The organism is Pseudomonas sp. ok266 (genome assembly GCF_900110195.1).
Taxonomy (GTDB): Bacteria; Pseudomonadota; Gammaproteobacteria; order Pseudomonadales; family Pseudomonadaceae; genus Aquipseudomonas; species Aquipseudomonas neuropathica.
This window is the reverse complement of the sequence record NZ_FOCU01000003.1, coordinates 284,849-400,191: the sequence shown is the minus strand read 5'-3', so window position 1 is coordinate 400,191 and position 115,343 is coordinate 284,849. Positions and strand designations below refer to the sequence as shown.

Here is a 115,343-nt window from a genome sequence, read left to right as displayed (position 1 = left end):
CAATCAGGGATCCGGCTACGCAATATCAGCCCGGTATCGGACAACCGTTGAGACATGTCCTTCAGGTTGGCGAATGCGATGTCATTCACCCGCTGCCACGCAGGTCGGTGGAGGGAGACCTTGCCGTCACTCGATCGAGTGATCGGTGTGCGTTGCAGCATGCCTTGTTTGCTGCGGTGGATCAGCGTGTAGCGCTCACCTGTTTTTTCGAACAGATACATGCCGCGCCTGTACAACAGATTCTCCAGCGTTTCTTCGGTCCAGGTCACCTCGGGTGCGGGCATTTTCAAGCGCAGATCGGCGCGCAGAAAGTCTGGATTTCCTTGTCTGACAGTGCCGCCGGGCGAGCTGCCGCGTGGTACTTCAATACCCGGATCGACATCCACGCCCAGCTCTTCACCGGCGCCGACTTCATCGATTCGCAAGCCTATTCCCCCCTTCAGTTCACTGATGCCCAGCAGTCCTCTGAAGGTATTGGTGCTGTGAGCATCGGTTACTACGATCCATTTTTCCGGGCTGTTGAGGTAGACGTCACCGGTCATGATGTCGTTGGTCAGGAAGGTGTTCATCATTTGCTCGTCGACGGAGGGCAGCGGTGTTTTCATTTTGTAACTGGCGGCGCAATCGATCGCCTGAATCCGAACCCCGTTCGCTCGGGCGACCTGGACCAGTTCCAGTGGGTTGAATCGCCCGGCGGGATCGGTGCCCAGGCTGTTCAGGTAAGTGTGTAAATCCGCAGTCATATTGCCGCTGGTGAAGTAGCGGTTCAGTTCCACTTGAGCGAAGTCACTGAGCAGGCCGCGCAGATAAAGGGTTTTCACGTGTCGGGCCAGCGCCGGCATGTTTTCAATCAGAAAACCCATGCTGGCAATACGATCAAGGGTTTCTGCGACCACCAGTCCGGAGGCACTTTCAAAAACACCATCGATGAGATCGGTCAGTGGCATCAGCCGGTTGACCCCGGGTATGACCGGGCGCGCAGGCTGAATGACCCACGGCAGGTTCTTGAAAAAGCTTCGGGCCGAACTTTGCAGAAGTTGGCGTTTGCCGGCGGCATACAACTCGAACGGATCGTCCATGGCGAAACCGCCGGCACCGTCGGGTTGCAACCGGGCATGGGTTTCGTTGAGGTTCAACGCCCAGGCTTTTATCGAACGGCGTACCGACGGTTCGATGTCAAAGGCACTGGTCACCGGGCGTGGGGGCCTCGATGTCGAGGGTTGCGGTTCTTCTGCCGGTTGCACGGGCGTTTCGGGCGAGGCAGGTTCGAAGGTGTCGAGCTCGAGATCCGGGGCGCATTGTTTGCCCATGCACTGGCCGCCACCCTTGAGACCCAAAGCTGGCATGCGCTCCCATTCTCCTTCGCCATTGAGACGGACAGGCAGCGCGTGGACAAGCTGGTTTGGGCGCTCAGGGTCGACGATCGCCCAGTCGCCGCTGCCTTGAGCATTGGCGAAGTAGCGCACATAGTACGGCGTGTCATTCATCAGAATGGCATAGGGCGGATCCGAGTCGAGGCGGTAGACACCCTGGAATTTCCCCGACTCTTCGCCGAGCGCTGTGCCATCAAGCAACTCGTTGCATTGGTAGCGTTCGGGCACCGGAGGCGGTAGGGCGTTTTGCGCCGGAATTAGCGTCGTTTCATCGATATTTGGCAGGGTGATGTCGGCATCGTCCGGCACCATGATCGGCTCTTGGTAATCGGCTTCGGCAGAGGCATTCAAGGCTTCGCTGTACTCAGCCATTTCGGCGGCTTCTGCCGCCTCGACCTCGGCGCCAACCTCCAGCATCGGCCCGGTGCCGATCAGCAATGGAAGGTTGAATAACAGATTGAGACCACTCAAAACCGCACCCAGCACGCCGGCCTTGCGTTCGGCCCTTGTCCTGCCGTTTTGTGCCTGATCGATATTCAGACCCATGCTGGCAAGGGTGGCGCCAATCACCGGTAACGCCAGCGGCCAACCGACGGTGGCCATCGGCGCAAATACCTTGAGGCCCGCACTCAGATAACCGATCCACAGTTTCTTGCGCAGATCGCCATTGGACGTCAGGGACAGGTGGGCTTCAGCAAACATCGCCTGACGTGTCGAGTCACGCAGCCAACTGAATGCATCATCGCTCAGTTGCTGGTTTGTGCGGTTGATCAGGTGATGGTCGGCCCGGCCCCAGGTGGCCACCAAGCGATTCATCAGATCGGGCATGTTCTCGCTCATGTGCTGACGATCGGCGAGGGCAAAGTGCTCCAGGAAGGTCGCGCGGCGTTTGGCGTCGTTCAGTTGATCCAGAACCCACCAATGCAGGTCTGCCGGCGTTTCCTTGACCACGAACGCTGCGGTCTCACTCGGCAGATAGATAATCTGCCGACCGGCAGAATCGACGATACGCAGCAATTGCGTGGAGATATGCCCGTCAATGTCGAAGGCGAACACATTCCCCGTTGTTGTGTGGCTTGCTTGCAACATGCTCAGGTTGACCGGCCAGCTGACCGGTCCCACCACTGTGTCCACCAGCCATTGAAAGTCACTGCGGGTGAGTTGCCCAAGGTCCAGCGCCTGCACTGCACGGTTGAGGAAATTGCACTTGGCCAAGGTGCGGAAATCCTCGCCGTGGCTGTTCCAGAAGTCCGTCAGCGTAGCGCTGTAGTGCCCACTGAAATCGAGGTTCCAGAACACCTTCAGGACCTCGTTGCCGTGCAGGCACACCTGGTTTTTTTCGTCGAAATTCTCGCCCTGCGGACCTTCGCTGTAGAAGCCGCCGTACAGATCGAGCAGGTCGGCGTTGTCCTGGTCGGTGGCACGAAAACGATGAATGACCAGCTGTGTCAGGGTCATCGATTCGTAGGGTTTCTCGCGGATGTGCTCCCAGCCGGTAAACGAGCGAGTGCTGCTCTGGGCCGTCTTGAAGCGATGGAAATAAACCTCATCCGGGTCGAGGCTCGACAGGCCTTTTGCTTCCAGCAGATCACGGGCGGCTTCATGGGCGGCGTCCTGCAGTCCGGGGCAATTGTGCACGACGGTATAGGCGATTCGCTTCAGAACCGCCTTGTCTGCCGCGTTAGGCAGAAGGCTTTGTTGGGTGGCGTACATGCTTTCTCCATCCTTGAGAAATGAAGGCCGAGCATGGCCGATTCGCTCAAGGGGAGTGCACTACATATGTACCGCACATGATCGTTGGAAACGTGTCGGGGTCAGCGCCGTGCCACGTCGGAAAAGTAGAATTTGTCGAGGGTGTGGCGGGATTCGGTGTACTCGAACTGACGCCCGTCCTGGAGGAAGGTCTGGTTGCTGACCACGATCACATGGCTCTGGCCATCGAGGTCCAGGTGCAGTTGATCATCCTTGCTGCGCGGCACCGCTTCGATGGTGCGTTGGGCGTAGGCAATCTGTAGCTGCAGGGTCTGCTCGATATGGGCGTAGATCGATTGCTCGGCGATGTCGAGGGACAGGCCGGGAATCACTTCGCTGACGAAGTGGTTGATATCGAGGATCACGCGTTTACCGTCGATCCGCCGCACACGTTTGATTCGGGTGATGAGGCTGCCGGGTTCGGCATGGATGTGTTCGAGCAGGGCGCCTTCGAGCGGGATCTGGCTCAGCTCGACCACTTCTGTGCTGACATCGTTGCCAAGGCGCGGATAGGTTTCCTGGAAACTGACGATGCCGCCGAGCTGAAACTCGATCGGGTTGGTCGACAGCACAAAGGTGCCCTTGCCGTGGATTTTCTGCGCAAAGCCGCGTTCCTGAAGCAGTTCAATGGCTTTGCGCACCGTGCCTCGGCTTGCCTGATAGCTGTCCATCAGTTCGGTTTCGGAAGGCAGGCGGGCGCCGCGCTCCAGGCGTTCAGTCGTGATGCTGGCCAGCAGATCGCTATAGATCTGGTTGTATTTGCTCATGGGTAGGCTCGGTGCCGACTGTGCTCAAAGCTTCGAACCTTAAGGCCAGGGTAGGGCTTTGTCCATGTGGGCGATGGAAATCACCCTAAGGCGGGGTAGGAAAATTCGCCTTCGGTCTGGCAGGAACATACATAAACAAACTCGTCTGTACGAGTTGTTGCATTAACTCGTACAGACGAGTATTTTTCGCTTCGGCGTGCTGCCAATAACAACAATCCATAGCGGAAGAACTAGCATGAGCCACGACTATCCGAACATCGCCAGGCAATTGCTGCAAAGCCTCGGCGGCAGCGACAACCTCGAACAGGCCGCCCATTGCGTCACGCGGTTGCGGCTGGCCCTGAAAGATCCGGGCCTGGTCGACAGTGCCATGCTCAACCAGATCGATCTGGTCAAAGGCTCGTTCTTTACCGGTGGCCTGTATCAGGTGGTGATCGGTCCGGGCGAAGTGGAAAAGGTCTATGCCGAACTGCGTCGTCAGACCGGTCTCGCGGCGTCGACGATCGCTGACGTCAAACAGAAAAGCACTGAAAAGATCAACGCCATGCAGCGTTTGGTGCGGGTGTTTTCCGATGTGTTCATGCCGATTCTGCCGGCGCTGATCATTGCCGGCCTGCTGATGGGCATCAACAATCTGCTGGGTGCCAAAGGCATGTTCATCGACGGGCAGACCCTGCTCGATGCCTACCCGAAACTCGATGGGCTGTGGAGCCTGATCAATCTGATGGCCAACACCTCGTTCGTGTTTCTGCCAGCGCTGGTGGGCTGGTCGGCGGCCAAGCGCTTTGGCGGCAGCGAGATCCTCGGCATCGTCCTCGGTCTGATGCTGGTGCACCCGGATCTGCTTAACGCCTGGAACTACGGCAAGGCCGTGGCCGGGCTGGACGGGCAGCAGTTGCCGTACTTCGACATTCTCGGGTTGTTTCAGGTGGAAAAGGTCGGCTATCAGGGGCAGATCCTGCCGATTCTGCTGGCCGCTTACGTAATGAGCGTCATCGAGCAATGGCTGCGCGCGCGCGTGCCCAACGCCATTCAGTTACTCGTGGTACCGATCACCACCATCGTCGTTACCGGCGTACTGGCGCTGGCCGTGATTGGCCCGGTGACCCGCCACATCGGCATCTTCATCACCGAAGGGCTGGTCATGCTGTTTGACCTGGCACCCATGGTGGGTGGCGCGATTTTCGGTCTGCTGTATGCGCCGCTGGTGATCACCGGCATGCACCACATGTTTCTCGCGGTCGACCTGCAATTGATCTCGACCCAGGGCGGTACCTTCATCTGGCCGATGATCGTCATGTCCAACCTTGCTCAGGGCAGTGCCGCCCTGGCGGTGTTCTGGATGACCCGTAATGCACGGGACAAGAGCATGGCGTCGACTTCGGCAATCTCCGCCTACTTCGGTATCACCGAGCCGGCGATGTTCGGCGTCAACCTGCGCTACAAGTTTCCGTTTTATGCCGCGCTGACCGGTTCGGCACTGGGCTGCGTGTTCCTGTCGCTGAACAAGGTTCAGGCCTCGGCCATCGGCGTCGGTGGACTGCCGGGTTTCATCTCGATCATTCCGCAGTACATCCCGATGTTTGTGCTGGGGATGCTGATTGCCATGCTCGTGCCGTTTGTTCTGACCTGTGCATTGAGCATGAAGATTGTCCGGCCCGGTTATCGGGTTGCCTGAACAATCGCTTTCGCGAGCAGGCTCGCTCCCACAGTTGATTGCATTTCAATCTGGGCGCGAGCCGCACGGACTTATTGAAGGAGTTGTGCCATGCAAGACTGGCAGCGTTCGGTGATCTACCAGATCTATCCGAAGAGTTTTCATAGTCACGCCGGTAACCCGACGGGTGATCTGCTCGGTATCGTCGCCAAACTCGATTACCTGAAGTGGCTGGGCGTCGACTGTTTATGGATAACGCCATTTCTGCGTTCGCCGCAACGCGATAACGGCTATGACATCAGCGATTACTACGCCATCGACCCGAGCTACGGCAGCATGGCCGACTGCGAATTGCTGATCGCCGAGGCGGGCAAGCGCGGGATCAAGCTGATGCTCGACATCGTGGTCAATCACACCTCGATCGAACACGTCTGGTTTCAACAGGCGCGCAGCAGCCTCGACAATCCTTACCGTGACTTCTACATCTGGCGTGATCAGCCGAACAACTGGGAATCCAAGTTCGGCGGTTCCGCCTGGGAGTACGAAGCCCAGACCGGTCAGTATTACCTGCACCTGTTCGACCACACCCAGGCCGACCTGAATTGGGACAATCCCAAGGTGCGCGCTGAAGTGTTCCGGATGATGCAATTCTGGCGAGACAAGGGCGTCGGCGGCTTTCGCCTGGACGTGATCAATCTGATCTCCAAGCCTGCGGACTTCCCCGAAGACGACAGCGATGGCCGACGCTTTTATACCGACGGGCCGAATGTCCATGCGTACTTGCAGCAGATGCACCGCGAAGTCTTCGAAGGGCACGACCTGATCAATGTCGGCGAGATGTCTTCGACCAGCCTCGAACACTGCATTCGCTATTCGAATCCGCAGTCGAAAGAGTTGTCGATGACCTTCAACTTTCATCACCTGAAAGTCGATTATCCAAACCTGCAGAAGTGGGTGCGCGCCGACTTCGATTTCCTTCAGCTAAAGAAAATTCTGTCCGACTGGCAGACCGGCATGCAGGCGGGGGGCGGCTGGAACGCGCTGTTCTGGTGCAACCACGATCAGCCGCGCGTGGTCTCGCGCTTCGGCAACGACGGCGAGTACCGCGAATGCTCGGCGAAGATGCTCGGCACCGCACTGCACTTTCTGCAGGGCACGCCGTTCGTGTATCAGGGCGAAGAGTTGGGCATGACCAATCCGGGGTTCGAATCGATCGAGCACTATCGCGATGTCGAGACGCTGAACATTTTTCGCCTCAAGCGCGAGGCTGGCAGCAGCGATGCCGACAACATGGCAGCGATCATGCAGAAATCCCGCGATAACGGGCGCACGCCGATGCACTGGGACGCCGGGCCAAACGCCGGTTTCAGCCGTGCCGAACCGTGGATCGGAGTGCCGGCCAATGCTGCGCAGATCAACGTCGCAAACCAGCTCGACGATCCGGATTCTGTGTTGCATCACTACCGCCGTCTGATCGCGCTGCGCCGCAGCGAATCGCTGATGACCGAAGGGGTGTACCGACAATTGCTGCCTGAACATCCGCAAGTCTGGGCGTATGTGCGTGAAGGCAGCGCCGAGCGGTTGTTGGTGGTGAACAACTTCTACGGGACAACCTGTGAAGTGGAATTACCGGCGACGGTCATCAGTGAATCGATGAGCCAGCGCCAGTTGATCAGCAACTATCCGGACGGCCCGTTGCGCAAGCGCCAGGTGACGTTGCGACCTTACGAGTCCTTCGTCCTGCACCTGATCGATCCCTGACCTTTAACTAAAAAAACAACGTTCAAAAAACACGCAAAGCACTGCGCGGGGGATTTCTGCGCGCCGAATTCATGCAACCAGACAATAAAAACAATGGGGTGGCTTATGAAAACAACAATAAATCGCAGCCTTGCAGTCGCAGGTTTTTGCCTGGCCTTACCGCCAACGTCACAAGCGCTGGAGTTTGGCGGCTACCTGCGCAGCGGTGTCGGCACGTCGGTCAACAGCAGCGGTCAGTCGTGCTTCCAGTTACCGGGTGCGCAGACCAAATATCGCTTGGGTAACGAATGCGAGCAGTACGGCGAACTCGAGTTGCGGCAGGACCTGTACACCCTCGACGACGGTTCGGTCCTGAGTGTCGACGGCATGGCCTCGCTGTATAACCGCTACGACCGCAGCCCCACGTTCAAAGACGACAATGGTTCGATCCGCTTGCCGCAGGCCTACGCACAGTGGTCGGCGATGCCCGCGCTCAACGGTGGTTCATTGTGGGCCGGACGCCGTTACTACAAGCGCAATGACATCCATATTTCCGACTTCTACTACTGGAACCAGAGCGCCACGGGGGGCGGGGTCGAAGACGTGTTGATCGGCGATCTGAAATACAGCTATGCCTTCTCGCGCAAGGACAACCTGTACCAGAAGGACTACATCAATCGGCACGACTTCAACGTCGCCGGTTTCAAGACCAATCCAGGCGGTGAGCTGGAGTTCGGCTTGAGTTATATCGACAAACCCGACAGCCGCGATGCCCACCGGGGCTGGGCGATCACCACGCAACATGTGCAGACGGATTTTCTCGGCGGCAAAAACAAACTGGCGTTGCAATACGGTGAAGGGCCGGGCACCGGGCTGGGTTATACCGGCAACGTCAAACTGGACGACAGCAACAAGAGTTACCGGATCGTCGAGTTTTTCGACTGGCAAGTGACGCCGCGTTTCGGTGGCCAGATCGCGGCGGTGTACCAGAAAGACATTCGCCCGGACGGTGTCGACCAGAACTGGATCTCGCTGGGGGTGCGACCGACTTATGCGCTCAGCGAACACTTCAAATTGGTCACCGAACTGGGCCACGATCAAGTCGAAGCCCCGGGTGGCACGCGCAAACTGAGCAAATTCACGTTTGCCCCGACCTGGTCGCCCAAAGGCCCGGAGTTCTGGGCGCGCCCCGAGGTGCGGCTGTATTACACGTACGCCACCTGGAACGAGGCGGCCAAACGGGCGGCCAACGAACTGGCCAAAGGCTCGGCACTCTCCGACACCGGCGCCTTCGGTAGCGCTCGCCACGGTGCGAATGTCGGATTGCAGGTCGAATACTGGTGGAAATAAGCGATGCTGATGGAGCGTCGCGCTCCATGGGCACTTCAAAGAACAAAACTGCAGGTGACGTCATGGCCACACCCCAACCATTGCAATTGCTGGCTCCCTTGTCCGGTGTCCTGATCGCGCTTGAGCAGGTGCCCGATCCGGTGTTTTCCGGGCGCGTGATCGGCGACGGTCTGTGCATCGACCCGACTTCATCGACCCTGTGTGCGCCCATGGCCGGCGTCATCAGTAACGTGCAGGCCAGCGGGCATGCCGTGAGCATCACCGATGACCATGGCGTACAAGTGTTGATGCACATCGGCCTTGATACCGTGAACCTCGGCGGGCAAGGCTTCACCCGCCTGGTTGAAGAGGGGCAACGGGTTGCCGCCGGACAAGCGTTGATCGAGTTCGACGCCGATTACATTGCCCGGCATGCGCGCAGCCTGATGACATTGATGCTGGTGGTCAGCGGAGAGCCTTTCACCTGGCAGGTCGCGTCGAGCGGATGGGTCGAAACCGCTCAGCCGTTGCTTGAGCTCGCCCGTACTCAGGCTTGTGGCGTGGATGCTGGCGCGGCAGAAGGTCAGGCCGTGTTCTCTCAAACGTTGAAACTGCCCAATCCTAACGGATTGCACGCGCGCCCGGCAGCGGTGTTCGCGCAAGCGGCAAAGGGCTTCGTGGCAAAGATTTACCTGCATAAACAGCAGGCTCAGGCCAACGCCAAATCCCTGGTGGCGATCATGGCGTTGCAGACCGCGTGCGGCGACAGCGTGCAGGTCAGTGCGGTGGGCGAAGATGCTGACGCGGCAATCGAGGCGCTGACTCGATTACTGATTGAAGGCTGCGGTGAAACGGTGACGGCGGTGGCGCCAGTCGAGCTGGTTGAAACCGAGGTTCTGACCCTGCTGCGTGGCGTCTGCGCGTCACCCGGTTCGGCGTTGGGCCAAGTGGTGCAGATCAGCGAGCCGGTGTTCGACGTCAGCGAGTTTGGCGGCGGCGCAGACGGCGAGCGCGAGGCCCTCGCCAATGCCCTGATCGAAGCCGATCTGGCCTTGCAGCATTTGCGCGACACCGCCGCTGGCGAGGCCGAGGCCGAGATCTTCAAGGCGCATCAGGAACTGCTCGAAGATCCGGGGCTGCTCGATCAGGCCCAGGCATTGATCAGCGAGGGCAAAAGCGCAGCGTTTGCCTGGCGCGCAGCCACTGAAGAAACCGCGGCGATGTTTCGCCAACTGGGCAGTGCGTTGCTGGCTGAACGGGCGGCGGACCTGACCGATGTCGGGCGCCGCGTGCTCAAGCTATTGCTGGGGATTGGCGAGCAGGCGATGGAGCTGCCGCATGGAAGCATTCTGATTGCCGATCAACTGACCCCGTCGCAGACCGCCGGCATCGATACCAGCAAGGTGCTGGGTTTTGCCACGGTCGGCGGCGGCGCAACCAGTCACGTGGCGATTCTTGCGCGCGCTTGTGGTCTGCCGTCGATCTGTGGGGTGCCGGTGCAGATGTTGGCGTTGAGCAACGGCACCCCGGTGTTGCTCGATGCCGACAAGGGCGAATTGCATGTGCGTCCCGATCCTGCGGCCGTCAGTCAATGGCAGGCGCGGCACGCGCAACAGCGTCAACGCCATGAGCATGAGTTGGCCAGTGCATCGCTCGCGGCGCGGACCCGTGACGGCCATCACGTCGAGGTGTCGGCCAACGTCGCCTCGTTAGCGGAAACCGAGCAGGCCATGGCCCTTGGCGGTGCGGGTGTCGGCCTGCTGCGTTCGGAGTTTCTCTACCTGGGCCGTAATCATGCGCCGAGCCATGACGAACAGGCTGCGACCTACAGCGCCATCGCTCGCTGCGTGGGACCTGCGCACAATCTGGTGGTGCGCACCCTTGATGTCGGTGGTGACAAACCGCTGGCCTACGTGCCGATGGACAGCGAAACCAACCCGTTCCTTGGCGTGCGCGGCATTCGTTTGTGCCTGGAGCGCCCGCAGTTATTGCGTGAGCAGTTCCGGGCCATGCTCGGCTGCTGCGAGCTGACACGTTTGCACATCATGTTGCCGATGGTCACGCAACTGTCGGAGCTGCGTCTGGCGCGGCAAATGCTTGACGAGGAAATCCTCGCGCTGGGACTCACGCAACGGCCGAAACTGGGGATCATGATCGAGGTGCCGGCCGCGGCGCTGATGGCGGACCTGTTTGCGCCGCTGGTGGATTTTTTCTCGATCGGCACCAATGACCTGACGCAATACACCCTGGCGATGGATCGCGATCACCCGCGTCTGGCCAGTCAGGCGGACAGTTTTCATCCCTCGGTATTGCGCCTGATCGCCATGACTGTGAAGGCCGCGCACGCCCATGGCAAATGGGTCGGAGTCTGCGGGGCAATGGCCTCGGAACGTCTGGCGGTGCCGTTGTTGCTGGGGTTGGGCGTGGATGAACTGTCGGTGAGCGTGCCGATGATTGCACCGGTCAAGGCGACGGTGCGCGAACTCGAGCTGGCCGATTGTCAGATCATCGCCCAACAGGTGCTGGGGCTGGAAAGTGCCGGGCAGGTGCGCGAGGCGTTGCAGCTCTTTCACGAGGCAACCGTCGATACTTTACGGGTTCTGGAGAACTGAAGATGTTGGATAAATGGCAGAAGGCATTCTGGAAAGCCCTGACCCCGGATCTGGTGGTGGACACACCCGAAGTCCTCGCCGAGCCGAGCGCCGGATTGAGCGCCGCGATCGTCGCGGCGCTGGGCGGTGTGGATAACCTCCAGTCACAGCAACCGCTGGCGTTGACTCGGGTGCGGGTTGTATTGCGTGATGTGTCGGGTATCGATCAACAGGCGTTGAGCGTCGCCGGGGTCGCGGGCGTGATGCCCTTGGAGGACGGTGTCGTGCACCTGATTACCGGGCTGCGATCTTAAGCCGACAGCTGATGTGCGGCCTCAGGTCGCCCTTACTGTTTCTCAACCGCAGGTGTATCGTATTCGCCTTTTGCAGGCTTTCAGGGCCTGTCGCTGATACGTGAGGTAGTTGAGTTCATGTCCTTTACCCGTCGCCAAATCCTCGGTGGCCTGGCCGGTCTTGTTGTCGTTGGTGTCGGTGCGGGGGGCGCGTCGCGGTATTGGCTGGGAAAAATGGCCGACGCCGAGGCGGGCCACGACTATGAGCTGATCGCCGCACCGCTGGACGTCGAGCTGGTGCCGGGGCACAAGACCGAGGCCTGGGCATTCGGGCCGTCGGCGCCGGGCACCGAGTTGCGTGTGCGTCAGGGTGAATGGCTGCGGGTGCGCTTCATCAACCACCTGCCGGTGGCGACGACCATTCACTGGCACGGCATTCGTCTGCCGCTGGAAATGGACGGCGTGCCGTACGTCTCGCAACTGCCGGTGCTGCCGGGCGAGTACTTCGATTACAAGTTCCGCGTACCGGATGCCGGCAGCTACTGGTACCACCCGCACGTCAGCAGCAGCGAAGAACTGGGGCGCGGGCTGGTCGGGCCGCTGATCATCGAAGAGCGCGAGCCGACCGGATTCAAGTACGAAAAGACCCTGAGCCTGAAAAACTGGCACATCGATGACGAAGGCAATTTCGTCGAATTCAGCATTCCCCGTGAAGCGGCGCGTGGCGGTACGGCGGGGCGGTTGTCGACCATCAACGGTGTGCCAACCCCGGTGATCGACCTGCCGGCCGGGCAGATTACCCGCGTGCGTTTGCTCAACCTCGACAACACGTTGACTTACCGCATCAACATTCCCGGCGTCGAAGCGCAGATCTATGCGCTGGACGGCAACCCGGTCGAACCGCGGCCGCTGGGCAAGGAATACTGGCTGGGCCCGGGCATGCGTATCTGTCTGGCGATCAAGGCGCCGGCAGCGGGTGAAGAATTGTCGCTGCGCAACGGCCCGGTGCGTCTGGGCACGCTGCGTTCAGTGGCCAATAACGATGCGCCGACTGACTGGCCGAAAGCGTTGCCGGCCAACCCGGTGGCGGAGCCGGACCTGGCCAATGCCGAGAAACTCAACTTCAATTTCGAGTGGGTCGGCTCGGTATCGGTCAACGTCGACAACGGCAGGCCGCCGAGCCTGTGGCAGATCAACGGCAAGGCCTGGGACATCACCGACAAGACCTGCGCCGACCGGCCGATTGCCAGTCTGAAACTGGGGCAGAGCTACATCTTCGAATTGAAGAACATGACCCAGTATCAGCACCCGATCCACCTGCACGGCATGAGTTTCAAGGTGATCGCGTCGAACCGGCACAAGATCATTCCGTACTTCACCGACACCTACCTGCTGGGCAAGAACGAGCGCGCGCAAGTGGCGCTGGTGGCCGATAATCCGGGGGTGTGGATGTTCCACTGCCACGTGATCGATCACATGGAAACCGGCCTGATGGCCGCCATCGAGGTGAAGTGATGCGCCAGATTCGCCCTGCGGCAATTATCGACCGCAGCCGTGATCGCGATTTCATGCGCGAAGCGCTGCTCCTCGCCGCACAAGGCGCAGCCCTCGGCGAAGTGCCGGTGGGCGCGGTGCTGGTGCAGGACGGCGAGATCATCGGTCGCGGTTTCAATTGCCCGATCAGCACCAGCGACCCGAGTGCCCACGCGGAAATGGTCGCCATTCGCGAGGCCGCGCAGGCGGTGGATAACTATCGTCTGCCGGGTAGCACGCTGTATGTGACGCTGGAGCCGTGCAGCATGTGCGCCGGTTTGATCGTGCATTCGCGGGTGGCGCGGGTGGTGTATGGCGCGCTGGAACCGAAAGCGGGGATTGTGCAGAGTCAGGGGCAGTTCTTCATTCAGGGCTTTTTGAATCACCGGGTGTTGTATGAGGGTGGGGTGTTGGCGGATGAGTGTGGCGCGGTGTTGACCGAATTCTTTCGCGCCCGAAGAGCAAAAAACCCCTCACCCTAACCCTCTCCCGGAGGGAGAGGGGACTGACCGAGTTGGATGGGCGAGGTCCGCCGACCTGAGATACCGAGTCGAACTCAAGTTTAGAAAAGCCCAAAGATCGGCCCCCTCTACCAGGGGGAGAGGGGACTGACCGAGCTGGATGGGCCAAGTCCGTCGACCTGAGATTCCGAGTCGAACTCAAGTTTTGAAAAGCCCAAAGATCAGCTCCCTCTCCCTGGGGAGAGGGCTGGGGTGAGGGGTGGGCTCACCGCGGTGTTTGGGCGATTGGATTATTTACGAGCGACAATCACCGCACGCATCGGCGCCGGCAATCCTTCGATGGTTTTGCTGTGGTCCTCGGGATCAAGGAAGTCGCTCAGCGACTGATACTTCATCCACTCAGTCCCGCGCTGTTCTTCAACCGTGGTTGTGCTCACGTCCACGCAACGAATATCGGTGAACCCGGCACGGCGCAGCCACAACTCCAGCGCCGGCACCGACGGCAGGAACCACACATTACGCATCTGCGCATAACGATCTTCCGGCACCAGCACCTGATGCTTGTCGCCTTCGACCACCAGCGTTTCCAGCACCAGTTCGCCGCCCTTGACCAGGCAATCCTTCAGCGCCAGCAAATGCTCGATCGGCGAGCGACGGTGGTAGAACACGCCCATGGAAAACACCGTGTCGAAGCCTTCTAGGTTTGGCGGCAGGTCTTCGAACGGAAAGGGCAGGTGCCAGGCATTGGGTTCTGACAGATAACGCTGCACGGCCTGGAACTGGCAGAAGAACAGCCAGTTCGGGTCAACACCGATCACACTGTCCGCGCCGGCACCGAGCATGCGCCACATGTAATAACCGTTGCCGCAACCGACATCGAGGATGCGTTTGCCCTTCAAGTCGAGGTGCGGAGAGACACGCGACCACTTCCAGTCCGAACGCCATTCGGTGTCGACGTGCACCCCAAACAAATCAAACGGGCCTTTGCGCCAGGGCGACAGGCCCATCAGCGCGGTACGCATCTGCGCGCGGGTTTCCTCGTCGCAGTCGGTGTCGAGTTTCAGACCGTTGAGCAGGTCGACTTCGCTCGGCTGGATTTTCGGCAGGGCATCCAGCGCACTTTGCCAGCGCTCCAGGTCGCCGTGACCTTTCTCCATTTTCTTGTCGAGTTGCGCTTGCAGGGTGTTGGCCCATTCGGCCAGTGGTGTGCCGGCCAGACGGCGGGCGAGGGGGGACAGATCAATCATGGCAAGGCAATCAACGAGGCAAAGTTAAGACACTGGAACCACGGCACGACTTTCGAGAACCCGGCGGCCAGCAGGCGTTCGCGGTGTTCTTCGAGGCTGTCGGGCTTCATGACGTTTTCGATGGCGCTGCGCTTCTGGGCGATTTCCAGTTCGCTGTAGCCGTTGGCGCGTTTGAAGGCGACATGCAGATCGGTGAGCAGCGCGTGTTCTTCGGCATCGTTGAAGCGCAGCTTCTCCGAGAGGATCAGCGCGCCGCCCGGCAGCAGCGATTGGCGAATGCGCGAGAGCAACGCCGTGCGCTGATCGGGGGCGATGAATTGCAGGGTGAAGTTCAGCGCCACCACCGAGGCGGGCTGGAAGTCGAGGGCGAGAATGTCGCCTTCGATCACTTCGACCGGCAGCAACTCCTGGAACATCGAGTCCTGACCGTTGAGGTATTCGCGGCAGCGCTCAACCATCGCTGCCGAGTTATCCACAGCGATTACCCGGCAACCGTCGGTGCGCACGTGGCGACGCAGGGCTTGAGTGACAGCGCCCAAGGACGAGCCGAGGTCGTAGAGCACGCTGTTCGGCTGGGCGAACTGCGCGGCGAGCACGCCGAGGTTTTCGACGATGGTCGGGTAACCCGGCACCGAGCGCTTGATCATGTCCGGGAACACCCGCACCACGTCTTCATTGAAGGCGAAGTCGGGCACCTGGGCCAAAGGCTTGGCGAAAATACGATCGGGTTCTTTGCTCACGGCGGTTCCGGCGGTGTCGGTGGAAAAGGCCGGCATTTTAGCCAAAGTGGCGCGCGGATGCTTGGGTTGTCTGATAAAGCGTTTTTTTGCCGGTGATCGTTCCCACGCTCTGCGTGGGAATGCCGCCCCGGACGCTCCGCGTCCCCGCGCAAATGACGCAGAGCGTCACAGGATGCATTCCCACGCGGAGCGTGGGAACGATCAGATTCGTTTAGTCTGGGAGAACGCCGAGGCGGCGATGCCCCATTGGCCCAGCCAGTAGCTGAGGATGATGACATACGGTGCAGCGTGAAATGGCGATACAAACCGGTCAATGCCAATCACGCTGTCGGAGAACACAAACGCCACTGCACCGCCCGCCGCCAGCAACGCCGAGCGTTTCGGCACATCGGTGCCGAGACGAGCAAGTGCGCGCCAGAGCATCGCGCTGATCGCAGTGCCGTACACGATCACCGGCACCAGCAACGGACCTAACCCGCTGGAAATCAGAATCCCCAGTAAGACCGCTCCAACACCGAGCGCGAGCACCAAGGGCATCACCGCCAAACGCTTGCAGTCGCTCAGATAAGCCTTCAGATAAGCCAGGTGTGCGACCAGAAACGCACCGAGGCCAAACACGAAGAGGTCCCCCGGCCATGCCAGCAACACATCACCCAGCAACGAGAAAATCAGGCCGAGACTGATCCAGCGCCGATAGTCGCTGGGCGGTGCGTCATGGAGCCAGCCGAGCAGCGCCAGCACCGGCAATGGTTTGACCAACAGACACAGTAACGCCGCGTGGGTGCTGACACCGTAGAGAAACGTCACCGCGCCCATCAGCGCCAGAATCAGCCAGCCCACGATCAGTTCACCGAAATGGCGCAGTCAAAGGTTTCCACTGGCAGCACTTCCGGTGCCCATGGCTGTTGCGAGGTCAGGCGCAGACGCCCGGTGCCGGGGGCAAATGCTTGAAAGCGCCAGGTCGATACGCCCGCCGCACCGACGACGCCGGCGTCTTCCGGATTGCTATAGACCTCGGGGCTGAGTGCACGCAATACGCCGCCAGCCGAATCCTGAATGGCCCAGCGATAGCCGGTGGTCGGGTTGCTTGGCAGCATGATGATGAGGTTTTGCCCGTTAGTCAGCCGTACGGGGCATTCGCTTTGTTTTTCCACGGTCACGTTGTGTTTCGGTTGTGTGGCGCAGGCGGCCAGCAACGAAAGGGCGAGGGGGACAAACAGGCGAGTGGGGGACATAAGGTCAGAGGCTCCGGCGTTTACGACGAACGGCGAGCATAACTGAAGATGAGACAAAGTGTGACAACGCCAAGCCCTCACCCTAACCCTCTCCCAGAGGGAGAGGGGACTGACCGGGGGATATTCCAGAAGTCCACCGACCTGAAATAGATCATTGAATCCATAATCGACTCGGTGTTTCAGGTCGATGTATAGCGCAAGACAACTCGGTCGGCTCCCTCTCCCTGTGGGAGAGGGCTGGGGTGAGGGGCTGTTTGTCAGAACAGGATCTTCGCCACATCGGCAAACTTCTTCGCGAAATGCACAGTAATCCCTTCCTTCAGATAATCCGGCAATTCCTCAAAATTGCCCCGGTTCGGCTCCGGCAGAATCAACTCGAAAATCTTCTGCCGGCGCGCCGCAATCACCTTCTCGCGCACCCCGCCAATCGGCAGCACATGCCCGGTCAGGGTCAATTCGCCGGTCATCGCTACACCTTTCTTCGGCGGCTGATTGCGTGCGAGCGAGAGCAGGGCGCTGGCCATGGTCACGCCGGCGCTCGGGCCGTCCTTGGGTGTCGCGCCTTCCGGTACGTGCAGGTGGACGAAGGCTTCGTCGAAGAACTTCGCGTCGCCGCCGAATTGTTTCAGGTGTGAGCTGACGTAGCTGTAGGCGATCTCCGCCGACTCCTTCATCACATCACCCAGTTGCCCGGTGAGTTTGAAGCCACGGTTAAGCGTGTGAATCCGCGTAGCTTCGATCGGCAACGTCGCGCCGCCCATGCTGGTCCATGCCAGACCGGTAATCACGCCAGTACCGGACAGCACTTGTTCGTTGCGGAACACTGGATGGCCGAGTGACGCTTCGAGGTCTTTCGGCCCGAGTTTGATCACCGCTTTCGGTTCGTCGATCAGCTTCATCACCGCTTTGCGCACCAGTTTGCCCATTTGCTTTTCCAGCTGACGCACGCCGGCTTCACGGGCGTAACCGTCGATCAAGGCTTTGAGCGCGGTGTCGCTGATGCTCAGGCTGCCCTTTGACACGCCGGCCTTTTCCAGCAGTTTTGGCCACAGGTGACGCTTGGCGATGGCGACTTTTTCTTCGGTGATGTAGCCCGACAGGCGAATCACTTCCATGCGGTCGAGCAATGGGCCGGGGATCGAATCCAGAGTGTTGGCGGTGCACACGAAGAGGACTTTCGACAGGTCCATGCGCAGGTCGAGGTAGTGGTCGAGGAATTCGACGTTCTGCTCCGGGTCGAGGGTTTCCAGCAGCGCCGAAGCCGGGTCGCCCTGGTAGCTCTGGCCCATCTTGTCGATTTCATCGAGCATGATCACCGGGTTCATCACCTCGACGTCTTTCAACGCCTGCACCAGTTTGCCCGGCTGTGCGCCGATGTAGGTGCGGCGGTGGCCCTTGATCTCGGCCTCATCACGCATGCCGCCGAGGCTGAAGCGGTAGAACGGCCGGCCGAGTGATTCAGCGATGGATTTACCGACGCTGGTTTTACCCACGCCTGGCGGGCCGACCAGCAACACGATGGAACCGCTGATCTCGCCTTTATAAGCACCCACGGCGAGGAATTCGAGGATGCGATCCTTGATGTCGTCGAGGCCGGCGTGGTGTTTGTCGAGGATTTTGCGCGCGTGCTTGAGGTCGAGTTTGTCCTCGCCGTAGACGCCCCACGGCACCGAGGTCGCCCAGTCGAGGTAGTTACGGGTGACCGCGTACTCGGGCGAACCGGTTTCGAGGATCGACAGCTTGTTCATTTCTTCTTCGAGGCGCTTCTGCACTTGGGCCGGCAGGACTTTGCCTTCCAGGCGCTGCTCGAACTGTTCAAGGTCGGCGCTGCGGTCGTCCTTGGTCAGGCCGAGTTCCTGCTGAATGACCTTGAGTTGTTCCTTGAGGAAGAACTCGCGCTGATGCTCGCCGATCTTGCGGTTAACTTCTGCCGAAATCTCTTTTTGCAGGCGCGCGACTTCGACTTCCTTGCGCAGCATCGGCAGGACTTTTTCCATGCGCTTGAGCATCGGCACGCAGTCGAGCACTTCTTGCAGTTCGGGGCCGGTGGCTGAGGTCAGCGCGGCGGCGAAGTCGGTCAGCGGCGACGGGTCGTTGGGGCTGAAGCGGTTGAGGTAGTTCTTCAGTTCTTCGCTGTACAGCGGGTTGAGCGGCAGCAGTTCTTTGATCGCGTTGATCAGCGCCATGCCGTAAGCCTTGACCTCGTCGGTCGGCTCGGTGGGCTGGTGTGGGTATTCGACCTCCACCAGATACGGCGGGCGGTGGTGTTTCAGCCAGGTCTTGATGCGCACTCGGCTCAGGCCCTGGGCGACGAATTGCAGTTTGCCGTTCTCGCGGCTGGCGTGGTGGACTTTGACCAGGGTGCCGTATTGCGGCAGGGCGCCGGTGTCGAAGTGGCGCGGGTCTTCCTGGGGCGTGTCCATGAAGAACAAGGCCAGGGAGTGGTGTTCGGATTTGCTGACCAGTTCGAGGGTCTCGGCCCACGGCTCTTCATTGACGATGACCGGCAGGACTTGGGCCGGGAAGAACGGGCGATTGTGGATCGGGATGATGTAGACCTTGTCCGGCAGGTTCTGGCCGGGCAGGGCGAGGCCTTTGCCGGAAGAGGTGTGTTCGATGTGTTCGGCTTCGGTGTAGTCGTCGGGGTTTTCCGGGAATTCTTGCTGGTCGCTCATGGGGCACCTGCGCAATGGAGTATGGGTCTTAGATGGGGCAGGCCTTGGGTGGTTTCAATGGGGGCAGACGTTTCTGCTTGTGTGTTCAGGGTTTTGACAGGGTTTCTCTGGACCTGGCGACCTCTGTTGTTCGGCTGAACGCCGCCCGCAGCACGCTCGCGCCCAATGGGCTGCGCTATTTCGGCAGGGGGCAGAACTGTGGCATTGACGATAAAAAACCACCGGGCAGTCAGCCCGGTGGTTGTTGGCAATGCGCAGTTACACCTGACGCTTATTTCACCTCGGTCATTCTCAAATCACTGACCAGCATATCGATCAAGGTCCCCAGGTATTTGAAACGCTCATCTTTTTTCTCCCAGCGATCAATGAAAAACAAGCCGTGGTCATTGACCTGAATCGGTGTCTCAACGATGTCGTCGGACCTGGATTTATGCACCAGACGGAGCTCGCCCGTATCCGTGTTTTCGATCATGAACATCCCGGACCGGGTCAGTTTGCTGCGCTCGACGGCCGGCGTCAGGGCTGGTTTGTTCTTGCCGGCGACGGCCACGTCCAGCAGGAAATCGCTGCGCAAGGCCCGGCTATTGGTTCCGCGCTCGCTGGCCACCGCTCTCCAGGTCCCGCGATGGATATCTCTGGCCAGTTCCGGAGCGGTGTCGCGTACGTGGAGACTGACCGCCGAGAGGGTATCCGCCAGACCCGGCACACCCAGGTTGTAGTTAGTGTGGGCATTGCCGATAAGGGCCACCCACTTATGCGGCCCATTTAACAGTTGGTCGGCTTCGATCACTTGGGTGGCAAAATAGCTGAACATCTCGTTTCGCGAGATATCTTCGTTAAACACACCCTTGAGGTGGTAAGACGCCGTGCAATCGAGGGCCCTGATACGGACTTTGTACTTGGCCGCCGCCTGGAGGACCTCTGTGTAGGTATCGTTACCTTTATAAGTGGGCATGTGGCCACGGTCCTGAACGAGCAGGTAATTCTTCAGTCTGTCCGGCATGCGCTGTGTCCGAAAAAAAGTATCCAGATCGGCCTGGTGCAAATCGGTGAACAGATGTTCCACGTAGAGCGTGTCATACCCGGCTTGCTTGAGCGCCTTCATGTACTTTTTCAGCAACGCTTTGCTCGATACGTGGCTATGGGCCTCGCCGATCAGCAGGTTCAAGCGGCCGTCGGCCACCAGCCGCAAAAACTCCTCGAACTTGATGTCTGAGGTGAGCGTCGGGAGCGTGGCAGCGTCAGGGGGCGTGTAATGAGCAAACGTGTCCCTGGCCTTTTTCTCCAGACGCTTGCGGTTGGCGATGAACGCATCGTGCGCCTGTTGTTCTTTCGGTACGGTCGGGGTATAGCGTGAGTCCATGGCTTTGTGCTGATGCAACATCCTCGCGATATCGTTACGCATGGCGGGTGGAATATCGTATTCGCTGAAATGCTCGACAGCAGGGTCAATCGATGCTGGCCGGGAGACGGGTTGAGGCGCCTTGTACGCCGTCGGCCGCTGCACACGATAATCGCCCTTGGCGGCCGAGTCCCCGGGGATTGCCCCGGCTGAATCGAGGCTGATGCGTGCCGCCTGATCCTGTGCGACATCTTCCACGCGCACGGCGACAGCCGCGTGCAGGTCGGCCAGGCCGGGGGTGTTGTCGAAGGTGCTCATGCGTGATTGTTCGGTGAGGACCACCCAGCGCTCCTCAGGCGCATCGGCGATATCGACGGCCAGCGTCTTGTGCGAATAGAAATTCCTGATGCTGTTGCTGCGAGGGGTCAATGGCGAGACGTCGTCCAGTACCATCACTCCTTCCAGTTGATAGCTGGTCGACGCATCCAGCGCATGGATTTTCAGACCCTTTTCGCGCGCTTTACGCACCAGTGCCAGATAAGAGAATGGCGCTTTTTTCTCATGCCCCAGCGCAAGGTCGACGACTTTAAGATGTTTTTCGATGTGTTTCCAGGTTCCGCCCTTATTCAGTTTTTCCAGCTTGATTTTGAAGACATCGCCCGCCAGGTATTCCACGTAAAGTCGCTTGAAGCCGTTGCTCACGAGTTCGTCCACACCCTCGATCAGCAACTGTTTACTGGCGATCGAGCCGGGCTGGGCGCCGATCACCAGATTTTTTCCTTTGACGGCGTCGCTCGCCAGTAACTGGGCAAACGACAGGTCGTCGGCGACTGGCGGGACTTCGGCGCGGGCTGGCAACGGGGCAAGTTCGGCGAAATGCGCGGTGGCGTCGGTGCTGAGCTTTTCGACCTGCTTCAGGTAAGCGGTGCGCGCCGGGACGAAACTTTCCACAAACCCGGCAAGGTAAATTTGCGGATCGATGCCGCTGAAGTCCTGACTGTTTTTGAGCATGTTCTCCCGGATTTGCGGGTTCATCACCATTTCGATGCGATCGTGGTATTTGGACTTCACACCATAGACCTTTTCCGGGCCGGGTGTCTCTGGCACGACCTCGTACTCGAGCGCACCGCCGGCCAAACCACTGCGCACCAACTTTCCGTCTGCGTTGCGCACGGTCAGGATGGTGCTCGAGGTGAGTTCGCCGGAATCCGGATGGGCTCGGTAAAGCAAAAAACGACCGCTGGAGTCAGGATCTTTGTCGATATAGAACAGCTCATTTCTGTACACCACCGGACTCATTTCATTCCGCTTGGGGCCAGGTTCCACTTGTTCGATCACGGTCATGACATCGCGTTGTTCGTTGCTGACACTGGCGAGGCTCTGCCGCACAGGCCGGCGCACAGTTTTGAGCGAACGCAGCGCCGGACGCAGGTCGGTCAGCAACGCGCCGACACTGTTGAACAGATAACCGAGCAGGTGCTGGAACGCTTCGCCGTGGTCACCCTGACGGTACGCGTGCAGCACGAGCATGGCGTCCTTGAACGCCAGGAGCAGGCCGGTGCTCAGGCTCAGCAGCGGGAACGGCGCCGTGGCAATGGCGGTGAACCATTCGACACTGGTCCAGACCAGACCGGCGATCATCTCGGCACGGCTGGTGGTGGTGGCGTTAACGTCGTCGATACGACGTTGCAACTTCATGTCGTAAAGGACAGTGCGCAGGTCACTGACCGCCGCGACTGCGCGGGTCGAGTCGTAACGTGCAGGGCTGGGCGTGGTTTTATTGAGGTCTTTGGGCAACCCTTTCTTGATGTTTTCAAGGTATGTGCGAACCCGGGTTCGGGCACTGACGTCGACGCGCAACGTCAGGTATTCGAGCATGCCGGACTGCTGTTGAAGCAGGTAATTGAACAGCCGCGCTTCGCGGAAAGCGACGCCGTCGGGCGCTTCCGGGGTGTAGAGCAGAACCGGGTTGGCGCCATGGCTGAACAGCCACGCATCGAGCACCCATTCGCCGTCGATCATCAAACGGTGGAGTGGATAGGTCGTGCGCATGGCGCCGGAAGTTTCAGCCATGCTGTCGATACTCTGCTCCAGCCATTGCAGATCATGGCTGGCGATATGGCCCTGCAGCTGGCATTCCAGCGCGGCGCTTTTCATCTGGCGCTGGGTAATGGCCAGGGTCGTGTTGCGCCGAAAGTCATAGCCTTCGCTCGTAGAACTTTGCAGTTCAGCCTTGACCTTGTCGATGTAGCGCTGGCCGATCCACACACCGGTGACCGAGCGCGCGACATTCTGTGCGGTCAGGTTGCTGAGGTCGATGCCCTGCGGGCCTCTGAAACGCGCCGAGCGGGAAAATTTTTCATCGAGAAAACCGACGCCGTCGGCGTAGCCATCGCGATACAGCGTGGTGTAGTTCAGCGGTTTTGGCGTCCACGAGCGCACGATGGCGGTCGGCGAGTAAGCCCAGACGGTATCCGGATCGACATCGTTGGTGGTGCGCTTGAGCAAGCGGTTCAAGCTGATTTTGGCTTGCTCGTGCACGTAGTCATCAAACGCCGGAAAGCGGCTGCCCGACAAGGCATGCTTGTTGAACGCGCGCAAGGCGCCTTCGGCGTCTTCACTCAGGGTCGTCAGCTTTCGGCGGTTGGCAGCCGTGGTGGAGCGATACCACAGCGGTGTACAGAAATCGTAGTCGTCGATCCGTGTGGCGAGCACATGTTCAGCCATCGTGCGCAGGCAATCGGGATGACTGCCGGTGTGAGCGAACGTGACCTTTTGATGCTCCAGCGCCTCAGGTTTGAAACTCAGTCCGGCCAACACGTGGCGCAGCTTTGCGCGAAAGCGCATGGGCGCACGGCTGATCAGGTAGCCGGCCATGCTGTCGGCGGCATCACTGTGTTTGGCCCAGCCCAGCAGGTGGGTCTGGCATTCGCGCTCACTGTCGAAGGCCTGGAATTGTTGCGTTCGCGGCGCCTGTGGTGTGCACAGCAACAGCCGTTTGAGCGCGCCGCCGTCATCGTTCTGGCGCAGCACCCACAAATCCTGCAACTGGGCGCCGTGCAGCGACAGGGTGGCGGCGCGCAGGCGCGCATCGCTACCGTCACGCAGGCGCTGGATCAGTTGCAGGTCACTGTCGAGCAAGTGCCCTTGCAGCACCGCCGTGTGAGCGAGGGCGACGATACGTTTATCGAGCATCTGCTCGATGGCGGGTTTGATTGCGGGCCTGGCCTGCAGCTCATTTTGCAAGTGATTGAAGTCAATCCGAGGCTGCAGCTCCACGGCTTGCCTGATCAGCCACGCCGGCGTCACGTCCGCGTAGGCTGGCGGCAAAGGCGCGTCATCGTAGGTGAGGGTGGTGTACTTCAAAAACTCCGAGCCCGGTAATTCATCGCCGGTGTGCGGGCCGCGCAAGGACAGCTCGAGCAGGCTGGATTGATGCACATAAACGCCGTAGCCCGGCACTCGGCGATCGGTCGCAAGGCTTAACTTTGCCGGCTCGAGATCGTCGATTTCCAGGTCTTCGCTCAGGCGCTCCAGCCATTGCTGGCGGGCCAGTGCCGTCAGACTGCCGGCCGGCTCCATCAAGTCGAGCAGGTCTTGCCGCGCCTGCTGATAGTTGCGCAGATGCTGCGCCAGTGCGTCTTTTTGCGCGGTGCTGGCGCTTCGAAACCAGTCCGGTGCGCTGTAGCGCAGGTGGCGCTCGAACAAGGTTTGCGCGCGTAATTCCAGACGCGACGTGAGATCCGGCAGGGCGGCGGCAATGGCGCGGTCCAGCGCGGTGAGCAATTGCCTGGGGTCTTGCTGTGGGTTTTCGGCGAAGCTCAAGGCGCGCTCGATATCCTGCGTGCGTTTTTCGATCAGCGCGTCGTAGGTGTGTTCGAACAACGGTCTGCTGTCGATTGGCGCGAGCAGCAGCGGCCAGATCCCTGCTGCGCCGACGGCGTGATAGCGCGTCGGCAGCATGGACATGAACTCCTGGCTACCGCTGGCCTGGTTCAGCAATGTGCGCAGTTGGTTGTCGAGATCAGCAAGGGAGTTGAAGAATTCGATGCCTCTTGCGGGGGTAAACAGCAGGGCGAAACCCATGCTCTGGTCGGTCAGCAGGTCCTTGACTCGGCGAGTGTCCTTTTCCGTGACCACAAAGGCGCCGGCCAGCTCAACGGTGGTGTCTTGATAGCTGAACTGCAGCGCGTACATGGCCGGACGCAGCATCGGCACCGCATCGAGCTTTTGCAGCAGCTCGCCGGCTTGCGGGTGCAGCAAGCGGTCGGTGACGGCCTGTCTGGCTTCGTGGCCGATGGCGGTGAAGCCTGCGTCATATTTGAGGAAGGTTTTCGCCGGTTTATCGTCGATCCGGTCGCGTTGATCCATGTTGATCAGTTGAGTGGCCAGCCTGACTTTCAGGGTGGCGATCAGTTGTTTGCCTTCGTCGCTTTGCAGATCGCTGTTTTCCAGCGCCTGATACAGCTCGCGGCTGCGTTGCAGGTAGCTGGTGCGATAGGTTTTCAGTTGTTCGTCGAGGCGTTTCAGAAAGGCCTGTTCGGTACTCGGTTTTTGTTCGGGAAGCAGCGGGGTTGATGTATTGAACAGGTGATGGGCGATCGCGTTGAGATCGTTTTTGACCTCTTCGGAGGTGGGGGTTGTGGCGAGGTTCATGGGCATTTTTTCCATGCTGAGGGTGAGCGGCCAGCATGGCGAGGGGCAGTGGGGGGCGGGTGGTATATATGTATAGGGGGGTTATTGGTCTGTCGATGTAGAGCTTGGGTTCGACTCGGTATTTCACGTCGGCATGCGTCTGCCCTACACCTGTGATGGAGCGGCAGACGCACGTTTAACCCGACGAGTGAAATCCTGACCTGTCTGTTAGACAGGGTAAGTCAGCTCTTGGAGAAAAAAGTATCCGTTACCGGTGAGTTCACGTGTTTCATCACCGTGGCGTGCCTTACCGGAAAGTTGCAAGTTATCGAGGGAGTATAAGTACAGGCCGCTATTGAGTTGACTTACAGAAATGTCGGAAGAGGATGTCACTTCATAGTCATAAAGCTGAATACCTCGTTCGGTCACGACATATTCAAGGTAGCCAGCGATTGCAGGATCCAGCAGCTTGCGAAGCGAGATGGAGATGGCTCGTTGGCTCGATGAACCGTGGTTATCTTCGAAAGAAAAATTGTAACCGCCGAGCTCGTTGAAAGAGGTGGAAATGCTGGTTGTCGCGAAGCTGGTCAGATTAACCGGCGTACCGCCAATGGTGCCTTTTACATTAACGTTGAGAATACCGTTTACCCAAACTGCTGGGGATGCCTTTGGATGGGTCATGGGGTGCTTCCTGTGCCTGATTTTGGTTGGAGAAGGAAGTCTGATTGGGCGGGTGAAGACAGTGAACTGTCATATCTGACAGGTTTTTATACGTGTTCGCGATGAGCCTTCTTGATAGGAGTTATATAGCAGGCACAGTGTTGATCAAGTGCGGGGCAGGCTTGCTCGCGAAAGCGCTGTGTCAGTCAGTCCAACTGCCGAATGCGCTGACGCCATCGCGAGCAGGCTCGCTTCCACAGAGGGTTAGCTGTGTGTTGGGGATTGGCGGATTTCGTGGTTATCCAGCACGCGGTTCACGGCCAGTTCGGCGAGCATGATGATTTGCTGGATGGCCAGAATCGTGCGTCGCTGCGGCAGGTCGATGTAGGCGGCGATGTCGCTGGTCATGAGGCTGGCCTGGGCCAGCGATTCGCAGGCGTGGACCAGCAGGCTTTCGCTGTCCTGTTCGGGGGCGACCTGGAACATGGTGCTGGGTTTGTGAAAGCGCAGGGTCAAGGCGTTGGGTTTGAGGTAGTGGTCGAGGGCGCGTTCGGCGGCTTCGTGGAATCGCTTCGAGCCGGGGAATTCGTAGGGGGTGGTGTCTTCGGTTTCGGGTGGATTGGGTGTTGGCTTTTTCATGGTGAAGCTCCGAATGATAAGTGGGGCTGTCACTCTCAATCACCGCGACGCGACGGAGGGTGGCAGCTGTACGCGGGTTCGCGGACCGAGCCATTCGGCAATCTCGGCATACCCGAAGGTATCCCGCGCACAGCCACCATCAAACCAGACAACAAGCACCTGAGCGCTTCAGTTTGGGCTGGCGATTATGCATCAAATCGAATGAACTGCTCGGGCCGCGACGCCCGTTCGCTGAATTTGCAGCGACCCCACGAGCCTATCCAGCCGATTTCCGAGGCACAACCGACGCGACTTGTCGGAAAACTCCGCGCAATTTTCAACGTCTGTAGGACGAGCACATTTCCCACAGACCAACACATCTCAAACTGTGGGAGCGAGCCTGCTCGCGAAAGCGGTGTGTCAGGCACCGTAGATGTTGAATGTGCTGACGCCTTCGCGAGCAAGCTCGCTCCCACAGGGTTCTCCGGTGGATTCAAAATGGGTGTGCACAAAAAAAGGCGATGTCCCTTGCGGGGCATCGCCTTTCATTTACCGCCGTTAAAGCTTATTCCGGCAGTTTGTACGCAATCACGTAGTCACCCATCTTGGTGCCCAGCGAACCGTGACCGCCGACAACCAGCAGCACGTATTGCTTGCCGTCCTTGCCGGTGTAGGTCATCGGCGTCGCTTGGCCGCCAGCCGGCAGACGCGATTTCCACAGCTCTTTACCGCTGTTCACGTCGTACGCGCGCAGGTACTGGTCGAGGGTGCCGCTGAGGAAGCCGACGCCGCCAGCCGTGACCATCGAACCGCCCATGCTCGGCACACCCAGGGTGAAACCGATCGGGATGGGCGAGCTGTCGCGGCTGGTGCCGTTTTTACGTTTCCACACGACTTTGCCGGTGGTCAGGTCGATACCGGCAACGTAGCCCCAGGCCGGTGCCTGGCACGGTACGCCGAATGGCGACATGAACGGGTGCATGATCACCGCGTATGGCGCGCCGGTGTTCGGTTGCACGCCAGCGGTTTCGCTTTCGCGTTTGCTGCCGGCGGCGACTTGCTCGCGTGGCACCATTTTCGAAACGAAGGCCATGTAGTTCGGGCTGGTGAACAGCATCTGGCGAACCGGGTCGACCGAGACGCCGCCCCAGTTGAACACGCCAACGTTACCCGGATAGATCAGGCTGCCCTGTTCCGACGGCGGGGTGTACTGGCCTTCATAACGCAGTTCCTTGAACTGGATGCGGCACAGCATCTGGTCGAACGGGCTCGCGCCCCACATGGCTTTTTCGGTCAGTTCCGGAGCCAGCAGGTTGAGGTCCGAACGGGCCTGGGTCGGTGCGGTGTGGTCGCCTTTGACGGCGCCTTGCGGGACCGGGATTTCCTTGATCGGAATGATCGGCGTGCCGTCACGACGGTCGAGGACGTACAGGCTGCCCTGTTTGGTCGGAGCGATCAGCGCCGGTTTCACGCCGTCGGCGGTTTTCATGTCGAGCAGGGTTGGCTGGCTGCCAACGTCCATGTCCCACAGGTCGTGGTGGGTGAACTGGTAGTTCCAGCGCACTTTGCCGGTGGCCAGGTCCAGGGCGACGACGCCGGCGCTGAATTTCTCGGCGCCCGGGGTGCGGTCAGCGCCCCACTGGTCTGGAGTCTGGTTGCCCAGTGGCAGGTAAACCATGCCGAGTTTTTCGTCGACACTGGCCAGCGACCACATGTTCGCCGAGTTACGGCTGTAAGTTTCGCCCGGTGCCAAAGGCTCGGTGGCGTCAGGCTTGTCGCTGTCCCAGTTCCATACGAGGTGACCGTCGCGCACGTCGAAAGCGCGGATCACGCCCGATGGCTCGTTGGTCGATTCGTTGTCGGTGACGTGACCGCCCATGATCACCAGATCACGGGTAATCGCCGCTGGCGAGGTGGAGTAGTAGCCGCCAGCGGTGAACGGGCCGATGCCTTGGGTCAGGTCAACCACGCCGTTTTTGCCGAAGCCTTCGCAGATCTTGCCGGTGTCGGCATTCAGGGCGATCAGGCGGGCATCAGCGGTGGGCAGGTACAGACGACGCGGGCAAGCCTGCGCAACGGCTTTGCCGGCTTCGGAAATCACCGCCGAGGCAGCGTTTTCAGTTTTCGCGTAAGCGGCTTCGTCGTAGTACGACACGCCACGGCAAGTCATGTGCGCGAAGCCTTTGAAGCCGACCGGGCTCTTGATCTGTGGGTCGAAGCGCCACAGTTCTTTGCCGGTGTCCGGGTCTAGGGCCAACACTTTGCTGTGCGCGGTGCACGCATAGATCATGCCGTTGGCTTTCAGCGGAGTGTTTTCATTGGTCAGTTCGACCGGATCATCTGCCGTTGGCAGGTCGCCGGTCTGGATGCGCCAGGCTTCTTGCAGTTTGCCCACGTTGGCCGGGGTGATCTGCTTCAGCGGCGAGTAGCGGTCACCGAATTCGGTGCGGCCGTAGGCCTGCCAGTCGCCATCGGGCATGGCTGGCGCGGTGCTGGTGGTGTCCGCGGTGTCGCGGCCCAGTTCGCCGAAGGTTTCGCCCGGGTGGGTGAACAGGCTGGCCAGAGCGGTGACGCCGGCCAGCACCACAGCGACGGTCAGACCGCCAGTGCCCATTGGCGCCGGGCCGTTAAGCAGCAGCGGACGACGGAACCACGGCAGCAGCATGACGAAACCGAGGACAAACCACAGGGCCAGGCGTGGCACCAGTTGCCACCAGTCCAGACCGACTTCCCACAGCGCCCAAACGGTGCTGGCAAACAAGACGATGGCGTACAGGCCCAGCGCCGCGCGACGGCGCATCAGCATCAGAATGCCGGACAGCGCGATGCCGATACCGGCCAGCAGGTAGTACAGCGAGCCGCCGAGCATGCTCAGCTTGACCCCACCGGCCAACATGGCCAGGCCCATCAGTAGAAGCAGAATGCCGAGCAGGCTCGGTAGCAGACGGCCCCGACTCGAAGCACTTTCGGTGCTCATAGTGTGATTCTCCGTGACGTTTATGTAGTCCCGCGCTGTAGTCACTTTAGATGACGATTTGGCACAGGCATGGTTCAGATAAAAACTTGTTTAGCTAACGAATTTCTTTTTTGTAGGAGTGAGCCTGCTCGCGATGGCGGTGTTTCAGTCACTGGAGATGTCGCCTGAAACACCGCTATCGCGAGCAGGCTCACTCCTACAATGGATTTACGTAAATCGTTTAGAACGAGGACTGGATCTTGATCCCGCCGATCAAGGCGTCGTCGACGTTGTTCACGCCACCGGGGTGGCGGATGTATTGCAGGTTCGGGCGTACGGTCAGCCAGTTGGTCACGTGCACGCCGTAATACAGCTCGGCGCTGTATTCGGTGTCTTGCGGCGGCAGGAAGGACGGATCGTCGTAGTCGTACACGGCGTTGGCGCGGTTGCTGGCTTCGGCGTTTTTGCGGAAGGCCGGGTTGACGTGCACGCGGGCGAGGGCGAAACCGATGTCATCCTTGGCGCGCGCATCGAACGGGCCTTTGTAGGTGATGCCGGCCTGCACGTAGTTGTCGATCGCGTTGGTTTTCTTGTCGTGCATCGTGCCGTTGGCGAACACGCTGAGGCCGCGCGAGTTATCGCTGGCCATGCTGGTGATTTGCTGCTGAATACCCAGCCACACGCCGTGTTTGCTCGACGCGCTGCGATAGGCTTCACCGCTCAGGGCCGCCGGTTGGCCGTGGCTGTCTTTATAGACGTCGCTGGCGTTGGCGTTGCTGTAGTAGTAACCGGCACGGTATTCACCCGGCAGGCCGTTGAGTTTCGGCGTCCACACCAGTTCGATCGGCAGGATCGCGCCCTGGGTGCCGCTGCCGCTGAGTTTGAAACCGTTGCCGCGATCGAGGTTCGACGGGTTCTGCTCGTAAGCGCCGACCTGTGCGTACAGCTCTGGGGTCAGGTGATATTTGACGCGCAGCGCCCATTGGCTGACCGGCCAGTTGTACCAGATGCCGCCGACCCAGTTGCCGACCTGCGAGCCGCAGAACGCCAGGTTCTGGAAGTCGCACGGGAAGCTGTTGAAGTCTTCGCCTTCACCGAAGCGACCGACCTTGATGTCGAGTTTCTGATCGAAGAATTTCTGCTGATACCACATCTGCGTCAGGCGCGTGGTCTGGCCACGGCCCCAGACTTCCTGGGCCGAGGTGAAGCCGCCAACGCGCGGATCGTTGATGCGGTCGTTGCTGATGTTGTTGCCGCTGCGCTTGGTGATGGTCAGTTGAAATTCGGCGTCGTCCCAGCCGAGGATCTTTTGCAAGTCCAGGTGCGTGCCCAGGCCGAACTGATCGCTATAGCGCGCAGTGCGGTCGTGGTCGTAGCCGCCGTGCAGGTTGCTGCCCATTTCGCCGGTGTAATCGAGCTTGAAGTCGTAGCCTTTTTCCGAGAGTTCGGTGCGCGTGCCGTTCCAGTCACCGAGCATGTACGGTGATTCACTGTCGAACGCGGGCGCCGCTTGAACGCAAGTGGCGAGGCCGAGGGCGGTAAAGCCGCCAAGGGTGCGCAGGGTTGAGATAGCGCTGTCTCGGGAGAAGGAAAAATCGGGCATGGCTCAGTCTTTTTTTGGTGTTTTCGGGGTGCAATTCGAGCGCTTCAATATGTCGCAGGCAGTGAAGCGATTCAGCGGAAGGGCGGCAGGATAAAGATCTGTTACAAAAAGACAAAGGCCTTTTGTGAACATGCAGCGTTTCGGATTCGGTAACAGTGCGGCAAACGGGCGCATTGTCGGCCGGGTCGTGGCCTGCGATCTTTCCAGGTTGGCCTACATTTGAAGTCAGGCCTTCCACCCGGTCAGCCCCTCGGCTAAGGTGCGCGGCTTCCGCATTTTCACTTCGCCCAAAGGCCTGGCATGAACGAACAAACTCCCGATCCGCTGCACGGCGTCACCCTTGAACAGATCCTCAATGCACTGGTGAGCCATTACGAATGGTCGGGACTGGCCGAGCGCATCGATATTCGCTGCTTCAAGAGTGATCCGAGCATCAAGTCGAGCCTGACGTTCCTGCGTAAAACGCCATGGGCGCGCGAGAAGGTCGAGCGTCTGTACGTGAAATTGATGCGCACCAAGCGACCGCTCTGAAATGCATACCGGTTGTTGGCGCCGCCGCCTGATCACCTGCGCAGCCATATTGGGCTGGGCGGGGTTGGGCATTCAGCTTTATCTGATTTTCTTCGCACGTTTAAGCGTCGGCGCCAGCCTGTTGGGCGGGCTGGTGAGCTTTTTCAGCTACTTCACGATTCTGACCAACACGCTGGTGGCGACGGTGCTGACCTGTGCCGTGACCGCTCGCGAAACCGCCGCGCGCCGCTGGTTTTTGCAGCCGTGGGTCAGCAGTGGCATTGCCGTGAGTATTGCTGTGGTCGGGCTTGCCTATAGCCTTTTGCTGCGGCATTTGTGGCACCCGGAAGGCTGGCAATTTATTGCTGACGAGTTGCTGCACGACGTGATGCCGCTGCTGTTTCTTGGCTATTGGTGGCTCTGCGTACCGAAAGGTACGCTGCGGTTGGGGCATCTGCCGGTGTGGCTGATCTATCCGCTGGTGTATTTCATCTACGCCTTGCTGCGCGGGCATCTGCTCGGCGCGTATGCGTATCCGTTCATTGATGTGGCGGTGTTGGGTTATTCACAGGTGCTGCTGAATGCCGGGGGGATATTGCTGGGGTTTGTGGGGATTGGGTTGTTGGTCATCAGCCTCGACCGCTGGAGGCTTGCACGAAGTTAAAGCACCTGTAGGAGTGAGCCTGCTCGCGATGGCGGTGGATCAGTTACAAATTTATTGACTGACACTCCGCTATCGCGAGCAGGCTCACTCCTACAAGGGATATCACTCTTCTTCCGATCCTTCAGCGCGCCAGTAGCCGACGGCTTTGATGAGTTGTTCATCCAGCCCATGCTCATCGATCAGCACCCGGCGAATCTGCCGTGAAACTTTCGTTTCGGTCGCCACCCACGCATACAGATTGCCTTTAGGCACCTGCAATTGCTTCACCGTCGCCAGCAGGTTGTCCTTGCTACCTTCGCGCAACACCCAGATCACATTGACCTGCGCCGCGCTTTCGAGCACTTGCTGTTCGGCGCCGTTTTCCACTTCGATCACCACCAAGGCCTTGCGATTGGCCGCCAGGCCTTCGAGGCGGCGGGCGATGGCGGGCAGGGCGGTTTCGTCGCCGATCAGCAAGTAGCTGTCGAAAATATCCGGGACGATCATCGAGCCGCGCGGGCCGCCGATGTGCAGGAATTGTCCTGGCTTGGCTTGCTCAGCCCAGGTCGACGCAGGGCCGTCACCGTGCAGGACAAAATCGATGTCCAGTTCCAGCGCATCGAGGTCGTAGCGACGCGGCGTGTAATCACGCATTTCCGGTTTTGGTCCATCGTCCTTGCCGGCGCCGAGCACCATGGTCTCCAGCGCGGCGGCTTGTTCGGCGTTCTGCGGGAACAACAGTTTGACGTGATCGTCAGTGCCCAGGCTGATAAACCCGGCCAGCTCCGGCCCGCCGAGGGTAATGCGGCGCATGCGCGGGGTCAGGTCGACCACGCGCAGGACTTCCAGCTTGCGGCGTTTGATTTCGTGCATCACACGGTGAATGGTTTGGGTATCGACTGCAGTCATTCGGCTTTCTCCGGGGCAGGTTGAACGGCAGGGCCGTCGACGATGGCTTTGGCGGTGTCGTTGAGCAGGTCACGCACGCGCAGGATTTCTGCGGCGCTCCAGCGGCCGTGGTGCATTTGCAGGGCATGGCGCAGGTTGTGCACGGCTTCGTGGATTTCCGGCGGCCGATCATGGCCACGTAGTGAGCGTTTGCTCACATCGATCCGCATGCGCACGCCGTCCAGCGCGACCGCTTGCTCACTGAGAGATAAACGACCGGCCTCGGTGACGCTGTAGCGTTTTTTACCGCCCTCGGCGTCGCCAGTGATCAGTTCGCTCTCTTCGAGAAAGGTCAGGGTCGGGTAGATCACCCCGGGGCTGGGGCTGTACGCGCCGTCGAACATGCCTTCGATCTGGCGGATCAGGTCGTAGCCGTGGCACGGCTGTTCGGCCACCAGCGCCAGCAGCAGCAATTTCAGGTCACCGGGGGCGAATACCCGTGGGCCGCGGCCGCCGCGCTCACGTCCGGGGCGCTTCTCGAAGCCGTCACGGCCGTCGCCGTGTTCGCGGTGGGGGGAATGATGGTCTCTCATTTCGGTCTTCTCTCGTCGTGTTTAGATACAACTTAAGATATATCTTAATGTCTGTGCAAGACGTTTTTCCCCGCGTCGCGACCTCGGCTGACGAGCGGCAGCCCACCCGCCAATGCAAGCGATGATTTTTCGGCGGGATGTAAGTCAGCGATAACTTGAAAGTTAAAGTCATCACTCTATTTGATGTAGAGTATATGTTCTAAATGACCCTGAGTTGCCGTACTGTCGGGGCGAAGTTGCTGTATGGTTTTTTAATTTAAACTGTCTGTAGGGGATAACTTACAGTTACTGTTTCGAATATCGTTATTTTGTTCTTTTTTCTGGCGGGTCATGGGGTTGTTTAACTACGAGGTTATCGGAAGTTGCTTGCTTACTTTCCAGAGGCAACAGTCGATGATGCCTAGGCGTTGAACGTTCAAGTTGATCTGGCTCAACTCGGGCAATGATTTACCTGAACTTTCAATGTTCATCCCCCTATCAAGAAAACAGGTACATAACGATGTTCAAGAAACTCGCAATCGCCGCTCCACTGGCTCTTCTGGCACTGGGTTCCACTGGCGCATTCGCCGCTGGTGAAGCGTCGCACTCGATCAGCCTTGTCGCGCATGTGCCGACCAACGGTTTCTATGTGGTGCCGACCGATCCGGATCTGGTCAACAAGGACCAGGACATGAGCTATCAGCCAACCACCGGCAAGATGCGCGACGTCAATGGCTTCTTCGACGTGCGCAACAATAACGGCTCGGTACACGCCAGCCTCGAGAGCCTGCCAAAACTGGTCTCGGGCAGTACTTCTATCGAACTGCGCGTGCTGTTCAACAACAAGGAACTGACCCTGACTCCGCAAATGGTCGTGGATGACGCCGAGTCCAATGACAACTACCGTGCGCCGCTGAACATTAGCGCGGTGGGCAACAACTTCCAGCCGGGTGATTACACCGGGGCCGTGGCGATGATCTTCGACGCCGTGACGCCATAACAGCAGTCACTTGATCGATCGATCAGGCACTAAGCCCAACTTCAATGTTGACGCTTGACCGTCGGGGCTGACGATTTGTTTGCCTCGACGGACTTCCATTGTTTGTTATCCGAGTACGCGTTCATGTTCCCGATGACACCCATCGCGGCTGCGCTTGCGCTGTTGTTTTGTGCCAGCGCAGCTGTGGCTTCCAACTCCACCGGCACCACACCCCGCAGTCTGCTGGCGCAGGCCAAGGGTTTGCCGGCGGATTTCGAGGAGCATTTCTTTGATGTGCCGCTGGCGGTACGGGTCGAAGTCGATCAGCAACCACTGGGTGAGGCCATGGTGGTGTTGTCCCGCGACGATCGTCTCACCCTGCTCGAATTCACTGACACCAGCGAAAATCGTTTTGGCCCCGCCGAGCGGGAAAAATGGGCGAGCTATCTGAAACCCGGCGTGCCCTTGGGGGCGTGCAGCGGTTCCTGCCCGGACCAGTTTCTGGCGGTGCATTACAACCTGGAAAACTCGCTGGTCTCGATTCTCACTGAAAATGCCGAACGCGACGTTGAGGCCAAGCGTTACTACGAACAGCCTGATGGTGGCAGTCATGGCTTGATGGTGCGTAACCAGCTCAACCTCAATGGCGGCCAAGATCAGGATCTCGGCGGGCGTTTCGGCCTCGAAGCCAGCTCAAGTCTGGGCAGCTGGAGTCAGACGCTGAATCTGCAAGTGGCCCGTCTCGGCGGTCCGGACGACAAGCTTTATCACTCCGTTCACGAGCTGCACACCCAGCGCGAACTGCAAGGCAGTTTTTTCCGCCTGGGCTATTTCACCCCCAATTCCGAAGGGCTGACACGCCAGCCGCGTACGTTCGGCAGCAGTCCCGACACCGCCGTCGGCGTGATGTACGGCAGCTCCGACAGCCTGGCCATCAACAGCCCGATGCCCAGCGTTTATCCGATCTATGTCACCGCCAACCGCCAGGGTTCCGTCGAGATCTGGCGCGATGGCCTGCTGATCAATACCCAATCGGTGCCGGCTGGTTTGCAGACCCTCGACACCCGGCCGCTGCCCGGTGGCATTTATGAGGTGGAAGTCCGGCTGATCGAAGACGGCCAGATCACCTCCACTACTCAGGAGTTGGTGTACAAGCCCAACAACTGGCGCAACCTCGACGAGCGCTGGCGCTACAACGTCTTTGCCGGCGAAGAACAGAAACTGCTGAGCAACTGGGACACCCAGGCCAGCGGCAGCCCGACCGCAGGTGCCTCGCTGAATTACCTGCTGCATCCGCGCGTCATCCTCGGGCTGTCGGCGCGGCAGATTCGCGAAAAGCTGCAATACGGCACGTCCATCGACTGGACCCTGGCCAATCACATCAGCCTCTACGCCAACGTCTACAAGACCGAGGATTACGGCACCGGTCTCGATCTGCAAAGCCTCTACAACTACGGCGCCGGCAGCCTTGTCGTCAGCCATAACCGCAGCTGGCTCGACACCACCAATACCTACGACACGTTGCCGGACGGCACCCGGGTGCGCCCGCGCAATGTGTTCATCGGCCAGACCAGCAATTCCTCGCTGGCGCTCAACCATCGCCTCAGCAGCAAGAGTTCGGTCAACGCGCGGGTCTCGCACAGCGAGGGCAATGTCGAAGGCATGGGCGTCGATCTGGGCTGGACGCAGCGCACGATGGTGCTGGGCAGCGATGCCAGTTGGCGCCTGTCGATTTTTGATCGTCCCGGCAGTTTCAGCAGCGGCGATGCGCGCAATCGCGGGGTCGACCTGAGCATCAACATGGCACTCGGCGCCCCCGGTCAGCAGATCAGCGGCAGTATCGGCTCACGCACGGCCCGTGACGGTGCGCGTGACAACAACGCCTCGCTCGGCTGGCGCAAGGATTTCCGGGATCACGTCTTGCAGAACGTGTCGGTCACGGCACTCACCGACACCTACGGGGTGGGCGTCGCCAGCCTGGCCAACTTCCGCACCGACGCGGTCAATGGTGACGGCTTTATTCAGCGCTCCTCCTACAACGGCAATTTCACCGGCGGCCTCAACCTCGATAGCACGCTGGTGGTCGGTGCGCAGCAGATGCTCATGACCAGTCAGACCGAAGTGCGTGGCGCCGGGCTGATTGTCGATGTCGAGTCGGACATCGAGGACATCGTCCTGCGGGCCGACGATTTCAGCGGTGGCGGTGCGGCGTTGAAGCCGGGGCGCAATTTCATCCCGATCACCGCGTACCAGAACAGCTCGGTGAGTTTCGACTTCGAGGGCAACCACGTGCCGGCCGCGTCTATCGAACCGCCGCGCACCCGCTATCACCTGAACAAGGGTGGCGTGGAGTACCGCAAGGTCCGCGTGATGAAAACCATGACCGTGCTCGGCCGACTGGTGGATGGCCAGGGGCGGCCGCTCAAGGGCCACCACGTGATCAACCACGCCAGCCGTGGGGTGAGCGAAGTCGACGGGTTCTTCTCGATGGAAATGAACGCCGGCTCACCGACCCTGGAAGTGCGTCAGGGCAACCAGTTGCTCTGCCAGTTCCGCCTCAACGAGTCCGACCATCGCAGCGAAAACAATGTGCTGATGATCGGCGATCTGCGCTGCACGCCGGACACCCTCGCTGACGCCACCTCCACCGAACAGAAGGCAGGTTGATCTTATGAAAATGATGACAGGTGGTTGTGCGCTGGCACTGGCGCTGGGTGTGTCCTCGGCGCAGGCGGCCAGCCACGAGATCCGCGCGTTGTTTCAGCCCGACTCTTCGCAGCCGGGCAAGAACGTGTTCGTCAACCAGACCCCCAACAGCGGTTACTGCGCGACTTATCCGGATCAATGCGCGGAAAACTCGATGTTCAGCATTCAGACGCCGGTCCGGTTCAACTCCACCCTGACCCTCCCGCCCAATTGGGGCGTCGGCATAAAGGTGCCCGCCAATTGGCGCCGATTGACAGTAACCAATACCGATACGATGGAAACGGAAACCGTGGAAGTGCGTATTACGGGCGTCGGTTCCAAATACGTCCTGAGCCAGCCGGCCCACGAACTGGTCGGAGTGAGCGATCCATTGCTCGGCCATCAACGGCTCTGGGAAGGCAGCAGTTGGGTGTATGCGTCCCCGCCGTGCCTGTACAGCGGCGTCGGCGCTTACTCCCCGACCGACTACCGGTTTTTCTGGAAAACCCCTGTCGAAGACCTCTGTGTCAAAAAGACCCTGGCGACCATTCCGTCCATGTACTTCGATACCCTCGACTTCGCCTATGAACTGCGCACGCCAAATCCGTTGGGCATGTCATCGGGCCTTTACACCGGGTCACTGAGCTACCGCCTGGGCAATGGCGGCGATTTCGATATGGGCCAGAGTTTTCAACCTGATGACTCCAACCTGACCCTCGACTTCGTACTGGACGTACAGCACACCCTCAAAGTCGATCTCCCGCCGGGTGGCAACAAAGTGTCGCTGGAACCCGAAGGCGGATGGGCGCCGTGGATCGACAGCGGGCGCAAGCCGTCGCGGATCTTCCGCGACCAACCGTTCTTCATCTCGGCATCTTCGCGCTTCAAGGTGATGATGCTGTGCAGTTCCCAGGGCGGGGCGTACTGCAACCTCGGCAGCCCTTCGGGCGATTCCGTTCAGGTCAAGGTCTCGATGTCCTTGCCTGCGGGAATCGACGGCCCCGGCGGTGGCCCCGTCAGCAAAATTCCACTGCATTTCAACAGTTGGATGGGGCCGTTCCAGCCAAACATGTACGTGGAGCGCAAGGGCGGCACGCTGCATTTCGAGCTGGACCCGTTTGCGATCGAATTCCTCCTGCGCCCCGGAAAGAACGACCGGCTGCGCGGCAACATCACCATTATCTGGGACTCGGATGCGTGAGCGCTCCAGTCTGGCCCTTTTCGATTTTCATGGAGTTGAACGCGATGAAACGTGGTTTTCTGCTGGGCGTGCTCAGCGTGTGTTGCCTGACGGCGCAGGCCGGCCCGCAAATCAACGTCGGCACCGTCTACGACTATCTCGACGCCGATAAAAGTACTTACCTGAAACGCGTATTCAACAGCGGCGATGCCACGGCTTTCGTCAAGGTCAATGTGCTGGAGATCATCTACGGCGCCGATGGCGTGCCGCAGGAAGTGCCCGTGCAAAACGCGGCCGACGGCGCTTCACGCAATGGCGTGATGGCCAGTCCGGCGCGGCTGATCGTCCCGGCGCAGGGCATGCAGGGTACGCGTTTGCTGTACATGGGCGAGCGCGATCGCGAGCGCTATTTCCGCGTGCGCTTCGTCCCGGTGGTGCCGGAAAAGGAAGACGAGTTCGTGGTCAGCAGCGAGGAGCGCGAAGACTACAAAAACTCGCTTTCAGCCGGGGTCAACGTAATGACCGGGTTCGGCACGATCTTCTTTGTGCGGCCGAAGGACGCGCGTTTTGCCACCGTCATCAATGACACCGAAAAACGCTATGAACTGCGTAACGATGGCAACACCGTGCTGATTGTCGATGAGTTCAAGAGCTGTTCACTGAGCAAGGAAAGCGACTGCGGCGCGACCACCAAACACCACGTGCTGGCGGGCAAGACCTTTGCCTTTGACAAGGAAAAGGGCCGCGAATACCGCTTCTTCCTGATCGAAGGCAGCGAGAAAAAAAGCATGAAGACCGCCAGTCGCTAGGTTTGTTTTCCATTGACCCATCGGGTAACCAACATGATCAAGCAATGCACCGCCGCCGCGCTGGTGGTCGCCACTGCGCTGACCGGCGCCGGGGCGTGGGCCGCGCGCGAAGAGCACACTTTCGAAGTGTCCCTGACCATTCCCAGCCGCCCGTTCTACATCATTCCGGCAGAACCGGACTGGATTCACCGGCCACAGCGGCTTGAGTGGGACTATCAGCGCTCGACCCTCAGCGGGCTGATGCGCAATTTCGATGTGCACCATGACAGCAGCGCGATCGAAGCGCGTTTGATCTTTGACCCCTATCTGGATAATGGCCGCCCCGGCGGAGTGATCGATCTGCGGGTCTCTTTCAATGATGTCGAGCTGAGTTCGCACGCCACTCCGCGCCAGGTGCTGTCCGAGGAAGAAGCCGCCAGGAGCAAACGCGTGGCGTTGAAGATCGATCCGATCGAGCCGGAAGGGGGGTATCTCTCCGGGGATTACCAAGGCACGGTGGTGCTGATGTTCACCGCCAGGGCGCCGGGTGCAGAATGAGCGCGGTTTGGCCTGACCCAGAGCACGCAAGCCCGGGCCTATGGGGGGGCGAAAAGCTGTCGCAGGGGCCGGCCAGTCCTTGATGGTCTGACCGGTTTGCAAGCCTGCCGTCAGAGGTTCGCGATTCTCATGGCCTCCCGGGTCAATTGTCGGGAAAGGTCATCGCGCTGATAACCGATTTGTTTCTGCAGGTCCTGGTACAGCCTTTGGCTCAAGGGCTCATCCTTGAGTACATCGGCCACGGAAATGCCGAGTTGGTTCGCAAGACTTTCCAGTTTTTGCGTCAGTGGTTTTATCTGACCCGGATCCTTGAGTTCAGCCCACTGCGCTTTTATTTCCTTCAATTCTTCGACCCATTCGAGTTTGTTCTCAAACAGATGATCATTACGCTCGTATTGCGTCGGGTGGGTCTTGCGCAGATGACGCTCCCAGAAGTTGTCTGAAGCCAGGTTGATCATTTTATTGACCAAGCCGTCGCCCTGTTCCCGATTCATGATCATTCTGTGCGCCAGTTCGATCTCCGCGTTAGTGACACCGGATCGAGGCTGATAGCGCATGCCCTCCGATTGCCAAGGCAGTTCCAGTCTTTGCGCCAGGCCGGTTTCGAGTGCCAGATGAATCTCTACTTCATCCGGTGCAGGCTTCCTCGAATCGATCAGGTTCTGTTGCGCCTGGCTGCTGTACTCCACGCGAGCCTCGTCGCTCACAAAGTCCAGCCGCGCAGCACTGCGGGCCAGGCGTACGAGGGTGTTATCCAGAACCTGGGCCGATGTCGGCGCTGTATAGGCTTTGGACACCAGCACTTTCATTCCCAGTGAATTGAACAATTGCGCACCGAGATCGCCGCAGTCCTCCGGGGACACAATCTGTCTGAACAGTTTTTCGCGCAGCTCTGAATCGAGGGCGGCGGCTTCGACCATTTCCCAGACACGTTGGGTCAGCTTGCGGCGTGCGGGCTCCGTCAGGTAGTCGGCGCTTTCTCTTTGTTTGGCAATCACGCTGAAAAAACCGGCGGAGTGCGGCTCGGCCATCAGGTCATGCCAGGTTTCTTCGCGATATTTGCTCAGTGCCGAAGACGGGCCGAAACCGCCGGGCACATCGGCAGCGAGTTGCCAATGGCGGAGTTCGTCATTGGCGGCGGGAAAATAATCCTGCACCAAACCCAGGCGTGAAGACTCTCGATACTCGCCAAAACGCTTCCGCTCTTCATTGGTCAGTTTTTCCAGGCTGAAACGTGCGCGGCTGAGCACAAACGCCTGATCAGAGCCAGGCGTGACTTCGGGCAGGGTATTGATTGGCGCCCCCCGCATGTCGAGCATGAAACTGCGCGGTCGCTGCCGGTCAACGCTGTCCACCTTGAACAGCCCCTTGGGCCAGGTCTGGATGTCGGTGTTAGCCAGGCTCAGCTCCTCCAGCCGGTACATTCGCCCGACATCCGGGGGGATGCGCAAGGGATTGCCGTTCAGGTTTAGCGTGCGCAGACGTACCAGTGCGTCGAGTTGTTTGCTGGAGCGATACGTCAAGTCGATGCGGTTATCGGCCAGATCCTCGAGTTGACGCATCTGGCCGATGCTGGAGGGTATTTCTTTCAGATTGCACTGGCGGGCGCTCAATTGGCGCAGATGAGGGAAGCTGCCGAGCAGTCCGTCGCGATTTGCCGAGAGGGATGTCTTGTTGAGCCTCAGTGCGGTGATCTGATCAAGGTGTTGCTTCATGCCGGGTTGCTTGCGCAATTCTTCCCACCAGTATTCGAGATCATATCGGTTCAACTCAGTGGTCAGGTCCAGTGTATAGCCTTGCTCTGGATGATGGATCTGTTCGTCGAACCCCGCGCTTTTGCGCTCGAAACACTCAATTAACCTTTCTTCTATGTGCCTCCCGCCAAGTTGCATGTAATCCATGGACGCTCCGTAGCCCGGATTTCCCTCGTCGTCCACGCCGGCGGGGTGTTTTTCACGCGATGCCTGTAATTTACGGTGCAAATCCTTGCGTTCGCTTTCCAGCTTTGCGATGGCATCGACTGCATTGCCGTCGCTCTTGCGCTGCAAGACTTCAATGAAGGCATTCACCTCTCTTGTGTTCATTTTCGGGTAGAGCGTACTGACGCGTTGTTCCGGCGTCGGTTCAGCCCAAAACCACGGCCAACCGCGCACCAGCGTTTCGGTCTCGATCGTCGCCACTGAGCGGATCGGCGGTTCCGCCAGCGCGGTTCGGCGCTGCGCAGGGGCGGCGGCCTCTTCCATGATCCACCGTTTCAGCGGGCGCCCCTGACCGTGCCGGTAACCCACGGCTGGCAATTTTTCGGCAGGCACGGCCTGCAGAATCGACTCGTAGAAATCATCCGCGTCATGCAGCGTGCGGTTGCCTGCGTCGAGCACTTCATAGCGCCCCTGTTCGTTGCGGATCAGGCGCCTGACGACGCTTGCATCATCGGGTCCGACACTGCAGCGCAGTGGTCCGTCGTAGGTGCCGTCGCGCACTTCCAGACGCAGATCGGCAAAGGTGTCGGTGTTGAGCCTGAGGGTATTGAGGGCCAGGCGTTCACTGTCTGCGGTCATCAGCTCGTCATGATAAAAGCCCTCGTAGGCGTGGGTGGCGCAGGCTTCGAAGGCCATTTCCCGGGCCTGGACCTTGAGGCGCAACGGCAGGCGTTTTTCCTTGGCGATTCTTTGCAGTTCGGCGGGGCTGGCCTGGGCCACGAGTTTTTCGGCAAGCGGCAGCGGCAAATCGGGAAAGGTCTGTCTGACGGTTTTGATGTCGGTTTTGTCGGTTCTTTCGCCTGCTTGATAGACACGGCGGGAGACGTCCCCGCGACGCTCATCGACGGCATTGGCGAGCCGATTGCGCAAGGCCGCGACGCGTTGGTCAGGGGCAATGTCCGGGCCCAGCAGGTGGTTGAATTCTTCATTGGTGAGGAAGTTCGCCACGCGATCCGGCAACTGTCCCGCATTCAGATCATTGAGGCTGATGCGCAACGTCTCCGCCGGCGCAGCCTGCGGATTGCCGTACTTGCGCGAGTAACCACTCAGACTGGCATCGGCAAACACCTCCAGCGCTTTGCTGTAAGGCCAGCCCGGCAAACCGGTCAACACCGGTTCCAGCCAGACGGCCTGTGGATCGATCGGGCGGCCCGCGCGGATGTCGGCAGTCGCCGTGAGTACATCGTCGTAGGCGCTGAAGCGTTTGACTGTGTCGGCCAACAGCGGCGGAGGCGGGCTGTTGTCGATATGCATCTGACGCAGGGCGTCGTGATCGGTGCCGCTGCCGATGCGGATCTGCTCAAGTTCCGCGGGCGAAAAGCGTTCGACGCTGTGGCCCAGTCGTCGCATCAGCGCGTCATTCGGCCAGTTGTGCGGGGTCTCCGCTTCATGCACCCAGGCGCCGTGGCCGTTGTGTTCGATTTTCGGCCGGTAGGCGTTGGCGCGGCTCGGGTGCTTGATGCGGTGGGTGTTGGACGTCGCATCAGTCGTGGCCTTTTCGACGACGTACAGCTTGCCTTCCAGCGGCAGGACGTGTTCGTTGCGGTACTGATGCAGGCCATGGCGATCGGGTTTGGCGCCGGGCGAGAGCATCAGTTCGTTACGTTCGTAGGGACTCAGGTCCGGGTGCCATAAGCTGTTTTTGCCATTGGGCAGCTTGACCGGTTTCATGCCGTCTACCAGCGACGACAGTTTGACGCGAAAGGTTTCGCCGATCTGCGCGCCGGCGGCGAAGGCGGCCAACTGAATGATGTCGGTGACCACACTGATGACATGCCCGGCAGCGTCCTGCCAAAGCCCTTCGGCCAGATCAACGATGCCTTCGATCACATCGCTGGTTAGCTGGTAGGCCGTGTAGGCCATCATCAATTCGCCCAGCCCCGGCACGAATGGTGTGGCGATCAACAGCGCCACGTTGAAAATGTCCGAAAGGATTTTCTTGAAGTTGTCCCACCACGCCCAGCGCGCTTTGCTGTCGGTGTCGGCGGTGGAGACGGCGATCTCCCGGGCGTCGTTGAGGATCTTGTTGAGCTTTTGCTGATAGGCGTGGCGCCAGTAATTGCCCTGCAATTTCACCCGACCGAACTGCAGGTTGGGATTGTCCTGCGGGTCCTTGCGCCACGGTGGTTGCTGATCGGTGGGATCCTGACGCGGGTGATACCTGACAATGAACAGGCGTTGCTCAAGCTCGGCAAAGAAATGCCCGCGCTGCTGATGGTCGACAAACTGGCTGAAGAACTGACGGTAGGTCTGTTCGGTCCACTCGCTGAATCGGTCTTCACGAAGCTGGCGCACCAACTCCTCCCGGAAGGCTTTCAGAGAGTTGTACTCCTTGACCGGGTGATCCGGGTCGTGGGGGATGTAGACGATCAGGCGTCGAACGCCGCGGCTGTCCGATGCCGTGTGCGTCAGCAGCAGAATCCCGGTCAGCCGGGTGCCGAGCAGCGACAGGTCAGCGCACTGCATCGCGCGGCCATTGAGCAGCAGTTGCGGTTTTTCCTCGGTCAGGCTCAAGAGCATTTTGTAGGCGTCGTACTGGATATCGTCCTTGATCAGGGCCAAATGTGCGGCGACGGCGAGGGCGTCCTTCTGACTCTGGTTGACCTTGTACTGCAGCACGCTCTCGGCCAGCGGTTCGCCGGGCAGCAGGTAACTTTCCAGGTGTTTTTTATACCGCGCGCCGATATCCAGATCGCGGCACAGCGCCTGAAACTGGCTGATGGGCATGGCGCTTTTGATCGGTACGACATCGAACAGACCGCGCTCATCGGGCTCGCTGATGTAGTCCGAGCCATGGCCGACCGTTTCACTGCTGGCGAAATTGTGCAGGGCGGCATCCAGCAGCGAGACGGTGCGGGTCACGACACCTGCGGAAAGGTCGATGGCGTACCACGGTTTGTCCTTGGGCAGGTACAGGCGCAGAAAGGTGCTTTTGACGTCCGGCTCGATGCCGTGCCGCTCCTTGATTTTTGCCTTGAGCAGCGGCTCGGCGAAGGCATGGAGATCGATTTTCGCCAAGAGATGATCAACCTGGTTCTGCGATCCCCAGGCCTTGAGGTTGGCCGCAGCGAGTTTGTTCAGATACGCGGAAGGTGCTTTGGTGTACCAGGCTTCGTTCTTCAGTGGCGAAACTGCCAAGGCGAGGCTCCGGGTGACGGTGGCGCTTTTGAAGTTGTCGTTGACGGCGGACTTGATGAATTCGTAGTGCCGTCCTTTGTCCGCGTTTTCCGCAGGCAGGGGAGAGAGAGACATGGCCAATCATCCTTGATTGTTGAGGAGTGATCAGCCTACTCAGGGCAGGGCAAAACAAAAGTTCAAAGATCGGGAGGCAAACGGCTTTGCGCAGCGCCAATTCGACGAAAATTCGAATCTGAAAAATATATAAATACCACCCGCTGAAGCGAAAATTCGTCACCCTGATGCAGAAAAAGCTGACACGATTTGTTACCTCGCTGTAGGGCGCGGCGCTTCGAGCATCGCCACGCTGGCGGTCTGCGTCGGGTTGCACTGTGAGTCGCTGCCCGGTTGCAGATACGGCGTCAGAATCGGCGCCATGCCCTTGAGCACCTGCACTGGCAGGGCCGAGGTGAACTTGAAGTTCTCTGCCGAACGCCCCGGAACGAACGCGGTGAGGGTGCCGAAGTGGTGATCGCCAATGTAGAAAACGAACGTCGCCGTGCGGTTGATCGACTTCGAACTGAGGATGCGTCCGCCCGAACCGATGGCTTCGATCCGGTTGTCGCCGGTCCCGGTTTTGCCACCCATGGCCAGTGGGCTGCCATCAGCCAGTTTGAAACTGCCGGAAACACGTTTTGCTGTACCGGCGTCGACCACTTGCGACAGTGCCTCGCGCATGGCTGTGGCGACCTCGGACGGCATCACTCGTTTACCCACGTGCGGGTCATTGACCAGTTGCGTTTCGTAAGGCGTGCCGGCGGCGAAATGCAGGCTGTCGATGCGCAGCGTCGGCATGCGCACGCCGTCATTGAGGATGGTGCCGATCAACTCGGCCAGTGCGGCAGGGCGGTCACCGGAGCTGCCAATCGCGGTGGCCAGCGACGGCACCAGATGGTCGAACGGGTAGCCGACTTTCTGCCAGCGCTGGTGAATTTCGAGGAACGCTTCAATCTCGAGCATGGTGCGAATACGGCTGTCGCGGGCGCCCTTGTGCTTGCTCTTGAACAGCCAGCTGTAGACTTCCTGACGTTCGAAGTGGCTGGCCTTGACGATCTCGCTGAAGGTCGCGTCCGGGTGGTTCAACAAGTAGCCCATCATCCACAGGTCCAGCGGATGCACCTTGGCGATGAAGCCTTGATCGGGCAAATCGTAACTGCCGGGACCATAGGAATCGTAGAGACGGATCAGGCGATCATCGGTGAGTTTTTCGGTGAGCTTGGTGCCTTTGAGGTGTGAGCGGACGAACGTATTGAAGTCTTCCTGACTGGCATCGGGCAGCAGGTAGCGATGCACGGCGGCCATGCGGATCGGTGTCGGGCGCATGCTGTCGAGGAAGGTGTCGAGACGCGCCTGTGTGTCTTTGTTCCTGTATTTTTTCCAGAACTTGAGCTGGAACGCCGTACCTTCGCGGTCGGCGAAACTTGCCAGGTATTCCTGCCGGCGCGGATCGCGATCGTCCTTGAGCAGTTCGGCACTGCTGTTGGGCCCTGAATAAGTGACATAACGCACCACATCGCGCATCAGCCGAATGAACGGCAGGTTGATCGATTCACGCAGGGCATCGCGCAGGGTCGGTATGCGGCCGTTGTCTTCCTTGCGGAAGTTGTGGAATACATGCAGGCCGCCGCCGGTGAAAAACGCCTCGCCGGGGCTGGCCGAGTATTTGCGGTCGAGGGCTGCGCCGAGCATCTTCGACAGGTCGTGATCCTTGTTCTGGATCAGGTAATCGATGACCCACTGGCTCAAGCGGTCCTGATCGGGGACTTCGACTTTCTTCAGTTCCGGCACGCTCATGGCGCCGTACTTGTCGTGCAGTTCGGCGATGATTTGCAGGTAAGTGGTGAGCACGCGCATTTTCGCGGTGGAGCCGAGTTCGAGTTTGCTGCCTTCGTTGATATCGAACGGCTGGTCGGTGCTATCGGTCTGCACCCGCACGCGGGAACCGTCCGGGGTCAGCTCGAAGAGGGTAAAGCTGTAGCGCACTTGCGTGGTGCTGGTCGGCGTCAGCAAACGTTCACCGAGCAAGCCGATTTCGGCGGCGTAGGCCGGGTCGGCGAGTTTCTTCAGGTAAGCGGTGGCCTGGGTTTGCAGGTCGCCCTGCAGGGTGCTGGTGGCCGAGAGGTCGAGGCGGTCGAGGTCGTACAGCGGCCGGTTGAGCATGCTCGCCAGACGACTGCGGGCGACGCTGATGCCCTTGTTGGTTTCGATCGGTTGAAGGGTCGGCTGGGTCTGCCAGTCGCGGTAGGTGACCTTGCTGGTCAGCGCGGCATCGGCCAGGGCGTTGTCGATCACACCGTTCTGTTTGAGCAGGCGCAAATGGCTGTCGGTGAGGTCGGCAAGCTCTTCGCGGCCCTTGGTCAGGTAATGCGAAGGGCGGCGCTGGGCGATCATCAGCGACAACATCTCGCGCAGGGCCAAACCTTTGGCAGCCATGGTCTTCGCATCGGTGGCCGGGCTGTTCAGTTGTTCGTTGGCCTGATTGAAGTCGCTGCCGTACCAGACGCGCAGGCCTTCGGCCATGCCATGCACTTCGCCATGCCCCGGCACCGCCGACAGCGGCACGCTGTTGAGGTAGTCACGCACGATGTTCTGCCGTGCCCCGAGGGTTTGCGGGCCGGGCTGATAGGCGCGCACGCTGGCCGACATCATCTGCCGCAGTTTCTCGGCACCGGACACCGTCAGGCCATCCGGGGAATGCCGGTACTTTTCCAATTGCGTCGCCAGCGTGCTGCCGCCCGCCGACTGCCCCGGCAGGTGCAGCAATTTTGCCACTTGCGACCACGCGGCCATGCCGAAGCGCGGCCAGTCCACCGCCGGGTTGGCCAGCGGCTGTTTCGGGTCGAGCAGGAAGCGGTTTTCGATGAATAACAGGCTGCTGACCACCACCGGCGGGATGGATTCGAAACTTGAATACAGCTGTTGTGGGTAGTTGTACTTGTACAGCGGTGCGGCCCGGCAATCGGTGATCGACAGCCCGGCCTGAATCTTTTCCGAATACGGCACGAACAGGCCTTTGTCGGTGTAGCTGAGCAGTGCCGGGGAAAACCGCGCCTGTTCGGTGATGACGTAGTTGCGTTTGAGCAGGCGCGGCAGGAACTCATCCAGCGAGCTGTAACCCAGGCGCAGATCGAACGGCCCATTGCCCGGATAGCGAATGGCTTCACTGGGACCGGGTTCGAGGGTGTACGTCAGCGACGCGGCGTATTGGCTGAGCTCACGCGACTGGAAGCGCGAAGTGCGCATTTCCTTGGACGCAGCCAGCCCCACGACGATCGCGATAATCACCAGCAACAACCAGAAAGCCTTCCACCCATGCCGGTTGCGGCGGGGTTTTTCAGGGACAGGCGCTTCATCCACTCGTTCAGTCGGAACCACGGCTTTACTCGAATCGGTTTGCCACAAAGCGCCCATAGTCGATTGATCCATTCACGCAGATTGATCGGACTTGTCTGAAGCTTAGACGGTGGTTGAGGCTGGTGAAAAAAATGTGCGATCGGGGGCCGGCTGGCAGCCCCGGTACGGAGAGTGCGGTGCGACGTGGCGCTTTGAGAGACCGCGAATCAAGAAAACAAATATGTAACTTTTTAGTGAAGGTTATTTATATGAATGTAAGTTGCTAAAGTCTGGTAGTACTCATGGGCTTCGCCTGTTGAATGTTTTGTTGTTAACTCGGACTTTAATTTTATTTCTCTGGGATGAAGTCATGTTGGAATCTCGTGGTCAGGTTTTCAGTATTGCCGAGCATATTGATATTGTTAAGGCTGCAACGCCGTCAGCACTGTTGGGTATGTCAAAAGAAAACCTTGAGATGTTAAAGACGTTTGATGCCGATGCGCCACAATGGTTAAAGATTGCGTCGCCGAAACAACGCGAAGAAGCGCGACACCTGATCGAAGAAAGTGTCGCGGCGCATACGTTGCTGAATAGCGCCATGGCCTCCGTGCAAACACCTCATGAATTCGCCGCGCCATTGCTGGCAAAGGCCATCAAGGAAAGCGCCGGGCTGGATCTGGACGTCAATCGGGTACAGGTGGATTTGTCCGGTAAAAGTGATTTTCACAGCTCGCAGGTTCCACCCGCTTCGCTGCTTGACGCCGCCCTGCATAACCATTCGCCTGATAAAAAGGCAATGTTCTTTTTTAAACCGAATTGCTATGTGACAGTTTCAGGTGGAAAGACAATCGACGTCGGACTTGATGTTCATGAGTTCATCGGGTTATGCCGACAACTGGATATCGGCAAACAGTATCAGGCCTATTTGCATAATGAACTTCATTGGGCTGACGGCAATGCTCGCGACAAACTGAATAAGCTGTTCGTCAATTACCAGAAAGCAGCACTGAGGGCTGCGAGTTATATTGCCTTATGTAAGGGTGATATTCGCCAGGAACATTTTGCAGCGTTGATGTCGAGTGCAGGAGGGCAGGAACCTGTTCACGTCGACGGTAAGACGCTGTGGTATCGCAGCTTGAGTTTCAATGAGTTGCCCGTACACAGCTGTATCATTTTCGAGATCGCCGATCCGGACGATGAAAGCATTCTGGATGACCTGCTGCCGACCGTTGACGGTTTCGCCAATAACGATTTCATCGCCTACATTCCCGACGACCCCGATCATCCCGTAAAGCACTACGCCACAGTGACGGCACTCAAGGCCCGATTGACCGAACAGTTCGTGCGCCGCGCTGAAAGTGACTCGCCCAAGGCGCCAACGGCCTATCAGCATTTCTTCAGCCGGTTCTTGCGTTACAGGGATCGGTCGACGTTTTACTACAGCTTTACCGAAGAGATTCCAACGGCGTCAGGCAAGCCGCGGCTATGGGATCATCAAACCCGTCGGCAAAAGCATGATCCCGATTTTCTTCTGCAGCTCAGGGTGCTGGACCCTTCAGGTGATCCCTGGGTCCAGCACTATGACATCTGGACAACATTGCAGCGGGAGTTCAACCAGCGGATTTTCAGGGATGCCCGCGACGCTGCCGTGTCCAATGCCGATGCCGATGTGCGGGATGAGCAATCCTTGCTCGCGATATTCCTCGAAGTCGGCCTAGCCGCGCTGAATGTACTGTCTTTTGCCGTGCCTCCATTGGGCTTGGTGATGCTCGGAGTGTCCGCCGTGCAACTGATGGACGAAGTGCTGGAGGGGCTTGAAGATCTCAGCAAGGGCGATAGGGAAGCTGGTTGGGAACACATCACCGACGTGCTGGAAAACATCGGCATTGGTGTGGCGACGCTGCCGTTGCTGGCCGGCGTTCATTCGGAATTCACGCCGATTGAAATGCCCGGTGGACAGAAGCGTTTGTGGAAGCCTGACCTTGTACCCTATCGAAGCGATGTGTCGTTGGCAGACGTGGAGCCTGATCCACAGAATCAGTTTGCGGTCGGCGCCAGACACTATGTGAAGGTCGAGGACGGCGTCTTCGAGAAAGTCATCGAACCGGCCACCGGGCAATCGAGAATTCTGCACCCGAACAAACCGCAGGCTTATCAGCCGATTGTTGAACAAGATGGCGCTGGCGAATGGAAGCATGCCTTGCCGCCGCCTTCGACATCGGTCGAACCGCCACCGGCCGGGTTCAGTAACAGGCAGTTTCGTCGCTATGCCGTCAAACCATCCGAACTCGCGCGTCTCAGCCCGGCAGGCAAAGGCATCTTGCAAAGTGCTGATGGACTGCGCCGTTATATCCGCAATATAGATGAGCGCGGCAAGGTCGCGGTGTACCGGGTCAAGAATGATTTCACCCTGAACGCGGAAAGTGTCGACGTCCTCCTCGTCGATTCGGCTTTCAACGAACTTGCGCCTCGCAGATACCGGCAAGTGGCGCCGGATCAATGGCAACCGCAGTCGCTGTTCGGCGGCAATATTACCGATGATCTGCATGAAACGGACGTTGTCAGCGGACAGCAGCCAGGTACCTCCGGCAGACCCGTCTGGCTGCGCCCGCCTTTCAGCCGCGAACTTTTGCCCAACGGCCTGTGGGAGCCGCGGATCGAAGTGGTGACGCTCAACGATGTTCGCCATCTTTCCTATGATTGGGGGCCATTTGAATTCGTCCCTTTCACGGGCAGGCCGACGAATATTCATCAGGCTCTGGCCGCCCCACAATTTGATCATCTTCCTGTCAGCACTGATCTTTTCAAGTCGCAGTTCTGGTCGGATGTCCTCAACGTAGACCCGCAAATGACCAATACCCAAGGAGGAGGGCAGATGATTTTTTCCATGCAACGGATGACCACGTCCGGCGCGGTGGACAGTGAGTTCAATGCCATCAGCGTGTGGAGTACCCCTAACGAACTGCCACATCAGAGCAATGCGTTGTTGGGGTATTGGGCTCCTCAGGGAGGATACGTGGACATACCCGTTCACCCGCGATGGGGTGAACCCGATCATGTGTTTACGCCCGGGTTCAGCGGCTGCTCTTTTACCGTGGATCAGATGGGGGAAAATGTCCTGCGCGTCAGACACGTGGAAGCGGGCAAGGAAGCTGCTCAATACAACGATCTACCCGACCACGAACATGGTTGGGGGTTGAGTACCGCCATGGAGTTTCCGGATTACGGGTTGAGTAATGATGAAAGCGGCAACGCGTATATGATTCTGACGGGGTTCGCCTACATGAAATATGAGCGGACGACGGGTGAATGGATGCTTCACTACCAAGCCCAGTACGGTGCCCCGACCATTGCACAATATTCCGTAAAAGATCCCGGTTTTTTTGACAAGCCAACCCGACAGGCGAAAGCCTTTCCTCAGAACAAGATCATCAGAACCGGTTCCAAAGTCGTGAAAACCGTGACCGACCCAGCGCGGCAAAGCAGCGCGGCCTGATAGCGGATTCCTCTGGATAAAAAACGCACGTTGAAAAGACGATGCACCAAGGTTGTGCAATACTCGCCACCGCTTTTAGTGGCGAGTTTTCCTACAGCTACCAGTTGATCTGCTCGATCAACTGCCTTCTTTGCGGTAACTCCCCCTTAATCTTGTGATTTATAGAGTGAAATGCCCTGCCAAAGGCTTTTTATACTGCACGTCCCGCTGATCTTGCAGGCTGTCCTGCAAGACGTGTCTGCTCACAAAGCAGGCGCGGTTTCATTTCAAGCCAGGGCTTATCGGCCGACGCTTCGACACTCGGTGGTCATATCCAATAACAAGACGAGGTTGCACCCCTATGCCAGTCGGCAATCAACTGCCTCACGGCGACACCGCTCAGGGCGGTCCGCTCAAACGCGAACTCGGCGAACGGCATATTCGCCTCATGGCACTCGGTGCCTGTATCGGCGTCGGTCTGTTTTTAGGTTCCGCCAAGGCCATCGAAATGGCCGGCCCGGCGATCATGCTGTCGTACATTCTGGGTGGTCTGGCGATCCTGGTGATCATGCGCGCTCTCGGTGAAATGGCCGTGCACAACCCGGTCGCCGGCTCGTTCAGCCGTTACGCGCAAGACTACCTTGGCCCGTTGGCGGGCTTCCTCACGGGCTGGAATTACTGGTTCCTGTGGCTGGTGACCTGCGTCGCGGAAATCACCGCAGTGGCCGTGTACATGGGTATCTGGTTTCCCGATGTACCGCGCTGGATCTGGGCCCTCGCGGCGCTGGTCAGCATGGGTTCGGTCAACCTGATCGCGGTAAAGGCCTTCGGTGAGTTCGAATTCTGGTTCGCCCTGATCAAGATCGTCACCATCATTGCGATGGTGATCGGCGGCGTCGGCATCATCGCCTTCGGGTTCGGCAATGACGGCGTGGCACTGGGGATTTCCAACCTGTGGGCCCACGGTGGCTTCATGCCCAACGGCGTGACCGGCGTGTTGATGTCCCTGCAAATGGTCATGTTCGCCTACCTCGGCGTGGAGATGATCGGCCTGACCGCCGGTGAAGCGAAGAACCCGCAGAAGACCATTCCCGATGCGATCGGCTCGGTGTTCTGGCGGATTCTGCTGTTCTACGTCGGCGCACTGTTCGTGATTCTGTCGATCTACCCGTGGAACGAAATCGGCACCCAGGGCAGTCCGTTCGTGATGACTTTCGAGCGTCTGGGCATCAAGACTGCCGCCGGCATCATCAACTTCGTGGTGATCACCGCAGCGTTGTCGTCGTGCAACGGCGGTATCTTCAGCACCGGACGCATGCTCTACAGCCTGGCGCAGAACGGCCAGGCACCGGCCGGTTTTGCCAAGACTTCGAATAACGGTGTACCGCGTCGTGCGCTGTTGCTGTCGATCGGTGCGTTGTTGCTGGGCGTGCTGCTCAACTATCTGGTGCCGGAAAAAGTCTTTGTCTGGGTGACCTCGATTGCCACCTTCGGCGCAATCTGGACCTGGGTGATGATCCTGCTGGCGCAACTGAAATTCCGCAAAGGCCTGAGCGCCAGCGAACGTGCCGGCCTCAAGTACAAGATGTGGCTGTACCCGGTCAGCTCGTACTTTGCGCTAGCGTTTCTGGTGCTGGTAGTCGGCCTGATGGCGTACTTCCCGGACACCCGCGTGGCGCTCTATGTGGGGCCTGCGTTCCTGGTGCTGCTGACCGTGTTGTTCTACGTGTTCAAGCTGCAACCGAGCAACGTAGCGCAAGGTGCGGCGCGTTCGGCTTCGTAAGTTTTAGCGTCTGCATCAACCAAGCCCCGGTCGCGAGACCGGGGCTTTTTTGTTGGCACTGTCGTAGCCCGGCGATACATAACCGCCATGGGGTGAAGTGCTGACCATTCGTCGTAATCGACCCTTGACCTGTAATTTCTGACAGTAGACCGCCAGCGCGTGATGACCTAGGTTGGCTGTTCGCCAAAAACGGCTTTGGCAAGGAACCGAGATGAAAGGATTCTCTGCATTGAGTGTGATCGGCCTCGCCGATGGACTGATTCACTGGCAAATATTTTTTGTCCTGTGCACCGCCGCGGGGCTGACTCAAGCCGCGAGTAATTTCGCCGCGTTTTGCGTGGCCGCGGCGTTCTCGTTTTACGTGAATGTGCTGTATACCTTTGAGCGCAATACGTCGATGCTTGGTTATCTTTTGTTTATCGGCGGGATGGGCGGGGTGAGTTTTGCCATCGGTTTGCTTGCCGATGCGCAGCACTGGCATGGATTGGCCACAGTGGCGTCGTTCACACTGTTCAATCTGTCGTCGGGCTACCTGTTTTTCCGGTTTGTCTTGTTGCGCCAAAATCAGCAGTAACGCGCCAGTACGTTGCGCAGACTGGCGCATTGGCCGTTACGCCGCCACCACTTCCTGCGGCTCAAAACTGTCCGCCCGCGCCATCTGCCACATCCGCGAGTAAAACTCGCCATTCACTTCCCCGGTGAGCAATTCCCCCGGTTTCAGGAACACGTGCAACTGCGAGAACAACTTGATCTCGGTCGCCGACATGCGCCGCACCAAGTGCTTGGCCGACAGTTGCGACGGATGTTCCAGCCCAGCTGCGGCAAGCATTTCCGCCAGTGCCTTGAGGGTATTGCGGTGGAAGTTGAACACGCGCTGCGCCTTGTCCGGGACGACGAGGGCGCGCTGGCGCAGGGCGTCCTGGGTGGCGACGCCGGTCGGACATTTGTTGGTGTGGCAGCTCTGCGATTGAATGCAGCCGATGGCGAACATGAAGCCGCGTGCGGAGTTGGCCCAGTCGGCGCCGATGGCCAGCACGCTGGCGATGTCGAAGGCGCTGACGATCTTGCCGCTGGCGCCGAGTTTGATCTTGTCGCGCAGGTTCAGACCGACCAGGGTGTTGTGGACAAACAGCAGGCCCTCGCGCATCGGTACGCCGATGTGGTCGGTGAACTCGACCGGTGCGGCGCCGGTGCCACCTTCCTTGCCGTCGACGACGATAAAGTCCGGGAGGATGCCGGTTTCCAGCATGGCTTTGGCGATGCCCATGAACTCCCACGGATGGCCGAGGCAGAACTTGAAGCCTACCGGTTTGCCGCCGGACAGTTCACGCAGTTGCTGGATGAACTGCATCATTTCGATCGGCGTGGAAAACGCGCTGTGACGTGACGGCGAGACGCAATCTTCGCCCATCAGGATGCCGCGTGTTTCGGCGATTTCCTTGGTGACTTTGTGTTTGGGCAGGATGCCGCCGTGGCCGGGTTTCGCGCCTTGGCTCATCTTGATTTCGATCATCCGCACTTGCGGGTTCTGTGCCTGGGTGGCGAAGCGTTCCGGGTCGAAACGGCCGTCGCTGGTGCGGCAGCCGAAGTAGCCACTGCCCAGCTCCCAGGTCAGGTCGCCGCCGTGTTCGCGGTGATATGGGCTGATGCTGCCTTCACCGGTGTCGTGGGCGAAGTTGCCGAGTTTCGCGCCCTGGTTCAACGCGCGAATGGCATTGGCGCTGAGCGAACCGAAGCTCATCGCCGAGATGTTGAATACCGAGGCCGAGTACGGCTGACTGCACTGCGGGCCACCGACGGTGACGCGGAAACTGCTCGGGTCGCTCAGCGGTGCCGGACGCATCGAGTGGCCGATGAATTCGAAACCGGATTGATAGACATCGATCAGCGTGCCGAACGGTTTGTCAGCGGTTTCGTTTTTCGCTCGCGAATAGACCAGCGAGCGCTGGGCGCGGGAGAAGGGCAGGGCATCGCTGTCGGACTCCAGCAGGTACTGGCGGATCTCCGGGCGGATGCCTTCAACCAGATAGCGGATATTACCGAGGATCGGGTAGTTGCGCCGTACCGCGTGCGGGCTTTGCAGCAGGTCGAACAGACCGATCAGGCTCAGCACGCCGGTGACGGCGGTGATTGGCCATAGCCAGTCATGTTCGAGGAAAGGCAGGCTGGCGAGGGTGAAAATCACGCAGACGGCAAAGAAGGCGTAGCGGCTCAGGAGTGACAGGCTCATACGGTTTCCTTGGTTCGGACTCGGAATAATCAGCGCCGCAGTTCCTTGTGGGAGCGAGCTTGCTCGCGAATGCGGTGGATCAGCCAACATGAATGTTGGATGTGATGGCCCCTTCGCGAGCAAGCTCGCTCCCACAAAAAAGCTTAAATCGCGCTGTTTCAGGCGTTTTGCGCCTGAAGAAAAATCGAAAACAGCTCGGACTGGGATTTGATTCCCAGCTTGCTGTACATGTGTTTCTTATGGACTTTCACGGTTTCTACGGAGATTTCCAGCTTACGGGCGATTTCTTTACTGGAGCAACCGCTGAGCATCAAACGCCCGACATCCAGTTCCCGGGCAGTCAACTGCGTGCCCTTGAGTTGCTGCACCGACGCCTCCAGTTGCACCCGCCAGTCAGCCCGGGCAGGGGCGGCGAGGGCCACGGTTTCGTTGATCTCGTAGGGCAGGCGCTGGCGCAACAGGCCCAGCACCCAAGGCTGAATCAATGACAGCAGGGCAATCTGTTCGCCAGTGAAACGTTTTTCACTGCCCAGCGACAGGCACAACGTGCGATCACCTTCGAGCTGACAATTGAACTGGATTTCATCGGCCACGACATTCAGACGAAAGTATCGCTGGTAATACTCGGTCAGTTCGAAATGCTCCGGCGCCACTTCCGAGAGGCGATACAGACCGGTGCGGGTTTGCTCGCGACAGGCGATGTAGAACGGGTCGAGCAGGTACAGACCACGCAGATAATCCTGAAACAACTGATCGGGGCTGCCATCTTCGCCCGGGCATTCGGCGAAGACTTGCGGGTGTTGATCGGCGCTGAACAGCAGCGCCACCCAGCTATCGAACGGCACGTACTGATCGAGCAGACGCACCAGTTGCGCCCAGAAATTCGGCTTGTCCAGCGCATCGATAAGTTGCCCGACGGCGCGGTGCCAGGTGATGTCGTCAAACGAAAGTGTCATCGATCTACCCCTATCGGGTTACCCCGGCCGCGTAATTCCCTGGCCGGCTGCTTGCTGCGCATACTGGCCCACAGACAGCCACCGGGCAATCTTTCAGCGCCCGCCGCTTATCACAAGGAATTCCCATGAAAGTCGAACTCGCGCAATTGGCAGGCCGTGACAATGCCACGGCCTACAACCTCGGACGCGCACTGGCAGCGATTGCCGCGTGTGCGGCCGACACGCAATTGATCGTGTTCCCGGAGACCCACCTGATGGGCTTCCCGACGGCCGAAACCGTGGCGCAAACCGCCGAACCGCTCGACGGCCCGACCGTCAGCGCGGTGCGGGCCGCGGCGCGTGAACGCGACATCGCCGTGGTGATTGGCATGGCCGAGAACGACAACGGTCGCTTCTACAACACCACGTTGCTGATCACTCCTGAAGGCATTGCCCTGAAATACCGCAAGACTCATCTGTGGGCGTCGGATCGCGGCGTGTTCGAGGCCGGCGACCTTTACGCCACCTGCGAGTGGAACGGTGTGCGCGTTGGCCTGCTGATCTGCTACGACATCGAGTTTCCGGAGTCGGCCCGTGCCTTGGCGCAACTGGGTGCCGAGTTGCTGATCGTGACTAACGGCAACATGGACCCGTACGCGCCGACTCACCGCACCGCGATCATGGCCCGTGCCCAGGAGAATCAGGCCTTTGCGTTGATGGTCAATCGCGTCGAGGCCGGGGATGACGGTTTGATGTTTGCCGGTGGCAGTGCGCTGGTCGATCCGCTGGGGACGTTGTTGTTCGAGGCCGGGCGTGAGGAAGGGACGTTCTGCGTTGAACTGGATTTCGCGCGGTTGGAGATTGCGCGCAGGGATTACCGCTATCTGGATGATCAGCGCTTGAAGTTGCCGGGGGAGGTGCTGGAGCACGGTGATGGTGTTCGCGAGTTGTTGATTCCACGCCGTTGACCACTGCCCTCACCCTAGCCCTCTCCCGGAGGGAGAGGGGACTGATCGAGTTGATTGCTCGAGTTACGCCGACCTGAAGCAACGGGTCGAACTCAGGTTTTACCCGATCGTTCCCACGCTCTGCGTGGGAATGCAGCCCGGGACGCTCCGCGTCCCAAGAGCGGACGCAGAGCGTCCATTGAGGCATTCCCACGCAGAGCGTGGGAACGATCAGCCACACCCGAAAACATTCGCCGAACCCGGCTCTGCCATAAATCCAATAACATTCGGAGTAAGTCGCCCATGGCTCGTTTGCAACGCACCCTTTCATTAGGGGCGGTGGTGCTGTTCGGCATCGCCTACATGACGCCGATCATTGTCCTCGGCACCTTCGGCATCCTCGCCCAGTCCACCGCCGGCATGGTCCCCGCCGCGTATCTGGCGGCGCTGGTGGCGATGTTCTTCACCGCCATGAGTTACGGGCGCATGGCCGCTGCATTCCCGTCGATCCCGCAATGGATCTGGGTGCTGGCCTTTATCGGCATCACCAGCGCGATCAACATCATCGGCCTGAAACTGGCCAACGGCATCAACGCCTTGCTGATGCTGGTGCAGTTCCTCGTGCTGATCGCTTTCGTCGCGCTGTGCGTGCACTACATCGGTGGCGATGCGAGCACGCCGTTGTGGTCGATCAAGCCGTTCTTCAACGGCGACATGCAGATGCCGCTGATCATGAGCGGCGCGGCCATCGCCTGCTACTCGTTCCTCGGCTTCGATGCGGTCAGCACGCTGACCGAAGAAACCCGCGATCCACGCCGCACCATCCCGCGCGCTGCTCTGCCCGTTGATCGGGCTGGTGGCGGACTTGTGGCTGATGGTCAGCCTCGATCACCTGGCGGTGTACCTGGGCTTGAGCTGGCTGGCGATCGGCGTAGTTTACCTGGCAGTACTCACCGGTGGTTTCCGTCGCCAGCCACCGGAAATGGACTTTCAGGAAGCGACCTGAGGCGTCTTCAGGCCGCGGGCCGGTTCTGACGCATCGGCAACTCGATGCGAAAGGTCGTGCCCACCCCGGGTTCGCTGCGTACCGAAATGTCGCCACCGTGCTTTTTCACAATGCCGTAGGACAGGGACAGGCCCAGCCCGGTGCCCTGGCCGACGGGTTTGGTGGTGAAGAACGGATCGAAGATTTTCTGCAGGATGTCCGGCGCAATCCCCGCGCCGGTGTCGGCGACTTCCACCCACGCCGTGTCTTGTTGTTGCCCGGTGCGCAAGGTGATGGTGCCGCGTTCGGGGCCCATGGCCTGCGCTGCATTGACCACCAGGTTCATGATCACCTGATTGATTTGCGACGGCAGGCATTCGATGTCCGGCAGGGGCTGGTACTCCTTGATCAGGTCGGCCTTGTACTTGAGTTCACTGGCGACAATGTTCAGGGTCGACTCGATGCCTTGTTGCAGATTGGCCCACTGCCATTGCTGCTGGCTATCGACCCGGGAGAAATCCTTCAGGTCCTTGACGATCTGCCCGACCCGGCCAATGCCTTCCTTGGATTCGCGGATCAGTACCGGAATGTCTTCGAGGAGAAAATCCAGATCGGCGTCTTTGCGCAATTGCTCAAGCCGCGCCACGGATTCGCTGTCTGGTGTTGGCCCAAGCGTCTGCCAGGCATCGAGTACGCTGAGCAATTGTTTGAAGTAGCCGTCGAGGGTGCCGAGGTTGGAGGAGATGAAGCCGATCGGGTTGTTGATTTCATGGGCCACGCCCGCCGCCATTTGCCCCAGTGAGGCGAGTTTTTCCGACTGTACCAGCTGACTTTCCAGTTGCTTGCGCTCATCGATTTCCCGTTGCAGGTCTTCGCTGGCCTGCTTGAACTGGGCCGTGCGTTGATCGACCAGATGTTCCAGGTGATGCATTTGCAATGACGCGCGTTCGGTCATCTGCCATTTGGTCAGCAGGGTGTTGGCCATCTGCTGCACTTCGATGTTGTCGAACGGTTTCTTCAGAATCAGCAAGCGGTCATGCGCCTGCAGACGCTCCAGCAGTTCATCCCAGGAATAATCCGAGTAGGCGGTGCAGACCACCACTTGCAACTGTGGATCCTGCAGCCACAGATGCTCGATGGTTTTCGCGCCATCCCAGCCGTCGGGCATGCGCATGTCGACAAAGGCCAGCGCATAGGGGCGTTGTTCCGCCAAGGCCTGGTTCAGCTTGCCCAGACCTTCCTCGCCGCCATAGGCCGAGTCCAGCTCGAACGGCGGACGTTCGGCGCGCACCTGAGCGCCAAACAGTGCCGCTTCCATCTCGTCCAGTTCCACGGACTGCGCCGCCGGCGGCGCGAGAATCTTGCGAAAGTCTTCATGGATCGACGGCATGTCGTCGATCAGCAGAATGCGGCGATTCGACAGCTCGCTCATGCGCTCTCCGTGACGCTGATCAGGGGGATCTGCAAGGTGAACAATGCACCCTGGCCCGGGCCGTCGCTGTGCGCGGTGAGGTGGCCGTTCATCTCGATGGCGGCCAGGGCGCAACTGTGCAGACCGAAGCCGTGGCCTTCCTTGCGGGTGGTGAAACCGTGGGCAAAGATTCGCGTCATGTTTTCCGGCGAAATGCCTTCGCCGTCATCCTTGACGCTAATTTCAAGGAAGGTGTCATCGACAATTTTGACCGCCAGGGTCATGGTCCGGGGGCGGTTGCTGAGGTCGGACATGGCGTATTTGGCGTTGCTGATGAGGTTGATCAGGATCAGCAGCAAACGGTGTTTGTCGCCCATCACCTGCGGCACGTCAGCGTACTCCCGGACCACCGTGACGTGGTGCCGGGTGAGTGCCCCGGCGTTCATGCGCAACGCGTCTTCGAGCAATTCGTTGATGAACAGCGGTTCGGTCATGCTGTTGGCACCGGCATAGGATTGCTGGGTGGCGACGATGTCCTTGATGTGGTCGACGCTTTTGTTCATCTGGTTCAACTCGTCGAACATTTCCTGCTGTTCCTGGGTAATGGCGACCACCAATTGGTTGAGGTAGCCGGGGAGCAATTTGCCCTTGGCGTCTTCGCTGAGGAACACGCCGAGGTCATCCGGGTGTTCGTTGATCAGTTGCATGGCCTTGCCCAGGCCTTGGGCCTTGCTGTTGCGCAGCTTGCGCGTAATCAGGTCGCTGGAGATGTTCACGCTGTTGAGCACGTTGCCGACGTTGTGCAACACATTGGTGGCGATTTCCGCCATGCCGGCCTGACGTGCCGCGTCGAGCAGTTCGCTCTGGGCGTCCCGCAGTTCCCGGGTGCGTTCTTCGACTCTTTGTTCCAGTGCATCGTTGGCCGTTTGCAGGGCGTTATTGACCCGATTGATTTCGGCGAAACTGCCGATCAAACGAATGGCCAGCCACACCAGTGACAACACCAGCAAGACCGAAAACAACAGCAGGTAGAAGTGGTATTGCCGGTCGACCCGATCGGCGCTTTGCTGGTCGTGATCGAGCATGGTGGTGATGTTGTCGAGGCGCTCGGCCACGGGGATGTTTTCGATGCTTTCGAGCAACTGATTGACCACTGGCTGCTCGCGTGCAATCAGCGAGATATGGCTGCTCAGGATTTTGATCGGGGTCTGAAACGCGAGCGGCAGGCGTTGTGCATTGACCTTCAGTTTGTTCAGGCCGACCTCGATGTCGGCGGCCCGGTCGTCGGAGGTGATCTGGGCGAATTCGAGGGCGCTGAGCAGCAGGTCGTAGGTGTCGGTGGTGATGTTTTGCAGCTGCAATTTATCGAAGTCCGACAGGCTGGCCAGTTGCTGTTGGATGTCGTCTTCAGCGGTGGGCAAAAAAGCCAGGGAGTTGCGTAACAGTGCGTTGTGCGATTTGAACTGTTCGACCAGACGGGTCTTTTCCTGCATCGCCTGCAGGAAGCTTTCGTGAGCATCGTTCCATTGCGTCGAATCGTTGCGCCCATGCCCGGACTCGATCGCGTCGAAGCGCGCCCAGAGCCGGTTCATCTCATTCATCGGTGACACCAGTGGATCGTAGTTGTGGGTCAGTGCCACCCTGGCCTTGAGGATCTCGTTCTCCCACTGCGAATTCTGCTGTTTGATCTGCCGGATCAGATCCCGCGATTCGGTGTACGTCATGCTCTGGTCAGAGCTGGATTTGAAGTACAGAAACAGCAGGATCGAGGCCAGCGCCAAGGCCACCAGGGTCAGCAATAACAGGCTGCGTCGCCGCGAGATGTTGATCATGGCTGGACCTCCCTTTGGCCGGTCAGGGTTGTGAGGAACAGCATGATCAGCCGTTTGTCCTCAGCGCTCGGCATCCGCCCCAACTGGTACTGGAACATCACATCCACAGCGCGTTCGAGGGTAGGGGCCGATCCGTCGTGAAAGTACGGCGCGGTGATCGCGACATTGCGCAGGCTCGGCACTTTGAACACGGCCCGGTCTGCTTCATCGGCGGTGACGTTGAAGCGGCCCTGGTCGGCCACGGTCGGGTTGCCGCGATCGGCAATGTAATCGCCGAACACGCCGAATTTCTGGAACATGTTGCCGCCGATGTTGACCCCCTGATGGCAGGCAATGCAGCCGTACTCCTTGAAGCGCTGGTAACCGTACTTTTCCTCCAGAGTGAGGATGTCGGTGTTGCCGAGCAGGTATTGATCGAAGCGTGAGTTGGGCGTCAGCAAGGTGCGTTCAAAACTGGCCAGCGCCTGCTGGACGTTGGCCTGGGTCACGCCGTCCGGGTAGGTGGCGGCGAAATCACGACGATAGTCGGGGTCGTTGCCGATGCGTTCGATCACGGTGCGCCAGTCGCTGCCCATTTCATGGGGGCTGGTGATGACGACGTTGCTCTGTTCCTCCAGCGTTTCGACGCGGCCATCCCAGAACTGGCGGAAATTGAGGGCCGCGTTGAACACGGTCGGTGTGTTGACGGCCACCGGTTTGCCGTCGAAGCCCAGAGACAAGGCGCGGCTGTCGGCACCGTTCTTGTCGAGTTGATGGCAGCTGGCGCAGGACAGCGTGTTGTTGATCGACAAACGTGGTTCGTGGAATAGCCGTCGACCGAGTTCCACGCGCCGGGGATCCTGCTGCGGCACCGCGGGCAGCGGTTTGAGCGGCTCGTCCAGCGGCTCGGCACTGGCGCCGATACAGACTCCGCACAGCAGCAACGCCATGCCGTAATGGAAAAGGCTCATCGGCAATTGTCTCCCTGACTCCAGGCCGGTTTCAAAGTGATCATTCAATCGTCCAGGGCGCGGGTTGCGTACCGGCCAGCAACCGCGCAAATGCGTCTGCGGGCAGGGCTTCGCTGAAAAAGTAACCCTGGCCTTCTTCGCAGTGATGGGCCTTGAGAAAGGCCAGTTGTTCAGCGGTTTCGATGCCTTCGGCGACGACGTCCAGTTCCAGACTCTTGCCCAGGTTGATGATGGCGCTCACCAGCACGGCATCGTTGCGGTCGTTGCACAGGTTGCGAATGAACGATTGGTCGATCTTCAGCACATCGATGGGAAATCGCCTCAAGTAGCTCAGGCTGGAATAGCCGGTGCCGAAGTCATCGATGGCCAGACGCGTGCCCAGCGTTTTCAGGCGCTTGAGCGCCGTCATCGTCGCCTCGACGTTTTGCATCAGCACGCCTTCGGTGATTTCCAGCTCCAGCCATTCGGGGGCCAGACCTGTCTGTTCAAGTACGCGCTCGATGCCGGCAACGAAGTCACGCTGGCGAAAATCGATGGGTGACGTGTTGACCGACATGCGGATCGGCGGCAGTCCGGCCAGTTGCCAGGCACGGGTCTGACGACAAGCTTCAGCCAGCACCCATTTGCTCAACGGCACGATCAGGCCGCTGTCCTCGGCCACCGGGATGAAGTCCGACGGATAGACCCAGCCATGCCCGGGTTTCTGCCAGCGCAGCAGTGCTTCGGCACCCACCACTTTGGCACTGCGCAGGTCGATTTTCGGCTGGTAGTGCAGGACGAACTCATGCGCCTGCAGGGCGCGGCGAATGCCCGACTCGATGCTGTGCTGTTCCCGGGCGTGCTGGTTCATGGCTTCGATAAAAAAGCCGATGTTGTCAGGCCCCTGTTCCTTGACGTTGCGCATCGCGGTCTCGGCTTTCTTGATCAGCTCGGTGGCTTCGAGGCCGTCTTCGGGGTAGACGCTGATGCCGAGGCTGGCGGTGACGCTGACATCGTGGCCGGCAATCGTCTGCGGCAGGCGAATGGCGGCGAGGAGTTTTTCCGCGATGCCGTGGGTTTGCTGAGGGTGGTTGATGTCGCCGAGGATCACCACGAACTCATCGGAACCGTAGCGAAACACCGAGTCCGAATCACGCACGCACGACAACAGTTGCCGGGCGACCCGTTTGAGCATCTCGTCACCCGCCGGATGGCCCAGCGCATTGTTGATGCGCTTGAAGCGATCCAGACCGAGAAACATCACCACCAATTGTTTGTCATGCCGTCGGCACACGGCCATGGCCTGACTCAGGCGATCACCGAGCAAGGTGCTGTTGGGCAGTTCCGTGAGGCTGTCGTATTGCAGCAGGTGCGAGACCTTGAGCAGTTCGTGCACCCGCGCTTCGATGGTCCGCTCAAGGCTGAGCATCTTCAGCGCCGCGTCCTGCGCCAGTTGCCATTTCCAGGTCAGGGCGTTGGCCATCTGACGGATTTCCAGGCTGTCGAACGGCTTTTTCAGGATCAGCAACTGATCGCCGAACTCCAGCCGTTCGGCCATCGCTTCCCAGCTGTAGTCGCTGTACGCCGTGCACAAGGCGATTTGCAGGTTCGGGTCGACCCGCCACAGTTGCTCGATGGTTTCCAGGCCATCCCAGCCGGGCGGCATGCGCATGTCGATAAAGGCGAGGGCGTAGGGATTGCCACTGGCCAGTGCGCGGTTGACCAGCGCCAGCGCTTCCTGGCCCTGATAGGCGGAGTCGAGCTGGAAGCTCAGGTGCGGCGTCTGCTGGGTGCCGAACAGCGTCTGCTCCAGTTGCTGCAAATCGACGGCGTCCGCCACCTGCGGGGCGAGGATCTTGCGAAAGTCATCGTGGATCGCCGGCGTGTCGTCGATGATCAGGATGCGCCGGTTGGTCTGCGGAAAAGGCGTTTTCATGCCTCGTCCTCCTTTGGCGTCAGCCGGCAACTGTCCTTGAGCAAATGCCCGGCTTGTTCGGCGCTGACCGCTGCGCTGAAATACATGCCCCGGGCGCTGGGCAGCGGGGGCGCGGAGGGCGGCGTGCACGGTTGATCCGACGACGGCTGGCCTTCAGCAATGATGTCGATGTCCAGATCCCGGGCGAAGTTGACCATCGCGCGCAGGGCGTTGGCACTGGCAACATCGTGGGCGGCACTGTCGACGAAACTCTGCGCCAGTTTGAGGTGATTGACCCGGTAGGTTTTCAGGTAGTCGAACGAGGAATATTCGGTGCCGAAATCATCGATGGCGATGCTCACGCCCAGTTCACGCAGGCGCGGCAACGCGTCGTTGTGCGTCCACTTGGTCTGGGCCAGTGTGGCCTCGGTGACATCGAAACGCAGGTCCCAAGGGGCGAGTTCCCAACGGGCGGTGGTGCGCAGCACGTTGTAGATCAGCTCGGGGCCGCTCTTGAGTTGGGCCAGCGAAAGTTTGATCGCCATTACGGGCGGCGCGACGCCTTCGTTACGCCACAGATGCATCTGGTGGCAGGCGTGATCCAGCACCCAGCGCCCGAGCGGAATGATTGCGCCGGTTTTCTCTGCAATCGGCACGAAGTCGCAGGCCTGCAGCAGGCCGCGACGAGGATGCTGCCAGAGGACTTGTGCCTCCATGCCGAGAATCCTGCCGCTGTGCAGATCGACCTCCGGCGCATAGCGCAGCATCAGCTCATTGCCCTCGAGGGCGGTCATCAATTCGCTGACGAGGGTCATGCGTTCGGCCACTTCCCGAGAGATTTCCTCGGAGTGGAAGTGGTACTGGTTGCGGCCCATTTCCTTGGCGCGGTACAGCGCCATGTCGGCTTGCCCGAGCAGCGCGTCGGCATCGAGGCTGAGGTAGCTGTAACTGCTGATGCCGATGCTCACCGAAATATGCAGCGCATTACCGGCCAGGTGGTAGGGCGCCAGCAGCGTGTCGCGAATCTTGGCGGCCATCGCGGCCGATTGGGTCGGGTCGCTGACGTCCAGTTGCAGGATCGCGAATTCGTCGCCGCCCAGCCGCGCCACTACGTCACTTTCGCGGACATCGGACTTGATGCGCCGGGCGACTTCCTGCAGCAGCAGATCGCCCACCGGGTGGCCGAAGGTGTCATTGATCCGCTTGAAATGGTCGAGGTCCAGGTAGAACACCGCGAACGGCATGGCGCCTCGTCGTGCGGCGGCGAACGCCTGATGCAGGCGCTCGATCAGCGTGGCGCGATTGGCCAGCCCAGTGAGGCCATCGGAGCGGGCGAGCAAGGCCAGTTTGTCCTCGGCCAGGCGGCGCTCGGTGATGTCGAGGATGATGCCTTCGACTTCCAGCAGACGGCCGTCATCATCGCGCACCGGGATGTAGCGGTTCTCCACCCAGCGCCAGGTGCCCTGGCCGGTGCGCATGCGGAACTCGATGGACGCGCCCGACGCATGCCGATCCAGCACCCGGGCCATGGCCGCATCGACGTTCGCCTGATCGTCCGGATGAATCAGCGCCTGTGCCCAGTCGGGCGAACCCACCAGGTCGGCGGCGACATGGCCGTAACGGGTGATGTTGTGGGAGATGTACATCAGCGCAAACGAGGGTTCGCCGCGCAAACGGTAAAGAATGGTCGGGCTGTTCTGCACGATCACATTGGCGTCGGACAGCTCCCGGGTGCGCTCCTGCACCGCTTGCTCCAGCAGGCTCATCTTCAGCTCGGCGTCTTCGGTCATCTGCCATTTGACCGTGAGGGCGCTGGCCATCTGGCGGATCTCGATGGCGTCGAAGGGCTTTTTCAGGATCAGCAAGCGGTCGTTCAGCGCCAGACGCCGGTCGATGTCTTCCCAGGAATAATCGGAATAGGCCGTGCACAGCGCAACTTGCAGCTTGGGGTCGACCTGCCACAGCCGTTCAATGGTCTCCAGACCATCCCAGCCCGGTGGCATGCGCATGTCGATGAAGGCCATGGCGTAGGGGCGGTTTTCTGCCAGCGCGGCCTCGAGTTTTTCCAGGGCTTCGCGGCCCTGAAACGCCGAATCCAGTTCGAAATGTTGGGTTTGCGGTGCGGACGGGGTGCCGAACAACAGGCTCTCGGTTTCGCCCAAGCCATCGTCACCGGGGATGACCGGGCTGAGAATCTTGGCAAAATCGCCATGGATCGCCGGGCTGTCGTCAACGATCAGCACGCGGCGATTGATGTGCACGGTTGGCGCTGTCATGCCGCGCCACCCGTGGGGAGGCATGCTGTGGTGATCCGGGGCATCCTTTTCCCTCGCCATTTGCCTGTTTGTATCAGCCGATGGAGTCTTGCGCTGTCTTCAGCATAGTCGGCTCCCCGGCACTGCGCTTTCGGCCCCGGACAAAGATCGGCGTGAATGCCGGCCAAAATCATCTAGCCTTGGACTCAGGCGCGGACCGGCGAAGTGTTGGCTCGGTGCGTCGTAATTTCCCTGTTTGCTTGAGGCCATGCCATGGAAGAGCCATCCGCGCCGCTGCCGGCGCATCGACCCACAGTGCTGCTGGTCGATGACGAGGAGTCGATCCTCAACAGCCTGCGCCGCCTGTTACGCGGCCAACCCTACGATCTGCTGTTGGCCACCAGCGGCGCCCAGGCGCTGGAGATCCTCGCGCAGCAGCCGGTCAACCTGGTGATGAGCGATGCGCGGATGCCGGGCATGGACGGTGCGTCGTTACTGGCGCATGTCCGTGAACGTTTTCCGGCGACGGCGCGGATCATGCTCACCGGCTATGCCGACCCGGCGGCGATCATCAAAGCCATCAATGACGGGCAGATTCACCGGTACATCAGCAAACCGTGGAATGACGAAGAGCTGTTGCTGATTCTGCGCCAGTCCCTCGAACACCAGCATTCCGAGCAGGAGCGCCAACGGCTGGAGCGCTTGACCCGGGTGCAAAACGACCAGCTCAAACTGCTTAACAGCACTTTGGAAAAGCATGTCGCAGCGCGCACCGCCGAACTGCAGCAGACCGCCGACATGCTCGATCTGGCGTACGAAGAGCTCAAGCACAGCTACGTTACCGGCACCGAAGTGTTCTCGCTGCTGGCCAATCTGCGCTTGCCACCTGCCAAACAGACCAACCGGCAGATCATCGAGCTGGTGCGCAGCTACTGCAAACAGCACGGGCTGGACGAGGCCACCAGCCGTGATCTGACCATGGCGGCGGCGCTGTACAACATTGGCAAACTGAGCTGGACCGACGCGATGATGACCACGCCTTCGGATCTGCTGCGCCATACCGAACGCGAGCGCTATCGCAGCTATCCGAAGCAGAGCGAATCGTTGCTCATGACCCTGGACCCGATGAAGGATGCGGCGCGTCTGATCCTGCATCATCAGGAGCGCTGGGACGGCAGCGGCTTTCCCGACCGGCTCAAGGGCGAGGGCATTCCGTTCGGCTCACGCTTGCTGAAACTGGCAGTGGATTTCGTCGAGTTGCAGCGCGGTCTGATCCTCGAGCGGCAGATGAACAGCGATGAAGCGCTGCTGTACCTGCGCCAGTACGCCGGGCGTTTGTACGATCCCGATCTGGTCGAGGATTTCATTCAGGTGTGTGCCGCGTTCCTCAGCGACGTGACGCTGGCCGATCCGTCGGTCAAGGTGCTGTCCACTCGGGATCTGGCGGCGGGGATGATTCTGGCGCGCAACCTCAATGCCGATAACGGCATGCTGCTGCTCAATGCCGGCAAGGTGCTCAACGCGCTGTTGGTGGAAAAGCTGATTGCGTTTGAAGCCATGGAGGGCGGCAAGTACACGATTTTCGTCAAGGTGCCGGAGGAGGTTGAAGCCACGCTCAAGGCGCAGGGGGAATGATCGGTGAGGTGACGTCATTGGGCCGGGCATGGGATCCTTGCGGTTTTTCCAGGCCGGTGGCTGATCCATGACTTCTGCATCCGTTGTCTCTGCAAACCTCATTCGTATAGCCGCCGCGCTGTTGCTCAATCCCGCAGGCCAGACTCTGTTGGTGCGCAAGCGCGGCACCACGGCGTTCATGCAACCGGGCGGCAAGATCGAGGCGCACGAGTTGCCGGTGCACGCGCTGGCCCGCGAGCTGGAAGAAGAGCTGGGCTTGCAGATCGATCCGGCGCAGGCGGCTTTTCTCGGCCAGTTCTCGGCGCCTGCGGCCAACGAGCCGGGGTGTGTCGTGCAGGCCGAGATCTTTCAACTGACGATCGAGGCCGACGTCACACCGGCGGCGGAAATCGAAGAAGTGATCTGGGTCGATCCGGCCACTGATCCTGCTGTGGTTCTGGCGCCATTGACACGTGACGTGATCCTGCCGTTTTATCGCAAATCGCTGAGCGCAATCGCCTGATCATCCACGCAAAGGACTTTGCCATGATCCCGCTTCAAGACTTGCTGATCTTCGCCGCTGCCGCATTGCTGATGGTGCTGACGCCGGGGCCGAACATGATCTATCTGATTTCGCGTTCGATCTGTCAGGGACGCAAGGCCGGGGTCACGTCGTTGCTCGGTGTGGTCAGTGGATTCTTTGTGCATATGTTCGCCGCGGCTGCGGGATTGACTGCGGTGTTTCTGGCAGTGCCGATGGCCTATGAAGTGCTGAAGTGGGCCGGTGCGCTGTACCTGCTGTGGCTGGCCTGGCAAGCAGTGAAACCCGGTGCGCGCTCACCGTTCGAGGCGCAGCAATTGCCGCCGGACTCGTCGCGAAAGCTGATCACCATGGGCTTTCTCACCAGCGCGCTGAACCCGAAAATCGCCGTGTTCTACCTCTCGGTGTTTCCGCAGTTCATCTCCCCTGAACACGGCTCGGTGTTCACCCAAAGCATCATTCTCGGCCTGACCCAGATCAGCGTCAGTTTCTGCGTCAATTTGCTGATCGCGCTGTTCGCGGCGGGCATCGCTTCGTGGTTTGTGCGTAACCCGACGTGGCTGGCGCTGCAGCGTTATTTCATGGGCTTCGTCCTCGGCGGCCTCGCTGTGCGGCTGATGCTTGAGCAACGCAGGACGGCGTGAACATGTGGATCGAACGGCTGGACGCCAGTCATGCCCTGGCTTACCGCGAACTGATGCTCGAAGCCTATGACCGCCATCCGCAGGCGTTCACCTCCAGCGTTCGCGAACGCGCGGTAATGCCATTGAGCTGGTGGGAAGGGCGCTTGACCAGCAAGCTCGATGTGGTGCTTGGCGCGTTTGAAGCCGGCACGTTGGCCGGCATCGTCGGCCTGGCCTTCGAACCACGCGAGAAGGCTCGCCACAAGGCCACGTTGTTCGGCATGTACGTCTCGGCGGATTTTCGTCAGCACGGTCTGGGCTTCGAACTGGTACAGGCGGCCATTACCGAAGCGCAAAACCATCCGGCACTGAAACTGCTCCAGCTTACCGTTACCGCCGGCAATGACGCCGCGTTCAATCTCTACCAGCGCTGCGGCTTTATCCAGTTCGGCCTCGAACCGTTGGCGGTGCGGGTGGGCGAAGACTACTTCGACAAGATCCACATGTGGCGTCAACTCTGATATTGCGCTGACCCCTGTGGGAGCGAGCCTGCTCGCGAAGGCAATCTGACAGTCACTATTCGTGTGTCTGATACATCGCTTTCGCGAGCAAGCTCCCACAAGTGACTCAGCGGACCGCGCTGACACCGTCCAGGGTCGAGAACGACGTGTCCTTCGCCGTCAGGAGAAAATCCCGCATGTACGGTGCATCGAGCATGTCGGTGCGAATCGCCGCATACAACGTTGCGAACAAACCTTTTTCCCCCAGCCGTTTACCCTTCACGTAACCGCGCGAGCTGTATTCGTGCAGCGCCCAGTGCGGCATGCCGCAAACACCACGACCACTGGCGACCAGTTGCATCATCATCACCGTCAGTTCCGAAGTGCGCACCTGCGCCGGCTCGATGTCGGCCGGTTCCAGGAAGCGTGTGAAGATGTCGAGACGGTCGCGTTCCACCGGGTAGGTGATCAGCGTTTCCGTCAGCAAGTCTTCGGGGACGATGTACGGCTTGCTCGCCAGCGCATGCTGATTGGCCACGGCAAGCATGGCTTCGTAGGTGAACAGCGGTACATAGGTGATGCCGGCGATTTCCAGTGGATCGGAAGTCACCACCAGATCCAGATCGCCACGCGCCAACGCCGGCAGCGGTGCGAAGGCGAAACCCGAAGCGAGGTCCAGTTCGACTTCCGGCCAGGCATCGCGGAACTGGTCGATGGTCGGCATCAGCCACTGAAAGCAGCTGTGGCATTCGATGGCCATGTGCAAACGCCCGGCCGTACCACCGGCGAGACGACCGATATCCCGCTCGGCGGCGCGCAACAGTGGCAGGGTTGCGTCAGCCAGTTGCAGCAAGCGCAAACCGGCGCTGGTGAACCGTACCGGTTTGGTCTTGCGCACGAACAACGCCATGCCCAGGCGTTCCTCAAGCTCCTTGAACTGGTGGGACAGCGCCGACTGCGTCAGGTGCAAACGGTCGGCGGCATCGACCAGGCTGTCGGCTTCACGCAAGGCGTGCAGGGTTTTCAGGTGACGGATTTCAAGCACCGAAGGCTCCATGAGTAAAACTTGTGATAAGCGCAAAGAGGGTGAGTTTGTCTCATGATGATAGCGCTGTCGACATCGACGCGTTCTTTTACGGCAGAACCGCCGAGTGATGGCTCGGCAGTTCTTCCTATGACTACAGTGCCTTATGCTCAGAGTCCCTCGAAATGCCGCAGGGCAATGGACTGTGCAGTGATTCTGGAATCAAGCAGGGTCGGGTCGTCAGCGTGAGTCAGCTTGCGATGCGCCGGCAGTTTCAGGTGGGCTCTTTCGAATTGGCGCAAGGGGCGGGTCGCCGAACGGTAATGGAAATGCACGTACCAGAGTAATTGCGCGGGCTCCTGCGTGAGGTTCCAGACCTCATATTCCTGCAGGTAGTTGGGCCGCCCCTGATGATCCGCCAGTTTTCGGATCGCAAGGGGTTTGCGGATCTCCACCGCGTTCTGTCCGATGAGGTCATCAAGCATGCCGTCGGTGGGCTTTTGACTGGTCATCGAGCGTTGGGTGCGCAAGGCACGACCTTCGACGATCAGCTCGGCGGCCTGATCGCGCAATTGCTGGATGATCGGCTGCTCTGCCGATTTGGCAGCGATACCGTCGGCACGGGTGGTGAGTTCACTCGCATGACTGTCCATCATGTGCTGCAGGTCGACGGGCAGCATGCCGCGATTGGCGTTGCTCTGCACCGTGGTGCGGTAAGTGGCCACGTTCTCCAGACGTTGCTGTGCCTCGGTTACCAGGGTGGCCAGACTCAGCTCGGCGGGGGAGGGAACTGCCAGGTTTTGCGGGTTGGTCAGGCGCACGACGCCATCGGCGCCATGTTCCCAGATTTCTTCATAGCCTCCAATCCCGGTACTTCTGTATTGACGGGCGTTGGTCAGGTTATCCCATTGCTCCACGCCATGGCGCAATTGGTTGTCATCAGTGATGAACACGCGCTGCAGGGGTCGCCCCGCGACCCTCGGTTCGGGTGGCCTGTTGATAGCGGCACGCGCTCGATCCGCCAGGCGATCAACGCCTTCCAGCAAGGGCTCGACTACGTCCAGATGAAAGAATTGCGGACAGCTGGCGGTCCATACCGCCATCTCGCGCCGATACTCGACGCAAGTGTCGACGCATTCCTGAAGAATGCGATTACGTTGGGCGGTCGTGTTCTGCATGTTCGGCAGGTCGTACTGGCGGTACAGATGCAGATCGATTCTATTGCGCAGGGGCTCTGCCATCGTCACAAAATAGCGCCACGAGGCATCGTAGGGGCTGCCGGCTTTTCTGACGATTTCCAGACGTTGGGAGGTTTTCAGGTACAGCAGGATGGCTTCACTGTGACGGCTGTTAGTGTTATCGACCAGCGCCGACATTTTCGGCCGGTCTTTTGCCAGCATGCGTTCAAACCAGTGATTGACCTGGTCCCTGAGTTCGCCCAACTGATCGAGCTGGTTGACGATCTCGACACGAAACCTGTGTATGTTTTCAATGTGTTTCAAACGTTCAGCCACAGCGTCACCTGGCAGCGCATTGTGTAGCTGCTTCAATCGGTCGATTGCTCGTGTCATGCCATGAATGTTATGCGACAGATGAAAGGCGCGCCGCTGGTAACGATCAGTCAACAGCCATGCGGTCTTGCTTTGCATTTTGGCGACAGCCCTGTGTTTTCTGCCTTGGGTCAGCGCAGTCAACTCGGTCAACGCCTCATAACGTTGCCTGGCCAGTTGGATATCGCCAATGCATGCGGCTTCGGCCGTTGGCAACATGGTCAGGCGTTGCGCTTCCGTGGCTTCGGCGTAGGCATTGATCACCTGGTCACTTTTCGCTCCCCTGAGTTGCAATTGGTCGCCCAAATTGCTAACGGTGGCGGCCAGTTGATGGTGGCGGCGGAAGTTTCGATCTACCAGCCAGCGCGGCAGGCGTTGCCGAATCACCGACGGCCAGTAAGGGTCGAGTGTATCGACCAGGCGCCCGCCGACATTGCCACCCCCCACCACGCCACCTTCAAGGGCTGTGCCATAGACGCCAAACCAGGTATCCCATTGCCCGCTTTCATCCAGTGCGATCGGCTGCTTGTAGGTTTTTCGCGAGTTGCCGGACAGACGCCAGCTGCGCGAATCCCGGCTCAGCTCCACTTGGTAGACGCGGCCCTGACGTTCGATGAAGTCGCCGTCGGCAAGCCGGTAGATCCCGCGGTAGAGGCCGTGGCTGGCCGGTTCTGTGCCGCCCAGGGAAATCGGTTTTTCATAGTCGTAATCCTTGAAGCGCGCCAGCACATGTCGTGCGTGGCGCTGCGACTTGACCTGCAGTGTCGCCACATCGCGCACCACCGCGTGCAGCTGACGCGCCCGAGTCAACGCGCGGGTCGTCCGGGAGAGCGTCGAGGCCGCGGCTTCACCCGGGAGCAGATCCATGAGGGCGTCGATCAGCGACAGCAGCATTGACTCGATTTCCACCAGACCGTCAGCCACGTCACCACGCAAGAACGCGGCGGCAGCCTGATTGGCAGCGGTCCAGGCCTGATAGAGGGCCAGCACACTGCCGACGAAGGGCACCATGCCCAAGGCCATTTTGATGTAGTTGAAGGCGCGCGGGCCTTTCAGGGCGTAGCGCTCGAAGAACAGTTCATCGTTGGAGCGCGACGTGCCGCGATGGGCCTCGATCAAGCGTCCCATGTGCGCATCGAGCAGGTGTGCGGCCAGCGAGGTACTGGCCGGCCAGCGCACACCGACTTTGATGATCGCATCGAAGTTTTTTTCCACGGCCTGACCGATTCGGTTGACATGGGCCCTGACGTTACCTTGCAACGTTCTGTGCGCCAGATACTCGATCCACTTGTCACTTGCGCACAAGGTGAACAGCCCTTTGCGCGCCGCTTCGAGCGTGTCGTAGCGGCGCAAGAACTGCCCGTCGTGGCTGTCCGGCAGGTACAGCAGGGTGACGCCGCTGATCTGCTCTTCGATGAAGCTGACGCCGGACAGGGTCACCGGGCCTTCGCCGGGGGTGTCCTTGCCGCCGACTTTCAGCGACACCGGCAACAGCACAAGACGCTTGCCGCTGGCTTGCCACGCCTGTGGGGTGGCGGCGTCGATGGCGATGTTCAGCAGTGCCGCTTCATCAGCGCTGAGGTGTTTTTGCAGGCGTGCATTTTCGCTCTGTATTTTCAGCATCAGGCGCCACGGCTCGATCAGGCTTTCCCGGCGATGTTGTTTGACGAATGCTGACTCGCTGGCGGCGCCCTGAAAGGCGTCACGGATCTTCTGCTCATAGGCTTTGGGCAGGTCCAGCTCCGGCAGAACCTTGCGCAGATAGGTCAGGTTGATGCCGTTGAGCAGGCGCGTCCGATCCTTTTTATGCGTCGCGGTGATCTCCAGACGCAAGAAGATCAAGCGTTGTGACAGCGAGTCATTGAGCACCGATTGCACGTTATCGATATTGAGCTGGGCCAGGTCCTCCAGTGACATTTTGCTGCGTGCTTTGCTGGGCACAATGGTCGTGATCTTTCTGACGCCACCCGGCCCCGACTCCGGGACCTGTTCGGTTTTGGTCGAGTCGGGCAGTTCGACTTGTATGGAAAAGTCGCCCTCAAGGGAAAAGTCCCTGCGCAATCGGGCGTGCAGATGACGGCGGGTGAAGTCGTCACGAGGTTCCAGGGCGAGGGTCATGAGGGCGTGGCTTTGACGCATCGCCGCGACGTACGCCTCGATGTTCTGTTTCAGCGCGCTACGCTCGTTTTCCTTGAGTTTGACCAGCCAGCCCGGCAGGTTGCCGGCGAGGGTGCCGCTACGTTGCTGTTCCTGCAGATGAGTGAAAGCCAGGTGTCTGGCGGCGTGCAGCGGAACCTGAAGATTGGCCAGGCAGCCCTGGCGCAGAACCTCCAGCGCATCAGCCTGTTCGGGCTTGCCGCGCAGGGGTGTGGCTTTCGCTTCGAAGTCGCTCACCAACGCGTTGAGGCAATAATGCAACGGGTCGGTGGTGATCGGACTCAGTTGCAGGGCCAGGTCGTTGTCGTCCTCGAGAATCCTGAACACCTCGCGCGCCAGTGTCCGGCGATCGGCAAAGCGTTGCAGGCCACCGCCATTGCCCGGCCAGTAGAGCATCAGACTGGAAGTGTCCGAGAGTGCCGCCTGGCGTCCGATGACGAGTGCGCCCTTGAGCACTTCGCTTTGCGTTGTCGTGACCCCGTCCCTGGTTTCGCTCAGTGACAAGGTCAGGCTGGCCGCCGTGATATCCGTGTCTCGCTCGGCCGCGACGGGGGTGTCCAGCACGGCCTTGAGCAGATCGTGTTCGGCGCTGTTAAGTTGGCCAAGGGTTGCTTGCAGTCTGCCTTCGGCATACAGACCGTCCCGGTGTGCCTGACGCAGGGCACTGAGGGCGGTGTTGAAGGTATTCGCGTCGAGGGCCGTTTCGCGGTAAAGCAGGGTTGTGGCAGTGGTCGCGCCAGTTTGTTCGGCGGCTTCCAGCGCTTTGAGGGCGTCCTGGCATTCTCGGTATCGAGAGCCGTCGCTGTCATTGGCCTGCAAGTGCTCAAGCGCCTCGCGTTGGCGTTTGAGCGCCGCGTGGCGCACCGCCAGTGGAATCCCGGCGGACAGGCTGCCGAACAGCGGTGTTTCGTCGGTCTCGACATCGCTGGCGGAGTTGAGCGGTTTTGGCGGCGCCGCCACGATGATCGCGCTGCTGCGCTGATGATCAATCAGGTCGACATGCACCAGTGAGCGCGCGCCATGCGCCCTGAGCCCGGGATGGCCTTTGTTGGTATTGCTCAAGGCGTCGAGCTGCGCGTGGTGACGGTCGGCGAACAGATCGCTGGCGCCAGTGACCATCGGGTCAAGCGCTGCGCTGTAGTCAACGCGAAGGATTTCCTTGGGCAGTCCGGTGGGGATCTGTACCTGATGGGTCAGCCACGTCTGCATGTCTGCGCGGGTGGTGAAGGCCTGGATCGATGTGGCGTTTCCGGGCAGATAAAGCAAAGGCGCCGCCGTGGCCAAATCGCCGACGCTGACGACCCATGCACCGGGGAGTTTGATTTTGCTGTCGTTGCTCAGCACCAGGGCCAACTTTTCCGTGTGCACAGGTTGACCCTCGATTGTCAGCGCGCTAGCACCTGAATCAATGATCAGTTGCAGCGTTTTGAGTTGCGCCGGGGTAATCGTCTGATGGGCGAGAGCCATGTGCGCAGTGGCTTCGAAATGCTCGCGGTAAAGCTGCGTGGCGCGGGTACGTCGCGACACCGGTGTGCGCGGCGCTCGCGCGTCCCAGAATTCTGCCCAGCGAATCTCGTGGCTTTTGCGTGGGTCGAGGGCTTTGAGTTTTTCCAGGAGCTGCAGGGGCTTCAGGGTGGATAACAGATGGCCCGCGCGGATACCGGTGAGGACACAACGCTGATCCAGATCGGTTTCCAGTGTCGGGTGTTGAACGACAAAGGCACAGGCGTCGGTGAGGCTGACGATGTGCTCCGGCTGGTCAGCGGTGGCCGCAAAGCGCAGGCCGGTCTTTTCGCCGTCCAGTTGCAGTTGTTGGCGCAGCAATTCATTGACGCTGTCGCGCAGTGCCGGGCTGGCGGCAAACAAATCGCGCAAACCCTCGCTGCTGGCGCGCCAGCGTTGGCAAGCCTGCAGCAGCAGGCTGTCATCAATCGTTTTCGGTAGCTGTTCGACGGCCTCGGGCAACGGTGACGGTGCGGGGAGCTCATCCAGAATAAGACGCTCGAGCATGGTGGCGTGACTCGCATTGGCGGGGCGGGGAATCCGTCCCTGAGCGGGTCATTCAAGAGAAATCGCGCAAGGCGATGGCGGTACATAGATATTGTTTGCAACCACCGCCCATGACCACTCGGCACTCTTCATCAAACTGTCATCGAAGTGTGGCAGCGCGCTTGAACAAACTTCATCAGACTCGCGCTCTACTGGGGTTCTGCGTTTCGGTGTTTTTCATGGTCAAGGGTTTTGTATCGGTCGCGGCTGTTCTGGTCGCGATTTTTTTCGGATCGTCGTCTTGGGCGGCGGCGCGTTGCGACGTCAATGTGCCGACCGAGCACGCTGATCTGCAGCAGGTGAGCCTGGCTTACCAGAGCATTGGTCGCGCGTCGGATCCGGCGTTGTTGCTGGTCATGGGCTTGGGTGGACAGTTGATCCACTGGCCGGACGAAGTAGTGGTTGCGCTGTGTCAGCAGGGTTTTCGGGTGATTCGCTATGACAACCGCGACGTCGGTCTGTCGACCTGGCGGCAGGCGCCGGCTGACGCCAATCTGACCTTCGAAGTGCTGCGCTACAAGCTCGGTCTGCCGGTGGCGGCGCCTTACAGCCTGACCGACATGGCAGACGACGCGCTGGGCTTGATGGACGCGTTGCACGTCGAGCAATTCCACGTGCTGGGCGCGAGCATGGGCGGGATGATTGCCCAGCACATGGCGGCGATGGCACCGCAGCGGGTCGAGAGTCTGACATTGATCATGACCACCTCGGGCGCCGAAGGTCTGCCGGCACCCAGCGCGGCGCTGGTGCAGTTGTTGTCGCGTCGCGGCGCACCGAATCGACAGGTGGCGCTGGAACAGCAGGCTGATCTGCTGGCCGCGCTGGGCAGCCCGGCGGTCACCGATGATCGCCAGGTCTTGCTGCATCAGGCTGCGCTGTCGTATGACCGCGCGTTCAATCCCGAAGGCGTGAAGCGGCAGATCATGGCGATTCTTGCCGAGCCGAGCCGGGTGGCATTGCTCAATCAATTGCGGGTACCGACGCTGGTGGTGCATGGCACGGCCGATCCGTTGTTACCGGTGATGCACGGGGTTCATCTGGCGGCGCATATTCGCGGCAGCCAGTTGAAACTGATTCCGGGGTTGGCGCATCGCTTTCAAGAGGCGTTCAAGGAGCCGTTGCTGGCGGCGGTGCTGCCGTATTTGCAGGCGCATCGTGAAGACACTTCGCATTGGGCACAGATTGAGCCGGTGGTGGGCGGGAATCTGCTGTAACCAAAAGTGGGCGGTGTTGGTTATGGCCTCTTCGCGAGCAAGCTCGCTCCCACAGGGGAATGCGATCTAAATGTGGGAGCGAGCTTGCTCGCGAAGGGGGCACCACAAAATCCGGCCGGGGTGTATCGTGCAAACTTTCCCGCTCGATTTCCCCCCGCGAGGTGTGTGATGAGTTCTGCCTTGAAAATCGATTTTGTCAGCGACGTCTCCTGCCCTTGGTGTGTCGTCGGTTTGCGTGGCCTGTTACAGGCACTCGAGATCCTGCGCAACGAAGTGCAGGCCGAGATCCGTTTTCAGCCGTTCGAACTCAATCCGAAAATGGGCGCAGACGGGCAGAACATCGCTGAGCACATTCAAGAGAAGTACGGCTCGACCCCGGAGCAATCGCAGAAAAATCGCGAAGCCATTCGTGCCCGTGGCGCTGAGCTCGGGTTTGCGTTTCGCACTGACGGCAACAGCCGTATCTACAACACTTTTGATGCGCACCGCTTGCTGCACTGGGCCGGTCTCGAAGGTGTGCAACTGCTGTTGAAAGAGGCGCTGTTCAAGGCGTATTTCAGTGAGGGCGGCAATCCGTCGGATCATCGGCAACTGGTGCAGATTGCTGAAGGTGTCGGGCTGAGTCGCCAGCGGGCCGAGGCTGTACTGGCGTCGGACGAATTCGCCGATGAGGTGCGTGAGGAGGAGCAGTTGTGGTTGCAGCGCGGGGTGAGTTCGGTGCCGACCGTGGTGTTCAACGGTCAGTATGCGGTGACGGGCGGGCAACCGGTGGAGACGTTTGTCGGGGCAATCCGGCAGATCATGGCTGAGTCCAAGGGCGGCACTGTCAACTGAAAAGCTAAAAGCCCCTCACCCTAGCCCTCTCCCTGAGGGAGAGGGGACTGATTGGGGGATGCTGGAGTGATACGCCGACGTGAACGTGCTGTACCGAATCCATAATCGACTGGATCTTTCAGGTCGATGCAGCTTGCAAGACACCTCGGTCGGCCCCCTCTCCTTGAGGGAGAGGGGACTGATTGGGGGATGCTGGAGTGATACGCCGACGTGAACGTGCTGTACCGAATCCATAATCGACTCGATCTTTCAGGTCGATGCAGCTTGCAAGACACCTCGGTCGGCCCCCTCTCCCGGAGGGAGAGGGCTGGGGTGAGGGTGGCTTTTGCACTTAGCTGTGCAGGCGCACCCACACAGTCACCAACACCGTGGCAGCCATCAACCAAGCCACCGCCGCCACCGCCAGCGATGCCTCCAGCCGCAGCCGATCCACCATCACATACAACGTCGCCAGATAGATGAAGTACGGAATGATCGACCACATGCCGAACACAATCGTGGTCTTCAAATCCTCAATCGAACGCCCCTCGCCGACGATGTAATGCGCAATCAGCGCAAACGTCGGAAACAGCGGCACCAATCCGGCGATGTAGTAGTTTTTGGTTTTCGACAGCGCCGCGATGATCAGTACTACCGCGGCGCCCAACAGGGCTTTGAAAAACAGATCCACATCGTTCTCGCTTAATGGCTCAGACCGTACTTTTTCACTTTGTCGAACAGCGTGGTCTTGGCCATGCCCAATTCCAGGCTGGCCTGAGTCAGGTTACCGCCGCTGCGTTGCAGGGCGTCGCTGAGCAGGTTGCGCTCGAACGCTTCCACCGCTTCGGCAAACGCCAGGCCTTGTCCGCCACTGCTGGCGCCGGACTTTTTGAACGCCGGCAGGCCGAGGGCAAAACGTTCGGCGACGTTGCGCAGTTCGCGCACATTGCCTGGCCAATCGTGGCTCATCAGGTTCGACAGGGTCTGGTTGTCCAGCTCCGGCAGTGCGCGGTCGAAGCGCAGTGCTGATTGCTGGGTGAAGTGTTCGAACAGTTGCAGGATGTCTTCGCGGCGTTCGCGCAGTGGTGGCAGCTCCAGCGTTACCACGTTGAGGCGGTAGTACAAGTCGCTGCGGAACTCGCCAGCCTTGCTCGCTTCGTCGAGGTCGGATTTGGTTGCTGCGATCACCCGGCAATCCACGGCCACGCTCTGGTTCGAGCCGAGACGTTCGAGGGTGCGTTCCTGCAGTACGCGCAGCAGTTTGATCTGCAATGGCAGCGGCATGCTTTCCACTTCGTCGAGGAACAGCGTGCCGCCGTCGGCGTGTTCGATCTTGCCGATACGGCGTTTGCCGGCACCGGTAAAGGCGTTGGCCTCGTGGCCGAAAATCTCGCTTTCAAAAAGGTTTTCCGGCAGCCCGCCGCAGTTCAGCGCGACGAATTGCTTGCTGTGGCGACGACTGAAATCGTGCAGGCAGCGGGCGACCAGTTCCTTACCGGTGCCGGTCTCGCCTTCGATCAGCACGTTGGCCGAAGTGTCGGCGACGTTGGCAATCAGTTCGCGCAGGTTCTGCATCGCCGGCGAGCGGCCAATGATCCGCCCTTCAAGGGAGTCGCGCTCGGCCAGTTGCCGGCGCAGCGATGAGACCTCGCGGGCGAGGCTACGTTGCTCCAGCGCCCGCCGTGCGACGTCGACCAGGCGCTCCGGCGAGAACGGTTTTTCCATGAAGTCATAGGCGCCTTTCTGCATCGCGCCGACGGCCATGGAAATGTCGCCGTGGCCGGTGATCAACACCACCGGCAGGCTGCGATCACGTTGCTTGAGGCGGGTCAGCAGTTCGAGGCCATCGATGCCCGGCAGGCGAATGTCGCTGATGACGATGCCGGCAAAGTTGTCGCCGACGCGCTCCAGCGCTTCTTCTGCACTGCCGACGCCGACACAGGGAATGTCTTCGAGGGTCAGCGCCTGTTGGCAGCCGAGCAGCACATGGGGGTCGTCTTCGACGATCAGCACACTAAGGTCGTGGTTCATATTGGCTCGGCAGGAGTAGGGCTTACCAACGGTAAACTGAGGACGAAGGTGGTGCCACCGCTGGCCGGGTGTTCGACACCCAGATGCCCGCCGGTGGCGGCGGCGAGGCTGGCGGAAAGGGTCAGGCCAAGGCCCAGGCCTTGTTCGCCGGGTTTGGTGGTGAAGAACGGTTCGAACAGATGCTTGCGCGCTTCAGCGTCGATGCCGTGACCGTTGTCACGTACACGCAGGCGATATTTGGCGTTGAATTCTTCACCCTCCAGCCACAGCTCGGGCAGGGGTTGCGCCTGCATGGCGTCGAGGGCATTGCCGATCAGGTTGACCAGAATCTGTTCAAGGCGGGTCTGGTCGATCTGCACCTGGACATCGATGAACTGGCGGTGAATGTTGACCGCCGAACTCTCCAGGCGTGCCCCGAGCAATTGCAGCGCGGCCTCCACGGCTTTGCCGAGGCTGGCCTGGCCCTGGTTGTCACCGCGCCGGGCGAACGAACGCAGGCTGGCGGTGATCCGGCCCATGCGGTCGATCAGCTCGTTGATGGTTTTCAGATTGGTGCTGGCGACATCCAGTTGACCCCGTTCGAGGAAGCGCACGGTGTTGCCCGAGAGCGTACGCATCGCTGCCAGCGGCTGGTTCAATTCGTGGGCGATGCTGGTCGACATCTGGCCAATGGCAGCGAGCTTGCCGGCCTGCACCAGTTCATCCTGCGCACGGCGCAACGTCTCTTCGGCCTGACGCCGTTCGCGGATCTGGCTCTTCAGGCGCTCGTTGCTGGCGCGCAGATCAGTGGTGCGTTCGGTAATCCGACGCTCCAGTTGATTGTTGGCTTCCTGCAAGGCTTCGCGGGCGGCGAGACGGGTGGCGATGACCTTGCGCCGCTCGTTCCAGGCGATCAACAGGAATGCCACCAGCGCAAACGCGACGGCGACCAGAATTCCTTGGTTGATGGCTTCGCGGCGCAGGTCCTGCAACGGCGTGAGCAGGGTGAAATTCCACGGTGTGTCGCTCAGTGGCCGGGTCTGTGCCAGATAGCTGATGTCGTCATCGTCGGAGCGCACTTCGCTGTTGGCGGGGAAGGTCAGCTTTTCCACGCCTTCGGACAGGGTTTCCCGGGCCAGCGGTTGCAGTTCGTTGAGCGGGAACCAGTAGTACTGCAGGCTGCGGGCGAGTTTTTCTTTGGTTTCGTCGGTGAGCGGGATCACTGACTTGAGGCGTCGGGCCGGATCGCTGGAGAGAATGATGATGCCGTTCTCATCGCTGACAAAGGCTTCTAGGCGTGCGCGTTGCCAGCGTTCTTCCATGGCTTCCAGGCGCACTTTGACCACGGCGACGCCGATGATCTTGCCATGCTCTTCGAGGCCGTGGGCGAGGTAATAGCCGGGCTCGCCGTTGGTGCTGCCGATGCCGTAGAAACGCCCCGGCTCGCCGCGTACGGCTTTCTGGAAATAGGCGCGGAAGGACAGGTCTTCACCGAGATAACTGTCGACATCGCGCCAGTTGCTGGTGGCCATGACACGGCCGGTGGTGTCCATCACGTAGATGGCCCGACTGCGACTGCGCCGGTTCAGGCCTTCAAGGTAATCGTTGACCGTTCGCCGGTGTTCCGGGGTCGGATCGGCCAGCAACTGCGACACACTGGTTTCGAGTTCCAGCAGGCTGGGCAGGTAGGTGTATTTGCTGATTTCGCTTTCGACGGCGCGGGCGTTCAGTTCGAGCTGACGCTGACCGTTTTCACTGAGGCTGCGAATGCCAAAATGCTCACTGGTCCAGAAGCCGGCGTAACCCAGCCCGATCATCAGGATGATGACCAGCGGCGGCAGAAACAGATGGCGAATCAGACGAGGCTTCACGGCAAGTGATGGCGGCGCGGCGCGATAGAGATTGGGGTCGCATTTCATCACAGTTGCCTTGGGTCAACCACCACACTTGCAGGCTCACCGCTGTCCCTGTGGGAGCGAGCTTGCTCGCGAAGAGGCCGGATCAGTCAACATCAATGTTGAATGTCAGTCCGCTTTCGCGAGCAAGCTCGCTCTCACAGGGATAAGTGTGATGGCGCAAGTACTCGGTTTTAGTGCTGCAGGATTTTCTCGAGGAAGTGCTGCGCGCGTTCGGAGCGGGCGCTGATGTCGCCGAAGAATTCCTCTTTCGGGCAGTCTTCGATGATCTTGCCGGCGTCCATGAAGATCACCCGGTCAGCCACTTTGCGCGCAAAGCCCATTTCGTGGGTTACGCACATCATGGTCATGCCTTCGTGGGCCAGTTGCACCATCACGTCGAGCACTTCGTTGACCATCTCCGGGTCGAGCGCCGAGGTCGGTTCGTCGAACAGCATGACGATCGGGTCCATCGCCAGCGCACGGGCAATCGCCACACGCTGTTGCTGACCACCGGACAATTGCCCCGGATGTTTGTGGGCGTGAGCGGACAAGCCGACGCGCTCGAGCAGTTGCAGGCCTTTCTTGGTCGCTTCTTCCTTGCTGCGGCCCAACACCTTGATCTGCGCGATGGTCAGGTTTTCGGTGATGGTCAGGTGCGGGAACAGTTCGAAATGCTGGAACACCATGCCCACGCGCGAACGCAGTTTCGGCAGGTTGGTCTTCGAGTCGGCAATCGAGGTGCCGTCGACGACGATGTCGCCTTTCTGGAACGGCTCCAGCGCGTTGACGCATTTGATCAGGGTCGATTTGCCGGAACCCGACGGGCCGCAGACCACGATCACTTCGCCTTTTTTGACCTCGGTGCTGCAATCAGTCAGCACCTGGAAGTCCCCATACCACTTGTTGATGTTCTTGATAGAGATCATACGGCGAACCTTTTTTGCAGACGCTTGACCAGCAGCGAGGCGGAAAAGCTGATGATGAAGTAGACGACACCGGCGAAGATCAGGAACTCGTTGGACCGGCCAATGATGTCGCCGCTGGAGCGGGCGGAGTTAAGGAAGTCCACCAGGCCCACGGTGTAAACCAGCGAGGTGTCCTGAAACAGGATGATCGACTGTTGCAACAGCAACGGGGTCATCTTGCGGAACGCCTGGGGCAGGATGATCAGACGCATGGTCTGGCCATAGGTCATGCCCATCGCTTGCGCGGCGGCCATCTGGCCTTTGGGGATCGACTGCACACCGGCGCGGACGATCTCGCAGAAGTACGCGGCTTCGAACATCATGAAGGCCACGACGCAGGAGGTGAACGCACCGATCGGCGTGTCTTCACCGGTGATCCAGCGCAGCACGAACGGCACCGCCAGGTAGAACCAGGTGATCACCAGCAGGAGCGGGATCGAACGGAAGTAGTTCACATAAGCGCCGGCCACCCGCGACAGCAGTTTGCTCGACGACAGGCGCATCAGTGCGAGGATGGTCCCCAGCACGATGCCGCCGACCACGCCCATGACCATCAACTGCAAGGTCATGACCATGCCGTTCCACAGGCCCGGGATGGCGGGGATGATGCCGCTGAAATCGAAGTCCATTATTTACCCCCCACGGAGATCAGGCCGGGCACTGCGACTTTCTTCTCGACCATGCGCATTAGCAACATCAGGCTCATGTTCAGGGTGAAGTAGATCAGCGTGGCCAGGGTGAAGGCTTCAAACAGGTTGGCCGAGAACTCAGCGGTCTGTTTGGTTTGCGCCAGCAGTTCCATCAAACCGATCAGGGACGCCACGGAGGAGTTCTTGAAGACGTTGAGGAATTCCGAGGTAAGCGGCGGAATGATGATCCGGTAGGCCTGGGGCAGCAGCACGTTCCAGTAGATCTGCGGCAGTTTGAAGCCCATGGCGCGAGCAGCGGATTCCTGGCCGCGTGGCAGCGCCTGAATGCCAGTACGCACTTGCTCGCAGACACGGGCGGCGGTGAACAGGCCCAGGCACACGACAACGCTCAGGTAAGCCGAGGTGGTCGGGTTGAGGTCCTGTTTGTACCAGTCCTGCAGGTTTTGCGGCAGCAGGTCGGGCACCAGGAAGTACCAGATGAACAGTTGCACCAGCAGCGGCACGTTACGGAACAACTCGACGTAGCAGGTGGCGATGCCCGATACGATGCGGTTTGGCACCGTGCGCATGACCCCCAGAATGGAGCCCAGCAGCAAGGCGATGATCCATGCCACGATGGCGATGGCAATGGTCCAGCCCAAACCGGTGACGTACCAGTCGAGATAAGTCTCGCTGCCGACGCCGGTGGACTTGAAGAACACGCCCCAGTCCCAGTTGTAATTCATTAGGGTCTCCCCTCGAGATCGATCGATGTACAAGCACCCGCTTGGGGAAGATCCTTTCCCGCCTGACGCTGAACGTCAGGCACACGCGATCGGCTCGGAAACCGCCAGGTCGAGTGTTCCACAGTGAAGCCAGCAGGTAGTAACAAACGCCTGAGGGAGGGTCGCCCCCTCAGGAGACAAGGTTAGTCAGGAATCAGATTTTTACGTCAGGCGCCGGCTTGTCGCTCGGGTTGGCGATCAGATCTTTGACCTTGTCGCTCATCGGGAACTTCAGGTTCAGGTTTTTTGGCGGGATCGGGCTTTCGAACCACTTGCTGTAGATCTTGTTGATCTCGCCGGACTTGTACAGGCCGACAATGGCGTCATCGACCGCCTTCTTGAAGGCCGGGTCGTCTTTGCGAACCATGCACGCATAGGCTTCGAAGGACTGTGGCGTACCGGTGATGACCCAGTCTTCCGGCTTCTTCGCCTTGGCTTCTTCGCCGGCCAGCAGGGCGTCGTCCATCATGAAGGCTACGGCGCGGCCGCTTTCCAGCATGTTGAAGGATTCGCCGTGGTCCTTGGCGGAGATGATGTTCATGCCCATCTGCTTGTCGGCGTTCATCGCTTTGATGATGCGCTCGGACGTGGTGCCCGCGGTGGTCACGACGTTTTTGCCTTTGAGGTCGGCAAAGTCAGCGTAGGAAGGCTTGCCATCCTTGTCTTTCTTGACCAGCAGACGGGTGCCGATTTCGAAGATGTTGACGGTGAAGTCGACTTGCTGGGCGCGTTCGGCGTTGTTGGTGGTGGAACCGCACTCGATATCCGCGGTGCCGTTCTGGATCAGCGGGATACGGGTTTGCGAGGTTACCAGGTTGTACTTGACCTGCAGGTCTGGCTTGTTCAGGTCTTTTTTCAGGGCTTCAACGATGGCCACTTGAATGTCGTGGGAGTAGCCCACTGGTTTGCCGGAAGCATCCGCGATGTAGGAAAACGGAATGGAGCTGTCGCGGTGAGCGAGCGTGATGGTGCCCGAATCGTTGATTTTCTTCAGGGTGCCGGTGAGTTCGGCGGCGAAAACTGGCGTGCTGATCAGAGCGGCCGCAATGGCTGCGCCCAGGATATGGGGAACGATGCGCATCAAATTTTCCTCGAATTGTTTTTTTTATGGAGCCAGTTCGTCGGCCCTTTTGTGCTTCGAATGCCTGACGGCTCCTGAAGTGTTGGCACAACAAGCATTCGTCGAGAGAGTGTAGAGCATGACTCGTGCCAGACCAGGGTGATGTACTTAACTTTATGATTTATAACGTTATTAAAGTTTTGTGATGGTTTGTTTTGGCGTAACTGATCCGGTTTACCGAATCGACCGGGAAGTCGCGTTCGGAAAGCCGAACGATCAAAAGCCCCTCACCCTAACCCTCCCGAAACGTCGGACCGCCCAGAGGGAGAGGGGACTGAACGCGGCGACTGGGCGAGATGCACCGACCTGAGATACCGAGTCGAACTCAGAATTTGAACCTCATGAAGATCGGCTCCCTTCCCCCTCTACCCCCTGGGGGCGGTCCGACGTTTCGGGAGGGCTGGGGTGAGGGGGAAGAGATCTAACTGACCCAATCAAATTTTGCAGAGCCCACAAAACAAAAAAGCCCCTGAATCTCTCAATTCAGGGGCTTTCGTTTAAGCGATGTTCACATCACGCCGCTTCAATCTTGCTACGGTTCTGCTCAACCTTACCCAGATACGCCGCAAGCTTCTCCTGCTCGGCCGGAGTGGTAAACAGCCCCAGCTTGCTACGACGCCACAGAATGTCATGCGCCGTGGTTGCCCACTCTTCGCTGCACAGGTAATCGACTTCGCGGGTGTAGAGCCCGCCGCCGATGTGTTCGCCCATGTCCGCGAGGCTTTCCACACCTTCAAGCATGCGCCAGGTCCGGCTGCCGTAGGTGGTGGCCCAGCGGCGGGCGATCTCGGTCGGCACGAAGTCGAACTTGTCGCGGATCTGCGCGCACAAGGCTTGCGGGGTGGTCATGTCCTCGCCGCCAGGCAGGGTAGCGGTGGCGGTCCAGCTAGGGCGCATCTGGGTGAAGAACGGCATCAACTGCGCCATCGCCGACTCGGCGAGTTTGCGGTAAGTGGTCAGCTTGCCGCCGAACACCGACAACAGCGGAGCCTCTTCAGTGCTGCCCGACAAGGCCAGGGTGTAATCACGGGTGACGGCCGACGGGTTGTCGGATTCGTCGTTGCACAGTGGGCGTACGCCCGAGTAGCTGTGCTGGATGTCGTCACGGCTGATCTGCTGCTTGAAGTGGGCGTTGACCACTTTCAACAGGTAGTCGGTTTCGGCGTCGGTGATTGCCACTTTCGCCGGATCGCCGGTGTACTCACGATCGGTGGTGCCGATCAGGGTGAAGTGGTTCAAGTACGGAATGGTGAAGACGATGCGCTGATCTTCGTTTTGCAGAATGTGCGCGTGATCGCCTTCATACAACTTCGGCACGATGATGTGGCTGCCCTGGATCAAACGGATGCCGTACGGCGATTCCATCTTCAGGTCGTCACGAATGAACTTGGCAACCCACGGGCCGGCGGCGTTCACCAGCGCTTTGGCGGTGATCGAAAACAGACTGCCGTCGGCACGTTCCAGATGCAGGTGCCACAGACCTTTGGTGCGACGGGCGCTGACGCACCGGGTCTGGGTGTGCACGTGAGCGCCTTTTTCGCGGGCGGCCATGGCGTTCAAGACAACAAGGCGGGCGTCATCGACCCAGCAGTCGGAGTATTCGAAGCCTTTCTTGATTTCGCTTTTCAGTGCGCTGTCGGCACCAAACTTGAGGCTTTTCGAACCTGGCAGTTTTTCGCGCTTGCCGAGGTTGTCATACAGGAACAGGCCAGCGCGGATCATCCACGCCGGACGCAGGTGTGGACGGTGCGGCAACACGAAGCGCATCGGTTTGACGATATGCGGCGCCTTGGCCAGCAACACTTCGCGCTCAGCCAGCGCTTCACGCACCAGACGGAATTCGTAATGTTCGAGGTAGCGCAGGCCGCCGTGGATCAGCTTGCTGCTGGCCGACGAGGTGTGGCTGGCCAGATCGTCTTTTTCGCAAAGGAACACCGAAAGCCCGCGACCGGCGGCATCCGCTGCGATCCCCACGCCATTGATCCCGCCGCCAATGACGGCGATGTCGTAGATCTCGGAGATTGGGGGCGTACGCAAGGTAGAGGTGGACATCGGCTGGCCTCGGGTTCTTTTGATTTTCTATATTGGAAATCGAACATGAATGTTCATTTGCGAAAATGGTAGCCCATAAACACCCGCGCAGCCAGTCACGTTCGATTGAAAAAACTCATCGAAGGGCAGTTAAAAGAAAATTTTCGAACATTAAATGCGCGAAGGGGCGCTAGAGGTGTGCTGTTTACTCGATTGCCTTCGCGAGCAGGCTCGCTCCCACAGTTTGAAATGCATTCCAATGTGGGAGCGAGCCGGCTCCGGGCGGCGATCCGACGAAGGCGTCAGTACAGACAATGAAGAGAAGGGTAGTTAAACGACTTCCAGGCGAATCTTGTGCTGGCTGAGCAACTGCGCCAGCGCCGGCACCGGCTGCTGATCGGTTACAAGGCAATCAATCAGACTGATCGGCCCCAACCGAATCATCGCGTTACGCCCGAACTTGCTGGAGTCCGCCGCCAGAATCACCTGCCGCGCATTGGCAATGATCGCCTGCGACACCCGCACTTCCTGATAATCGAAATCCAGCAAGCTGCCGTCTTCATCAATACCGCTGATCCCGACCAGGGCGAAATCAACTTTGAACTGATTGATGAAATCCACGCTCGCCTGACCGACCACGCCGCCATCACGGCGCACATTGCCGCCGGTCAGCAGCACATCGAAATCATCCTTGGCACTGAGCATCGACGCCACATGCAGGTTGTTGGTGATGATCTTCAGATGATTGTGGTTGAGCAGGGCGCGGGCAATCGATTCGGTGGTGGTGCCGATGTTGATGAACAGCGAGGCGTGATCGGGGATCTGGGCGGCGATGGCTTCACCGATGCGTTGTTTTTCATCGCGCATCTGGTCGGCGCGCATCGCATAGGCAGTGTTTTCGACGCTGGAATCGTAGGCTGCGCCGCCATGGTAGCGACGCAACAGATTGGCTTCCGCGAGCTGATTGATGTCGCGGCGGATGGTTTGCGGGGTAACAACGAACAGCGTGGCCATTTCCTCGATGCTCACATAGCCGCGTTCGCGGACCAGCTCGAGGATTTGCTGCTGACGGGGAGGCAGATTCATGGGGCTTCCTTTGGGCTGCCGTGCAAAATTTGCCCATGATGCCGCAGGAATCCGCTCCCGACCAGTTAGATGCCTATCTGGATCTGAAGGTTGGCTTATTCAGCGTCTTCACGCGCCCAGTCACGGGTGCGGCTGACGGCTTTTTTCCAGCCTTTGTACAGCTTCTCTTTCTCGGTTTCGTCCAGGCTCGGCTCGAACTCACGCTCGATCACCGCTTTACCACGCAGTTCGTCCAGGCTGCCCCAGAAACCGCACGCCAGACCGGCCAGATACGCGGCGCCAAGTGCCGTGGTTTCGCGCATTTGCGGACGCTCGACCTGCGTGCCGAGGATGTCGGCCTGGAACTGCATGAGGAAGTTGTTCGCCACGGCGCCGCCGTCCACGCGCAGGGCTTTGAGGCGTTCGCCGGAGTCTTGCTGCATGGCGTCGAGCACGTCGCGAGTCTGGTAAGCGATCGACTCCAGTGCGGCGCGGATGATGTGATCCACGCGCACGCCGCGAGTCAGGCCGAACAGCGCGCCACGGGCATACGGGTCCCAGTACGGCGCGCCCAGACCGGTGAAGGCCGGCACCAGGTACACGCCGTTGCTGTCCTTCACTTTATTGGCGAAGTATTCGGTGTCGTGGGCGTCGTTGATGATTTTCAATTCATCGCGCAGCCACTGCACGGTCGAACCGCCGTTGAACACTGCGCCTTCCAGCGCATAAGCCACTTCGCCACGCGGGCCGCAAGCGATGGTGGTGAGCATGCCGTGCTGGGATTTCACCGCTTTGTCGCCGGTGTTCATCAGCAGGAAGCAGCCGGTGCCGTAGGTATTTTTCGCTTGACCCGGCTCCACGCACATCTGCCCGAACAATGCGGCTTGCTGGTCACCGGCGATACCGCCGATGGCAATGCCGCTCTTGGTGCGGCCGTAGATTTCCGAAGAAGCCTTCACTTCCGGAAGCATCTCGCGCGGGATGTCGAGGATTTCCAGCATCTTCGAATCCCATTCCAGCGAATGGATATTGAAGAGCATGGTGCGCGAGGCGTTGGTGTAGTCGGTGACGTGCACCTTGCCGCCGGTGAATTTCCAGATCAGCCAGCTATCGACGGTGCCGAACAGCAGTTCGCCGTTGCGCGCTCGTTCGCGGCTGCCTTCGACGTTGTCGAGGATCCACTTCAGTTTGGTGCCGGAGAAGTACGGGTCGGTGACCAGACCGGTGTTGTCGCGGATGTAGTCTTCGTGGCCATCGCGCTTGAGCTGCTGGCAGATCTCGGTGCTGCGGCGGCACTGCCAGACGATGGCGTTGTACACCGGGCGGCCGGTGGTCTTGTCCCAGACCACGGTGGTTTCACGCTGGTTGGTGATGCCGATGGCAGCCACCTGATCGTGATGCAGGCCAGCCTGGGCCAGCGCTTCAACCATCACCGCGCTCTGGGTGGCGAAGATTTCCATCGGGTCGTGTTCAACCCAACCGGCTTGCGGGTAATGCTGGGCGAATTCGCGCTGCGCGGTGCAGACCACGTTCGCGTCGCGGTCGAAAATGATCGCGCGGGAGCTGGTCGTACCCTGATCGAGGGCAATGATGTAGTTCTTATTCTGAATGTCGGTCATGTCGATTGCCTTGGACGAAATAAGGGAGAGTGGGCCGTGGCGCAGGCTCTATAGGGCAGGAGCCGGCGCCGACTTTTTCAAGAAGTTCTTGGTTTGCCGTCAATGGCCGGTTCTGCATCCTTTGTAGCAGGTGTGGCGCCGGTCAGGTGACGGGCGATGAGCCCGCGATACCCGGCAGCGCCGAGGCAGGCACCGACAATCGGTGCAAAAATCGGAATCAGGAAATACGGAATATCACGGCCGCCAGTGAAGGAAATTTCACCCCAGCCGGCGAAGAAAGTCATCAGTTTCGGACCGAAGTCACGCGCCGGGTTCATGGCGAAACCGGTCAACGGCCCCATCGAACTGCCGATAACGGCAATCAGCAAGCCGATCAGCAGCGGCGCCAGCGGGCCTTTCGGCAGGCCGTTGTTGTCATCGGTCAGGGACATGATCACGCCCATCAGGATCGCCGTGATGATCATCTCGACCAGGAATGCCTGGGCGGTGGACAGCACCGGGTTCGGGAAGGTCGAGAACACCGAGGCCAACTCAAGGCTGGCGGCTGAGCCACGGACCATTTGGTGAGTTTGTTCGTAATCGAAGAAGAGATTGCTGTACAGCGTGTAAACCAGCAGCGCGCCGCAGAAGGCGCCGGCGATCTGGGCAAGAATATAGAACGGCAGTTTGCGCTTTTCGAAGTCGGCGAAGATCGCCAGGGCGATGCTCACGGCCGGGTTCAGGTGCGCGCCGGAAACCCCGGCGGTGAGGTAGATCGCCATGCTCACGCCGACGCCCCAGATGATGCTGATTTCCCACAGGCCGAAGCTGGCACCCGCGACTTTGAGCGCGGCGACACAGCCGGTGCCGAAAAAGATCAGAAGAGCAGTACCCAGAAGCTCGGCCATGCATTGGCTCGAGAGCGATGGTTGCTGTAAAGCAGTTGTCATTGAAAACCTCGTTTTTGTTGTTGTCTGGCGCGTTTGCCAACAGGGCAAGGCGCGATTTTCCCCGAGTAGGAATCCCCATTCCGTTCCCGGTTTACTGCTGGGTGTCGCTGTGACGACAATTCTTACATTATTCAGATTCGAAAAAATATAGACAAGAAACAAACCTGTCAAAGGTCGAAAGTGAACCGTCGGTCACAATAAAACTATTCGCTGGGTGAATGATCCTTTGTGGCCCAGGTGCGACAACGTGCGCTGAATGTCTGCGAGCCGCGGGAATCGTGGCTTGGGATAGAGCCTTTTGAAGGCTGATCACCTAGAATCCGGCGGAGGTTTTTTTTGCCATTGCCGAGCCTGGAGCTGCCATGACCCCTGCGTTGGACTTGTTGAAAAAAGTTCGTGCCGAACATCGCGTGCACAGTTACGAACATGACCCGAAGGCCGCGTCCTATGGCCTTGAGGCCGCAGAGAAGCTGGCACTTGAACCGGCACAGGTGTTTAAAACCCTGCTCGCGGCCAGTGAAAAAGGCGAGTTGCTGGTGGCGGTGGTGCCGGTCGTCGGAAGCCTCGACCTCAAAGGTCTGGCCCATGCCGCTGGCGTAAAAAAAGTCGAGATGGCTGACCCGGCAGCCGCTCAGCGCTCCACCGGGTATCTGTTGGGCGGCATCAGCCCGTTGGGACAGAAGAAGCGCCTGCGTACCTTTATCGACAACTCGGCTCAGGGTTTTGCGACTATTTATGTCAGCGCCGGCCGGCGTGGCCTGGAAGTGGAACTGGCGCCCGCAGTGCTCGCCGAACACACCCAGGCCAAATTTGCCGACATCGGCCGTCCTTAGTCATTAATGCTGTATGTAAAAAATGATGGGTTCTGTCACTGGCGCTGATCACGGCGTGGCTGCATCCTCTGCCGACTGACTCAGGGAGAAAGTTATGCAGCTCGAGTTTCATCAGGTCGACGCGTTCAGTGATCGGCCGTTCAGTGGTAATCCGGCGATGGTTTATCGGCTGGAGACGTGGCTCGCGGATGAGCTGATGCAGAAGATCGCCGCCGAACACAATCTGGCGGAAACCGCATTTCTGGTGCGCGAAGGTCAGGCCTGGCATATCCGCTGGTTTACCCCGACCACTGAAGTGCCGTTGTGCGGGCACGCCACGTTGGCGAGTGCTTATGTGCTGTTCGAGATCTACAAGGAAAGCGCCGAGCGTATCGACTTTACCAGCCAGTCCGGGCCGTTGAGTGTCAGCCGTGAAGAGGGCCGTTTGTGGCTGGACTTCCCGTCGATCGTGCCCTCGGAAATTGGCGTGACGCTGGATGTCGAGCGAGCGCTGGGGGTCGAGGCGGTGGATGTGCTCGGCTCCAACGAACTGTTTGTGGTGCTGGAGTCGGAGCAGGCGGTGCTTGATTGCAAGCCGGACATGGTCGCGCTGGCCAAATTGCCGTGGCTGGGCGCGATCGTCACCGCGCGCGGCAATCAGCACGACTTCGTCTCGCGCTATTTTGCGCCGGCGATTGGCATCAATGAGGATCCGGTGACCGGTTCGACGCATTGCAGCCTGATCCCGTATTGGTCCAAGCGTCTGGGCAAGTCGAGCCTGACCGCCTGCCAGCGCTCGGCGCGGGGTGGGGAGCTGTTCTGTCGGTTGGAAGGTGAGCGGGTGAAGATTGGCGGCAATGCGACGCTGGTTGCGAGCGGCACCCTGATTTTGGGTTGATGCAAAAACCTGTAGGAGTGAGCCTGCTCGCGATAGCGGTGTGTCAGTCAATATATTTGTTGATTGACACACCGCTATCGCGAGCAGGCTCACTCCTACAAGGAGAATCGTGTTGGATCAGAGCGCAGCGCTGTAGCGGCGAACACCGTTTTCCACTGCCGGGATCTGTGCGGCGGTGCTGCCGGAAGCCTGGAACAAGACCAGATGCTCAGCGGCAACCCGAATCCCCACCTCCGCACCCACCTGATGATCCGCATGGCTGGGGAAAATCGATTCCAGCTGCGCACCCGTTGGCAATTGCAGGCGATACAGCGTCGAAGCGCCAAGGAACGTCTTGCCGACAATCCGCGCTTTCAACCCACTGTCCGGTGCATAAACAATGTCATCCGGGCGCAGCAACACATCCACCGCGCCGCCAATCGGCCACGTATAGGCTCGATTGCCACGCAGTTCACCCAGTTCGGTCTGCACCGATTCCGGGCTGCCGAGCTGACCACGAATGAAGTAACCCTGACCGATGAAGCTGGCCACATAAGGCGTTGCCGGTTCGTGATACAGGTTGTACGGCGTGTCCCACTGCTCCAGTCGACCTTCCTTGAACACGCCAACGTGATCGCTGACGGCAAAAGCCTCTTCCTGGTCGTGGGTCACCAGAATTGCGCTGGTGCCACGCGCCTTGAGGATGTCGCGTACTTCATGGCTGAGCTTGCGCCGCAGTTCGCCATCGAGGTTGGAAAACGGCTCATCAAGCAGCAGCAATTGCGGCTCTGGCGCCAACGCACGGGCGAGTGCGACGCGCTGTTGCTGGCCGCCCGACAACTCGTGCGGGAAGCGCTTGCCGAGGTTTTTCAGGTTGACCAGTTCGAGCAGCTCTTCGGTGACGCGTTCCTTGTTTGGGTGCTTGCGAATGCCAAAGGCAATGTTGTCGGCGACGCTCAGGTGGGGGAACAGTGCGTAGTCCTGAAACACCATGCCGATCCGGCGTTTTTCCGGGGCGAGGGTGAAGCCGGCGCTGGAAATGGTTTCGCCACCGAGGGTGATTTCCCCTTCGTGCACTGGCTCGAATCCGGCAATGGCACGCAGGGTGGTGGTCTTGCCGCAGCCGGACGAGCCGAGCAGGCAGCCGATGTCACCGGCGTTGAGGTGCAGATTGAGGTTCTGCACCACACGTTGATCTTGATAGCCGCAAGCGAGGTTGCGCAGGTTCAGCAGTAATTCATGACTCATGCGTGGTGATATGCCGGTTCAACGAGGAACTCGAGCAGGGCCTTCTGTGCGTGGAGACGGTTTTCTGCCTGATCCCAGGCGACGGAGCGCGGGTCATCAAGCAGGTCGAGGCTGATTTCTTCGCCACGGTGCGCCGGCAGGCAATGCATGAACAGCACGTCCTCGGCAGCGAGGTCGAGCAGGGCGCGGTTGACCTGAAACGGCGCGAACAGCTTGAGGCGCTTGGCAGTTTCCTCTTCCTGACCCATCGAAGTCCAGACGTCGGTGCTCACCAGATGCGCGCCGCGCACGGCGTCTTGCGGGTCGCGGACGATGGTCACGCGATCGCCGGCTCTGGCGACGAACTCAGGATTTGGCTCGTAGCCTTCCGGGCAGGCAACACGCAACTGGAAGTCGAACTGGATTGCCGCTTCTATATAGCTGTTGCACATGTTGTTGCCGTCGCCGATCCAGGCGACCGTTTTGCCCTGGATCGAGCCACGGTGTTCAAGGAACGTCTGCATGTCGGCCAGCAACTGGCACGGGTGCAGGTCATCGGACAGGCCGTTGATCACAGGCACGCGCGAGTTGGCGGCGAATTCGGTCAGGGTGCTGTGGGCAAAGGTACGGATCATCACCGCATCGAGCATGCTCGACATGACGATGGCGCAGTCGCCGATCGGCTCGCCACGGCCCAGTTGGGTATCGCGCGGCGACAGGAAGATTGCCTGGCCGCCGAGCTGGATCATGCCGGCCTCGAACGAGATCCGGGTGCGGGTCGAGGATTTTTCGAAGATCATCCCCAGCACGCGGTTTTTCAGAGGCTCGAACAGTACGCCGCGGTTACGCAGGTCCTTGAGCTCAACGCCTCGACGGATCACGCTGACCAGCTCTTCGGGCGTGCAATCCATCAGGGAGAGAAAGTGCCTTGCGCTCATCATTGACTACCTTTTGCTACAAACCGCAGATGCTCAAAGCCTTGTTTAACGGAACAACGGGCGAGACCTGCGGCGTAAGCCGCACGGGGCGACGAAATAGGGGAAGGCGCGATATTGACACTAAATGTCGCGTTTTTCCAATAGGCTACGGTTTTTGCGGGATTCGGAGGGCGCACTGAATGTTGCAGTCGCGCATTTGAAGCCGGGTTCAGGACAGCAGCGAGCCTCTTTGTACACTGGCCTTGCAGGGCTTGGCAATGCGGCGTGGCGGGGATCGCGTCGCTTGGGTCGGTTTACGACCGTGGCGCCATGCCATCACTTGGTCGGATGCTCAGGCTGAAACATTTGCTAAAGCAAAGTGCTGGGTTATAAATAAGTTTCGAGCGACGCAGGAAGCCTCCGCATGGAATCGAAAGAAAAACTGTTAATGGAACTGCTGGGCCACACGGCTCGCTCACTGACCCATCTCACCGCCTCAGTCACTTCAATGTCATTCGAACTGCTGCGCAGCGAAGACGAAGTGGTGAAGAGTGCCGGCCGCCACATGATCGATCGCATGGCGACCATCAGTGCCGGGCTCGACGAACACTGGCGATTGATCGGCGAGCTCACCGGCGTACATGTCGCCCACGAGCAGATTGAAACCATTCAGGAGATTCAGCTGGCCGCACCGCCTCAGCTGCCGTCGAACTGATCATGGCGGTTTATCGGCTCGCCTGATAACCGCCGATTCACAGGACGAACGTCGCTGGCGCAGGATCGGCGCCGGGGCCATAGTTTTGTTCCCGCGGGCGTGAATGCCTGCCCAGAACAAGACAGAGACTGGCCATGACCAAGACTCTCCATCACCGTGCCTGCCATCTGTGTGAAGCCATTTGCGGGCTGACCATCGAAACCACCGAAACCGAGGGCAACGTCGCGATCACTTCAATCAAGGGTGACGCGCTCGACACGTTTAGTCGTGGACACATTTGCCCCAAGGCTGTGGCCCTGCAAGACATCCAGAACGATCCTGATCGCCTGCGCCAGCCAATGCGCCGTGTGGGCAGCGAATGGCTACCGATAGAGTGGGACGAGGCTTTTGCGCTGGTGGCCGAGAAGCTGGCGGCCATCCAGGACCGTCATGGCCAGAACGCCGTGGCGGTCTATCAAGGCAACCCGAGCGTGCATAACTACGGGCTGATGACCCACAGCAATTATTTCCTGGGGTTGCTGAAGACGCGCAATCGCTACTCGGCGACCTCGGTCGATCAGTTGCCGCATCACCTGAGCAGTTATCTGATGTACGGCCATGGGTTGCTGTTGCCGATTCCAGATATCGATCACACCGACTTCATGCTGATTCTCGGCGGTAATCCGCTGGCGTCCAACGGCAGCATCATGACCGTGCCGGATGTCGAGAAGCGTTTGAAAGCGATTCAGGCGCGCGGCGGCAAAGTGGTGGTTGTCGATCCACGGCGCAGCGAGACGGCGGCCATGGCTGATCAGCATTTGTTCGTGCGTCCGGGGGGCGATGCAGCGTTGTTGTTTGGTGTGCTGAACACCCTGTTTAGCGAAGGCTTGACCAGCGAAAGTCATTTGCCGGTCGATGGGCTGGATGACGTGCGCGCCGCTGTCGCTGCGTTTACCGCTGAAGCCATGAGCCCGTTGTGTGCGGTTCCTGCCGAGCAGATCCGCCAACTGGCCCGGGATTTCGCCGCCGCGCCGAGTGCCGTGTGCTACGGGCGCATGGGCGTTTCGACGCAGGCCTTCGGCACCTTGTGCCACTGGGTGGTGCAATTGATCAACCTGGTCACCGGTAATCTTGATCGCGTCGGCGGTGCACTGTGCACTGAGCCCGCAGTGGATCTGGTGGCGTCGACTTCGGGCGGGCATTTCAACAAATGGCAGAGTCGCGTTTCCGGGCGTCCCGAGTACGGCGGCGAGCTACCGGTCTCGGCCCTGGCCGAAGAGATGCTTACCGAAGGTGAGGGCCAGATTCGTGCGCTGATCACCGTCGCTGGCAACCCGGTGTTGTCGACGCCGAACGGGCGGCAACTGGAGCAGGCGCTGGATGGCCTGGAGTTCATGGTCAGCGTCGACCTGTACATCAACGAAACCACGCGCTATGCCGACCTGATTCTGCCGTCGACCTCGGCGCTGGAAAACGATCACTACGACACGACGTTCAACCTGTTCGCGGTGCGCAACGTCACCCGCTTCAACCGCGCGATCCTCGCCAAACCCGAGGGCGCCTTGCATGACTGGGAGATCTTCGTGGGCCTGGCCAAGGCCTTTGCCGAGAAGACTGGCAAGGAACTGAAACCGACCATGCCACCGGCGAAGATGATCGATATGGGCCTGCGCATGGGCCTGTACGGTGACGCGTCCGAACAGAAGCTTTCGTTGGCGACGTTGTTCGATCATCCCCACGGGATTGATCTGGGCGCGTTGAAGCCGAACCTGGCTGCGCGCCTGAAAACGCCGAATCAGCGCGTGCAGGCTGCTCCGCCAGAGATCCTTGCTGACCTCGCACGCTTTGCCGCATTGCAGGCGCCGGCCGCCGATGAGCTGTTGATGATTGGCCGTCGTCATGTGCGCAGCAATAACTCGTGGATGCACAACTATCACCGTCTGGTGAAGGGCAAGCCGCGCCATCAACTGCTGATGCATCCGGATGACCTCGCCAGCCGTGGGCTTAACGATGGTCAGTTGGTTCGCGTCAGCTCGCGGGTGGGGCAGATCGAGGTCGAGGTGCTCGGCAGTCTGGACATGATGAAAGGCGTGGTCAGCCTGCCGCATGGGTGGGGGCATGCGCGGCCGGGCGTGCAAATGGCGATTGCCAGCAGTCAGCCCGGGTCGAGCGCAAACGATCTGACCGATGAATGCCAGCTAGATGAGCTGTCGGGTAACGCCGCACTTAATGGTGTGCCGGTGACGGTGGCGGCGGCCTGAATGTGACCGTCGGGGAGACCGAGCATGGCGCTCGGGATTCCGTTACAATGCGTCACCGTGCCGACCCATGAGTCGGAAAGTTCAGCCGAGGTGCTCCATGGATATCATCGAAACGATTAAAGAGCAGATTGCCAACAACACCATTCTGCTTTACATGAAAGGCTCGCCGAATGCCCCACAGTGTGGCTTCTCTGCGAAAGCTGCGCAGGCTGTGATGGCTTGTGGCGAAAAGTTTGCGTACGTGGACATCCTGCAGAACCCGGAAATCCGCGCCAACCTGCCGAAGTACGCCAACTGGCCGACTTTCCCGCAACTGTGGGTCGGCGGTGAACTGGTCGGCGGTAGCGACATCATGACCGAGATGGCTGCAGACGGTTCGCTGCAAAGCACCATCAAGGCGGCTGTTGAAGCGGCAGCGGCGAACAAGTCCGAAGCCTGATCGGCCAGATTTCATGCGACAGCTGCTGCTTGTGTAGGAGCTGTCGAGTGAAACGAGGCTGCGATCTTTTGATCTTCAGCCAATAAAAAGCCCCGCCACTCGAAAGAGGGCGGGGCTTTTTAGTGGGTTCGAAAAGTTACTGCAAGTTGCCGGTGCAATCTGAAAAGATCGCAGCCTTCGGCAGCTCCTACTCTTCGCCCATCTGCGATTGCAGATAGTTCTCAAGACCGACTTTGTCGATCAGGCCCAGTTGGGTTTCCAGCCAGTCGATATGTTCTTCTTCGGATTCGAGAATGTCTTCGAGCAGTTCACGGCTGCCGAAATCGCCAACGGTTTCGCAATGGGCGATTGCGGTCTTCAGGTCAGCATGGCCGGTCTTCTCGATACGCAGGTCGCACTCCAGCATTTCCTTGGTGTGCTCGCCGATGTGCAGCTTGCCCAGGTCCTGCACGTTCGGCAGGCCTTCGAGGAACAGGATGCGCTTGATCAGCTTGTCTGCGTGTTTCATCTCGTCGATGGATTCTTTGTATTCGTGCTTGCCGAGCTTGTTCAGGCCCCAATCTTCATACATGCGTGCATGCAGGAAGTACTGATTGATCGCGACCAGCTCATTGGCAAGGATCTTGTTGAGATGCTGGATGACTGTAATGTCGCCTTTCATGATCGGAGTCCTGCCCTGTATTAGCTGTATATACGGCGGAGTTTGAGCTTCGTACTTATAAGTGTCAAACCTAAGTTATTGAATAATATATGAAAATTAATCGGAATAAGAATGTTTGTGTTCCGCGTCTGGGTGCTAAGCAGTTGATTTACAGGCATAAAAAAACCGGACATAAGTCCGGTTCTTTGAAATGGGGGGCAATCAAGCGGCGGTAAATTCTACGGGGTAGGGGATCGCAGCCTGAGCGGTTTGCAGCTTGGTCAGGGTTTCGCGAACGACTTCCTTGGCAAGGCACGCGCATTTGCCGCATTGGCTGGCGACGCCGGTGGCCTGGCGGACTTCTTTATAGCTGCAGCAACCTTCATAGATCGCATCGCGGATCTGTCCGTCGGTGACGCCAGTGCAGAGACAAACATACATAAGTGAGAACCGTCGCTGGTTGTGACTCAATTGCGATGGATCTTAATGTTAACGAGAATGATTGTCAAAGTGCTTTCGGAAGGCTTTTGCTGATTCTCAGCCGTGACTGACGAACGGTATTTGCTGGCGTTTTGCCTGGCCCCGTAAATGCGGCGCCGTTCTGCGCCTGCTTTGAAAAACCGTTAAGGACAGGCCAAATTCGCAGTGTATGATGGTCGGCCCTTGCGAAGGGGGTTCGTGTCACAGGGCTGTCGCCTGAGGGTGGCAGGCTGGCGCGGACCCTGAACTTCAAGTTTTTACACCAGGAGATATCAATGAGCGTACTCGTAGGCAAACAAGCCCCTGACTTCACCGTCCCGGCCGTACTCGGCAATGGCGAGATCGTTGACAGCTTCACCCTGTCCTCGGCCATCAAAGGCAAATACGGCCTGGTGTTCTTCTACCCACTGGACTTCACCTTCGTCTGCCCGTCCGAGCTGATCGCTCTGGACAACCGCATGGCCGACTTCAAGGCTCGCAATGTTGAAGTGATCGCTGTGTCGATCGACTCGCACTTCACTCACAACGCATGGCGCAACACCCCAGTGAACAATGGCGGCATCGGCCAGGTGAAATACACCATGGCTGCCGACATGAAGCACGACATCGCCAAGGCTTACGACGTTGAATCCGAAGGCGGCGTGGCTTTCCGTGGCGCGTTCCTGATCGACGACAAAGGCGTTGTCCGTTCGCAGATCATCAACGACCTGCCGCTGGGCCGTAACATGGAAGAGCTGATCCGTCTGGTCGACGCTCTGCAATTCCACGAAGAGCACGGCGAAGTCTGCCCTGCCAACTGGAAAAAAGGCGACAAAGGCATGAACGCTTCGCCAGAAGGCGTTGCGGCTTACCTGACCGAGAACGCTGCAGCCCTGTAAGGCGCAACGTCGAGGTACAAAAAACCGGCCCACGTGGCCGGTTTTTTATGCGGAGAATTAATTGAAACAGCCTCTCGGCATCATTTGTTTCAAATGTTCGGAAAAAATACTGGATGAGTGAACAGTGGCTGGATAGGGTTGTGCTCGAGCGATAACGGGGTACGAAGGCGACTGCCTTGTCCTGAATCGCGCCTCACTTCAGTAAGGACGGTGCAATGGATTGCATGATGCAGAAGGGGATTCAAATGCCGAGTAGCTTGGACGTTGCGGATTATTTCCTCTGCCTGGAAGGGCATGAGGGCGAGATATCCAACCTCAAGATTCAAAAAATGGTTTATTACGCTCAAGGGTTCAGTCTGGCCGTCCTTGGTGAGGCTCTCTTCCCTGAAAAGCTGGAGGCGTGGATGCACGGGCCGGTGGTTCCGGATCTGTATCGAAGATTCAGCCAATTTGGATCGAGTGCCATTCCTCCTCCAAGTGATTTCAATCCAGATCTTTTCAGTGCCAAACAACAAAGTCTGCTCAACGAAGTATTCGACGTTTATGGCCAGTTTTCGGCGTGGAAACTACGTCAGTTGACGCATGAAGAAGCCCCTTGGCGTAGAAACTTCAAGGAAGGGGAGTTCAGCCGAGAAATTCCCGCCTGTGAGATGGAGGAGTATTTCCGGGAGCATTTGGTGAACTGAAATGGCCAAGTTCAAACGCAGGGAGCGCGATGCGGCAATTACAGTAACGGCACGGACGTCCACTATCGAAATAGATTCATCGGAAGCGCGACCTCCGGTTTTCTCATTTGAGTATTTGCAGAATGGCTGGTGCATTCAAGATTGCGAGGCCGTCGAACGGTCGAAAATGCTTGAGCGTCTGAGGATTCTGGGAAGAATGCCGTGGAGAGAATTGCGCAGAGAGCATAGGCATCGATATGGCTGTGAAACAATTGAGAGAAACAGTCTGAAAGTGGGAATTCCTGCTTTTTTGACAGGTGATGTCAGATTGCTTGTGTTTCGGGCTTTTGAACGTGTAGCGATGGTGGGATACAAGAGCCATCGGATTTTTTATGTCGTGTGGATTGATCGAGAATTTAAGCTCTATAAGCATTAAACAAAAAAACCGGCCCACGTGGCCGGTTTTTTTATGCGCGGGATTCACCCGACAACCATCAATCAGTCGTCGAAGTCTTCCCAGCCGCCCATCTGCTTCCAGCGGTTGACGATGCCGCAGAACAGCTCAGCGGTTTTCTCGGTGTCATAACGCGCCGAGTGCGCCTCACGACCGTCGAAATCGATGTCGGCGGCCTGGCAGGCTTTCGCCAGTACGGTTTGACCGTATGCCAGACCAGCCAGCGTCGCGGTGTCGAAGCTGGAGAATGGGTGGAACGGGTTGCGTTTCATGTCCAGACGCGCAACGGCTGCGTTCAGGAAGCCAAGGTCGAAGCTGCTGTTGTGCCCGACCAGAATCGCGCGCTTGCAGCCATTGGCCTTCAGCGCCTTGCGAATGCCACGGAAGATGTCGGTCAGCGCGGTTTCTTCGCTGACAGCCATGCGCAGTGGATGGTCCAGCTTGATTCCGGTGAACTCCAGCGCTGCTGCTTCGATGTTGGCGCCTTCGAAAGGCTCAACACGGAAGAAGTAGGTGTGATCCGGGTATACAAAACCCTTTTCATCCATGGCGATGGTGGTCGCAGCAATCTCCAGCAACGCATCGGTGGCCGAGTTGAAGCCGCCGGTTTCTACGTCAACGACAACCGGCAGGTAGCCGCGAAAGCGTGCTGCCATCGGGTGACGGGAACCGCCACCACCACTTTGACCGTCCAGTTCGTCGTCGAAATGGTCTTCACTCACGCGTGTTCCTCCAGCAGGCGCCAGCGCAGTTTTTCACCGGCGCGCAGCGGGATAACGGTCAGCTCGCCAAACGGCAGGCTGGTCGGGGCGGTCCATTCTTCACGAACCAGGGTGATGCGATCGGTGTTCGCCGGCAGGCCGTAGAAACGCGGGCCGTTGAGGCTGGCGAAGGCTTCGAGTTTGTCCAGCGCATTACGCTGTTCGAAGGCTTCGGCGTACATCTCGATGGCGGCGTACGCGGTGTAGCAGCCGGCACAGCCGCAAGCGGCTTCCTTGGCGTGCTGGGCGTGCGGCGCCGAGTCGGTGCCGAGGAAGAACTTCGCGCTGCCACTGGTGGCGGCGTCGAGGAGGGCTTCCTGGTGCGTATTGCGCTTGAGGATCGGCAGGCAATAGAAGTGCGGCCGAATCCCGCCCACCAACATATGGTTGCGGTTGTACAGCAGGTGATGCGCGGTGATGGTCGCGCCAACGTTGGCCGAAGCCTCGTTGACGAACTGCACGGCGTCGCCGGTGGTGATGTGTTCGAACACCACTTTCAGCGTCGGGAAGCGCTCGACCACGCGGCGCATGTGCTCGTCGATGAAGATCTTTTCGCGGTCGAACACGTCGACATCGCCACGGGTGACTTCACCGTGGATCAGCAACGGCATGCCGACTTCGGCCATGGCTTCCAGTGCCGGGAAGATCTTGTCGATGCTGGTTACCCCGGAATCGGAGTTGGTGGTCGCGCCGGCCGGGTACAGCTTGGCTGCGTGCACAAAACCACTCGCCTTGGCTTCACGAATTTCTTCGGGCTGGGTGCGGTCGGTGAGGTACAGCACCATCAGCGGTTCGAAGCGACTGCCGGCCGGGCGGGCAGCGAGAATCCGCTGGCGATAGCCGTCGGCTTCAGCGGCGTTGCGCACCGGTGGTACCAGGTTGGGCATGATGATGGCGCGGCCAAAAGTGCGCGCAACATCGGCAACGGTATTGGTCAACACGGCACCATCGCGAAGATGAATGTGCCAGTCGTCGGGACGCAGCAGGGTCAGGCGGTCGGACATGAGGGGATTCCAGGCGGGTCAAACTGAGGCGAATGCTACCGGAAAAGACTCTTGCAGGCACTCGCTATCAAGTTTTGCCGGAACCTTCCGATATCCCGTAGGTATGCCGTAAACATAGTGTGAATCGGTCTTTGTGTTTCAGAAGCCAATGGAGCCTCCCGTGCGCCAGCGTTATTTAGCCTTGCTCAGTGTGTTTGCCAGCCTTCCGGCGATGGCGCTCACGTACCAGACCCGTCTGGAGAACATTGAGTGGACGGTCGCCGGCGACAAGTTCGAATGTCGTCTGACCCAACCGATCACTGATTTCGGCTCGGGTGAGTTCGTGCGCAAGGCCGGCGAGCAGGCGATATTCCGTCTGAACGCCTACAACGCCATGCTCGGCGGCGGCTCTGCAACGTTGCTGGCAGCGGCTGCGCCTTGGCAGCCGGGCCGTGGTGACATCAATCTGGGTTCTGTAAGGCTCGGCAGCGGCAACGTCTTGTTCAGCAGTTCGCAGTCCCAGGCCGGCGGTTTGATCAGCGGCCTGCTGGACGGGCGCAGCCCGGTCGTACGGCGTGCTTCAGGCGATGGCCGTGTCTCTGAAGTACGCCTGTTGCCGGTCAAGTTCAGCAAAGCCTTCAACGATTACCAGACATGTGTGGCGAAATTGCTGCCGCAGAATTTCGACCAGATCAAACAGTCGCAGATTGGCTTCCCCGGCGAAGGCGTTGACCTGGATCCTGCCGCTAAAGCCAAGCTGCAAGTGATGCTCGAATACATGAAGGCCGATCCGACGGTCAATCACATCGAACTCGACGGCCATTCCGACAACAGCGGTAATCGCCTGACCAACCGTGAACTGTCGCGCCGCCGCGCGCTGGCGGTGGTCGACTTCTTCAAGGCCAACGGCATTCAGGAATCGCAGATCACCGTGCGTTTCCATGGCGAGCAATATCCCATTGTGCCGAACACCAACGCGGCCAATCGCGCGAAGAACCGTCGGGTCAATGTCAAACTGGCGCGCGTGGCGCCGGTCGTGGCTCCGGCACCGCAAGCGAGCACGCCAGCCAATACTGCGGCGACTTCCTGACCCGCCGGTCATCGTCGCGCTCTCGACAGATTCTGTCGCTTTGTCGTCTTAAGCTGTCGCGCCTCTGTAAATTATCGCGTTTGGGCGGTAGACTCCTCGGCTTTCCGTAGAACCCCGTGGAGTGATGGCATGGCGGACGTAAACAAGGTCGTTCTGGCGTATTCCGGCGGCCTGGACACTTCGGTGATCCTCAAGTGGCTGCAGGATACTTATAACTGTGAAGTGGTGACCTTCACCGCTGATCTCGGTCAAGGCGAAGAGGTCGAGCCGGCCCGCGCCAAGGCTCAGGCCATGGGCGTCAAAGAAATCTACATCGACGACCTGCGCGAAGAGTTCGTGCGTGATTTCGTGTTCCCGATGTTCCGCGCCAACACCGTTTACGAAGGCGAGTACCTGCTGGGTACTTCCATCGCGCGTCCGCTGATCGCCAAACGTCTGATCGAAATCGCCAACGAAACCGGCGCTGACGCCATTTCCCATGGCGCCACCGGCAAGGGTAACGACCAGGTGCGTTTCGAACTGGGTGCCTACGCGCTTAAGCCAGGCGTGAAAGTGATCGCGCCTTGGCGCGAGTGGGACCTGCTGTCCCGCGAGAAGCTGATGGACTACGCCGAGAAGCACGCGATCCCGATCGAGCGTCACGGCAAGAAGAAGTCCCCGTACTCGATGGACGCCAACCTGCTGCACATCTCCTATGAAGGCGGCGTGCTGGAAGACACCTGGACCGAGCACGAAGAAGACATGTGGAAATGGACCGTCTCCCCGGAGAACGCTCCTGACAAAGCGCAATACCTGGAACTGACCTACCGCAACGGCGACATCGTTGCACTGGACGGCGTCGAAATGACTCCGGCCACCGTGCTGGCGACGCTGAACAAGATCGGTGGCGCTCACGGTATCGGCCGTCTCGACATTGTCGAAAACCGTTACGTCGGCATGAAGTCCCGTGGCTGCTACGAAACCCCGGGCGGCACCATCATGCTGCGCGCTCACCGCGCCATCGAATCGATCACCCTGGACCGCGAAGTCGCTCACCTCAAAGACGAGCTGATGCCGAAATACGCCAGCCTGATCTACACCGGTTACTGGTGGAGCCCAGAGCGTCTGATGCTGCAGCAGATGATCGACGCTTCGCAGGTCAACGTGAACGGCGTTGTGCGCCTGAAGTTGTACAAAGGCAACGTGATCGTTACCGGCCGCAAGTCCGACGATTCGCTGTTCGATTCCAACATCGCGACCTTCGAAGAAGACGGCGGTGCTTACAACCAGGCTGATGCCGCGGGCTTCATCAAGCTCAACGCGCTGCGCATGCGCATTGCTGCCAACAAGGGCCGCAAGCTGTTCTAAGCGTTCTGGTCTGAAGCGTAATGAAAAGGGCGGCCTTGTCATCGAGACAAGGCCGCCCTTTTTGCATGATTCTTTGTTTGCGTCTGATTGAAGCCTGTTCCTGATCTTGGCATCTGTGGCTACGACTCATCTTTCATGCCCGTCCCAGCAGCGTTACCGCCTGTGCGCAAAGGTTATAAACAATACAAATCGTTTTGCCTGAGCCTTTCCTGACGTGCCTGATCTTCAGCAATGAATGCTGCGTCAGTAAAACATCCGATACATGATTGGAAAGAAACACCACCACCCGGGGAGTTTTCCGGTCCAGGTTCCGGATGTTTTCCAGAATCGTGGCTAACTCTCTCGATGCATCGACACCCCGAACGTCGATGAGGTGCAGGTCACTGACCCACGCGGGCAACTGAATGTTGTGCTGAACAATCAGGTTCGGTTTTGAGTTGATGGCCGATGGCGGGTCAGGCGCGTTGTGGACTTTGCACGCGTCCTTGCATTCGGTTGGGCCTGACTCGCTGGGCACGATACAACTTGATAGTCCAAATGCCCCTTGTGTGGCTGGCTCCAAGGGCGGTGTATTTCGTTTGTTCTCGCGATCGTTGTTATCGATTACTTTAAGAAAGTTTTTGTCCTTGCCGAAGTCCGAGGGTGAGTAGAGGGAGCGGTAGTTAAAGTTTAAAGTTATAAAAAATAGAAACAGCAAGTAGAACGGAAAGCTGATCAGAAACCATACGTAGATCTCTCTGTCCTTGTTGTCTAGAAAAGGCAGCGAAATGGCGGCTGATGTTTCCGAAATGGCTGCAAATATGGCAATTACCGTCATTGGGTTAGTGATTTTGTTTTTTATTTTCAGCATGCTTGTACTCTTGTGTTTGATCTGTCTCGTTGGTGGTAAGTATGTGTGGATTGAGTAGCTTGGTAGTCGGCTTTCAAATACTTGTATTTATAGCAAAAGTATTGTGTTAGGTATAAATATCTTGTTTCAAGTGTTTATAGCGGGTTTGAAGTTGTGAGGTTGGTGTGTCGGCTGTTGCATGGTGTTTCGGGTTGATAATCAAAGTTCTCGGCCGAGCGCAGATTTGCACGTGCCATGGCCGTTCGGGCATAGTGAAACTCAGCGACAAGGCATGATTTCTGTGTCGTTAGTCGTAGTCTGTAACAAGTTAGAAGCGAAATATTTCCGTGAGTGGAGGAGGAAATAACGTCGGATGTTTACTGGGGGTAGCGGCTTTTTGTAGGAATAGTCCGCAATGACTGTAGGGTATGTCTCTCGATGCAGGTGCGTGTTAACACTGGCATGCCATAGAGCAAGTGACTGGGCTATTGTGCGTGTTCTAAAAATTCGAACAGCGAAACTGGACTTGCCCATGAATAAAGTGCTGATCGTGGATGATCACCCTGTCATTCGTCTTGCGGTACGTATGCTGATGGAACGTCATGGCTACGAAGTCATCGCAGAAACTGATAACGGTGTGGATGCGTTACAACTTGCTCGAGAACAAATGCCGGATATTGTCATTCTGGATATTGGAATACCAAAGCTTGATGGTCTGGAAGTTATCGCGCGCCTGACTACGACGGCCATGCCTATTAAAGTTCTGGTGTTGACCTCCCAGGCTCCCGGGCACTTTTCAATGCGCTGTATGCAGTCGGGAGCGGCCGGCTATGTCTGTAAACAACAGGACCTGACCGAGTTGCTCAGTGCGATCAAGGCGGTATTGTCGGGCTATAGTTATTTTCCCAATCAGGCTTTGCATACAGTCCGCACCAGTCTGGGCAATGCCAGTGAAGCCGACATGGTGGATCGTCTGTCCGGTCGGGAAATGATGGTGTTGCAGCAGTTGGCGCGAGGCAAGACAAACAAGGAAATTGCCGATGGCATGTTTTTGAGCAACAAAACCGTAAGCACCTACAAGACGCGCTTGTTGTTGAAGCTCAATGCGCGATCCCTGGTTGATCTGATCGAGTTGGCGCAGCGTAATGGTCTGGTCTGAATGTATCGATGGCTGACAGGGTGATGGGCCGGTCGAACTCAGCTAGCCGCAGAAAGTGAAAAGCCTCCATTTCGGGAGGCTTTCAAATATCAGTCATCAAAATCGTAATCGGCCAATTGCTTTTGCAGTCGGCGCTCCTCAAGCAGGTTATCGATCGTACGGCGCTTGCTGAGATTGGTCTTGGCGACTTCGACCACAGGTTCGGTGTCCTCAGTTTCCGCAGCGATATCATCATCTACATCAAGTGGCTCTTTGTCGCTACTCATCAGCTAACTCCCGGCTAAGAATGCCTTTGGCGCTCCTTATATCGATATTCCTGCGGCGGGTAAAAAAGATTTTTTCAATCGACTTATCAATTATTCCAATAGCCGGTCAATCGTCCGAAGTTTTGTCCTTGTACTCGCACAGGTCTTCGATCCGGCAACTGCCGCAGCGTGGCTTGCGGGCCAGACACACATAACGGCCATGAAGTATCAGCCAGTGATGGGAGTCGAGAAGGAATTCTTTGGGTACAAACTTCATCAGCTTCTTTTCCACTTCGACCACGTTTTTACCCGGTGCAATGCCGGTGCGGTTGCTGACCCGAAAGATATGAGTGTCGACGGCCATGGTCAGTTGGCGGAAAGCCGTGTTGAGTACGACGTTGGCGGTCTTGCGGCCCACTCCCGGCAGGGCTTCGAGCTCTTCACGGGTTTGCGGGACTTCGCTGCCATGGCGTTCGACCAGCAAGCGGCAGGTTTCGATGACGTTCTTGGCCTTGCTGTTGTAGAGGCCGATCGTCTTGATGTATTCGGATAGCCCCTCGACGCCCAAAGCGTGGATCGCCGCTGGCGTGTTGGCAACCGGGAACAGCTTTGCCGTGGCCTTGTTGACGCCGACGTCTGTCGATTGCGCCGAAAGAATCACCGCGATCAACAACTCGAACGGCGAGGAGTAGGCCAGTTCGGTCTTCGGTTCCGGGTTGTCTTCGTGCAGGCGGCGGAAAATCTCCAGGCGTTTTACTGCATTCATGAGCGATGTGTTTCCTTGGATATCGAGTTCGGGCGAACTATCGCCTGACGCGCCGCCAGCAGCAGCGCCAACAAAATAAAAGCACCGGGGATCAACGTGATCAGGTGCAGCCCTTCGCCAAATACAACAAGACCTGGCCAGTGTTCGAACAGTCCCCGGCCGAGACTGCCGTGACCGACGAGTTCACGCAGCCCGGCGAGCCCGAGCAGCAATCCGCCGAACATGCCGCAGAGTTTGAGCCGCTCGATCCACGACTGCCGCCAGAAACCGTTGTGCTCCAGCACCACGCATTGCAAGGCGATCAGGCCGACATAGAGGCCGAAGGTTTGCTGCCAGGGCAGAAACCAGCGTTGCGCCAAAAGATCTGCGCAACTGGTGAGGGTCGCGGCGAGCAACACGCTGGCGAGCAACACGCTTTTTTCTGTGAGCCGTGGTCGCAAAGCAGCCATGCACAGGCCATACAAGCCTGCGACAGTAACGAACATCAATAATGTCCCCACACCACCTGCCAGTGAGTCACTGGTGCCAAGCAGCAATGTCAGCATCAAAGTGTTCGAGAGAACTGCTGATCGGTTCATGTTCCGCTCCCCAGCAGCGCGGCCCGATGTTCATCGAAGTAGCGCAGGGCATCATGGATCGCGCTGATGGCTGCGCGCGAGGTGATGGTCGCGCCAGCTATTTGATCAAATTGTCCCTGATCCTTTTTCAGCGCCCATCCCGCATCTGTCGGCTCCTTGCTCGATGTGCCGATAAACGACTGTAGCCAGGTATTCGGCCAGTCACCCAAGTGCCCGCCGAGTCCTGGCGTTTCGCTTTGTTTAAGGGTTTTTACACCGAGCAATTTGCCGTTGGTATCGATGGCGATCAACAGTTCGATGGCGCCCGCATAACCCTGGGTCTGACTGTGTAGCAAGATTGCGACGGTCTGGCCGCGTTTGGTCGCGCGATAGCCACCCGTCAAGGTGCTATGGCTCAAGTTCAAGTCTGCCAAGGCCAAAGGCTGCTCGAGCGGTTGATTGTCGTAGGCATCGAGTGGAAGCAAATCCAGCAGTTTGCGGCTTTCGATCCAGTGCTGCTCGCTGGCAATTTGCGCTGCAGTACTACGGTATACAACATAAGTCACAGCGACGCCGATGACCGCCAACAGCAGCACAATAGACGCGCTGGCCGTGCGATTCATGGGCGCACCTCTGACTGGCGGCTCGCGGCAAATCGCTCCAGCGCAGGCACGCAAAGATTCATCAGCAGCACTGCGAACGCCACGCCATCCGGGTATCCACCCCAGGTTCGAATCACGTAAGTCAGCAGCCCGACACTGCCTCCGAACAGCAGACGGGCAAGCGCGCTCTTAGCGCCAGAGACCGGTTCAGTGATGATAAAGAACGCCCCCAGCATGGTCGCGCCACTGAGCAGGTGAAACAGCGGTGACCCATGCGAGTCCGACCCGGAACCGTTCCAGCACACCAGACTGATGACAAACAGGCTGACGAGCATGCCCACTGGCGCATGCCAACTGAACACGCGGCGCTGCAGCAGAAACACCCCACCGGCGAGGAACGCCAGATTCACCCATTCCACACCGTGTCCGCCCCATCGACCGAAGCCTGGATTGCTGGTGAACAACTCGTCCATGGTCAGGCTTTTATTGATGCGCAGGCTGTCCAGTACGGTGGCCTGGACCCAAGCATCCGGCGCCTGACCTGCGCCGAACACTTGTTGAAACGTTGCCGTCAGATCCAGGCCATGAGCCGGCCAATGGGTCATCGGTTGCGGGAACATCACCATGGCCAGGGCAAACCCGAGCATTGCCGGATTGAACGGGTTTTTGCCGACGCCGCCGTACACGTGCTTGCCGAACAGCAGACCCGCAGCCATGGCCGTTACCGTCAGCCACCAGGGGCAATAAGGTGGGAGGGCAGCAGCCAGCAATGTCGCACTGACCAGCGCGCTGCCGTCGCTCAGCGCAGGCTGCAGGGGCTGTCGACGCAGGTGCAGGACCGCTGCTTCGACAATCAATGCTGTGGTGGCCGCCAGAATCAGATTGATCAACATCCCCCAACCGTACAGCCAGAACAGTGCGAGCAGCCCCGGCAAAGCGGCCAGCAGCACCAACTTCATTGCCTGTTGCAGGCGATTGTCCGGTGCCTCAAGGGGCAACATGATCTTGCACCTGGCGCTCGGCGTCTTGCAGACGGGCGCGGGCCTTGGCGAGGATTTCGGTGGGCGTGTCGGCGCGCCGTTCGAGTTTGTTGAGGTCGGCGCGGGCGTAGGCCAATTCGGTTTTCAACTGGCGAAGCTGGCTGTCGACCGGGCGTTTTTCGACGCGCACCAGGTCAGGCAACGGCTGATCGCTTGTAGCTTCGGCGGCGTGCAGGGCCTGTTCGGCATCGCGCAGTGCTTGTTCCAGCGCGGCGATCTGTTCGGGCGCCGCTTCGGCGGTTTGGGCTTTTTTCAGTTCGGCACGACGCATTGCCAACTGGATTTTTGCCCGTTTCAAGTCGGCATCTTTCGCCGAGGCCGTGACTGCCGGGGCAGGCGGGGCGCTGCTTTCAAGTTTCGCCAAGGCCTCCTCAGCCGCTTCGAACTGCTGCTGCAACACGATCAATTGTGCCTGCTGCTCGAACGTCGGTGGATGACCGAAGGCTTTTAACGATTTGTGCAATTGCGCGCGGCTCATCGCTACATCGATTTTGGCTTTCTTCAGCGCCGCGTCAACGGTGGCGGCTTTCTGCGCACGCACGCGTTCCAGTGCTGCCTGCACCGGATCGGTGGCGGTCACTTGAGGCTGCGCCGCCCGTTTCGCCCGCGCTTCACGCTCAGCCTGTTTCTGTTGTTCTTCGCGGTGCAAGCGCTCGTTTCGGCGCTCGAAGCGTTGACGCGCGTGATCGCGTTTGGCCGCGCGCGCGCGCTGCTCGTCGAGACTGACGGCGAGGCCGCCCACCACCGGCAACGTGCCCGGCGACAATGGATGCATTTCGATGCAATCCACCGGGCACGGTGCGACACACAGATCGCAACCAGTGCACTCGTCGACGATGACCGTGTGCATCAGTTTCGCCGCGCCGACGATCGCGTCGATCGGGCAGGCCTGAATGCACTTGGTGCAGCCAATGCATTCGGCTTCACGGATAAACGCCACTTGCGGCGGTGCCGAGCCGCGACTGATGTCCAGTTCCAGCACCGGCACTTTCAACAGTTCAGCCAGCGCCGCGATGGTTTCGTCACCGCCCGGCGGGCACTTGTTGATCGGCTCGCCCTCGGCGATGCCTTGTGCGTACGGTTTGCATCCGGGATGACCGCACTTGCCGCATTGGGTCTGCGGCAGGAGGGCATCGATGCGTTGAATCAGACTCATGTTTTGATCAGTCCACTGAATCCGAGAAAAATCACTGCGATCAGTCCGGCGCCGATCAGATCAATCGGCAGGCCACGAAAGGGCAGGGGAATATCGTTGTCGGCCGTGCGCTCGCGCAAATCGCTGAAGAGGCCCAGCACCAGCCAGAAACCCAGCCCGGCGCCAAGACTTAGCGCTATTGCCTGCGGCAGGCCTTGATCGTTTTGCGCGTTGATCAGTGCCAGCCCGAGCACTCCGGCATTGCCCAGCAACAATGGCCATAGCCCGTCGAAAGGCAGACCGGGAAAGCCGCCGGACAACAGTTTCAGCAGCGGTGCGATCAGCAACACACTCAATGGCAGAAACACGAACAGCCGCAGGGCTTCAAGATGAAGCGGCACCAGTAGCCAATGCCAGATCACGTAACCGGTTATGCCCACAACCAGCATCAGGCACAACGTCGCCAGTCCCAGCGCATGCACCTGGCGACGACTGCCCGCCAGCAGCGGATCGACGCCCAGGGGCCAGTGCAACACGAAGTTGTTAAGCAGCGCAGCACTGATAAGCGTAAGCACGAGTTCGGTCATGGTTCTGCCAGAGAAACGGGCGGCTATCTCATAAGGTTAGGCATTATCCGGCAGCCACGCAGGGTGGGCCAGATATGAAAAATCCCACCGGCATGCGGGGCACGCCGGTGGGATCGATTTGTTGCAGAGCCTTACTTGATGCGTTGACCCGGCTTGGCGCCGCTGTCCGGGCTCAGCAGGTAGATTTCTTCACCGCCAGGACCGGCGGCCATCACCATGCCTTCGGAGATGCCGAACTTCATTTTCCGTGGCTTGAGGTTGGCGATCATCATGGTCAGGCGCCCGTCGAGTTTCGACGGATCCGGGTACGCGCTCTTGATCCCGGAGAACACGTTGCGTTGCTCGTCACCGATGTCCAGGGTCAGGCGCAGCAGCTTGTCAGCACCTTCGACGTGTTCGGCTTTGACGATCAGTGCGACGCGCAGGTCGATCGCGGCAAAGGCGTCGAAGTCGATTTCCGGCGACAGCGGATCCTTGGCCAGTTCGCCGTTGCCGGCCGGGGCGGCGGCGCCAGTGTCGGTCTGGCTGGCGGTCAGGTCTTCTTTCGAGGCGTCGCTCATGGCTTGCACTTTTACCGGGTCGATGCGGGTCATCAACGGTTTGAATTCGTTCAACTGATGATTGGCCAGCAGCGTGGTGTGGTCGTTCCAGGTCAGCGGGGCGACGTTGAGGAACGCCTCGGCATCGGCGGCCAGCAACGGCAACACCGGTTTGAGGAAGATCACCAGTTGGCGGAACAGGTTGATGCCGGTGGCGCAGATCGCCTGGACTTCATCCTGCTTGCCTTCCTGTTTATTCAACGACCACGGGGCCTTGTCGGCGATCCAGGCATTGGCGCGGTCAGCCAGGGCCATGGTTTCACGCATGGCGCGGGCGAAGTCGCGGGCTTCATAAGCATCGGCAATGCTTGGCGCTGCAGCGAGGAAAGCCTCGGTCAGCTCTGGTGCAGCGTTTTGGTCGACCAGCAGGCCAGCGTTGCCTTTTTGAATGAAACCGGCGCATCGGCTGGCGATGTTGACCACTTTGCCGACCAGATCGGAGTTGACCTTCTGCACGAAGTCTTCGAGGTTCAGGTCGAGGTCATCGACGCCACGGCCCAGCTTGGCCGCGTAGTAGTAGCGCAGGTATTCCGGCGACAGGTGATCCAGATACGTACGGGCCTTGATGAAGGTGCCGCGCGACTTGGACATTTTCTGGCCGTTGACGGTCAGGTAGCCGTGCACGTTGATGCCGGTCGGCTTGCGGTAGCCGGCGCCTTCAAGCATCGCTGGCCAGAACAGCGCGTGGAAGTTGACGATGTCCTTGCCGATGAAGTGGTACAGCTCGGCGGTGGAATCCTTGGCCCAGAACGCGTCGAAATCCAGATCCGGCGTGCGGTCGCAAAGGTTCTTGAAGCTGGCCATGTAACCGATCGGCGCGTCCAGCCACACGTAGAAATACTTGCCCGGCTCACCCGGAATCTCGAAACCGAAGTACGGCGCATCGCGGGAGATGTCCCACTGCTGCAGGCCGGCGTCCAGCCATTCGGCGATCTTGTTGGCCACGGCGTCTTGCAGTGTGCCGCTG

The 115,343-nt window shown here is 59.3% G+C and carries 86 protein-coding genes and 1 pseudogene (2 of these 87 running past the window's edge); 36 read left to right on the top strand and 51 right to left on the bottom strand.

The genetic code is table 11. The features are described 5' to 3' along the window. Positions 1-3,086, bottom strand: the 5' portion of a protein-coding gene (locus BMY54_RS07465; RefSeq protein WP_093430635.1) for a membrane-targeted effector domain-containing toxin. Its footprint begins 1 nt before the window's first position; the window shows 3,086 of its 3,087 coding nt (coding positions 1-3,086); it begins with the start codon at positions 3,084-3,086; its stop codon straddles the left edge of the window (only 2 of its three bases are visible, at positions 1-2). Between the two features lie 101 nt (positions 3,087-3,187). Beyond that, on the bottom strand, positions 3,188-3,892 hold the full coding sequence (treR, locus tag BMY54_RS07460) for a trehalose operon repressor (RefSeq protein WP_034156275.1): 705 nt from the start codon (positions 3,890-3,892) through the stop codon (positions 3,188-3,190). 235 nt (positions 3,893-4,127) lie between these two features. On the opposite strand from treR, the gene treP reads away from it, so the two are divergent. From treP to tadA, 7 genes are all read left to right on the top strand, one after another. Next, positions 4,128-5,570: a PTS system trehalose-specific EIIBC component gene (gene treP / locus BMY54_RS07455; protein ID WP_093430634.1), complete on the top strand. Its 1,443-nt coding sequence runs from the start codon at positions 4,128-4,130 to the stop codon at positions 5,568-5,570. A gap of 90 nt (positions 5,571-5,660) precedes the next feature. Then, complete coding sequence (treC, locus tag BMY54_RS07450) at positions 5,661-7,310, top strand: alpha,alpha-phosphotrehalase (protein WP_093430633.1); 1,650 nt, start codon at positions 5,661-5,663, stop codon at positions 7,308-7,310. A gap of 105 nt (positions 7,311-7,415) precedes the next feature. Then, positions 7,416-8,639, top strand: coding sequence for a maltoporin (locus tag BMY54_RS07445; RefSeq protein WP_093430632.1), 1,224 nt, complete (start codon positions 7,416-7,418; stop codon positions 8,637-8,639). 62 nt (positions 8,640-8,701) lie between these two features. Next, complete coding sequence (gene ptsP / locus BMY54_RS07440; RefSeq protein WP_093430708.1) at positions 8,702-11,230, top strand: phosphoenolpyruvate--protein phosphotransferase; 2,529 nt, start codon at positions 8,702-8,704, stop codon at positions 11,228-11,230. 2 nt (positions 11,231-11,232) lie between these two features. Continuing rightward, positions 11,233-11,523 carry a PTS sugar transporter subunit IIB gene (locus BMY54_RS07435; protein ID WP_093430631.1) on the top strand — a complete coding sequence of 97 codons (291 nt, stop codon included), beginning with the start codon at positions 11,233-11,235 and terminating at the stop codon, positions 11,521-11,523. A 117-nt stretch (positions 11,524-11,640) separates the two neighbouring features. Beyond that, complete coding sequence (locus BMY54_RS07430) at positions 11,641-13,017, top strand: multicopper oxidase family protein (protein WP_093430630.1); 1,377 nt, start codon at positions 11,641-11,643, stop codon at positions 13,015-13,017. Then, complete coding sequence (tadA, locus tag BMY54_RS07425; RefSeq protein ID WP_093430629.1) at positions 13,017-13,517, top strand: tRNA adenosine(34) deaminase TadA; 501 nt, start codon at positions 13,017-13,019, stop codon at positions 13,515-13,517. The genes BMY54_RS07430 and tadA overlap by 1 nt, the downstream gene beginning before the upstream one ends. A gap of 269 nt (positions 13,518-13,786) precedes the next feature. Here the strand turns inward: tadA and cmoB are convergent, their stop codons facing one another. The 10 genes from cmoB to BMY54_RS07370 form a co-directional block, all read right to left on the bottom strand. Beyond that, complete coding sequence (cmoB, locus tag BMY54_RS07420) at positions 13,787-14,743, bottom strand: tRNA 5-methoxyuridine(34)/uridine 5-oxyacetic acid(34) synthase CmoB (RefSeq protein WP_093430628.1); 957 nt, start codon at positions 14,741-14,743, stop codon at positions 13,787-13,789. Beyond that, entirely contained in the window at positions 14,740-15,519 is a 780-nt protein-coding gene (cmoA, locus tag BMY54_RS07415) for a carboxy-S-adenosyl-L-methionine synthase CmoA (protein WP_175559565.1), read from the bottom strand. The genes cmoB and cmoA overlap by 4 nt, the downstream gene beginning before the upstream one ends. Before the next feature lie 165 nt (positions 15,520-15,684). Further along, positions 15,685-16,323, bottom strand: coding sequence for a lysoplasmalogenase (locus tag BMY54_RS07410; RefSeq protein ID WP_175559564.1), 639 nt, complete (start codon positions 16,321-16,323; stop codon positions 15,685-15,687). Positions 16,324-16,325: 2 nt separating this feature from the next. Further along, positions 16,326-16,718: a protease inhibitor I42 family protein gene (locus BMY54_RS07405; RefSeq protein WP_093430626.1), complete on the bottom strand. Its 393-nt coding sequence runs from the start codon at positions 16,716-16,718 to the stop codon at positions 16,326-16,328. Positions 16,719-16,975: 257 nt separating this feature from the next. After that, positions 16,976-19,393 carry an endopeptidase La gene (gene lon / locus BMY54_RS07400; protein ID WP_093430625.1) on the bottom strand — a complete coding sequence of 806 codons (2,418 nt, stop codon included), beginning with the start codon at positions 19,391-19,393 and terminating at the stop codon, positions 16,976-16,978. 271 nt (positions 19,394-19,664) lie between these two features. Continuing rightward, a complete protein-coding gene (locus BMY54_RS07395; protein WP_093430624.1) occupies positions 19,665-25,391 on the bottom strand; it encodes a membrane-targeted effector domain-containing toxin in 5,727 nt (1,908 codons plus the stop codon). A gap of 207 nt (positions 25,392-25,598) precedes the next feature. Next, positions 25,599-26,051: a hypothetical protein gene (locus tag BMY54_RS07390; protein ID WP_093430623.1), complete on the bottom strand. Its 453-nt coding sequence runs from the start codon at positions 26,049-26,051 to the stop codon at positions 25,599-25,601. Between the two features lie 243 nt (positions 26,052-26,294). After that, positions 26,295-26,669 (bottom strand): DUF6124 family protein, encoded by a 375-nt coding sequence (locus BMY54_RS07385; RefSeq protein ID WP_093430622.1) that lies wholly within the window; start codon positions 26,667-26,669, stop codon positions 26,295-26,297. A 544-nt stretch (positions 26,670-27,213) separates the two neighbouring features. Further along, on the bottom strand, positions 27,214-29,625 hold the full coding sequence (locus BMY54_RS07375) for a glucose/quinate/shikimate family membrane-bound PQQ-dependent dehydrogenase (RefSeq protein WP_093430620.1): 2,412 nt from the start codon (positions 29,623-29,625) through the stop codon (positions 27,214-27,216). Between the two features lie 220 nt (positions 29,626-29,845). After that, positions 29,846-31,207, bottom strand: a complete 1,362-nt coding sequence (locus tag BMY54_RS07370) for a carbohydrate porin (protein WP_093430619.1) — start codon at positions 31,205-31,207, stop codon at positions 29,846-29,848. A 300-nt stretch (positions 31,208-31,507) separates the two neighbouring features. On the opposite strand from BMY54_RS07370, the gene BMY54_RS07365 reads away from it, so the two are divergent. Both BMY54_RS07365 and BMY54_RS07360 read left to right on the top strand, forming a co-directional pair. Next, positions 31,508-31,738, top strand: a complete 231-nt coding sequence (locus tag BMY54_RS07365) for a VF530 family protein (RefSeq protein ID WP_007916799.1) — start codon at positions 31,508-31,510, stop codon at positions 31,736-31,738. 1 nt (position 31,739) lies between these two features. Continuing rightward, positions 31,740-32,381, top strand: a complete 642-nt coding sequence (locus BMY54_RS07360) for a Pr6Pr family membrane protein (protein ID WP_093430618.1) — start codon at positions 31,740-31,742, stop codon at positions 32,379-32,381. A gap of 102 nt (positions 32,382-32,483) precedes the next feature. Here BMY54_RS07360 and BMY54_RS07355 read toward each other — a convergent pair whose 3' ends face one another. Both BMY54_RS07355 and BMY54_RS07350 read right to left on the bottom strand, forming a co-directional pair. Next, a complete protein-coding gene (locus BMY54_RS07355) occupies positions 32,484-33,269 on the bottom strand; it encodes a siderophore-interacting protein (protein WP_093430617.1) in 786 nt (261 codons plus the stop codon). After that, positions 33,266-33,841, bottom strand: coding sequence for a PadR family transcriptional regulator (locus tag BMY54_RS07350; RefSeq protein WP_093430616.1), 576 nt, complete (start codon positions 33,839-33,841; stop codon positions 33,266-33,268). Before BMY54_RS07350 ends, BMY54_RS07355 begins: the two co-directional genes overlap by 4 nt. Before the next feature lie 499 nt (positions 33,842-34,340). Between BMY54_RS07350 and BMY54_RS07345 the strand changes: the two genes are divergently transcribed. From BMY54_RS07345 to BMY54_RS07325, 5 genes are all read left to right on the top strand, one after another. Beyond that, a complete protein-coding gene (locus tag BMY54_RS07345) occupies positions 34,341-34,820 on the top strand; it encodes a CS1 type fimbrial major subunit (protein WP_093430615.1) in 480 nt (159 codons plus the stop codon). Between the two features lie 123 nt (positions 34,821-34,943). After that, positions 34,944-37,466, top strand: coding sequence for a CS1-pili formation C-terminal domain-containing protein (locus BMY54_RS07340; RefSeq protein ID WP_093430614.1), 2,523 nt, complete (start codon positions 34,944-34,946; stop codon positions 37,464-37,466). 4 nt (positions 37,467-37,470) lie between these two features. Then, positions 37,471-38,685, top strand: coding sequence for a hypothetical protein (locus BMY54_RS07335; RefSeq protein ID WP_093430613.1), 1,215 nt, complete (start codon positions 37,471-37,473; stop codon positions 38,683-38,685). A 44-nt stretch (positions 38,686-38,729) separates the two neighbouring features. Continuing rightward, positions 38,730-39,473 carry a pilus assembly protein gene (locus tag BMY54_RS07330; protein ID WP_093430612.1) on the top strand — a complete coding sequence of 248 codons (744 nt, stop codon included), beginning with the start codon at positions 38,730-38,732 and terminating at the stop codon, positions 39,471-39,473. A 33-nt stretch (positions 39,474-39,506) separates the two neighbouring features. After that, positions 39,507-40,010, top strand: coding sequence for a CS1 type fimbrial major subunit (locus BMY54_RS07325; protein WP_175559563.1), 504 nt, complete (start codon positions 39,507-39,509; stop codon positions 40,008-40,010). 110 nt (positions 40,011-40,120) lie between these two features. Here BMY54_RS07325 and BMY54_RS07320 read toward each other — a convergent pair whose 3' ends face one another. Further along, the gene (locus BMY54_RS07320) at positions 40,121-45,241 is read right to left on the bottom strand and encodes a dermonecrotic toxin domain-containing protein (protein WP_093430610.1); all 5,121 of its coding nucleotides are present in this window, start codon (positions 45,239-45,241) and stop codon (positions 40,121-40,123) included. A gap of 192 nt (positions 45,242-45,433) precedes the next feature. After that, entirely contained in the window at positions 45,434-48,577 is a 3,144-nt protein-coding gene (locus BMY54_RS07315) for a transglycosylase domain-containing protein (RefSeq protein WP_093430609.1), read from the bottom strand. A 292-nt stretch (positions 48,578-48,869) separates the two neighbouring features. On the opposite strand from BMY54_RS07315, the gene BMY54_RS07310 reads away from it, so the two are divergent. The 3 genes from BMY54_RS07310 (at position 48,870) to BMY54_RS07300 (ending at position 54,331) form a co-directional block, all read left to right on the top strand. Beyond that, positions 48,870-51,995: a dermonecrotic toxin domain-containing protein gene (locus BMY54_RS07310; protein WP_139213386.1), complete on the top strand. Its 3,126-nt coding sequence runs from the start codon at positions 48,870-48,872 to the stop codon at positions 51,993-51,995. A gap of 340 nt (positions 51,996-52,335) precedes the next feature. Further along, on the top strand, positions 52,336-53,757 hold the full coding sequence (locus BMY54_RS07305; protein WP_093430607.1) for an amino acid permease: 1,422 nt from the start codon (positions 52,336-52,338) through the stop codon (positions 53,755-53,757). A 211-nt stretch (positions 53,758-53,968) separates the two neighbouring features. Beyond that, positions 53,969-54,331, top strand: coding sequence for a polysaccharide synthesis protein GtrA (locus BMY54_RS07300; protein ID WP_093430606.1), 363 nt, complete (start codon positions 53,969-53,971; stop codon positions 54,329-54,331). Positions 54,332-54,367: 36 nt separating this feature from the next. On the opposite strand, the gene BMY54_RS07295 is transcribed toward BMY54_RS07300, so the two are convergent. Together BMY54_RS07295 and BMY54_RS07290 are read right to left on the bottom strand one after the other, a co-directional pair. Next, complete coding sequence (locus tag BMY54_RS07295; protein WP_093430605.1) at positions 54,368-55,987, bottom strand: FMN-binding glutamate synthase family protein; 1,620 nt, start codon at positions 55,985-55,987, stop codon at positions 54,368-54,370. A 158-nt stretch (positions 55,988-56,145) separates the two neighbouring features. Then, the gene (locus BMY54_RS07290) at positions 56,146-56,943 is read right to left on the bottom strand and encodes a helix-turn-helix transcriptional regulator (protein ID WP_093430604.1); all 798 of its coding nucleotides are present in this window, start codon (positions 56,941-56,943) and stop codon (positions 56,146-56,148) included. Positions 56,944-57,068: 125 nt separating this feature from the next. On the opposite strand from BMY54_RS07290, the gene BMY54_RS07285 reads away from it, so the two are divergent. Further along, positions 57,069-57,890 (top strand): carbon-nitrogen hydrolase family protein, encoded by an 822-nt coding sequence (locus BMY54_RS07285; RefSeq protein ID WP_093430603.1) that lies wholly within the window; start codon positions 57,069-57,071, stop codon positions 57,888-57,890. Between the two features lie 282 nt (positions 57,891-58,172). Further along, positions 58,173-58,875 (top strand): annotated as a pseudogene (locus tag BMY54_RS07280) (APC family permease). Between the two features lie 7 nt (positions 58,876-58,882). On the opposite strand, the gene BMY54_RS07275 reads toward BMY54_RS07280, so the two are convergent. The 5 genes from BMY54_RS07275 to BMY54_RS07255 are packed head-to-tail and all read right to left on the bottom strand — an operon-like array spanning position 58,883 to position 67,217. Further along, on the bottom strand, positions 58,883-60,286 hold the full coding sequence (locus tag BMY54_RS07275; RefSeq protein ID WP_093430602.1) for an ATP-binding protein: 1,404 nt from the start codon (positions 60,284-60,286) through the stop codon (positions 58,883-58,885). Continuing rightward, the gene (locus BMY54_RS07270; RefSeq protein ID WP_093430601.1) at positions 60,283-62,097 is read right to left on the bottom strand and encodes a DAHL domain-containing protein; all 1,815 of its coding nucleotides are present in this window, start codon (positions 62,095-62,097) and stop codon (positions 60,283-60,285) included. Before BMY54_RS07270 ends, BMY54_RS07275 begins: the two co-directional genes overlap by 4 nt. After that, positions 62,094-63,047, bottom strand: a complete 954-nt coding sequence (locus tag BMY54_RS07265) for a cytochrome-c peroxidase (protein ID WP_093430600.1) — start codon at positions 63,045-63,047, stop codon at positions 62,094-62,096. Before BMY54_RS07265 ends, BMY54_RS07270 begins: the two co-directional genes overlap by 4 nt. A gap of 40 nt (positions 63,048-63,087) precedes the next feature. Beyond that, entirely contained in the window at positions 63,088-64,962 is a 1,875-nt protein-coding gene (locus BMY54_RS07260) for a putative bifunctional diguanylate cyclase/phosphodiesterase (protein WP_093430599.1), read from the bottom strand. Then, the gene (locus BMY54_RS07255) at positions 64,959-67,217 is read right to left on the bottom strand and encodes an EAL domain-containing protein (RefSeq protein ID WP_175559562.1); all 2,259 of its coding nucleotides are present in this window, start codon (positions 67,215-67,217) and stop codon (positions 64,959-64,961) included. The genes BMY54_RS07260 and BMY54_RS07255 overlap by 4 nt, the downstream gene beginning before the upstream one ends. Before the next feature lie 252 nt (positions 67,218-67,469). Between BMY54_RS07255 and BMY54_RS07250 the strand changes: the two genes are divergently transcribed. The 4 genes from BMY54_RS07250 (at position 67,470) to BMY54_RS07235 (ending at position 70,495) form a co-directional block, all read left to right on the top strand. Continuing rightward, positions 67,470-68,831 carry a response regulator c-di-GMP phosphodiesterase, NosR family gene (locus tag BMY54_RS07250; RefSeq protein ID WP_093430597.1) on the top strand — a complete coding sequence of 454 codons (1,362 nt, stop codon included), beginning with the start codon at positions 67,470-67,472 and terminating at the stop codon, positions 68,829-68,831. Positions 68,832-68,898: 67 nt separating this feature from the next. Beyond that, positions 68,899-69,333, top strand: coding sequence for an NUDIX hydrolase (locus BMY54_RS07245; protein WP_093430596.1), 435 nt, complete (start codon positions 68,899-68,901; stop codon positions 69,331-69,333). A 23-nt stretch (positions 69,334-69,356) separates the two neighbouring features. After that, on the top strand, positions 69,357-69,995 hold the full coding sequence (locus tag BMY54_RS07240; protein WP_093430595.1) for a LysE family translocator: 639 nt from the start codon (positions 69,357-69,359) through the stop codon (positions 69,993-69,995). 2 nt (positions 69,996-69,997) lie between these two features. After that, positions 69,998-70,495 (top strand): GNAT family N-acetyltransferase, encoded by a 498-nt coding sequence (locus BMY54_RS07235; protein ID WP_093430594.1) that lies wholly within the window; start codon positions 69,998-70,000, stop codon positions 70,493-70,495. Positions 70,496-70,601: 106 nt separating this feature from the next. Here the strand turns inward: BMY54_RS07235 and metR are convergent, their stop codons facing one another. Beyond that, positions 70,602-71,519 (bottom strand): transcriptional regulator MetR, encoded by a 918-nt coding sequence (metR, locus tag BMY54_RS07230; protein ID WP_007916739.1) that lies wholly within the window; start codon positions 71,517-71,519, stop codon positions 70,602-70,604. A gap of 149 nt (positions 71,520-71,668) precedes the next feature. Further along, complete coding sequence (locus BMY54_RS07225; protein ID WP_093430593.1) at positions 71,669-77,215, bottom strand: dermonecrotic toxin domain-containing protein; 5,547 nt, start codon at positions 77,213-77,215, stop codon at positions 71,669-71,671. 218 nt (positions 77,216-77,433) lie between these two features. On the opposite strand from BMY54_RS07225, the gene BMY54_RS07220 reads away from it, so the two are divergent. Together BMY54_RS07220 and BMY54_RS07215 are read left to right on the top strand one after the other, a co-directional pair. Continuing rightward, positions 77,434-78,468 (top strand): alpha/beta fold hydrolase, encoded by a 1,035-nt coding sequence (locus BMY54_RS07220; protein WP_093430592.1) that lies wholly within the window; start codon positions 77,434-77,436, stop codon positions 78,466-78,468. A 168-nt stretch (positions 78,469-78,636) separates the two neighbouring features. Then, positions 78,637-79,302, top strand: a complete 666-nt coding sequence (locus tag BMY54_RS07215) for a DsbA family oxidoreductase (RefSeq protein WP_093430591.1) — start codon at positions 78,637-78,639, stop codon at positions 79,300-79,302. Positions 79,303-79,633: 331 nt separating this feature from the next. On the opposite strand, the gene BMY54_RS07210 is transcribed toward BMY54_RS07215, so the two are convergent. The 11 genes from BMY54_RS07210 to BMY54_RS07160 form a co-directional block, all read right to left on the bottom strand. Beyond that, complete coding sequence (locus tag BMY54_RS07210; protein WP_093430590.1) at positions 79,634-79,972, bottom strand: GlpM family protein; 339 nt, start codon at positions 79,970-79,972, stop codon at positions 79,634-79,636. 11 nt (positions 79,973-79,983) lie between these two features. Beyond that, on the bottom strand, positions 79,984-81,312 hold the full coding sequence (locus BMY54_RS07205; protein ID WP_007949592.1) for a two-component response regulator AauR: 1,329 nt from the start codon (positions 81,310-81,312) through the stop codon (positions 79,984-79,986). Next, on the bottom strand, positions 81,309-83,210 hold the full coding sequence (locus tag BMY54_RS07200) for a two-component sensor histidine kinase AauS (protein WP_093430589.1): 1,902 nt from the start codon (positions 83,208-83,210) through the stop codon (positions 81,309-81,311). The genes BMY54_RS07205 and BMY54_RS07200 overlap by 4 nt, the downstream gene beginning before the upstream one ends. A gap of 170 nt (positions 83,211-83,380) precedes the next feature. Continuing rightward, the gene (locus BMY54_RS07195) at positions 83,381-84,115 is read right to left on the bottom strand and encodes an amino acid ABC transporter ATP-binding protein (RefSeq protein ID WP_007963947.1); all 735 of its coding nucleotides are present in this window, start codon (positions 84,113-84,115) and stop codon (positions 83,381-83,383) included. After that, the gene (locus BMY54_RS07190; protein ID WP_003227756.1) at positions 84,112-84,783 is read right to left on the bottom strand and encodes an amino acid ABC transporter permease; all 672 of its coding nucleotides are present in this window, start codon (positions 84,781-84,783) and stop codon (positions 84,112-84,114) included. The genes BMY54_RS07195 and BMY54_RS07190 overlap by 4 nt, the downstream gene beginning before the upstream one ends. Continuing rightward, entirely contained in the window at positions 84,783-85,529 is a 747-nt protein-coding gene (locus BMY54_RS07185; protein ID WP_016986630.1) for an amino acid ABC transporter permease, read from the bottom strand. Before BMY54_RS07185 ends, BMY54_RS07190 begins: the two co-directional genes overlap by 1 nt. 193 nt (positions 85,530-85,722) lie before the next feature. Continuing rightward, positions 85,723-86,649 carry a glutamate/aspartate ABC transporter substrate-binding protein gene (locus tag BMY54_RS07180; protein ID WP_093430588.1) on the bottom strand — a complete coding sequence of 309 codons (927 nt, stop codon included), beginning with the start codon at positions 86,647-86,649 and terminating at the stop codon, positions 85,723-85,725. Between the two features lie 552 nt (positions 86,650-87,201). After that, positions 87,202-88,740 carry a glycerol-3-phosphate dehydrogenase gene (glpD, locus tag BMY54_RS07175; RefSeq protein ID WP_093430587.1) on the bottom strand — a complete coding sequence of 513 codons (1,539 nt, stop codon included), beginning with the start codon at positions 88,738-88,740 and terminating at the stop codon, positions 87,202-87,204. A 309-nt stretch (positions 88,741-89,049) separates the two neighbouring features. After that, entirely contained in the window at positions 89,050-89,805 is a 756-nt protein-coding gene (locus tag BMY54_RS07170; RefSeq protein WP_007916700.1) for a DeoR/GlpR family transcriptional regulator, read from the bottom strand. 95 nt (positions 89,806-89,900) lie between these two features. Further along, entirely contained in the window at positions 89,901-91,403 is a 1,503-nt protein-coding gene (glpK, locus tag BMY54_RS07165) for a glycerol kinase GlpK (RefSeq protein WP_093430586.1), read from the bottom strand. A 77-nt stretch (positions 91,404-91,480) separates the two neighbouring features. After that, on the bottom strand, positions 91,481-92,332 hold the full coding sequence (locus tag BMY54_RS07160) for an MIP/aquaporin family protein (protein WP_093430585.1): 852 nt from the start codon (positions 92,330-92,332) through the stop codon (positions 91,481-91,483). A gap of 362 nt (positions 92,333-92,694) precedes the next feature. On the opposite strand from BMY54_RS07160, the gene ybaK reads away from it, so the two are divergent. Together ybaK and BMY54_RS07150 are read left to right on the top strand one after the other, a co-directional pair. After that, entirely contained in the window at positions 92,695-93,165 is a 471-nt protein-coding gene (gene ybaK / locus BMY54_RS07155; RefSeq protein ID WP_090285884.1) for a Cys-tRNA(Pro) deacylase, read from the top strand. A 94-nt stretch (positions 93,166-93,259) separates the two neighbouring features. Beyond that, entirely contained in the window at positions 93,260-94,042 is a 783-nt protein-coding gene (locus BMY54_RS07150) for a PhzF family phenazine biosynthesis protein (RefSeq protein ID WP_093430584.1), read from the top strand. 117 nt (positions 94,043-94,159) lie between these two features. Here BMY54_RS07150 and BMY54_RS07145 read toward each other — a convergent pair whose 3' ends face one another. Continuing rightward, on the bottom strand, positions 94,160-95,269 hold the full coding sequence (locus BMY54_RS07145; RefSeq protein WP_093430583.1) for an ABC transporter ATP-binding protein: 1,110 nt from the start codon (positions 95,267-95,269) through the stop codon (positions 94,160-94,162). Continuing rightward, entirely contained in the window at positions 95,266-96,186 is a 921-nt protein-coding gene (argF, locus tag BMY54_RS07140) for an ornithine carbamoyltransferase (RefSeq protein WP_093430582.1), read from the bottom strand. Before argF ends, BMY54_RS07145 begins: the two co-directional genes overlap by 4 nt. Before the next feature lie 403 nt (positions 96,187-96,589). Here argF and BMY54_RS07135 point away from each other — a divergent pair, with 403 nt between their 5' ends. From BMY54_RS07135 to grxD, 3 genes are all read left to right on the top strand, one after another. Continuing rightward, on the top strand, positions 96,590-96,880 hold the full coding sequence (locus BMY54_RS07135) for a hypothetical protein (RefSeq protein ID WP_016986650.1): 291 nt from the start codon (positions 96,590-96,592) through the stop codon (positions 96,878-96,880). Positions 96,881-97,014: 134 nt separating this feature from the next. After that, positions 97,015-99,120 (top strand): molybdopterin oxidoreductase family protein, encoded by a 2,106-nt coding sequence (locus tag BMY54_RS07130; RefSeq protein ID WP_093430581.1) that lies wholly within the window; start codon positions 97,015-97,017, stop codon positions 99,118-99,120. Positions 99,121-99,217: 97 nt separating this feature from the next. Next, positions 99,218-99,559 (top strand): Grx4 family monothiol glutaredoxin, encoded by a 342-nt coding sequence (grxD, locus tag BMY54_RS07125; RefSeq protein WP_016773402.1) that lies wholly within the window; start codon positions 99,218-99,220, stop codon positions 99,557-99,559. A 187-nt stretch (positions 99,560-99,746) separates the two neighbouring features. Here the strand turns inward: grxD and bfr are convergent, their stop codons facing one another. Together bfr and BMY54_RS07115 are read right to left on the bottom strand one after the other, a co-directional pair. Then, positions 99,747-100,220 (bottom strand): bacterioferritin, encoded by a 474-nt coding sequence (bfr, locus tag BMY54_RS07120; protein WP_007916671.1) that lies wholly within the window; start codon positions 100,218-100,220, stop codon positions 99,747-99,749. 201 nt (positions 100,221-100,421) lie between these two features. After that, entirely contained in the window at positions 100,422-100,640 is a 219-nt protein-coding gene (locus BMY54_RS07115; RefSeq protein WP_093430580.1) for a bacterioferritin-associated ferredoxin, read from the bottom strand. A 314-nt stretch (positions 100,641-100,954) separates the two neighbouring features. Between BMY54_RS07115 and BMY54_RS07110 the strand changes: the two genes are divergently transcribed. The 3 genes from BMY54_RS07110 to BMY54_RS07100 all read left to right on the top strand — a co-directional run bounded on the left by BMY54_RS07110 (position 100,955) and on the right by BMY54_RS07100 (position 102,658). Continuing rightward, complete coding sequence (locus BMY54_RS07110) at positions 100,955-101,557, top strand: peroxiredoxin (protein ID WP_003227723.1); 603 nt, start codon at positions 100,955-100,957, stop codon at positions 101,555-101,557. A 215-nt stretch (positions 101,558-101,772) separates the two neighbouring features. Next, positions 101,773-102,243: a Panacea domain-containing protein gene (locus BMY54_RS07105; RefSeq protein WP_093430579.1), complete on the top strand. Its 471-nt coding sequence runs from the start codon at positions 101,773-101,775 to the stop codon at positions 102,241-102,243. A gap of 1 nt (position 102,244) precedes the next feature. Then, on the top strand, positions 102,245-102,658 hold the full coding sequence (locus tag BMY54_RS07100; protein ID WP_093430578.1) for a hypothetical protein: 414 nt from the start codon (positions 102,245-102,247) through the stop codon (positions 102,656-102,658). Between the two features lie 62 nt (positions 102,659-102,720). On the opposite strand, the gene rnt is transcribed toward BMY54_RS07100, so the two are convergent. Both rnt and pyrC read right to left on the bottom strand, forming a co-directional pair. Then, a complete protein-coding gene (gene rnt, locus BMY54_RS07095) occupies positions 102,721-103,398 on the bottom strand; it encodes a ribonuclease T (RefSeq protein ID WP_007916667.1) in 678 nt (225 codons plus the stop codon). Next, complete coding sequence (gene pyrC / locus BMY54_RS07090; protein ID WP_093430577.1) at positions 103,395-104,441, bottom strand: dihydroorotase; 1,047 nt, start codon at positions 104,439-104,441, stop codon at positions 103,395-103,397. The genes rnt and pyrC overlap by 4 nt, the downstream gene beginning before the upstream one ends. A 160-nt stretch (positions 104,442-104,601) precedes the next feature. Between pyrC and BMY54_RS07085 the strand changes: the two genes are divergently transcribed. Together BMY54_RS07085 and BMY54_RS07080 are read left to right on the top strand one after the other, a co-directional pair. Then, positions 104,602-105,510 (top strand): flagellar protein MotY, encoded by a 909-nt coding sequence (locus BMY54_RS07085; protein WP_093430576.1) that lies wholly within the window; start codon positions 104,602-104,604, stop codon positions 105,508-105,510. A 129-nt stretch (positions 105,511-105,639) separates the two neighbouring features. Next, a complete protein-coding gene (locus tag BMY54_RS07080; RefSeq protein ID WP_007916658.1) occupies positions 105,640-106,857 on the top strand; it encodes an argininosuccinate synthase in 1,218 nt (405 codons plus the stop codon). A gap of 133 nt (positions 106,858-106,990) precedes the next feature. On the opposite strand, the gene BMY54_RS07075 is transcribed toward BMY54_RS07080, so the two are convergent. Beyond that, on the bottom strand, positions 106,991-107,707 hold the full coding sequence (locus BMY54_RS07075) for a hypothetical protein (RefSeq protein WP_093430575.1): 717 nt from the start codon (positions 107,705-107,707) through the stop codon (positions 106,991-106,993). 511 nt (positions 107,708-108,218) lie between these two features. On the opposite strand from BMY54_RS07075, the gene BMY54_RS07070 reads away from it, so the two are divergent. Then, positions 108,219-108,845, top strand: coding sequence for a response regulator transcription factor (locus tag BMY54_RS07070; protein ID WP_064119001.1), 627 nt, complete (start codon positions 108,219-108,221; stop codon positions 108,843-108,845). An 89-nt stretch (positions 108,846-108,934) separates the two neighbouring features. On the opposite strand, the gene BMY54_RS07065 is transcribed toward BMY54_RS07070, so the two are convergent. The 8 genes from BMY54_RS07065 to metG form a co-directional block, all read right to left on the bottom strand. Beyond that, the gene (locus BMY54_RS07065; RefSeq protein ID WP_093430574.1) at positions 108,935-109,111 is read right to left on the bottom strand and encodes a PA3496 family putative envelope integrity protein; all 177 of its coding nucleotides are present in this window, start codon (positions 109,109-109,111) and stop codon (positions 108,935-108,937) included. 106 nt (positions 109,112-109,217) lie between these two features. Next, on the bottom strand, positions 109,218-109,856 hold the full coding sequence (nth, locus tag BMY54_RS07060; RefSeq protein WP_093430573.1) for an endonuclease III: 639 nt from the start codon (positions 109,854-109,856) through the stop codon (positions 109,218-109,220). Beyond that, entirely contained in the window at positions 109,853-110,434 is a 582-nt protein-coding gene (locus BMY54_RS07055) for an Rnf-Nqr domain containing protein (protein ID WP_093430572.1), read from the bottom strand. Before BMY54_RS07055 ends, nth begins: the two co-directional genes overlap by 4 nt. Further along, entirely contained in the window at positions 110,431-111,036 is a 606-nt protein-coding gene (locus BMY54_RS07050) for an RnfABCDGE type electron transport complex subunit G (RefSeq protein WP_093430571.1), read from the bottom strand. The genes BMY54_RS07055 and BMY54_RS07050 overlap by 4 nt, the downstream gene beginning before the upstream one ends. Then, a complete protein-coding gene (locus BMY54_RS07045; RefSeq protein ID WP_093430570.1) occupies positions 111,033-112,016 on the bottom strand; it encodes an RnfABCDGE type electron transport complex subunit D in 984 nt (327 codons plus the stop codon). The genes BMY54_RS07050 and BMY54_RS07045 overlap by 4 nt, the downstream gene beginning before the upstream one ends. Further along, complete coding sequence (gene rsxB / locus BMY54_RS07040) at positions 112,003-113,211, bottom strand: electron transport complex subunit RsxB (RefSeq protein ID WP_093430569.1); 1,209 nt, start codon at positions 113,209-113,211, stop codon at positions 112,003-112,005. Before rsxB ends, BMY54_RS07045 begins: the two co-directional genes overlap by 14 nt. Then, positions 113,208-113,777: an electron transport complex protein RnfA gene (locus tag BMY54_RS07035; RefSeq protein ID WP_093430568.1), complete on the bottom strand. Its 570-nt coding sequence runs from the start codon at positions 113,775-113,777 to the stop codon at positions 113,208-113,210. Before BMY54_RS07035 ends, rsxB begins: the two co-directional genes overlap by 4 nt. Positions 113,778-113,908: 131 nt before the next feature. Next, positions 113,909-115,343, bottom strand: the 3' portion of a protein-coding gene (gene metG / locus BMY54_RS07030; protein WP_093430567.1) for a methionine--tRNA ligase. Its footprint extends 617 nt past the window's final position; 1,435 of the gene's 2,052 nt are visible here — the last part of the coding sequence; its start codon lies off the right edge, out of view — the gene reads right to left on this strand; it ends in the stop codon at positions 113,909-113,911.

What these genes read in the sequence shown, in the direction of transcription:
- treR (WP_034156275.1), bottom strand. Translation starts at nt 3,892, where the DNA reads ATGAGCAAATACAACCAGATCTATAGCGATCTGCTGGCCAGCATCACG.
- treP (WP_093430634.1), top strand. Translation starts at nt 4,128, where the DNA reads ATGAGCCACGACTATCCGAACATCGCCAGGCAATTGCTGCAAAGCCTC.
- treC (WP_093430633.1), top strand. Translation starts at nt 5,661, where the DNA reads ATGCAAGACTGGCAGCGTTCGGTGATCTACCAGATCTATCCGAAGAGT.
- BMY54_RS07445 (WP_093430632.1), top strand. Translation starts at nt 7,416, where the DNA reads ATGAAAACAACAATAAATCGCAGCCTTGCAGTCGCAGGTTTTTGCCTG.
- ptsP (WP_093430708.1), top strand. Translation starts at nt 8,702, where the DNA reads ATGGCCACACCCCAACCATTGCAATTGCTGGCTCCCTTGTCCGGTGTC.
- BMY54_RS07435 (WP_093430631.1), top strand. Translation starts at nt 11,233, where the DNA reads ATGTTGGATAAATGGCAGAAGGCATTCTGGAAAGCCCTGACCCCGGAT.
- BMY54_RS07430 (WP_093430630.1), top strand. Translation starts at nt 11,641, where the DNA reads ATGTCCTTTACCCGTCGCCAAATCCTCGGTGGCCTGGCCGGTCTTGTT.
- tadA (WP_093430629.1), top strand. Translation starts at nt 13,017, where the DNA reads ATGCGCCAGATTCGCCCTGCGGCAATTATCGACCGCAGCCGTGATCGC.
- cmoB (WP_093430628.1), bottom strand. Translation starts at nt 14,743, where the DNA reads ATGATTGATCTGTCCCCCCTCGCCCGCCGTCTGGCCGGCACACCACTG.
- cmoA (WP_175559565.1), bottom strand. Translation starts at nt 15,519, where the DNA reads ATGCCGGCCTTTTCCACCGACACCGCCGGAACCGCCGTGAGCAAAGAA.
- BMY54_RS07405 (WP_093430626.1), bottom strand. Translation starts at nt 16,718, where the DNA reads ATGTCCCCCACTCGCCTGTTTGTCCCCCTCGCCCTTTCGTTGCTGGCC.
- lon (WP_093430625.1), bottom strand. Translation starts at nt 19,393, where the DNA reads ATGAGCGACCAGCAAGAATTCCCGGAAAACCCCGACGACTACACCGAA.
- BMY54_RS07395 (WP_093430624.1), bottom strand. Translation starts at nt 25,391, where the DNA reads ATGAACCTCGCCACAACCCCCACCTCCGAAGAGGTCAAAAACGATCTC.
- BMY54_RS07390 (WP_093430623.1), bottom strand. Translation starts at nt 26,051, where the DNA reads ATGACCCATCCAAAGGCATCCCCAGCAGTTTGGGTAAACGGTATTCTC.
- BMY54_RS07385 (WP_093430622.1), bottom strand. Translation starts at nt 26,669, where the DNA reads ATGAAAAAGCCAACACCCAATCCACCCGAAACCGAAGACACCACCCCC.
- BMY54_RS07375 (WP_093430620.1), bottom strand. Translation starts at nt 29,625, where the DNA reads ATGAGCACCGAAAGTGCTTCGAGTCGGGGCCGTCTGCTACCGAGCCTG.
- BMY54_RS07370 (WP_093430619.1), bottom strand. Translation starts at nt 31,207, where the DNA reads ATGCCCGATTTTTCCTTCTCCCGAGACAGCGCTATCTCAACCCTGCGC.
- BMY54_RS07365 (WP_007916799.1), top strand. Translation starts at nt 31,508, where the DNA reads ATGAACGAACAAACTCCCGATCCGCTGCACGGCGTCACCCTTGAACAG.
- BMY54_RS07360 (WP_093430618.1), top strand. Translation starts at nt 31,740, where the DNA reads ATGCATACCGGTTGTTGGCGCCGCCGCCTGATCACCTGCGCAGCCATA.
- BMY54_RS07355 (WP_093430617.1), bottom strand. Translation starts at nt 33,269, where the DNA reads ATGACTGCAGTCGATACCCAAACCATTCACCGTGTGATGCACGAAATC.
- BMY54_RS07350 (WP_093430616.1), bottom strand. Translation starts at nt 33,841, where the DNA reads ATGAGAGACCATCATTCCCCCCACCGCGAACACGGCGACGGCCGTGAC.
- BMY54_RS07345 (WP_093430615.1), top strand. Translation starts at nt 34,341, where the DNA reads ATGTTCAAGAAACTCGCAATCGCCGCTCCACTGGCTCTTCTGGCACTG.
- BMY54_RS07340 (WP_093430614.1), top strand. Translation starts at nt 34,944, where the DNA reads ATGTTCCCGATGACACCCATCGCGGCTGCGCTTGCGCTGTTGTTTTGT.
- BMY54_RS07335 (WP_093430613.1), top strand. Translation starts at nt 37,471, where the DNA reads ATGAAAATGATGACAGGTGGTTGTGCGCTGGCACTGGCGCTGGGTGTG.
- BMY54_RS07330 (WP_093430612.1), top strand. Translation starts at nt 38,730, where the DNA reads ATGAAACGTGGTTTTCTGCTGGGCGTGCTCAGCGTGTGTTGCCTGACG.
- BMY54_RS07325 (WP_175559563.1), top strand. Translation starts at nt 39,507, where the DNA reads ATGATCAAGCAATGCACCGCCGCCGCGCTGGTGGTCGCCACTGCGCTG.
- BMY54_RS07320 (WP_093430610.1), bottom strand. Translation starts at nt 45,241, where the DNA reads ATGTCTCTCTCTCCCCTGCCTGCGGAAAACGCGGACAAAGGACGGCAC.
- BMY54_RS07315 (WP_093430609.1), bottom strand. Translation starts at nt 48,577, where the DNA reads ATGGGCGCTTTGTGGCAAACCGATTCGAGTAAAGCCGTGGTTCCGACT.
- BMY54_RS07310 (WP_139213386.1), top strand. Translation starts at nt 48,870, where the DNA reads ATGTTGGAATCTCGTGGTCAGGTTTTCAGTATTGCCGAGCATATTGAT.
- BMY54_RS07305 (WP_093430607.1), top strand. Translation starts at nt 52,336, where the DNA reads ATGCCAGTCGGCAATCAACTGCCTCACGGCGACACCGCTCAGGGCGGT.
- BMY54_RS07300 (WP_093430606.1), top strand. Translation starts at nt 53,969, where the DNA reads ATGAAAGGATTCTCTGCATTGAGTGTGATCGGCCTCGCCGATGGACTG.
- BMY54_RS07295 (WP_093430605.1), bottom strand. Translation starts at nt 55,987, where the DNA reads ATGAGCCTGTCACTCCTGAGCCGCTACGCCTTCTTTGCCGTCTGCGTG.
- BMY54_RS07290 (WP_093430604.1), bottom strand. Translation starts at nt 56,943, where the DNA reads ATGACACTTTCGTTTGACGACATCACCTGGCACCGCGCCGTCGGGCAA.
- BMY54_RS07285 (WP_093430603.1), top strand. Translation starts at nt 57,069, where the DNA reads ATGAAAGTCGAACTCGCGCAATTGGCAGGCCGTGACAATGCCACGGCC.
- BMY54_RS07275 (WP_093430602.1), bottom strand. Translation starts at nt 60,286, where the DNA reads ATGAGCGAGCTGTCGAATCGCCGCATTCTGCTGATCGACGACATGCCG.
- BMY54_RS07270 (WP_093430601.1), bottom strand. Translation starts at nt 62,097, where the DNA reads ATGATCAACATCTCGCGGCGACGCAGCCTGTTATTGCTGACCCTGGTG.
- BMY54_RS07265 (WP_093430600.1), bottom strand. Translation starts at nt 63,047, where the DNA reads ATGAGCCTTTTCCATTACGGCATGGCGTTGCTGCTGTGCGGAGTCTGT.
- BMY54_RS07260 (WP_093430599.1), bottom strand. Translation starts at nt 64,962, where the DNA reads ATGAAAACGCCTTTTCCGCAGACCAACCGGCGCATCCTGATCATCGAC.
- BMY54_RS07255 (WP_175559562.1), bottom strand. Translation starts at nt 67,217, where the DNA reads ATGACAGCGCCAACCGTGCACATCAATCGCCGCGTGCTGATCGTTGAC.
- BMY54_RS07250 (WP_093430597.1), top strand. Translation starts at nt 67,470, where the DNA reads ATGGAAGAGCCATCCGCGCCGCTGCCGGCGCATCGACCCACAGTGCTG.
- BMY54_RS07245 (WP_093430596.1), top strand. Translation starts at nt 68,899, where the DNA reads ATGACTTCTGCATCCGTTGTCTCTGCAAACCTCATTCGTATAGCCGCC.
- BMY54_RS07240 (WP_093430595.1), top strand. Translation starts at nt 69,357, where the DNA reads ATGATCCCGCTTCAAGACTTGCTGATCTTCGCCGCTGCCGCATTGCTG.
- BMY54_RS07235 (WP_093430594.1), top strand. Translation starts at nt 69,998, where the DNA reads ATGTGGATCGAACGGCTGGACGCCAGTCATGCCCTGGCTTACCGCGAA.
- BMY54_RS07225 (WP_093430593.1), bottom strand. Translation starts at nt 77,215, where the DNA reads ATGCTCGAGCGTCTTATTCTGGATGAGCTCCCCGCACCGTCACCGTTG.
- BMY54_RS07220 (WP_093430592.1), top strand. Translation starts at nt 77,434, where the DNA reads ATGGTCAAGGGTTTTGTATCGGTCGCGGCTGTTCTGGTCGCGATTTTT.
- BMY54_RS07215 (WP_093430591.1), top strand. Translation starts at nt 78,637, where the DNA reads ATGAGTTCTGCCTTGAAAATCGATTTTGTCAGCGACGTCTCCTGCCCT.
- BMY54_RS07205 (WP_007949592.1), bottom strand. Translation starts at nt 81,312, where the DNA reads ATGAACCACGACCTTAGTGTGCTGATCGTCGAAGACGACCCCCATGTG.
- BMY54_RS07200 (WP_093430589.1), bottom strand. Translation starts at nt 83,210, where the DNA reads ATGAAATGCGACCCCAATCTCTATCGCGCCGCGCCGCCATCACTTGCC.
- BMY54_RS07195 (WP_007963947.1), bottom strand. Translation starts at nt 84,115, where the DNA reads ATGATCTCTATCAAGAACATCAACAAGTGGTATGGGGACTTCCAGGTG.
- BMY54_RS07190 (WP_003227756.1), bottom strand. Translation starts at nt 84,783, where the DNA reads ATGGACTTCGATTTCAGCGGCATCATCCCCGCCATCCCGGGCCTGTGG.
- BMY54_RS07185 (WP_016986630.1), bottom strand. Translation starts at nt 85,529, where the DNA reads ATGAATTACAACTGGGACTGGGGCGTGTTCTTCAAGTCCACCGGCGTC.
- BMY54_RS07180 (WP_093430588.1), bottom strand. Translation starts at nt 86,649, where the DNA reads ATGCGCATCGTTCCCCATATCCTGGGCGCAGCCATTGCGGCCGCTCTG.
- glpD (WP_093430587.1), bottom strand. Translation starts at nt 88,740, where the DNA reads ATGTCCACCTCTACCTTGCGTACGCCCCCAATCTCCGAGATCTACGAC.
- BMY54_RS07170 (WP_007916700.1), bottom strand. Translation starts at nt 89,805, where the DNA reads ATGAATCTGCCTCCCCGTCAGCAGCAAATCCTCGAGCTGGTCCGCGAA.
- glpK (WP_093430586.1), bottom strand. Translation starts at nt 91,403, where the DNA reads ATGACCGACATTCAGAATAAGAACTACATCATTGCCCTCGATCAGGGT.
- BMY54_RS07160 (WP_093430585.1), bottom strand. Translation starts at nt 92,332, where the DNA reads ATGACAACTGCTTTACAGCAACCATCGCTCTCGAGCCAATGCATGGCC.
- ybaK (WP_090285884.1), top strand. Translation starts at nt 92,695, where the DNA reads ATGACCCCTGCGTTGGACTTGTTGAAAAAAGTTCGTGCCGAACATCGC.
- BMY54_RS07150 (WP_093430584.1), top strand. Translation starts at nt 93,260, where the DNA reads ATGCAGCTCGAGTTTCATCAGGTCGACGCGTTCAGTGATCGGCCGTTC.
- BMY54_RS07145 (WP_093430583.1), bottom strand. Translation starts at nt 95,269, where the DNA reads ATGAGTCATGAATTACTGCTGAACCTGCGCAACCTCGCTTGCGGCTAT.
- argF (WP_093430582.1), bottom strand. Translation starts at nt 96,186, where the DNA reads ATGAGCGCAAGGCACTTTCTCTCCCTGATGGATTGCACGCCCGAAGAG.
- BMY54_RS07135 (WP_016986650.1), top strand. Translation starts at nt 96,590, where the DNA reads ATGGAATCGAAAGAAAAACTGTTAATGGAACTGCTGGGCCACACGGCT.
- BMY54_RS07130 (WP_093430581.1), top strand. Translation starts at nt 97,015, where the DNA reads ATGACCAAGACTCTCCATCACCGTGCCTGCCATCTGTGTGAAGCCATT.
- grxD (WP_016773402.1), top strand. Translation starts at nt 99,218, where the DNA reads ATGGATATCATCGAAACGATTAAAGAGCAGATTGCCAACAACACCATT.
- bfr (WP_007916671.1), bottom strand. Translation starts at nt 100,220, where the DNA reads ATGAAAGGCGACATTACAGTCATCCAGCATCTCAACAAGATCCTTGCC.
- BMY54_RS07115 (WP_093430580.1), bottom strand. Translation starts at nt 100,640, where the DNA reads ATGTATGTTTGTCTCTGCACTGGCGTCACCGACGGACAGATCCGCGAT.
- BMY54_RS07110 (WP_003227723.1), top strand. Translation starts at nt 100,955, where the DNA reads ATGAGCGTACTCGTAGGCAAACAAGCCCCTGACTTCACCGTCCCGGCC.
- BMY54_RS07105 (WP_093430579.1), top strand. Translation starts at nt 101,773, where the DNA reads ATGGATTGCATGATGCAGAAGGGGATTCAAATGCCGAGTAGCTTGGAC.
- BMY54_RS07100 (WP_093430578.1), top strand. Translation starts at nt 102,245, where the DNA reads ATGGCCAAGTTCAAACGCAGGGAGCGCGATGCGGCAATTACAGTAACG.
- pyrC (WP_093430577.1), bottom strand. Translation starts at nt 104,441, where the DNA reads ATGTCCGACCGCCTGACCCTGCTGCGTCCCGACGACTGGCACATTCAT.
- BMY54_RS07080 (WP_007916658.1), top strand. Translation starts at nt 105,640, where the DNA reads ATGGCGGACGTAAACAAGGTCGTTCTGGCGTATTCCGGCGGCCTGGAC.
- BMY54_RS07075 (WP_093430575.1), bottom strand. Translation starts at nt 107,707, where the DNA reads ATGCTGAAAATAAAAAACAAAATCACTAACCCAATGACGGTAATTGCC.
- BMY54_RS07070 (WP_064119001.1), top strand. Translation starts at nt 108,219, where the DNA reads ATGAATAAAGTGCTGATCGTGGATGATCACCCTGTCATTCGTCTTGCG.
- BMY54_RS07065 (WP_093430574.1), bottom strand. Translation starts at nt 109,111, where the DNA reads ATGAGTAGCGACAAAGAGCCACTTGATGTAGATGATGATATCGCTGCG.
- nth (WP_093430573.1), bottom strand. Translation starts at nt 109,856, where the DNA reads ATGAATGCAGTAAAACGCCTGGAGATTTTCCGCCGCCTGCACGAAGAC.
- BMY54_RS07055 (WP_093430572.1), bottom strand. Translation starts at nt 110,434, where the DNA reads ATGAACCGATCAGCAGTTCTCTCGAACACTTTGATGCTGACATTGCTG.
- BMY54_RS07050 (WP_093430571.1), bottom strand. Translation starts at nt 111,036, where the DNA reads ATGAATCGCACGGCCAGCGCGTCTATTGTGCTGCTGTTGGCGGTCATC.
- BMY54_RS07045 (WP_093430570.1), bottom strand. Translation starts at nt 112,016, where the DNA reads ATGTTGCCCCTTGAGGCACCGGACAATCGCCTGCAACAGGCAATGAAG.
- rsxB (WP_093430569.1), bottom strand. Translation starts at nt 113,211, where the DNA reads ATGAGTCTGATTCAACGCATCGATGCCCTCCTGCCGCAGACCCAATGC.
- BMY54_RS07035 (WP_093430568.1), bottom strand. Translation starts at nt 113,777, where the DNA reads ATGACCGAACTCGTGCTTACGCTTATCAGTGCTGCGCTGCTTAACAAC.